Raw genomic sequence first — 87,669 nt, forward strand, 5'->3', positions numbered from 1 at the left:
TGTGGGGATACCTCAGACTCTGACCCCATTTTTTGGATTTATAGGCCCATGGCATGGCTGACGAAGGCGTTTTTAATGGTGCTGAGTTTGTCTGTGGCTGAAAGACCGATTCCTCTGAGCAACTTTTTGAGGGGGTCGTCGCCGTCGAATAAGAATTTAAAGCCGTCCATTGCGGCAATCATTTTCGTGGCTTCTGTTTTACGGCTTCGCTCGTAGCTGCGTAAGTGCTTGTACAAACCAATGTCTTTGCCCGACGCCTTTAAGTTGTTTAGGGTTTCCGCCAGTGCGAGCGCATCTTGCATTCCCAAGTTAGCGCCCTGCCCTGCAAGCGGGTGAATGGTATGCGCTGCGTCGCCTACCAGCACCACACCGTCTTTCGCCCACTGGCGTGCATAACGCATGGTCAACGGGAAAGCGGCGCGCTTGGTTTCAAGCGAAATAGTGCCAAGAACGCTATTACTAGCCGCAGTTAACGCATTGCAGAACGCAGCGTCATCCAATGCCATTAATGAGTTTGCTTGCTCTGGCGTTTGAGACCATACAATAGAACATACATTTGGCTCAGACATAGGCAGTAGCGCGAGCGGTCCTGTGGGTGTGAACGCTTGTCTCGCCACATTATTATGCGGCTCTACCGTTTTGATATTAGCGACAATCGCGGTATGCTCGTAGTCTTTAAAAGTAATAGGCAAGCCAGCCTGCTTTCTCACAAACGAATTTGCGCCATCGGCGCCTACTAACAACCTGCAGCTTAGCACGTCGTCATTATCAAGCATCAGCATGGTTTGATTTGGGCCAGCTAACACTCTATCAATACCCGCGGTGATCAACTCCACGTTAGGCTGCACTTCCACAGATTTAGACAGTGCATTAACTAAAGCCTGATTCTCTACAATCACGCCAAGAGCATCACTGCCCATTTCATCGCATGAAAAGTGAATGTCGCCAAAACTGTCTTTGTCCCATACATGCATGTCGGTGTAAGGGGTGGCGCGGTCTTGCTGCAAATGCGACCACACATCAAACTGTTGCAGCGCTTTAATATTAGCCTGGTTTATGGCACTCACTCTCGCCGTAGGCTTCTCGTCCAGAGTCTGATAACACGCCGCTTTATCGACTATTGCTATGCTCAATTCACTGTGTTTAAGCGCCGCTGCAAGGGTTAGCCCTACAATTCCGCCGCCCACTATCGCTATATCAACATGCTGCATTGTTATCTCTTTTTCTTAGTGGTGTTTCGCCGTAGCCCGTCGTGTGTTTAACAAACGCTTTTTTCGCCTGGGGCATCATGCTTAATGCCAATAACGATACATTACGCCCAATTACCGTTGGAAAATACTGGTTTGAAAAGGTGCGAACTAGCGTATCGGTCAGGGCTATCGTGTTATCCCTGTCATTCTTACGCGAATTGGCGTAATGCTGAGTAATACTAAAAGCACCTGCATCGAAATTAGCGGATGCGATTGTATCGTTTTTCTCTTCACATGAATTATGCTCGCCGTGCTTTTCCGCTGACGCTTGCAGCACCGACACCAAAGCATTTAAGTCGCGTAAGCCTAGATTGAAGCCTTGCCCTGCAATAGGATGTAGCGCCTGTGCCGCATTCCCTACCACCACGGTGCGATGACTAGCAACTTGCTGGGCTTTAGTAAGCGCTAACGGGTAACTTGCCAACTCACTGACTCTCAATACTTTGCCCTGTCGATAGCCAAATGCTTCCTGTAGGGCCTTGATAAATGCGCATTGGTTTAATGCCATTAACGACTTTGCTGCGTCAGTATCTACAGTCCATACAACTGAAAAGCCGTTTCCACTAGCCTTGATATCATCGATTTCACTGTCGAAAGGCAGGAACGCTAGCGGGCCACTTTGGGTGAAACGCTCGTACGCTTTGTTTTCATGTGGGAGCTGAGTGTGTACGTTAAAGACAATGGCCGTTTGATGATAATCATCGACTGTTTTTAAAATGCCAACCTGGTCAGCTAATCCTGAACGACCGCCATCGGCTAGTACCAGCAACTTTGTGGTAAGCGATTGCCCACTATCTAGCTGCACCTCTACAAAATTAGACTGCTGCTTTACGTTCGTTACCTTGGCAGGTGCGATATATTGGTAGCTTGAGGTTGCACCTGCCGCCAATCGCGTTAGTGCGCTTAAGCTCACCACCTGGCCAAACGCGTCAATGTGGTAGTCACTGCTTTGAAGGTCTAATAGCCCCAAGTGCCCCTTGTCGCTAACCTCAATATGCTTAATTTGAGGAGGTAACTCACCGTTGTGCTGCTTAGCTACATCATCAAGGTTTAGCCCCATGTGAGACAGTTCTTCAACGGTACGCCTTGCCAAGGCAATAACACGGGTGTCGGTAAAAGGGTTAAAGTCGACAAAGCTTTTGCTGGTTTGCTCTGGGTCAGCCGCATCAATTAGGGTGACAGATAAGCCAGAGCTGTTTGCAGGAGATACTTTCTCTGCGAGTGCTTTGGCTAATACAGTACCGACAATACCACCACCAATAATTACTACGTCAACCGCTGCTGCCGATTCCACTGTTTTTATTTTCCTGTTGCCCAGAGGCTATAATTATTAAAAGCGTTAATTCTGAGATTTTTTCTTTATATTAAAGGCTAGTTTTTAGCGTAATTTAAACTGCTAGTTTAAACCGGTAACTTAAACCGGTAACTTAAACCAAAATTCCGTATTTCACACTTATCGCAGTTTTTCAAACCTTGGTAGACTTAGCAAATTTTGACAACTAGGCTCTGCTTTCAGCCATAAGTGCTTCAATCTCATCAATGTCTTTTGGCACATCTGCAGTAAGAATATCGACACCCGTCGCAGTAATCACCACATCATCTTCAATTCTTACACCAATGCCTTTGTATTTTTCCGGCACGTTGCTGTCTTGGCTAATGTAAATGCCGGGCTCAACAGTGATCACCATGCCAGGCTTTAACGGACGGTCTTCACCGTCAATTTTGTAGTTGCCTACATCATGCACATCTAGACCTAAATAGTGCCCTAAACCATGCATGTAAAACTGACGCCACGTTTCATTTTCAAGGTTTTCTGCCACACTACCTTCAAGAACGCCAAGGTCAACTAAACCTTGAGTAATAATTTCTACGCTATGTAACATGGCTTGTGACAAGGTGACGCCAGGCGCTAACATGTCTAACACGCTTTTTTGCGCTTTTAATACAACGGTGTAAATTTCGCGCTGAGCGTGGCTGAACTTTCCATTTGCAGGAAACGTTCGCGTGATATCCGCAGCATAACCTTGATATTCAGCACCTGCGTCGATCAAGATCAAGTCACCGTCATTTACCTGCGCGTTATTTTGCGTGTAATGCAAAATACACGCATTATCGCCGCTTCCAACAATAGTACTATAAGCGGGTGAACGGGCTCCCGCCATGGCAAATTCATGGTGAATTTCAGCTTCTAGCTGGTACTCGTAACAACCAGGCGCAGCGAACTGCATAGCTCGCTTGTGCGCACGTGCGCTTATCTCACCCGCCGCTTTCATCATGGCCACTTCACACGCTGACTTGAATAAACGCATTTCGTGTAAAATAGGCTGTAAGTCGTGAATCGCCCTTGGCGCCAATGATTCTTTAGGCGCATCGCGCAAGGTGTTTAGTGCCTCAGTAAATAACAGGTCATTGTCTTTCTTGTGCCCCAACGAAAAGTACACATTGTCTTGACCCTGAATTGACGCTAACAGCGCTTCTTCAAGTTCTTGCAACTCAAACGCTTCATCTAGACTAAATCGGGCAAGTGCAGCTTCGGCTCCCAAGCGTTTGCCGTGCCAAATCTCTGCACTTTTGTCTTTCTCTTGTACCACCATTGCACGATAACTTTCACCATAACGAGGGTGGTTAGACAATATCAACCAAGCATTAGGCTCTTCAAATCCTGTCAGATACCAAAAGTCGCTATCTTGCCTGAACGTATATTCGGTATCGCGACTTCGGGTTACCATACCTGCTGCTGGCACAATACACACACTTTTTGGCTTGCACTGAGCAAGTAGTCGGTCTTGCCTAGCGATAAACTCTTGCGCACTAATCATAAAAAAGAAAACCCTAAAAAACTCTCGTTAAAGCAAATGGCGACTTACCGCCGCTTCTATTACCTTAAATTATTAGTGTACGGATGGCGTGTCTTGTTGATCATCTAGCAGCGATTGACCAAGTTCGCTGAAGCATAAAATTGCTGAAATTTTCACGTATTCTTCAACTTCAAATAGCGCCTTCTCTGACTCTTCATCTGCATCCATCGGCTCTTCCATGCGTGAAATATCTGAAAAATCTTCAAGTGCTTCTTTTACATCGTCAGAACATTGCATAAGATCTTGTTGGTGTAGACCAAACCCAAGCATAAAACCTTGCACCCAATTAATCAGTGCAGCTCCGCGGTCATTTATCGGAGCTTGGTCGTCAGGAAGTAACAAATTTAGCGCAAATTCTGGCTCAAGAAGCTGCTGACAGGTTTGATTGAAAAGGTTATTCAAAAGGTGCTTAGTAGGGTCGCTAAACGCATCACCCTGATTAATGGTTTCACTTAACGCTTCTAGCCACTTTTGGTCGGTCAGCGACATGCCACCACAAAGCATACCGCAAAGAATGCCATGCACTTCTGCAGCGTCAACAATTACACCTTGCTGAGACAATTTATTACTTACGCTATCGTAATCGAGCTTTTTTTCCACGAATTGTTCTCTTTTGTTTTGAATAGTTTGAGATTCAGGCGCCACTTTTATAAAGTGATTAATTACCATCTATTTTGGCGGCGACTTACGTCAATGTCATCTCTTGATGGAGTTAATACTAGCAAATATCAATGTGTAACGCCTCCTTTTGCCCTGCCACTGCTCTAACTTTGAACAAACGGCAAAGGTACATTCAGGGTCTAATAACACTGTGTCGTACACACTTTAAACGATGGTGCTTAATCGTTGTTTACTCACTGTTCAAACAGTGTTTAATTCGCGGTGATTTAGCTAAATTCGTTGCCGGACCGCTAGCAACATCGTCAGATTTCATCTAAGATCGTGGTTGTTGGATATGGAATTCCTCCCGCAACAGCATGACAGTGTTCATTAGCGTTTAATACCAGCATTTGCTTGTTGGTTATTATTGAGCTTCTCTTATATGCGTGTATAATTGCTGACCAATTGGTCAAGAAAAGTAATATTTTTTTACCGCTTTTATAATCACCACGCAAAATAGTTATAAAGCGCTTTAGGTGATCCTCTTCACTGGATCTCGCGTTTGTTATACCCTGTTGCGTTAATACAACAACAATGTTTCCTGGGATGTTTGCTAGTTCATTCATGTCCCTGGCCGATGCTTTAAACCAAGGAAGTTGAAACAGCTGCTATTGTGCAAGCTCGACGCGTATCGAGAAGCCTACGGCAATTGTGATACTTCCGCCCTGAACTTTTCGGTTCACGGGCGAAACATGGACAGCGGCATTCTGGGAAGCGCCCTCTTTCGACGGAAGAAGAAATGGCAATAATAAATTTTGGCTCTATCAATATTGACCACGTTTACCAAGTAGAACACTTTGTGCAGCCTGGTGAGACGTTGGCCTCTACCCATTATCAAACCTTATTAGGTGGTAAGGGTGCAAACCAGTCTATTGCTTTAGCGCAAGCAGGTGCAGACGTAAGACACGTCGGCAGCATTCACGAAAACGACGCCTCATTTAAACAAGCTCTTATTAAGAAGGGTGTTGATTGTCGTGGCGTAAAGTGCTCAGAAGTTCCTTCAGGTCACGCGATTATCCAAGTCACGCCTAGCGGTGAAAACGCCATTGTATTGTTTGGTGGTGCTAACCAAACCATTACCGCAAAAACCGTAATGCAAGCGTTAGACGATACGCGTCCTTCAGATTGGGTACTAACCCAAAATGAAACAAGCAGCATTGAAGAAGTACTTCGCCAAGCGAAAGAAAAGCAGCTTAAAGTAGCTTTTAACCCAGCGCCTATGAGCGAGTCGGTTAAGCAGCTTCCATTAGACTGTGTAGATTTACTTATCGTAAATGAAACCGAAGCTGCTGCGATTACCGGTAAAGAAGAACTTGAAGATATTGTGACAGTGTTCAAAGAGCAATGGTCACACAGCGAAGTTATTATTACACTAGGTAAAGCGGGTGTAATGATGCTGCGCAAACATGAAGTTGTAGAAGTAAAAGCATTCTCTGTAGACGCGGTAGATACCACCGCAGCCGGTGACACCTTTATCGGTTATTTCCTGTCTGCATACAGCAACCACACCGATGCTAAACAAGCATTGCGTCGCGGGTGTGCAGCTTCAGCTATTGCGGTAACCCGCGAGGGCGCAGCGCAGAGTATTCCAACACAAAAAGAAGTGGATCGTTTCTTAGCGAAACACGCCAACTAGCAAGACGCACTGAGATAAATTGATGGCACATAAGATCATATTAGATACGGATCCGGGGATTGATGATGCAATGGCGATCTTTTTCGCCTTTCAATCTCCAGATATTGAAGTACTTGGCTTAACTACCGTTTACGGTAACGTTCCAGTAACAATGGCTGCGCAAAACGCACTAACACTTTGTGAAATTGCAGGTAAAGATATCCCTGTAACTAAAGGTGTTGGTATGCCGTGGGTTGGCCCAGAGTCAACGTACGCACACTTCGTACACGGCGAGCACGGCTTTGGTCATATTAAGCCTGAAGCGCCTAAAACCGAGCTTGACCCACGCAGCTCTGCGCAGTTTATCGTTGATATGGCGCGTAAATACCCTGGCGAAATCACCATTGTTGCTATTGGTCCACTAGGTAACTTGGCCCTTGCACTTCGTCTTGAGCCAGAACTGCCTAAGTTGGTAAAAGGCGTTAGCATTATGGGTGGTGCAGCGTTTGTACCAGGTAATGTTACGCCAGTGGCTGAAGCGAACATTTGGAACGATGCACATGCAGCAGAAATCGTTTTCGCAGCAGACTGGGAACTGACCATGTTTGGTTTGGACGTGACAAACTTCACGCCTTTCTCGCCAGCCTTTGTTGAAAAGCTTGAAGAGAAAAACAATACCCTTGGTGGTTTTGTGAAAGAAAGCGCCCAGTTCTACATGGATTTCTACTCGCAAAACCGTGAAGATCGCGTGTGTTTCTTCCACGATGCATTCCCGATTGCCCACCTTCGCCACCCTGAGCTATTTGAACTGACTGAAGGTCACGTTCGTGTTGGAACAGGGACACTAGATAGAGGGCAAACTGTAGTTGCACCTAAAGGTACAACACCGAGCCCGCTATGGAATGAAGCAAATACCATAAAGGTAGCGACTAAAGTTGACCACAAAAAGCTGGAACAACTATTCATAGACACCTACGCTCTATGATATGTTTAAGGGATTGTTAATACACAATCCCTTTTTTATTTACAGCTAGGTTTAAACTCAACGGTTATGAAAGCGGCGCCCCTCCCTCAAAATGAAGACGAACGTCTTGCCGAACTACTCAGCTATGACGTGCTTGATACCGAAGCTGAACAACTCTTTGATGACCTGACAGCGCTCGCTTCGCAAATTTGCGAAACCCCTATAGCACTTATTAGCTTAATAGACCCTGATCGCCAGTGGTTCAAATCACGAGTGGGGTTGGATGCTGAAGAGACGTCCCGGGAAATTGCTTTTTGCTCTCATGCGATTTTGCAAGAAGAAGTGTTCGAAATTTCTAACGCCACATTAGACCCTCGATTTCATGACAACCCTTTGGTAACAGGTGCCCCTGATATTCGATTCTATGCTGGCGCACCACTCATCACCCCATCGGGACACGCAATCGGTACACTTTGCGCCATTGACCGTAAACCTAAAACACTGACAGAAGCGCAGAGAGCATCACTTCAAACCCTAAGCAAATCGGTAGTAGCGCATTTAGAACTAAAGCGTAAAAACCGAGAGCTAGAGCGTACCAGCCAATTTAAATCTGATTTTTTGTCTTACATAAGCCACGAAATCAGAACGCCACTTAATGCGATAAACACATTTAGCCAACTGCTTGAAGGCGAAGCTCAAAAGTTAAATTTACCCTCGTCATTTACTACACCACTTTCCCATGTGAGCCAAAGCGGTGAAAGGCTTTTAGAAATAGTAAATTCTGTTTTAGACATAAAGCAGATAGAAGCGGGTAAAATGCGCGTAATGCCGCGCGCTGTAAACACCAAAGATTTTTTCACCCACTTGTTTTCATTAACGAAGATCCGCGCTGAAGACAGCGGTATCATATTTTCTACAAATATTGATGACGCCGTACCCGATACGCTGTTTTTTGACGACACCAAATTTGGACAAGTCGCGCTTAATTTGCTGTCCAATGCAATTAAGTTTACTGGTCGCGGTAAATCTGTGAAGGCGCAGGTAAAATACAAAAGCGGCAAGGTAATATTTAATGTCATTGATCAAGGCATTGGTATGAGCGATGACGATCAAAAACGGCTTTTTACACCTTTCGAGCGAATGGAAAACGCCCGTCAAATAAGTGGAACCGGCTTAGGCTTGAATATATCGAAGCGCCTTGTCGAGCTCATGGACGGGTCTATTAAAGTTAGTAGTAAGTTGAATCACGGTACCCGAATAAGTGTTACCTTACCTGCCGACGCCCTAAGCGCAAACCAGTTCGTTGAGGCTCAACCGCGCAGCTTTGTCGCCCAAGTAAACATAGATAACTCAGTAAATGTATTGGTAGTTGAAGACCACTATATAAACCAAGTGGTTATTCAAACCTTGTTCGAAAAACTGGGCGTGTCGCTTTCTGTGGTAAGCACTGGCGAGGAAGGCGTTGAATACGCCAAGTCTAATCCAGTCGACTTAGTTCTTATGGATCTTAATTTACCAGGTATTCAAGGCGATGAAGCAACATTAAAAATAAAGGGGTTTAAGCCAAATTTACCTATTGTTGCATTAACGGCGGATGTGATAACTCAGCCAGAACATTTGCGTGAGCAAGGCCTTGATGATGTCTTGACCAAACCCATTGAGAGTAGTGAATTGGTTCGTGTACTTAATCACTATTTAGGTGAATCTGATCGTTAACTTTTTGGTTTAAAGCGAGTAAGGCCTTCAATCATGCAGATAAACGTTTCACAAGAAAGCATGCAAGCTCGCGCACAGCTGCGGAAAAAGCTTCGCGTAGCGCGCCGTGAGTTATCTAGTGAACAACATGAGGATGCTGCAAAACGCATAGCATTACAACTCAATGCCCTGCCTTTTCTCAACGAGGGCACAACAATAGCGGGGTATTTAGTTAACGACGGCGAAGTCAATTTAAAGTACTACATCAATTCTGTTTGGCAGGCTTCAAGCAAAAAAAGATTCACACTTCCTGTACTACACCCTGTATGCAAAGGGCATCTACTTTTCTTAGCTTACAACCCAAACACCCAGCTTATTTGGAACAAATACAACATTGAAGAACCCGTGTTGGCTTGTAAAGACGTTGTTCCTGTTACGCAATGTGATGTTATTCTTATGCCGCTTGTAGGCTTTGATAATAACGGTAATCGCTTAGGCATGGGTGGTGGCTATTACGATCGTACATTAAGCTTTATTCAGCGCCAAATAGGTTCTCATTCGCCTCTTAAAAAACGTGCGCCAAAGTTGGTAGGCATTGCCCACGACATTCAAGAAGTAGATGCCCTACCTATTGCACCGTGGGATGTGCCGCTCGATGCTATAGTAACACCCACGCGCACCCTGCATTTTACTAACTCATGATAGTCATTATAACAAATTGAATATACGAACTTGTGGGTTCATGTACGCTTATACGATACACTTGCGAACACAATAAGTCGGAGAATGACCATGGATCAGAACGCAAAAAAACAAGCCGTAGCCAAAGCAGCCATCGAATATGTTGAAGCAGATAGCATTGTAGGTGTGGGTACAGGCTCTACCGTAAATTTCTTTATTGAAGAACTCGGTAACATTAAACACAAAATTGAAGGCGCAGTATCAAGCTCAGAAGCATCTACCGAGCGTTTAAAAGCCCTAGGCATTGAAGTGTTCGAGTTAAACGAAGTCAGCAACCTTTCGGTTTATATCGATGGGGCTGATGAGGTTACTGAACACAAGCATATGATTAAAGGTGGAGGCGCAGCACTCACTCGCGAAAAAATTGTAGCCGGCGCCGCAACTACTTTTGTGTGTATCGTTGATGAAAGCAAGCGTGTGCCTGTATTGGGCTCATTTCCACTACCGGTCGAGGTTATTCCCATGGCTCGCTCTTTCGTAGCACGAGAGCTAGTAAAGCTTGGTGGCGATCCTGAATACCGACAGGGAGTAGTGACAGATAACGGTAACGTTATTTTAGATGTACACAACCTTGAGATTCTTAATCCGCGCGAACTGGAACAAAAAATAAATAATATTCCGGGCGTAGTGACTAACGGTATCTTTGCGCTAAGAGGCGCGGATATTGTACTAAGTGCCACAGAAAGTGGTGTTGAAACCTTTAAGTGATAGCTTGGCACGGCGTATAGTACGGTGAAAAGCTATACAAAATACTGCTTTCAACTTAATGCGTTTTCTGTTAATTTCCGTTTAGACGTCTAGATGTCTTTAGTGAGGTGCGAGGCGTTTTAACGCTTACGCTAACTAAGGTCCGCGTCATTAGTAGCGAAAGCAATCAACGCGATTATAAAAGCTTGGTAGCAGTTTTGCTAAAGCAAGGCTTCAGAGCAGCGTAGTGATGCACATTACCGCACAGGTTATACAAAGCTACGCTTTTAATACTTGTACGTTCAGTTAGTCTTGGATTGGCGATGCAAGCAAACCAAATTACATCAGTGAGAGATAGCGAGTTCATGAGCAAAGTTTCATTAGAGAAGGATAAAATCCGAATTTTGTTGTTGGAAGGTGTTCACCAAAGTGCTTTGGAGACACTAAAAAGCAATGGGTATAGCAACATTGAATTTCTCAAAACCTCACTTCCTGAAGATGAGTTAATTGAGAAGATAAAAGACGCCCACTTTGTTGGTATTCGCTCGCGTACCCAAATTACCGAAAAAGTGGTTGATGCAGCGCAAAAGCTTGTGGCTATTGGCTGTTTCTGCATTGGCACTAACCAAGTTGATCTTGACGCCACACAACGTCGCGGCATCCCGGTATTTAACGCCCCGTTTTCTAATACTCGCTCGGTTGCTGAACTGGTTCTTGGGCAAATTATTCTTCTACTTCGTCAAGTACCAAGCAAAAACGCCAAAGCCCATCGTGGTGAATGGGAAAAAACTGCGGTTGGCTCTTACGAGGCTCGCGGAAAAACCCTTGGCATTATTGGCTATGGTCACATTGGTACTCAGCTAAGTATTCTTGCTGAACATTTAGGTATGCGCGTTCAATTCTTCGATATCGAAGATAAACTTGTGTTGGGTAACTCTGCCCAGGTGAAGTCACTGGGAAAACTGCTTAATACCTCTGATGTGGTATCGCTACACGTGCCTGAAACGCCTCAAACACAAGACATGATTGGCGAGAAAGAACTGTCTCAAATGAAAAAAGGTAGCATTTTAATTAACGCTTCTCGCGGTACCGTCGTTGATATTGACGCGCTTGCAAAGGCATTGGAAAGCGGCCACCTTAATGGCGCAGCAATTGATGTATTCCCAGTAGAGCCTAAGTCTAATACTGAAGAGTTTGAGTCACCGCTTCGTGCGTTCGACAACGTTATTCTTACGCCACACGTGGGCGGAAGCACACAAGAAGCGCAAGAGAACATCGGAATTGAAGTGGCAGGAAAACTAGCGAAATACAGCGACAACGGCTCTACGCTATCAGCGGTTAACTTCCCTGAAGTATCGCTGCCTGAGCACACCGGTCGTTCACGACTGCTTCACGTACATAGAAACCAACCGGGTATTCTTACCCAAATTAACCAAGCGTTTGCAGAAAAAGGTATTAACATTGAAGCCCAGTATCTACAGACCAACGCGGAAATTGGTTACGTGGTTGTGGATGTTAAAGAAGACCGTGGCTATGAAGCATTGGCAGAGCTTCAACAAATTGATGGCACAATTAAGACTCGCATTCTTCACTAAGAAGCCTTGTTTGTAGCCTAAACAAAAAACGCTGCACTGTGTGCAGCGTTTTTTTATGCTTATCATTTTACTTCGATATTTTGAAGGGCCTATTGACCTTTAAACAAATTAGTTCGGCTTAGAAGAAGTTGTAAACTAGGCTTACAGCAGTTTCAGTATCAAGCTTTTCTACATCTTCATCAACGTTGGTGTTGTGGTCTAATTTAAATGAAAGGCGCATAGAAAGGTTACCGCTAATGGTAGCCGTAAGCGCAGATTCGGCACGTGACTTAGTGTTGTCAGCCCCCACTTCCGTACTCACTGTTTGAGTGAATTTAGCAGTATCAGAAATCTTCCAAGAATATGCTGATGATGCACGAACAATCATGCTATCAAGGTTTTCACCGTCTTGAGTTTCAATAAAAGAATAACCCGGACCGATTGAATATTCTAAGGTATGGCGTTTGTTTTGAAGAACCTTTTGGTTCCAACCCGCAGCTACAGTAGCCTGGTAGTTAAAGTTGCTGAACCGGTCATCTTCATAAGATGCAAATCCGAATAAACGGTTATCTGGGTTGGCGAGTTTGTAGTTACCCTGCGCTGAACCGAAGAACTTCTGTGCAGAAGTAAATTCGATATCTTCTTGCTCGCCTGCATCATTTTCTTGTTGAACAGTTTCCTGTTTGTACAGACCTTTTAAAACGTAGTCGTTACTCCACTTCTCAAGTTCTTGATGCGCTTGAATACCTGCGCTGATAGATGTTGTTTCAGTGTTACCTGAGGTAGAGATAAAACCTAGCTCACCTTCCATTGTGAAAGGCTTCACTTCATCGTCTTGAGCGAAAACAGCCGGAGAAAGAGAAATTGCAACTAGAGATGCAAGCACTTGCTTTTTCATTGAACAATCCTATTGATTATCGGTCCATTCGTTGTACGCGATACCTTTTGAACTGCAAGGCGGTACAACACGAGTTTAAAAAGAAGTCTATTAAGTAATGCACCAGAGGAACTGGTATCACAAACAATGGTGCGAAGTGTACATTTTCAAACCTCTCAGTCAATGAGAACGCGGCAAAAAGCCTATATTCGACTATTAATTTACACTAATTGACTAAAAGAATTGATAGACCAGCGCTACCGATGTTTCTGTGCTTAACGCCGCGACATCTTCAGGAGTGTCTGTTTCGTGATTTAATATGAATGATAATTTCATTGCCAATGATCCAAATACATTGGCAGAAAGCGAGGTTTCTGAGCGAGATTTTGTATTTTCTTCGCCGGCCTCTGTACTAACGAATTGTCTTAATTTTGCACCCGAGCTCCAATGATATTTATACTCGGCAGACGCTCGCACTATAATGCCGTCATTCACAAGGCTCTCGTTGTCTTCTTCCGCTTCAATAAAGGTATACCCTGGCCCGACACTATAACGAAATTCGCTATCTTCATTTCGCCACACGCGCTGTGACCAACCCGCAGCAAGTGAAGCACGGTGTTCATAACCGGTAAACTGATCGTCTTCGTAATCGCCATACATGAAGAGGCGTCGTCCCGGCGTAAGAAGTTTATAGTCGAATTGTGCGCTCGTGAAAAAGCGCTGTGCGCTGATATCGCGCTCTGTGGTCGGCGTACCACTTTCTTTATAAAGCAGTTCAGCAAAATAAATACTGCTCCAGTTTTCGGTTTCGTGGTCAGCGTTGACCGCCGCTTTAACGCTTGCTGCAGACGTGTTGCCTGTATTAATTAAAACACCGAGCTCTCCGTCTAATGTAAAACGCGGTATTTCATCATCGGCGTCGGGAGTAAAATCTGCATGATAAAGCGTTTCAATAAGATCCCTCGCGTTTGCAGATAAACACACGCCAATACAAATGGCACCTACAACAACACGTGGCCGGAAGATTTTTCTAAACATAATCTGATTTTACGTCGAGCTATTATAGTTATTAGATTACGTCTATTCGAGACGCACGTAATACCAATCCTCTGGGAGAGCTTTACTCTGATTTACAATATAAAAGTGCGGTGACAGAATTGATGCACTGAAAGCTCAGTGAATAAGCGACACAATTTTTGCTGTTTCTTGCTCAGCATATTCAATTGAATTACTTATCACTTCCATGTCGAGACTTACTGTATTGGCTATTTCTGGCGTAAAAAGTTCAATGTCAGCATAGTTTTCTTTATCAAGTTGACTAAGTGTTATACGACTTGCAATTGCAAGAACACATACATCAACGTCAGAAGTATATTTTGCTGCATCGTTCATAAACGATACGGGATAAAAAAGACCAATCGGTAAGTGCCATTTTTCAAGTATGATACCGCTGCAATGTGCAAAGGTAAAACCGAAATGAGCCAGTTGCTCAATATGTGGCAAGTCACTCTTTTTCCCATTTCGGTAATTGTCATAAAGCTTAGGCTCTTTCTTCGCAACAATGAGCTCGCTCAGGTTTTGCAAAATACCCATCACGAAAAAGCGTTCGGCGCCACGAACATTCAGCCGCATGGCTAGACTCTTCGCCACCATCCCGCAATAAACAGAAGCATGCCAGTGCTTGTCTAAATCAATTAGCAATGTATCAAAATGCTTAAACGCAGTGGTTGCAGTTTCAGCAATAACCAAATTATAGAGGGCTTCGCCACCGATAACATTTATGGCTTTTGTTACAGATTCGATTTGAGAGGGGAAACGAAAAAGCGAACTATTGGCCAGGCGTAACACCTTAGCAGTGAGAGAGGGGTCGGCACTGATTAGTACAGCGATGTCTTCAATACTCGAACGAGGATTGTCTAGCGTTGAGCGTAAGCGCACGCAAATTTCGGGTAGCGTAAATGATTTCGCAGCATACGAAACATACTTTTCTAACGGCATTAATAAATCTCAAACTCTTTTTTAACGACTTTCAGGCGGCTCATCGAAAAGAGAAAACTGTTGTGCCGCCTCCTCGCCCTTCAGTGCTTGCGTTTTGCGTAATTTTGATAAAACTGCATTTTTACGTCGTACACACGCACTAATTATCTTTCTTTTTGTTGCATCATCAACTTTAAGCCAATAAAGGCGCTCATCACGACTTCTATAGCAGCCTTTGCAGTACCCTCTTGGACCAGACTCGCAGACACCTACACAAGGACTTGGGATTTCAAAAAATTCAAGCTGCTTAGATTGAGCTTTGATATCCGTCATTTCAGGCTTACCACCCTTAGTCAATGAGCTTTAAGTGCTTGAGAATACTCGGCACTATCCTAAATTAAAACGCATATAGGCGAATCTAGCCAGTAGACATTAGCAGTAATCTAATACATAAAGTGCACAAATGCGCGTTCTACTCAATATTGCGTGAGCGTATTAGCATAGCATGAATATTAGTCAATAAGGGTATATTCGATGGTAGACACCACGCGCACTTTCTTTATATGTGGATGATGACTATCGCGACTAGAAATACTGAACTGCCCTTGGTTGGCGCGCTTAATTTTGCCCAACGTACTTTTTGAATCTTTGGCAAATTTTTCCGCCACCTCTCTCGCATTGAGCGTAGCTTCTTCAATCATTGCCGGCTTTACTTCGTTTAAGCGGGTAAATACATAATCGGGCTGAGCACGGTAGCTTTGGTCTGATAATACAATACCCGTTTTAATTAACTCCCCAATTTGCTGCATAAGCGCTCGCACCTTTTCAACATCATTTGAAAAGACAGTAACAGTTTGAATGGCACTGTAGCGAAATGGCGCTTTTTCACTACTTCCGTATTGTTGCGCCAATTTGTCATTTATTTCAGGCTTTCCAATAGTAATACTTTCTGCTGAAATGCCCTTCTCTTCTAAAAAGTTAGCCACCTGAAAGCTATTCTTTTCGATATGTTCATACAGTTGAGGTAAGTCGTTGCCCGCGTCGACAAATTGAATAGGCCAAATAACCTGATCAGCAATGTATTCTCGCTCTGACAATCCTTTTACGGTTACTACTCTATCCCACGTTTGCATATCGTTCATGGCAGAAGACACCTGAACACCAAGCAAAGACACAGCAACCACCATGCCCATTGCCATTACTATCGCCGCACCTACTTTCATTCGAATCTCCATTCTTTCTGTTTTCAACAGGATACGAGCGAATATAAGCTTTTCGGTTTCACAAAACGAGATAAAAGCTGACCAATGGTGGCAAAAAAAAGGCCACTCAAATGAGTGGCCTAAAGAGCCCCTTAAGAGGGCAACGCTTGGGTAGACGGGAGAGTTAACCTTTACGCTGTATCAGGTAATAAAATACCGGAGTTAAGATAAGTCCAAATACGGTAACACCAATCATGCCTGAGAATACTGCCACACCCATGGCCTGACGCATTTCAGAGCCGGCACCGGTTGATACCGCCATTGGCAGCACACCCATGATGAAAGCAATGGACGTCATTAGTATTGGACGAAGACGTAAGCGACTTGCTTCTTTAATGGCTGAAAGCGCGTCCATCCCCTTGTCTTGAAGCTCTTTTGCAAACTCGACAATAAGAATGGCGTTCTTCGTTGCAAGGCCAACCAGTACAATCAGACCTATTTGGGTAAAAATATTGTTGTCGCCGCCATAAACTTGCACACCAATAAGCGCACTCAGCAAGGTCATGGGAACAATCAATATGATTGCCAGTGGCAAACGCAGGCTTTCGTATTGAGCAGCCAGCACTAAGAACACTAAAAGCACAACTAATGGGAATACAAACGCTGATGCATTACCCGCTAATATTTGCTGATAGGTGATCTCAGTCCACTCGTAAGTCATGCCAAGTGGTAACGTTTCAGCCAGTATTTCTTCAATAGCTGCCTTCGCTTGGTCAGACGAATAGCCTGGCGCTGCTGCACCGTTTATTTCAGCGGTGACGTATCCGTTATAGTGCATAACACGGTCTGGGCCTGCACTGTGCTCAATGTTCAAGAATGAGCCAAGCGGGATCATCTCACCTTGTGCATTACGCACTTTAAACTGCGTAATGTTCTCAATATCCTGACGGTATTGGGCATCAGCTTGTACATTTACTTGATAAGTTCTACCGAACAAGTTGAAGTCGTTCACGTATAACGAACCTAAGTAGCCCTGCATGGTGGTAAACAAGGTATCGATGTTTACACCTTGGCTCACCGCTTTTTCACGGTCTACATCTACATCGAGCTGTGGTACAGCAACAGTGAAGCTGGTAAATGCATCGGTTAGCGCTGGGTGTGCCCACGCTTTGCCAATCACTTCTTGCGTTACGCGCTCAAGTTCTTCAAAGCCTAGGTTCCCTCTGTCTTCAACCTGTAAACGAAAACCACCAATCGTGCCTAACCCCATTACTGGTGGCGGCGGGAATATTGCCACAAAGGCACCTTTAATAGACCCAAAGTTCTGGTTAAGCTGGGCGGCAATGGCACCACCAGATAGATCAGGCGTCGTTCTCTTATCAAAGTCAGTCAGCGTTGCAAACAACACACCTGAGCTTGGGCTATTGGTAAACCCGTTAATATTCAAGCCAGGGAATGCAATCGCATCTTCAACGCCAGGGTGTTCCATAGCAATACGAGACATTTCACGGATCACTTCTTCAGTTCTGTCTAAGCTTGCTGCATTAGGCAGTTGAGCAAAGGCGACCAAATACTGCTTATCTTGCGGCGGAACATAGCCTGTTGGTGTATTGGCAAACTGGAAGTAAGTGAGCCCTAGCAGACCCGCGTAAAGCACCATGATGATACTGCTCTTACGGATAAGCCCACCCACAGCACCAGTGTAGCGCTTTGAGTTACGGTCAAAGAAACGATTAAACGGTGAAAATACAAAGCGGCCAAACACTTTATCCATTAAACGGGTTAACCAGTCATTCGCTTTACCGTGAGGTTTCAACAGCAATGCAGATAATGCAGGGCTAAGCGTTAACGAGTTAATTGCAGAAATTACCGTAGAGATAGTAATTGTTAGCGCAAACTGCTTATAGAACTGCCCAGTAAGCCCGCTCATGAAAGCAGTAGGTACGAATACCGCAGCAAGTACCAGTGTTGTGGCAATGATAGGACCGGTTACTTCTTTCATTGCCTGTACGGTGGCTTCAAACGGCGCTTTGCCTTCAGAAATATTACGCTCTACGTTTTCGACAACAACGATGGCGTCGTCTACAACAATACCGATTGCCAACACAAGACCAAACAGCGACAGTGCATTAAGCGAGAAGCCCATTAACTGCATAAAGGCGAACGTTCCCACAAGTGAAATAGGTACTGCAACGAGTGGGATAATAGACGCACGCCATGTTTGTAAGAACAGTACAACAACAAGTACAACTAACAATACGGCTTCAAGAAGTGTACTAATTACCGCTTCAATCGAACCGCGAACAAATACGGTAGGGTCGTAGGCTATTTCGTATTCAAGGCCTTCAGGGAACGCCTTAGACAGTTCCGCCATTCGAGCGCGAACGTCATCTGAAATTTGGATTGCATTAGAGCCTGGTGCTTGGAAAACCGGCACCGCTGCCGCAGGGTTATTGTTAATAAGTGAACGAAGTGCATAAAACTCTGAACCTAGTTCGATACGCGCAACATCTTTAAGACGGGTTATTTCACCATTATCACCCGACTTAACAATAATATTTTCAAATTCTGCTTCATCTTTTAAACGGCCGCGCACATTTATAAGCAGCTGAAATTCGCTGGTGCCCGTAGGCTGTGCGCCTAGGCTACCTGCCGCCGCTTGCTGGTTTTGATCGGCTATAGCTGCTGCCACATCGCCAGGGTTTAACTGGAGCGCAGCCAGTTTGTTGGGGTCTAACCACACTCTCATGCTGAACTCACCAGCACCGAACAGGCGCACTTGCCCAACGCCATTGATTCGCGCTAGCTCGTCTTTAACAAACTGATCGGCATAGTTTGAAAGATAAAGCATGTCATAACGATTATCAGGCGACGTCAGGTGCACAACCATGGTTAAATCTGGTGACGATTTTTCAGTTACCACACCTAGGCGCTGCACTTCTTGAGGTAAACGTGGCGTAGCGCGATTTACACGGTTTTGTACCAACGTTGTAGCTTCATCTGGATCAGTGCCAATGGCAAACGTAATTGTTAGCGTCATACGGCCATCACTGGTTGCCTGTGATGACATGTACAGCATGTTTTCAACACCGTTTATCTCTTGCTCTAGCGGCGTTGCAACTGTTTCCGCGATAACTTCTGGATTTGCACCAGGATAATTCGCAGTTACCACCACGGTAGGCGGCACTACTTCTGGGTATTCAGTGATAGGCAGTTGCCAGACAGCAATTGCACCACCTATAAAAATAAGTAGGGAAAGCACGCCCGCAAAAATTGGGCGGCTAATGAAAAACTGCGAAATGTTCATTACTTAAGACCTGCTGTTGCTGTACCTGTGGCAAATGAACCACCAGATAAAACATCCTCAACCTGCGCCATGTTTTGGGTTACTTGTGTTGCGTTATCAACACGTGACTGCCAGCTAGATAAGTTTGCCAGAGCATCTTCATCACCCATAGGCACTTCGTTAGCGGCAACTTGGGCACCAGGGCGAACGCGCTGTAAGCCATCAACCACAATGGTGTCGTTTACATTCAAGCCGCTTGTGATGATGCGCATGCTGCCCACTTTGTCGCCTAGCTTAACCGCACGGTATTCCACTTTACTTTCGTCGTTTACAACCAGTACAAACTTATTATTAAGATCTGTGCCGATAGCTTTTTCTTTAATAAGAATGCCCTGTTCATCGGTGTCACCTGCCAATTTTAAGTGTGCAAATAATCCCGGAATTAAACGACCTTCTTCGTTATTAAATACGGCGCGAACGCGAAGTGTGCCGGTGCTACCGTTAACCTGGTTGTCGATGAAATCAATTTGACCCCAGTGGTTATAATCAGACTCGTTAGCAAGGCGCATCGCTACTGGCTGTTCATTGACTGCGGTAGACGCATTGTTATCGCTACCTACGTAGTTCAGATACGTCTGCTCATCAATATCGAAATACGCATACAATCGGTCGGTGGAAACGATGCGGGTGAGTTCAGTTTGTCCTGCGGTAACAAAGTTACCTTCAGTGATGTTTGCGCGAGAAATACGCCCAGAAATAGGTGCTTCAACACGAGCAAAGCCACGATTTAGGCGCGCTACTTCAAGTGCGGCTTGCGTTTGATTTAAGCTAGCAAGCGCTTGGTTTTTCTCAGCTAAACGAGCGTCAAGAACTTCTTCAGAAACCGCCTGAGTTTTACGAAGTTTGAAAGCACGGCTATAGTTTTGCTCAGCCAACTGAACGCGACTTTTGGCTTCTTCAAGTTGTGCAGTCAGTCGATCAACTTCTGCTTTAAACGTGCGGTTATCAATTAAGAATAGAGTTTGCCCTTGTTCGACATATTCGCCTTCGTCAAACGCAACAAAGTCAATGTAGCCCGACACGCGAGGACGAAGCGCTACAATTTGCGGAGACTCTAAACGGCCTGTAAAATTATCCCACTCGGTTAAACGCTGAGACACTACCGTTGCCACATCAACAGGAACACCAGCATTTGCGCTAGCGCTCATTGATTGACTTGGATCCTGCTCGTCACCACCGCATGCAGCGACAAGCGCAGTTAGGCTTACTATTGCCAATAGACGGGTAAAAGTTTTCATTGCAAGATTCTCTAAAAAATTAAACTAAAGTTTGATGCTGCGCATTATGCACACCATCAAACAATAAAAATAATTATCTTTTTATATGCAACACATCACATGATGTTATATATTGAGGATCGGGCTGACAGAGACAACTGCTTTTAAAGATTTAGAAGAATGGTTTCGCAGAGAAAATGAGAAATAACCGTATAAAAAGCGAGAGCTTAGGGAGATCAACAGTTACAGCGATATAGTGTACCAGTGTCGCTCGTCGCATTCATTTGGAAAATAAATGCTTTTAGCTATAACCTATAACTAAACTATGTCAGTTAAGTTACATAGCCAAAAACGAAGTAAACGGCAGCTTTTTTCATTGTTCTATAGGTGAAAGTAGACTGTCCGCAATAGACACCGGAGACAACCATGCGTCCACATGATTTAAATTTATTGATGATTTTTGATGCCATCATGACCGAGGGTGCAATTACCCGCGCAGCTGACAGGCTGTCGATGACGCAACCTGCGGTATCTAACGCACTCTCTCGTATGCGCACAGCCTGGAAAGATGAACTGTTCGTTAAAGATGGCCGTGGTATTCAACCTACCTCATTTGCTAAAAATCTATGGAGTCAGATTCAGGGCCCCTTAGGCGAGCTCGAAGTCGCCGTTAACCCAACTGACTTTAACCCTGCAACAGCTAAGCGTACCTTTCGTATAGCTGCAACTGACAGCATCGTTTCTATGGTGTGGGGGCCGCTACGCAAAGTGATTGAGAATGAAGCGCCAGGTATTAATATCCATGCCATTCCTAATTACGACATGGAAACCGACAAAATACTCAAAGACGCTGAAGCAGAGCTCACTTTCTCTAAATATCAGGAGCCTGGCTCTGTTATTCATGCCGAACATGTTCTCGACCCAAGCTGGGTTGTGGTAATGCGCCCCGATCATCCACTAGCAAAATCTCAATTGACCTTAGAAGACTTTGTTGCGGCTGATCATCTTCTAGTTTCTGTTACGGGTGATGTGACTGGCCCTACAGATCAGGTGCTGGCGAATTTAGGCCTTAAACGCCGCGTGGCAATGTCAGTAAACCAGTTTTATAACGCTACACCGTTATTAAAAGAGAGCAACCTTATTTGTGTAGCACCGTCTTTGGTAATGGAAAAAGAAATTTTCTCAGGGGAACTGGCGGTATTTGAAACGCCAATAGAAATTGTCAGCTCTCCGCTGTCTGTGATGTGGCACAAACGTCAGGATCAAGACGCGGGTTTACAGTGGCTTAGAGGACTCGTAGTTAGATTTATTCGCGAGCGTGTACAACGTCATGAAATGCTGCTCTCTCAATGCTGTAGAAAAGCCTATTGCGCCGAAACGGTTAAGCGCTTTATGGACCAGCGTAATATGAACTGCGAAGAATTTACGCCAGCCCATTTGAAAACGCCCAGCAATGATGAAATGGACGAAAGACGCGACACAGTAGCGGTTGGAAAAGAAACGGCTTAATACTAGCCTGCTTAGTTAACTACCCACTCGGCGAGACTTAACATGTTCGTCATCGCGTTGTGTTATCGCAGGTAAAGTGGTTCTAAAACATTCAAAGCCCTAATAAAAAAACCGCTCAATGAGCGGTTTTTTCATAATTCGAACAAAGAAGCTAATTTACTTCTTTTTCTTCGCTTTCGGGTTTGGCAGGTCAGTAATACTTCCTTCGAAGATTTCAGACGCAAGACCAATTGATTCGTTAAGCGTTGGGTGAGCGTGGATAGTCAATGCTACGTCTTCAGCATCAGCACCCATCTCAATAGCTAGGCCGATTTCGCCAAGCATTTCGCCCGCGTTGGTACCTACCATAGCACCACCGATTACGCGGCCCGTTTCTTTTTCGAAAATCATCTTGGTCATACCGTTAGTTGCATCAGATGCAATTGCACGGCCTGAAGCAGCCCATGGGAACGTTGCTGTTTCATAGCTTACGCCCTGCTCTTTCGCTTCTTTTTCAGTTAGACCAACCCAAGCAACTTCTGGCTCAGTGTACGCTACTGAAGGAATAGCGCGTGGATCGAAGTAGTGTTTCTGTCCAGCAATTACCTCTGCAGCAACGTGCCCTTCGTGAACTGCTTTGTGCGCAAGCATAGGCTGACCTACAAGGTCACCAATTGCGAAGATATGGTCAACGTTGGTACGCATTTGCTTATCAACATTGATAAAGCCTCGGTCGTCAACGTTTACGCCAGCTGCATCTGCGCCAACTAGCTTACCGTTTGGCTTACGACCAACAGCAACAAGTACTTTGTCGTAGCGTACTGGCTCTGCAGGCGCTTTCTTGCCTTCAAATGTTACGTACAAGCCATCGTCTTTTGCTTCAACCGCAGTCACTTTGGTTTCAAGCATGATGTTAAACTTGTCTTTGTAGTCTTTCATGAACACTTTCATGATGTCTTTGTCAGCTGCTGGAATTAGCTGATCTAAGAATTCAACTACATCAATGTTCGAGCCAAGTGCTTCGTACACAGTACCCATTTCTAGACCGATGATACCACCGCCTAGTACTAGCATTTTCTCTGGAATGTCTTTCATTTCCAGTGCGCCAGTTGAGTCAATTACACGATCATCTTCTGGGATGAACGGTAGGCTTACTGGCTCAGAACCCGCAGCGATAATCGCTTTTTCGAAAGTAATAGTAGTAACGTCGTTACCATTTTTTACTTCTAGGGTGTTTGCGCCTGTAAATTTACCGAAGCCTTGTACATGCTTGGTTTTACGCATTTTAGACATACCGCTAAGGCCATTTGTTAACTGCTTAACAACGCCGTCTTTATATTCGCGGATTTTATCTAAATCGATGGTAGGCTCGCCAAACGATACACCGTGGCTAGCAAGGTGCTTCGCTTCTTTCATCACTTTAGCAACGTGAAGAAGGGCTTTTGAAGGGATACAGCCAACGTTAAGACAAACACCACCAAGCGTGTCGCGTGAGTCTACGATAACTGTTTCAATACCTAAGTCAGCCGCACGGAATGCTGCTGAATAACCGCCAGGGCCGCCGCCCAGTACCACCAATTGCGTTTTAATTTCGCTCATTGTGAACCTCAATCCTGTTCTTGTAGGGTCATGCTATTACTTTTGTGTAATAGCATAACCTAAATGCCACCAAATGGGCTTATAAAATCGTCGAAAATGTTACTGATATTGTAAACTTTTTCGACCTTTTATTTAAAGTATGATTCTGCGTAAGTCAGTTAGGTTTGCAGCAACCTCAGTAGAGAATCTTGCACCTACCGCACCATCGATGACTCGGTGGTCGTATGACAGGCTTAGCGGCACCATTAAGCGCGGCTCAAACTCTTTACCATTCCACTTAGGCTTCATCTCAGACTTCGACACACCTAATATGGCGACTTCTGGTGCATTTACAATAGGTGTAAACGCCGTGCCACCAATACCACCTAGACTAGAGATGGTGAACGTTCCACCCTGCATGTCAGCCGCTTTAAGCTTGCCTTCACGGGCTTTCTTAGAAGTGTCGATAAGCTCTTGAGACAGCTGCTCAATACCTTTCTTATTCACGTCACGAATAACAGGTACAACAAGGCCTCCCGGTGTTTCAACCGCAATGCCAATGTTGATAAACTTCTTAATGATTAAGCTTTCGCCGTCGTCAGAAAGCGATGAGTTGAATACTTCGTATTTCTCAAGCGCTTTCGCTACCGCTTTCATAACGAATACTAGTGGTGTGATCTTAAGACCAGACTTAATTTTCGCGTGGTAAGCGTTTTGCTCTTTACGGAATTCTTCAACTTCAGTGATATCTGCTTCGTCGAACTGCGTAACGTGCGGGATAGTCGCCCAGTTACGGTGTAAGAACGGTCCAGAGATCTTTTGAATTCGAGAAAGCTTTTGTTCTTCAATCTCGCCAAACTTGCTGTGATCAACAGGCTTAACCGGAACGATTTGAAGTACGTTGTCGCCCACAGGAGCACTGCCTGAAGCTGCTGCTGTGCGAGGTTTCGCAAGCTCAGCTTTCACATAGGCTTGAACGTCTTCTTTCAAGATACGGTTTTTAGGACCAGAGCCGTTAACTTGAGTAAGGTCTACACCAAACTCACGAGCAATACGGCGAACCGAAGGAGAAGCATGTGCTTTACCTGTATTCTTGGCTTCTGGCGCTGGAGGCACAGGAGAGCGACCTTGCGAGGCTTCCTGCTGTGACGCTTGTTGAGTCTCTTCTTGCTGTGACTCTTGTTTAGTCTCTTCTTGTTTAGGCGCTTCAGCAGGCTTTTCAGCTGCACTTGAAGAAGATCCACCGCTGGTCTCAAGCTTAACAACCAAGGTGCCTTGCTTAACTTTGTCACCCGCTTTGATAAAGACCTCTTTAATCGTACCTGCATGTGTTGAAGGCACATCCATGGTCGCTTTATCAGTTTCTAGCGTAATAAGACCGTCTTCTTTTTCAACGGTATCGCCAGCTGATACAAGCACGTCGATAACGTCAACTTCACCGTCTTCACCAATGTCAGGCACGGCTACCTCAATGGTTTCGCTACTTGCAGACGCCGCTGGCGCTGATTCTTGCTTTTCACTTTCCTTGGCAGCCGGTGCAGACGCTTCAGAAGATACATCGCTAGACGCCGATTCACTTGAAGACGAGCCTGAGCCCGCTACTTCAAGCTTAATAACAACTGTGCCTTCCTTCACTTTATCGCCAGTACTGATGAATACTTCTTTCACCGTACCTGCGTGTGTTGAAGGAACATCCATGGTTGCTTTATCGGTTTCAAGGGTAATTAGCCCATCTTCTTTTTCAATGGTGTCGCCCACAGAAACCAATACGTCGATTACGTCTACTTCGTCGTCAGAACCGATATCCGGAACTGCAACTTCAATCACTTCGCTGCTGTCAGACGCAGCTGGCGCTGCTTCTGACTTGCTTTCGTCTTTTGGTGCTTCTTCTTGCTTGGGCGCTTCTTCTTGTAAAGCATCGTCTGAAGATGATTCTTCAGCGGCGCTCTCACCAGCACTATCACCACCAGCAACTTTCATTTCACCAATCACATCGCCTTCTTTGATTTTATCGCCTACTGATACAGACAGGCTTACAATCTCACCTTCAAACGGTGCTGGGATGTCCATTGACGCCTTGTCACTTTCAACAGTAACAACGCCTTCATCAGCCTCAATGTTGTCGCCTACGGCAACACATAGCTCGATAACTTCAACTTCGTCACCGCCTACGTCGGGTACGATAATCTTTTGAATATCTGACATATGTAAAATACCTTATCTGGCTTACGCGTAAAGTGGGTTAAGTTTTTCAGCGTTAATTTCAAAACGCTTAATGGCTTCTGCTACCACTTTCTTCTCAACGTCGCCGCGCTGAGCCAATTCGTAAAGTGATGCCACCACAATGTATGACGCATTAACTTCAAAGTGAGTACGCAAGTTTTCACGGCTATCGCTTCGACCGAAACCGTCTGTACCTAGGCAGCGGTATTCAGTTTCGATGAACGCACGTACTTGGTCTGAGTAGTTCTTCACATAGTCAGTGGCAGAAATTGCAGGACCTGCGTCTTTCGTGATTACCTGACCAATGTAAGGTACTTTTTGCTCAGCTTCTGGATTTAGCATGTTCCAGCGCGCAACGTCTTGACCTTCACGCGCTAGCTCGTTGAACGAGGTCACAGAGTAAACGTCAGAAGACACGTTGTAGTCTTCACATAGTATCTGGGCCGCTTTACGCACTTCGTTCAAGATAGTACCTGAGCCCATTAGCTGTACATTAAGCTTAGACTTGTCATTTTCAACACGCTCTAGCTTGTAGATACCTTTAATGATCTGCTCAGCAACATCATCACCTTCTGGCATTGCAGGGTGCTGATAGTTCTCGTTCATTAGCGTTAGGTAATAGAAAATATTTTCATTGTTACCGTACATGCGACGCAGGCCATCTTGAACGATAACCGCGACTTCATAACCGTACGTTGGATCGTAAGTAATACAGTTAGGGATTAGGTTCGCCTGAACGTGTGAATGACCGTCTTGGTGCTGTAGACCTTCACCGTTAAGCGTGGTTCTACCCGCAGTTGCGCCTAAAAGGAAACCACGTGCTTGGCTATCGCCTGCTGCCCATGCCAAGTCACCAACACGTTGGAAACCAAACATCGAGTAGTAGATGTAGAACGGAATAGTGGTAGCGTTACACGTTGAGTAAGACGTACCCGACGCAACCCACGATGCCATTGCACCTAGCTCGTTAATACCTTCTTGTAATACCTGACCTTTCTTATCTTCGCGATAGTAAGCGACTTGGTCGGCATCTTGAGGTACGTATTTCTGGCCTTCGTTGGCATAAATACCTACCTGACGGAATAAGCCTTCCATACCAAACGTACGGGCTTCATCAGGAATAATTGGTACTACACGCTTACCAATTTTCTTATCTTTCAATAGCGCATTAAGTACACGTACAAACGTCATAGTTGACGATACTTGACGGTCACCTGAACCTTTTAAAATAGCATCGAACGCGCTTAGTTCTGGAACTTCTAATTGCTCTTCAGCCTGTTCGCGGCGAGAAGGCAAGTAACCGCCTAGAGCTTCACGACGTGCACGAAGGTACTTCATTTCTTCGCTGTCTTCGTCGAACTTGAAGTATGGAAGGTCAGCAATCTTGTCGTCTGCTACTGGAATATTGAAACGGTCACGGAACGCTTTGATTGAATCAACGTCCATTTTCTTCACGTTGTGCGCTACGTTTTGTGCTTCACCTGATGCACCAAGACCGAAACCTTTAACCGTTTTAGCAAGGATTACCGTTGGACGATCTTTCGTATCAATCGCTTTTTGGTAAGCCGCGAATACTTTAACTGGATCGTGGCCACCACGGTTCAAGCGCCAGATGTCGTCGTCAGACATGTTCGCTACAAGTGCCGCTGTTTCAGGATACTTGTTGAAGAAGTTTTCACGGGTGTACTTGCCGCCTTTGGCTTTACAGTTCTGGTATTCACCGTCTACCGTTTCGCCCATAAGCTGAATTAGCTTGCCAGATTTATCACGAGCTAATAGCTCATCCCAGTAGCTACCCCAAATAACTTTCACTACTTCCCAGCCAGCGCCGCGGAACGTACCTTCAAGTTCTTGGATAATTTTGCCGTTACCACGAACCGGGCCGTCTAGACGCTGAAGGTTACAGTTGATAACAAACGTTAGGTTGTCTAGGCCTTCACGAGAAGCAAGACCAATTGCACCCAAGCTCTCTGGCTCGTCACACTCACCGTCACCCATGTAGCAGTAAACGCGTTGACCTGAACAGTCTTTGATACCACGGTTAGTTAGGTACTTAAGGAAGCGCGCTGTGTAGATAGCTTGAAGTGGACCAAGACCCATAGATACGGTTGGGAACTGCCAGTAGTCTTTCATCAAGTGAGGGTGTGGGTAAGACGACAGACCATCGCCAGCGCACTCTTGACGGAAGTTGTTTAACTGTTCTTCAGTTAAGTTGCCTTCCATGTATGAACGCGCATAAATACCTGGAGAAATATGGCCCTGTGCGAAAATAAAGTCGCCACCTTGATTCTCGTTAGTCGCTTTGAAGAAGTGGTTAAAGCCCACATCGTAAAGCATAGCCGATGATGCGAAGCTACCAATGTGGCCACCAAGCTCTAGGTCTTTTTTAGATGCACGCAATACTATCATCAATGCGTTCCAACGAATTGCCGCACGGATGCGCGCTTCGATGGTCAAGTCACCAGGCATTTTTGGCTCTTGCGCTGCTGGGATAGTATTGATGTAGGCAGTAGTTGCGTCATACGGTAGATGCGCTCCGCTGCGACGTGCTTTATCAATAAGTTTTTCGAGTAAATAGTGGGCGCGTTCTACGCCTTCCTCTTCTAAAACCGACTCAAGCGCATCAATCCACTCTTTAGTTTCTTGAGGATCTACATCTTGGTGCATCATATCAGACATGGTGCCATCCTATTTTTTGCTTATATAGAAAATCCTCCCTTAGCATTGCCTCTACTCTTAAAGGCGCTAAAAGAAGGAAAACTAAATTACGTTGTACTCACAGTGACCCAATCTGGCTCACCTGCTTTTGCAGTGGCACAGGAAAAAACCTGACCGGCCTCTGCGAATGAATAGCTATCTAGCCCTTATCTTATAAAAAGTCAGGTTAGTAACTAAATCTCTAATCGTCGCAATGCGCGCTGTACGCGGGTATCGCGTTGATTAATGGTTAATAGCGTTTTTTCAATAAACGCCAAATGCGTATTACATGCCTGACGCGCAGCTTCAGGGTCGCGAGAAGCAATGGCCTCTACAATTTCACGACGCTGCTTAGCAATGTCTTCCACCGCTTCAGGGTGCGCTGCCAGCATGTCAAAGTTTCGTTCAATATTGTCCACCAGCATGCTTTGCATGGTGCTCATTACGTGCAACAACACCATATTGTGTGATGCTCTTGCCATAATTATATAAAACTGTCCTAGCGCCTCAGCTTGGGCACGCTTACTTTCGTGCGCTTTAGGCGTAGGTACGTCGTTCAATGCTTGCTTCAATGCGTTGTAATCTTCAGGTTGACCACGAAGTGCCGCGTAGTACGCCGCCATCCCTTCAAGGGCATGACGAAATTCAAGCAAATCAAATTGAGTTTCAGGACGCTGGCTAACTAAGTCCATTAGGGGGTCTGTCATGGCAGAATTAAGGTTGCGATTAACAAACGTACCGCCGCCTTGCTTACGTTCTACCAACCCACGTGCCTGTAAATTACCAATGGCTTCCCTAAGCGAAGGTCGCGATACATCAAATTCAAGCGCAAGCTCTCTCTCTGGCGGTAATTTTTGACCAGCCAATAACGTACCGTCGAGTATCATTGACTCGAGTTGCTCGGTAATCACATCAGAGAGTTTTTTTCGCTGCTGCCGCATGCGCTCTATGTATCCTTTTATTTAAACCGTGCTCTATAACAATAGCGACGTTATAAGAGCGGTGAATGTAAAAAATAATCGTGGAATATTTAATCACAAACACAATTGGTAATACCATTTTACCTATCTAGTTTAAGGCAGATCGATTTCGAGGTAAATACTCACAAGCATAGCAAAGCATTTACCTTTTGCTGGGTGTTAAGCTTTATTGTTGAATTTGTTAAGAAAAATCAGTAACCGCAAACTGGTCTGATGAGGAAGGGAGAATGCAGTAATAGGGGCAAAGCGCCTGATCTACATACAATTAATAGATAGACCAAACGCCCTTCTAAGCCAAGTAGGCTAGTAAATTTTAAAAATAATGACTATGCAAGACTGCCTACAAGCGTGAGCGCTGATGTTATTACAAGAAGAAAAATAACATTACGTTTTGCTAACTTTACAAGCAACTTCGGTTCTATTGCTGCATTTTCAACCTGCAACTGCTGTTCATCAGGCGTTAGAATCTCAGCTTTCGAAGAAATTTGTGTAAGCACATCGTATGCAGGTACATCGAACTGAAGTGCATACTTAATCCACTCAGGTAACGCGCGAGAGAAATGTCCCATCATCAACATACCGAAGGCTGTCACGCGAACAGGGATATAATCAAGGGCAAACATTAATCTGCCAGCAGCCCCTTTTAACGGATGATTAGCACTGCATAATGCCTCGGTTGTGCTTCGACTCAAGCTGTAAAACAGCGCGCCAGGTGCACCAAAAGCAATAAACCACAGCACCACAGCGGCATAGTGTTGATAGTTAAGCCAGGTAAGGTGTTGGCCAAAAGTTTTGCCTTCTGTACCCGCACTTCCGTCACTGTCTGTTTGACTTGCACAATGCCCTAGTTGGTCGGTGTACATACTGCACGCCTGAAGGTCTCCTCGATCAGCAGCATTCAAAAAACTCTTGTAGACGGCTCGCAATGCGGGGCAGCCAATACAGATGAACAAAATTATGCTTTGCTCTATAAACGTAAGAAATGCGCCAAGTACCCAGTATTCAATTGCTCCCAGCACTACTGCGGGAAGTAAAAGATAGAAATAAAGTGCTGTGGATGAGACCTTTTTACTCTCGTCCTCACCTTCATTTCCTTCTTGAAACTTAATCAACCCTTTATCTTGAAGAAAAGCACGATATTTAGCGGCATACTTTTCAATATGCCAATTAGGTGTTTTTGTTATCAACCGCTCGAGGCTGAGAACCAATAGCAAGCTCATTAACATCATAGGTATTGAGTTTCCTTTTTTCTGCAGTGCGGATTAGTTAAATTATTTAAACCCAGCAACGCGCATTCTATATTTTGCCCAATCGAAAGCTGCACCAGGGTCAGTTTTTCGCCCTGGAGCTATATCATTATGGCCTACGATACGCCCTAAAGTGATCCGAGGATAGTATCTCGTAATAAAATCAGTGAGTTCGCCAAGGGCTTGGTACTGTGCATCGGTGTAAGGCAACGTATCAGTGCCTTCAAGTTCAATACCTATAGCATAGTCGTTACAGCGGCTGCGGCCTTGAAATGAAGACAGGCCTGCGTGCCATGCCCGCTGTTCAAAGGGCACAAATTGCTCTATTTCACCCGTTCGATAAATTACACAATGAGCAGAGACCCGTAACCCAGCAATTTCTCTATAGAAAGGATGTTCATCAGGATTGAGGGTTCCGGTAAACAATTGGCGAATGCCCGGCGTACCAAACTGTGAAGGAGGTAGTGAAATATTGTGTATCACTAACAGGCTAATGTCTGCGCTGTCAGGACGGGCATCATAATGCGGACTTGCTGTGTACTTTGCTTCGTTGTAAAGCACCATAGTATTTGCTTCGATAATTGATTTTCTACGTTATAGCCTACATTGTATATGGATATAAGTGTATAGGGCTATACATTGCATTCTAACAAGCTAATCAGCACGTTAGTCCTTTGCTTAAGAGATTACGCCGAGTATTTAGCGATACGAAAAGCGGTGCCCCACTATTATAAGAAAGGTAGAAGCATGAATGAACAACAAGACCCGACAGCGTCAACGGGTAAATGGATGGTTGCGCTTACTTGGATTTGCGGTTTTGGTCTACTGGTTTTTATTTTCTCAGATCTTCTAGAAAAACAAATTAACCCAAATAGCGAACCAACATCAGAGCGTATTGGTTCACAGACCGAAGTCCGACTTAAGCAAAATCGCCAAGGTCACTATGTGACAACAGGTTATATTAATGGTGAGGAAGTCGTATTTCTTGTTGATACGGGTGCCACTGACGTGGCCGTTCCCGCTCATTTGGCTAACAAGCTTCAACTCAAAGCGGGTCGAGAAGGGTTAGCCAGCACAGCTAACGGCGTGGTAAGAGTCGCCGAATCGACCATTGAAACTTTGCGCATTGGTAAAATTGTGGTGCGCGATGTAAAAGCAAACTTAAACCCCGGTATGCAAGATGACCATATATTGCTGGGAATGAGTGTTCTTCGCCAATTAGAGTTTACTCAGCGCGGAGAATGGTTAATATTGCGTACCCTTTAAATACACAGATAGCATAGATCATAGCGATGAAGATGACATCACCAGACATGCAAGCGATTCGAAAGCAAGTATCGAACGCGCTTATTGAAGATCTTGGCGGCGAATTAAATGCTGCAAACGACATTACGGCGAACCTGATAGATGAAAGCGTTAATGCAAAAGCCACTATTATTACGCGAGAGCCTTGCGTGGTATGTGGAATCGCATGGGCAAACCAAGCGTTTGCACTAATCGACGAGTCGGTGTCGCTAACGTGGCATGTAAAAGATGGTGACAAGGTTGATGCCAACACCGTACTGGTTAGTTTGGAAGGCTCTGCTCGCGCGATATTGACGGCAGAACGTACGGCGCTTAACTTCCTACAAACCCTGTCAGCAACCGCCACTGTTACTGCCTTTTACGCTAAGTTTTTAGATGGCTCCAACACCAAAATTCTCGATACCCGCAAAACGTTGCCAGGTCTGCGGCACGCACAGAAATACGCGGTGCGTTGTGGTGGTGGTCAAAACCATCGTGTGGGTTTGTTCGATGCATTCTTAATTAAGGAAAACCACATATTTTCTTGCGGAAACATCGAAAAAGCCGTAAGCCGAGCGAAAATAATGATGCCGGGCAAGCCCGTTGAAGTAGAGGTAGAGAACTTAACCGAGCTTGAACAAGCCCTTGGTGCAGGTGCCGACATTGTCATGCTGGATAATTTTTCTAACGAACAGATCCAACAGGCAGTAGCGCTCAACAAAGGTCAATGTAAACTGGAAGTATCAGGAAACATTACTGATGAACGACTGGCGTCTCTCGCTAAGCTAGGCGTAGATTACATATCATCTGGAGCTTTAACCAAGCACGTTCAGGCCATTGATTTGTCGCTGCGCATTAACTTGTCATAGCAGAGCAAGAAAGGTAAAGAGCCAAATTAAAAGCTGTAAAGGTGAATTTAACATTAGGTAAGCGAATGTGTTGCTTATCCCCGTGTACTTCCACCTTTATAACGCGGCTTCTTTGTTGCACGTGTTTTATTACGAAGCTACAGTGTTTCAGTGAAATTTACGTTATCGCAATTATCACTTCCCTATACTGTGGCTTTAATTACTGAGACCTTAATGGTTGAGGTTGCACAGTGATTTTAAATCACTGAGTAGATGTATAATTTACAATACGATTACTCGTCATTCTGTTCAGTCATTTCTCGATAATGCTTTTTGTGTATAGATAGATATGCGCACTTAAGTCATTAACTTTTATACGAAAGTTCAAGTGATAAAGCCTGCCAAGGCGCGGCGAACCATGTCATACTGAAAAAGCTAGACATAGGTATATTCGCCTATACTTGTCAGTAACAAATAAAATTCTATACTGAGTATCAAGTACCAGGGGCGTTAAACGGACGACTCGGGTATAAACGTCAATTTGAATTAGATTTAAACTTTACGTGTTATACACGTCCCGGAGAAAACCATGATGAATATGAATACTAAAAACCAAAAAGGTTTCACCCTAATCGAACTAATGATTGTTGTTGCAATCATCGGTATTCTTGCAGCAATCGCATTGCCTGCTTATCAAAACTACACGCAAAAAGCGCGTTTTACTGAAGTTACCAATGCAACAGCAGCTGTAAAATCAGCAGTCGAAGTTTGTGCTCAAACCACTAACGATCTTGCTAACTGTGTACAGAATACGAACGGCATTCCAGCTACAGTTGCAGCATCTGCGGCAAATGCTGACCCTGATATTGTAGGCGTTACAACTGGTGCTAACGGCGTAATCACTGCAACTGCACATGGCGATATGGATGTACCAGCGCCTGGAACATACGTTTTGACTCCAGCCCTTAACGGTGGTCGAGTAACGTGGACAGCAGAGTGCACACCAGCCACTCTTTGTTAATCTCGAAAGATTAGATTCCGAAAGCCCAGTTATATACTGGGCTTTGTTGTTTAAAGAGAGAAAACTCGATGGCGAAAGCAGCATCTACATTTACATGGCAAGGAAAGGATCGCCATGGACAAAGCCGTAAAGGAGAAATTTCTGCATCTTCTCTTTCGGAAGCTAAAAATATCCTTCGTCGCCAAGGAATTTCCGCTAATAAAGTAAAAAAACTTTCAACACCTCTTTTTGGGGGTGACAAAAAAATTACAGCTGCTGATATTTCTGTAATCTCAAGGCAAATAGCAACAATGCTAGCAGCAGGTGTAACTTTAATTCAGTCTTTAGATATGATCTCTCAAGGCCATGATAAGGCTAAGATGAGAAAGCTTCTTGGGGAAGTCACGGATGAAGTAAAGTCTGGAAACCCTTTATCCAGTGCGCTGAGAAAGCATCCCGAATATTTCGATGATCTGTATTGTGATTTAGTTTATACCGGCGAACAGTCAGGCGCACTCGAGACCATTTACGATCGTATTGCTACCTATAAAGAAAAGGCTGAAGCACTTAAGTCAAAAATTAAAAAAGCGATGTTTTACCCAGTCGCCGTCGTCGTTGTTGCATTCATAGTTACGACTATCTTACTTATTTTTGTTGTACCACAATTTGAAGAGATTTTTAGCAGTTTTGGCGCAGAGCTTCCCGCCTTTACACAGTTCGTACTCGCAATTTCACGATTTGTTCAAGACTATGGTGTTTTCATAGCGATCGGTATTGGAATTGGTGGATACCTTTTTGCTAGAGCTTACAAAAAAAGTCAAAAACTGCGCGACAATATTGACCGCAATATTTTAAAAACACCGGTGGTTGGAGAAATTCTAAAAAAAGCCAGCATTGCGCGCTTTACCCGAACCCTAGCCACGACCTTCGCAGCAGGTGTGCCGCTTATTGGCGCACTAGAATCCGCTGCCGGAGCTTCGGGCAACGCGGTATACCGCGAGGCCATTTTGTACATGCGTAAAGAAGTGGCAGGCGGTATGCCTATGCACGTTGCAATGCGCGCTACACAAGTATTCCCTGACATGGTGACGCAGATGATTGCCATTGGTGAAGAGTCGGGCGCGGTTGATGAAATGCTCAGCAAAATTGCCACCATATATGAAGCTGAAGTAGATGATATGGTAGACGGTTTAACCAGCCTACTAGAACCTATGATCATGGCCGTACTTGGCGTGGTAATCGGCGGCTTGATTGTAGCTATGTACCTCCCTATATTCCAGATGGGTAACGTGGTATAACGTGGCTCAGCACCAAAAGAACGAAAATCAACAATTATAAGAACCACATACCATGGACGCGATAATTACGCTTAGTCAGCTGTACCCCGCTATATTTTATTCCCTTGTTTTTTTTGTAAGCTTAATGGTTGGCAGTTTTCTAAACGTGGTGATTTACCGCTTGCCTATTATGATGGAACGCAGCTGGCAGCAAGAGTACCAAAGCTATTTTAGCGAGGGTGAGCCGACACCTAACGATAAAAACTCAACAGCGTCAGAGGAAGTATTCAACCTTGTAAAACCAGACAGCACATGCCCTAGCTGCGGCCACAAAATTCGCGCATGGGAAAATATTCCTGTTATTAGCTACCTGTTCCTTAAAGGTAAATGCGCTAAATGCAAAGTTGGAATATCAGTTCGTTACCCGCTGGTTGAATTGTTTACTGCTTTAGCCTGTACGTTTGCGGCCTATCAATTTGGTGTCACATCGCAAGCACTATGGGCCGTATTGTTTACCTACATACTCGTTGCTCTGCTGTTTATTGACTTAGATAAGATGCTATTGCCTGACCAGTTGACACTGCCTCTACTGTGGTTGGGGTTACTGTTGAGCACGCAACACATTTTTGTAGGCTCCACCGACGCTATTATTGGCGCAGCGGCGGGTTATTTAAGTTTATGGACTGTTTATTGGCTATTTAAACTTGCCACTGGCAAAGAAGGCATGGGCTATGGCGATTTCAAGCTGCTCGCCGCACTTGGCGCTTATACGGGCTGGCAAGGTTTGCCCATAATTATTTTGCTCTCTTCGTTTGTTGGTGCAATTGCAGGCATACTCATAATGGTGATTCAAAACAAAGGTAAGTCGCTGGCAATTCCTTTTGGTCCCTATCTCGCAGTGGCGGGTTGGCTGACACTGCTTTTTAAAGACGCCATTATTACCACCTATCTTGATTACGTACTTTAGTTAGAAGGTGCCGGCATTATGGATAAGCAGACCCCCTTTGTAGTAGGCCTTACTGGCGGGATAGGTAGCGGTAAATCTGCTGCCACTGATATTTTTGCGTCGTTAGGCATAGACATCGTGGATGCCGATGAGGTCGCAAGGGATGTAGTTGCCGTGGGCTCACAAGGGTTGCTTCAAATAGCTGAGCATTTTGGCGAGCATATTTTGCTTGAAGACGGTAGCCTTGATCGCGCCGCACTTCGAGAGAAGGTTTTTGCTAACCCAGATGAAAAGAACTGGCTGAACAGCCTTCTCCACCCGCTTATTCGTTCTCGCATGCAACAGCTAATCATGGAATCGACTTCTCCCTATTGCATCTTGTCTGTTCCACTATTAGTTGAAAACAAGCTTACTGAAATGTGTAACCACGTAGTAGTGGTTGACTGCCCTGAAGCGCTTCAGCTTGAACGCGCCTTAAAGCGAGACGGTAGCGCTGAAGCAACGATAAAGAGTATTATGGCGTCACAAGCTAGTCGTAAAGAACGGCTGAGCGCTGCAGACCATGTACTAGACAATAGCACCAGCTTAAACGCCCTCTCTTCGCAAGTTTCGGCCTTGCATGAACACTTACTTTTGCTATCTAAAGCGTGAAGTTGATAGGCGAAATTAACGCAAAAACACATCCCTAATGACTAAATTCACCACCTAGAAGCAAGGCGTTACAGCCTTACGAATTGATTTTTGAAACTTTTTTGACCAATTAACGTCAAAGTAAAGATTTGGCGAACAAGTATACTTGGCTTAAACGCTTTGATGCTTTAGGCTTATTACCTTTCACTGTTCAGCTAAATTTTTAGCGACATTTCTCTAAGTCTATGTGTTTTAAGGGGTTCCATGGGTCACGCTGTTTTCGAATTTCCACTAAAGGAAAAAGTACGTAACTATTTACGTGTTGAGCAGCTGCTTGGACAACTTAAAATTACGGCTAAATCAGAACATACTCATCTGCAGCTGGTGTTCTTTGAACAGCTTTTCGAATTACTTGATCTCATTGAAAGACTGGATCTTCGCTCCGATCTTACCAAAGACCTCGAAGCCCATGAAAAGAACTTGGTGTATTGGTCTAAGCACCCGAAAATTGACAGCACCGCATTAGAGCAAGCACTAAAAACCGTGCTTACCCTAAAACAAAAGCTAAAAACAGACCGCCGTTTTGGTAGTGCTTTGAAAGAAGATAAACTGCTAAGCGCAATCAGGCAGCGCTTTGCCATTCCAGGTGGCGCGTGTAGCTTCGATTTACCCAATCTTCATTTTTGGTTACAACAACCCCTTGAACAACGCCTCGCTGAAATAGCGCAATGGCTTGAAACGTTAGCCTTACTCGATGATGCTATTGCTGTTAGCCTGTCGTTCATTCGCGAACGAGGTCAATTTATCAACGTGGTTGTTGACAACGGTTTTTACCAAGGCGCTGCAGAAGATAAAAACGAGTTAATTCGCGTTAAATGTAGTGTTGATGAAGGGTATTACCCTACGCTTAGCGGCAACAAATACCGTTACGCACTCCGCTTCATGCTATTTTCTCCTCAAGAGGGTCAATCTGGCGCAGTGGAAAGCAGTATTCAGTTTCGTTTAGCTGCCTGTTAAACTTAAGACCTGCTGACGTGTGATGTACCGCAAAGATCAAAAGATCAGCAGGCCAGAGTCTTTAATTTATTATTTCCCGTCTGCGGTAGTATAAGCAAATCGCAAACTTCGCCGTTTAGACGTATTTCACTGGAGTAAATAATGGAAGTGAAATGTCCTATTTGTGCCAAGCAGGTTGTTTGGGCACCAACAAGCGAATATCGCCCTTTTTGCAGTAAAAAATGCCAACTTATCGATTTAGGTGAATGGGCCGCTGAAGACAGAAAAATAGCCGGCAAGCCTGCAGAAGACGCAACGCCCAAGCATATCGATGTTGAAGAGATAGAGGCAATGCTAGCACAGCAATCAGATGACTTCTTTAAGCACTAATCAGCGTTGTCTTTCCCCCACAATTTGGTGAACATCAGTATTTAGGTAAATTCCACTAAGACGTATTCTCGTACAAAGCGCAGTGGTGTAGTATTGGGTTACTTGGTCTCCAAGTCGTCGGTAGATGCGCAGACAGCGAACGTATTAATTCATCACAATATTACTCAATAGCTCGCTGCGCTGTCTTCCTCAACTTCAATCTATACAAAAGGAACATGAATGTTTAATTCTATCGCGCTTGTTGGTGGTACTCATGGAAATGAAACCAGTGGTATTCAGCTTATTCGAAACTGGCAACAGTTTGGGCTACCTTCGCGATTTAATAAGCTAAATGTTTCGTTAAGTATCGCCAATGAAGCGGCCATTGCGGCAAACGTTCGTTTCGTAGACGAAGACTTAAACCGTCAGTTTACCTTTGAGCGTTTATCCGATAACAATTCTGCGAAAGAAGCTGAGCTTGCTAAGGCTCTTAACCAAAAGTTAGGGCCTAAGGGTGATTCAAACACAGATTTTGTGATTGATATTCACAACACCACCAGCGAAATGGGTGCTACGCTTATCATTCTGGAAGCGGATGAATTTCATGTTCAACTGGCGCGATACGTAAAGCAACAAATGCCAGAAGCCAACATTTTGGTAGAAGACGAAAAGCCCTACCTTGAACATGGTTACCTGTGCACCACTGGTAAGAAAGGCGTAATGATAGAAGTGGGTGGGCAGCCACAGGGCGTGTTAAGAGAAGATGTTTACCTTCTAACACAAACCATGGCTGAAGCAATATTGGATTTTTGTGCCGCGTATAATAAAGGGCAAATCAGTACTGACGCTTTGCCTGCCTGTGAAGCTTTTCGTTTAGGCGATAACGTGCCTTTTCCGTTAGATGCTAATGGAAAACGTACCGCCATGATCCATCATTCACTGCAAGATAACGATTTCAAACCTCTTATGCCTGGGGCACCTGTATTTCGGACGTTTGACGGCAAAGATATCCTGTGGGAAAACGAAACTGAAACCTACCCGCACTTTATTAATGAAGCCGCTTATTTCAAACTGGATGTGGCGTTTGCCACCGCTGAACGAATAACCTTGTAGGGGTAGCTCCGAAAGGGTATATCTTGAGCGTTCTTAATTTTCCAATCTAAAGCAAAGAAATCGCTACAAATAGAACTGCTCTAAAAGAAAACGGCCACTTTAAGATGTGGCCGTTTTTATTATTTTTGCAATGCGCTAATAATGGGTATGTTCGCTTCAGGAAAGTCAGAGGCCTTTAGCGATGTTACCTTGACCCACCGCGACTGTTGGCCTTCTTTGCCGTGCGGCTCGCCGGTAAAATCACACACTCGATGAACATCTAGTTTAACTTTCTTGTCGCCGTAATCATGGGTGATCACAATCACAGGCTCGCTGCGGTTCACAATAATCCCAACTTCTTCAGCAAGCTCTCGCTTAAGCGCCTGTAGAACGGTCTCACCTTCTTCTACTTTGCCGCCGGGAAACTCCCATTTTCCACCCTGATGAACATTGTCAGGACGAAGGGTAATAAATATGTCATTGCCGCGGGCGATAACGCCCACAGCAACGTGTACAACTTTCATTACTTAAGCTTACCGTGACACTGCTTATACTTTTTACCAGAGCCACAAGGACATGGGTCGTTACGGCCTACTTTCGCACCTTCGCGCACTTGGGTACGCACTTTGTCACTTGCTTCTTCTGGCGTCGCGTTCGCTTCTTCGTGCTCGAAGTTCTTAGGCACATCGTCAGCTTGACGACGTTGCTCTTCTACTTTTTGCACGTCTTCTTCAGCTTGTACTTTTACACGCGCAAGAATGGTGATCACTTCAACTTTAAGCGCTTCTAGCATTTGAGAGAACAAGGCAAACGACTCACGCTTGTATTCTTGCTTAGGATTTTTCTGCGCGTAGCCGCGTAGATGGATACCTTGGCGCAGGTGATCCATCGCTGCCAAATGCTCTTTCCAGTGGCTGTCTAGGTTTTGTAGCATTACCGCTTTTTCAAACTGGCGCAGTACCTGCTCCCCCACTACCGCTTCTTTCTGCTTGTAGGCATCAACGACTTCGCCAAGAATGCGCTCTCGAAGCTTCTCTTCGTAAAGTTTGTCGTCATTTTCAAGCCAGGTCTTGATTGGCAAGTCTACGGCGAAATCGGCACGCATGCGCTCTTCAAGTCCGCTTACATCCCACATTTCTTCAAGAGACTGTGGCGGAATGTATTCATCCACAACACTTGAAATAACATCTTCACGAATAGCTGCGATAGTCTCGCTAATATCACCTTCATCAAGAAGTTCATTACGCTGTTCGTAAATAACTTTACGCTGGTCGTTGGCCACATCATCGTATTCAAGCAACTGCTTACGAATGTCGAAGTTACGGCCTTCTACTTTTCGCTGTGCATTTTCAATGGCGCGAGTTACCCACGGATGCTCAATGGCTTCACCGCGCTCCATGCCTAAACGCTTCATCATGTTGCCCATTTTTTCAGAGGCAAAGATACGCATTAGTGCATCGTCTAATGACAGGTAGAAACGGCTTGAACCTGGGTCACCCTGACGGCCTGAACGACCGCGAAGCTGGTTATCAATACGGCGAGATTCGTGACGCTCTGTACCAATAATGTGTAAACCACCAGATTCAAGTACTGCGTCGTGGCTCTTCTTCCACTCAGCCTTGATCTTTTCGATTTGCGCTTCAGTTGGATTTTCAATTTTCTCAACTTCCGCTTGCCAGTTACCACCTAACACGATGTCGGTACCACGACCTGCCATGTTAGTCGCAATCGTAACCGCGCCTGGCTTACCAGCTTGTGCAACGATATCAGCTTCGTGTTCGTGGAACTTAGCGTTTAGTACCTTATGAGGAATTTTCGACTTTTTAAGAATACGAGAAATCAGCTCTGAGTTCTCGATAGAAACCGTACCTACAAGGGTGGGCTGACCGCGTTTAACGCACTCTTTAATGTCTTCAACAATAGCTTCGTATTTTTCTTCTGCCGTTAGGTAGATAAGGTCAGCCATATCTTTACGCTGCATAGGACGGTTTGTCGGGATAACTACCGTTTCTAAGCCGTAAATATGGTTAAATTCGAAGGCTTCTGTATCGGCAGTACCTGTCATACCCGCAAGCTTGTTATACAAGCGGAAGTAATTCTGGAAGGTAATTGAAGCAAGGGTTTGGTTTTCGTTTTGAATACGAACACCTTCTTTCGCTTCTACAGCCTGGTGCAAACCTTCAGACCAGCGACGGCCTTCCATAGTACGACCGGTGTGCTCGTCTACAATAACGATTTGGTCTTCTTTAACAATGTAGTCTACGTCTTTCGCGAACAGCTTGTGTGCGCGAAGGGCCGCGTTAATATGGTGCAGTAATGATATATTACCTGCAGCAAACAGCGACTCACCTTCAGGCAACAAGCCTTCTTCGTGAAGTATCTCTTCAACGTGTAATTGACCGCGCTCGGTAAGGTGTATTTGTTTTGCTTTAAGGTCGATAGTGTAATCACCATCGCCTTCTTGGCCTTCTTCATCTTCTTTTTCTTGCTGAACAAGCTTGGGAATGATGACGTTGATACGGCGATATAATTCTGAGCTATCTTCAGCTTGGCCAGAGATAATAAGTGGCGTACGGGCTTCGTCGATTAAGATGGAATCAACTTCATCCACTACGGCATAATTAAGTGGGCGCTGAACGCGATCTTGCGGGCTAAACGCCATGTTATCGCGCAGGTAATCAAAGCCAAACTCGTTGTTAGTTCCGTAGGTTACGTCTGCTTGGTAAGCGTCGCGCTTTTGCTCGGGTGACATACCCGGTACGTTACAACCTACACGCATACCTAAAAACATGAATAACTGATTACTCCACTCAGCATCACGACGCGCTAGGTAGTCATTCACGGTAACAACATGAACACCTTTGCCCGATAGGGCATTAAGGTAAGTTGGCAACGTAGCTGTAAGGGTTTTACCTTCACCTGTACGCATTTCCGATATTTTGCCTTCGTGAAGTACTTGGCCGCCTAGCATTTGCACGTCAAAGTGACGCATACCGTAAACCCGTTTACTTGCTTCACGCACGGTAGCGAAGGCTTCTACAAGAATATCGTCAAGGGTTTCACCCTTTTCAATGCGCGCTTTAAATTCGTCTGTCTTAGCCTTTAGCGCCTCATCGGAAAGCTTTTCAAATTCTGCTTCCAGTGCATTAATGGCATCTACGTTTTTGCGTAATTTTTTTAATAATCGGTCGTTTCTACTACCGAATACTTTTCGAAGGATGCTTGAAAACATTAGCTTTTATATTCCACTACTTGTCGAGGCGCCGCGCATCGTGCACAGCTAAATTAAACGTATAAAACACAACGTTAAATACATTGTGTTTTGCGATGTTCTTAAATTATGCTTCTTCGCTTCAAATGAACTTAACTAATAAGGCATTATCAACGAGAATTACCTGGCTGCTACCTTGTCTACTTTTTGTAAACGAAAGGCAGAGGATCGATTGGTTTTCCGTTTCTTATTACTTCGTAGTGGACATGAACGCCAGTTGAGCGCCCTGTATTGCCCATTTTCGCGATTGGCTCCCCTTTGGTCACCACATCGCCTATTGAAACAGTAAGGGTGTCGTTGTGCCCATAGCGGGTAACAAAGCCATCACCGTGATCAATTTCTACTAGTTGGCCATAGCCGTAGCGCTCACCCGCCCAGGTCACAATACCTGCGGCAGTTGCTACTACGTTTTCCCCTGCTTTACCAGCGAAGTCTAGCCCTTTGTGCATGGTAGGTTCGCCAGTAAACGGGTCGGCCCGCATACCATAATAAGAAGACAACCACCCTGACTCTATCGGACGACCAGATAATTGGCTCTGTTCGTTGATATGGTGACCCCTTACCAAACTTTCAAGCATAGACAACTGTTGAGACTTTAAATCAAGTGATTGCTCTAGTTTGGCTATTTCGTGAAGGATGGGATCGTCTTGAAGGTTATCCGGTATCGATACCGGTACGAAAGCGTCCAGGTCAGTCGCTGACATACCTAATTCTGTTGCAATTTGCTTACCTTTCTCGTCCAGCAGGGTAGCTTGCGCAGATAGCTCTGCAACGTGAGAAAGCAAAGCTTTTAATTTTATTGTGGTTTGCTGTTTTAGCGCTTCAACGTCTTTCTGTTTTTCGCTGACTTCAGTTTGCGCTAAACGAACACGAGCAACATCTTCAGAGACCGATTCTGTTGACCGGCTCGACACTAGCATAAAAATAGACGAGAGCACGGTTGCGCTCACGAGCGTACGGACACTAATACTGTGTCTGTAGCGTTTATTTTTACCTGCAAGTGTAATTGTTAGTTTCATACCACGAAGAATGTTGCTTTTTCACGCCACTTTTTTTCATACCACTTCATACCACGATGAATGTGTTTTTAGCCAAAGGCGACAGCCTTCGACCTATAGTTTTTATGTCACATGGGTGAAATTTATATTAATTATTCGGCTACTGTATCATTTATTTCAGTAATTGCCATATGAAAAAAAGCCGCCCGTTAGGCGGCTTTTCAAATTTTTACGCTAACGCGGGTTGAGCATAACGAATTGGTGCCGTTTCCTGCGAGTCGTAGGTCACGAACTCCCAACACTCCTTTTGCGCAAGTACTGCGTTTAATAGCTTATTGTTCAGACCATGGCCTGTTTTGTACGCACGCAATTCACCAATTAGACTGTGGCCGCCAAGGTACAAGTCACCAATAGCATCCAAAATCTTGTGCTTTAAGAATTCATCGTCGTAACGTAACCCTTCAGGATTAAGCACGCGGAATTCGTCTAGCGCTACAGCATTTTCCATGCTGCCACCTAACGCTAGGTTGTTAGCGTTCATATACTCTAAGTCACGCATAAAGCCGAAGGTACGGGCACGACTTACTTCGTTCACATATGAGCATGAATCAAAATCCATCACCATATGCTGACGAGTTTGACTGATCACGGGGTGGTCAAAGTCAATTTGGAAGTCAACGCGGAAACCGTCGTAAGGCACTAATTCAGCCCACTTATCACCATCTTCTACACGAACTGGCTTTTTAATACGAATAAATTGCTTGGGCGCGTTTAGCTCTTCGATACCGGCAGATTGAAGTAAGAATACGAACGGGCTAGCACTTCCGTCCATAATTGGCAGCTCGTTACTGTCTACTTCAACAATAATATTGTCGATACCTAAACCTGCAAGCGCAGACGCTAAGTGTTCTACCGTTTGGATAGTCACACCGTCTTCGTTATTCAGGCACGTACAAAGCATGGTATTACCTACCGCGTTCGCACGCGAAGGTATGTCAACATGTGGTTCAAGGTCAACACGCCTAAACACGATACCCGTGTTTGCTGGCGCAGGTCGGAGAGTCATTGTGACCTTTTCCCCTTTATGAAGCCCAATTCCGGTCTCTTGTACCGATTGCTTGATTGTACGTTGTCTAATCATCTGCTTAAGCTTTTACCTATTAAAAAAGCGGGCGCGAATTATAGTGAGTTATTACTCACATGTCAAAAAACACCCGATCTGACGGATTTAACTCTGTCAGATTACATATTTAATCAACCTATCCACGCGAAATTTTTCACGTTGTGTAAATACACCTTACTAGGTAAGACATCACAAACGCAAAATAATTCCCTTCCGTTTCAGGCAGCTAAATTAGTCTGCCTGCTTACGAAGAAACGCAGGAATATCTAAATATTCCAAATCGTTGTCTGGCTGCGCACTATCATCAGCTTTTAGCGCCTGGTTGCCCTCTGTACCGCCTACTGCAGAACGTGGCTCACTTGATTGCGTGTTACCGTATTCTTTTGCAGGCTGAGTTAGACGAGAACCTTCAGAGCTAACTAGCGAAATGTCAGGCTTGCGCTCTGCGCCAATACCGGTTGCAACAACCGTTACGCGAAGCTCGTCTGTCATTTCCATATCGATAACTGTACCCACAACCACGGTCGCATTTTCTGATGCGAACGCTTTAACGGCGTTACCTACAGTCTCGAACTCGTCAATAGCGAAATCTGGACCTGCCGTAATATTCACAAGAATACCGCGCGCACCTGACAAATCGATATCTTCAAGAAGCGGGCTAGCAATCGCTGCTTCAGCAGCTTCTTCTGCACGATCAGGACCGCTTGCAGCACCACTACCCATCATGGCTTTACCCATTTCAGACATAACAGTACGTACGTCTGCAAAGTCAACGTTGATAAGGCCAGGGCGGGTGATAAGCTCGGCAATACCTTGAACTGCACCGCGTAATACGTCATTTGCTGCGCTAAACGCTTGAAGAAGCGGCGTGCCCGGACCCATTACTTTAAGTAGTTTTTCGTTTGGAATGGTAATTAGCGAGTCAACGTTGTTAGACAGTTCGACAATGCCCTGTTCCGCAAACGAAGTACGCTTTTTACCTTCAAATGGGAATGGCTTAGTTACCACAGCTACCGTAAGAATACCCATTTCACGTGCAATCTTCGCCACTTCTGGCGCTGCACCCGTACCTGTACCACCACCCATACCGGCAGTGATGAAAACCATATCCGCACCGTCTAGCGCCTGACGAATGGTTTCTCTGTCTTCTTGTGCTGCTTCTCGACCAATGTTCGGATCAGCACCCGCACCTAACCCTTTCGTTACACTTGAGCCAATTTGAAGTGTAACGTCTGCACTTGAGCTACGAAGCACCTGTGCATCGGTGTTAACTGCAATAAATTCCACGCCTTCAATGCTTTGAGACACCATGTGCTCAACGGCATTGCCGCCGCCGCCACCGACACCGATGACTTTGATTACGGCTTCTTCGCCGTGACTATCCATTAATTCGAACATACTTACTCTCCGGTTGTACGTCTTTTTAAACACTACGCCAGGTCATTCCCTTAGGCTAATTGCTTCCTGCTAGCCTTGATGCCGTAGCTATAGCGCCCCCAAAATAAAATTAAAATTCACCTTTAAACCAGCTTTGCACTCGATGAAATAAACTTTCACCGGTCTTCTGCGTACTGGACTTCTTATTATCAGATTGTACTTTGCCATATTGCAGCAGTCCTACGACTGTCGCAAAGCCAGCATCATCAACATATTCGGACAAGCCTTTTACGTTGATGGGTTTGCCCACGCGCACGGGCATCTGGAAAAGTTCTTCGGCAAATTCCACAGCTCCTTCCATCTTAGCGGTACCGCCAGTAAGTACAAGACCTGCTGCGATTTGCTCTTCCAGACCGCTGGCACGAATTTCATCATGTACCAGCTCAAAAAGCTCTTGATAGCGAGGTTCTATAACCTCAGCTAACGTATGGCGAGACATCACTCTAGCTGGGCGTCCACCCACGCTAGGTACTTCAATGCTGTCTTCCATACTCACCATATCTTTCAATGCACAGGCGTAATTCACCTTAATTTCTTCTGCATTGCTAATAGGCGTTCTAAATATTTTAGCGATGTCGCTGGTAATTTGATTACCCGCAACCGGTATTACCGCCGTGTGGCGAATAGCGCCATCAGTGTAGATAACCATATCCATAGTACCACCACCGATATCAACCACGCATACGCCAAGCTCGCGCTCGTCGTCAGTCAGTACCGCATAACTTGATGCCAACGCTGAAAAGATCAGCTGATCAGCATTAAGTTCACAACGCTCAACACATTTCACCATGTTTTTCGCCATATCGTCGGCACAGGTAATAATGTGAGCATCCGCTTCCATTCTTACTCCCGACATGCCAATAGGGTTCTTAATCCCTTCCTGCACATCAATAGTAAATTCTTGTGGTAACACGTGTAGTAGACGACGTTCCGCTGCAATTGGCACACTACGCGCTGCATGAATAACGTTATCTACGTCTTCTTGTGTTACTTCCTGATTGTTAATCGGTACCATGCCATTTTCATTTTGGCACTTAACGTGTCGTCCCGAGATAGACATAAAAACTGAAGACACACGGCAATCTGCCATTAGCTCCATCTCGTTTACTGCACGCTGGACTGATTTAACCACCAAGTTCAAATCGTTAACGCCGCCCTTATCCATGCCTTTCGATGCATGGGTGCCCACGCCAACAATACTGATTTGATCATCTTCTAGTAATTCACCCACAACAGCTTTTACTTGGCTGGTGCCGATATCTAGTCCTACAATCAAATTGCGTTCAGCAGGTTTTGACATGGTTTCCTTAACTCTCTTCATCTGTGGCGCTGTCGTCTTTCCATCCGACTGCTACGCCCGTGTCATAGCGAAGGTCGACGTATTTCACCGCCTTCTCTTGTTGCGCCAAAAGTGGATAAACATCAATAAAGCGTTGTAGCCTATCGATAAACTCCTGACGTCCTAAATTCAATTTAATGCCGTTTTTCAACTGCACTTGCCATGCAAATCGCTCGCTCAAGGATAATTCTTCTAACGTCATATCCGTTGTCGCAATTAGTGCATGCATGGCGTTGTAGCCCTCAAGGGCGGTTTTTTCACTGCCACCCGGGCCGTAAAGGCGCGGTAAGTCTAGCTTCACGCCCTCGTCGTTAAACGTATCGCCATAGGGGTTTAACAACAAATCTTCATTCCATTGGGCAACAGGTTGCTGCTCAACCAGATAAATTTTTAACGTATTTGGCCACTTTTTTCTTACTGACGCGCGATAAACCCAAGGCTGCGCTTCAACAAGTTCAAATACTTCGTTTACGTCAAGCGCAAAAAAGCTTCCAGGCTGCGCCTTGCGTATTAACCGCTCTAGCTTTGCAATATCGATGTGCTGATAATCACCAGAAAAATCGATAACCTGTACCGGCATTTGCTGTTCGTCTTGCAAATACTGGTTTGCTTTCAGTCCACCAAATACTAATCCTGCAATAACAAACAGTAAGAAAGCGACGCCGCCCCACACTGCCGTTTTGCTTTTGCCGCCCTTTTCAGAAGCAGGCTTCTTTTGATTAGTATTGGTATCAGCCACGTTTACGCCTTGTTTGCAACGTCATCGAAACTAGTAGAAAGAATACTTAGTACCAGTTCGTCAAATGTTAGTCCTGCAACTTTGGCTGCCTTCGGCACCAAACTTTTTTCTGTCATACCAGGCACTGTGTTCGCCTCTAGCAAATAAAATTGCCTTTGGTTGTCCTGCATAACGTCAATTCTACCCCAGCCGCTGCCAGAAATAGCGTCAAAAGCACGAGATGCTAGTTTTGCTAGCTGTGCTTCTTGCTCTTCAGACAAGCCGCTTGGGCAATAGTATTCTGTTGTATTATCCTGATATTTCGCAGCATAATCATAGAATGTATGTGGAGTAGACATGCGAATAGACGGCAACGCCTGTCCCTGCAATACAGAAACAGTGAACTCGGGGCCATCTATGTACTGCTCTAACAGGACTTGATTATCGTATTTAAAGGCGTCCTGAATGGCAGTTTCGAGCTGTTTAGCGCTTGTCACTCTTGCCATGCCAATACTCGACCCTTCTCTGGCCGGTTTTACCATGACTTCATTCCCCAATTTATCCATTATAGCGCTGCACTTACCAGCTTCAAAGTGCCTTTTATCAGCAATTTCATATTTTGCAGTGGGTAAGCCTAAACTTTGCCACACTTGCTTAGTATGAATTTTGTCCATTGCCAGTGCAGAACCTAAAACTCGGCTCCCCGTGTAGGGGATTTTTAGGAACTGAAGGGCTCCTTGCATAGAGCCATCTTCACCACCGCGACCGTGCAGCATAATGAGCGCTCTATCAACGTTTAGGTCGATAAGGTCGGTCAGAGGTCGCTCTGCTGGGTCAAACGCAAACGCATCTACGCCTTGTCGTAACAATGCATTTAACACCGCATTGCCCGAATTAAGCGATACTTCCCGTTCAGCAGAGTCACCGCCGAGCAGCACAGCTACTTTGCCATACTCGTTCGGCGAGTGGGTTTTCTGTGAGTGAATACTTACTGAAGGTGTAAACATCTTATTCCCCTTCCTTTGCAAGTGTGATCGGCTCTAGCGCGTGACGAGCTAAGAGCTTAGCAATTTGTCCGATGTTACCCGCCCCTTGGGTCATAACGATGTCGCCATCTTGCATGATATTCGCCAAAATAGCTGGTAAGGCGTCTTTGTCACCTACGTATACAGGCTCTATTTGACCGCGCTGACGAATGGAACGGCATAGCGCTTTACTGTCAGCGCCTTCAATAGGTTGTTCACTGGCAGCATATACATCCAGAAGCAACAAGGCATCAACACTCGACAGTACTTCAACAAAGTCCTCGTAAAGGTCGCGGGTTCGCGTAAAGCGATGTGGTTGATAAACCATTACTAAGCGCTTATCAGGCCAGTTTGCACGAGCCGCAGCGATAGTCGCCCTTACTTCCGTCGGGTGGTGACCATAATCATCCACCAAACACACCTCACCTTTGCTGGTATTAAACGTACCTAACTGCTCGAAACGACGACCTATTCCACCAAAGCTGGCTAATGCGCGAATGATAGCGTCGTCATCTACACCTTCATCTGTTGCGACAGCGATAGCAGCAAGGGCATTTAGCACATTGTGGTTACCGGTGAGGTTCAACGTTATATCTAGCGGTTCGCGTTCTGGGCGAATGACCGTAAAATTCGCTTTACCGAATGACAGAGAAACTTTTTCTGCGCGATAGTCATTATGTGATTCAAAACCATAGGTAAGAATGCTTCGACCTATACGAGGGCGAATTTCTTGGATATTTGCATCGTCACCGCACACGATGGCTTGACCATAAAACGGTAGGTTCGACAAGAAATCAACAAAGGTATCTTTCACCTTTGAGAAGTCGCCACCATAAGTATCCATATGGTCGGCTTCAATATTGGTCACCACAGAAACCATCGGCTGCAAATGAAGGAACGACGCATCGCTTTCGTCAGCCTCTGCGATTAGATAACGGCTTTTACCCAAACGCGCATTCGTACCAGCACTGTTAAGCAAACCGCCGATAACAAACGTAGGGTCATACTCAGCTTCTGCGAAAATCGTTGAAATTAAACTGGTTGTGGTAGTTTTACCGTGGGTACCCGCCACCGCAATACCGTGGCGGAATCGCATCAATTCTGCCAGCATTTCTGCACGGCGGATAATTGGAATGCGCTTTTCACGAGCAACGATAATCTCTGGATTTTGCTCATTGATAGCGCTAGACACCACAATAACGTCCATGCCTTCAACATTTTCCGCACGGTGGCCTATTTTCACATCAGCACCTAATTCGCTTAAGCGCTGTGTCATTGGCCCTTCTTGAACGTCAGAGCCAGCAATAGCATAACCTTCGTTCAGTAATACTTCGGCAATACCACCCATACCGGCACCGCCGATACCAATAAAGAATATATTTTTCACCCTGCGCATTTGCGGGCTTTCAAATGGGGTTTTAAAAACCATTAGTCCCCTACTCCTACCACGCTTTTAACGTGGCTTACTACATTTTCCGTGGCATGAGTGCTTGCACATGTTTTCGCAACAGCACCCATCTTTAAGCAGCCTTCAGGGTGTTGTAACCACTGACGCACCGCCTGCCCTAAATTTTCTTTCAATACAGATTGAGCAATCATCAGTGCCGCATTTTGCTTTACTAACGATTGCGCATTTTTTGTTTGGTGATCGTCAACCGCAAAAGGTAGCGGTACGAAAATCGCTGCGCGTCCGGCAGCTGCAACTTCACTTACCGTAAGCGCACCGGCTCTACAGACAACAAAATCTGCCCATTCATAAGCTGCGGCCATGTCATCAATAAAATCACTGACATCGATTTTCGACATATCTGCGCCCACCGACGTGTAGGCTTTAATGACACCTTCACTGTTGCCTTTTCCACATTGGTGTTTGATTGATAAACCTTCTAGCCCCCCGCAAGTCTCCGGCACGGTTTCATTGAGAATTTGTGCACCTAAACTGCCGCCTACAACAAGCATATTAAGACCTTGCTTATGCTCACTAGTGTTTTCAAAACGGCTTTCAAGCGTGTTTGCACGAACGTCTGCGTCAATGTCTACAGGCTTGGGTTTCACCTGCCAAATTTCGTCTCGAACAGGATTGCCCACAGTATGCACCTTAGTAGCGCTACCTGAAAATTGTTCTTTCGCATCGTCAAAGCCCAGAAGCACCCGACTTGCGATTTTACTAAGCAGCTTATTGGTCATGCCTGCCGCGGCATTTTGCTCATGCACAATAACGGGAATGCCTAAACTTTTTGCGGCTACCCCGCCCGGGCCGCTTGCGTAACCGCCAAATCCGACCACGATATCAGGTTGAAGACGCTTTATAATTCGTCTTGCTGAAAATAAGCTTTTAATTAAAGCAATGGCGCCTTCAAAGCGTGCCGCGATGCCTTTACCACGAAGCCCTTTTACCGGAATAAAATGAATGGGAATATCGTGCTTAGGGACAACTTGCGCTTCCATTCGCTCGGAGGTGCCTAGCCAATGAATATCCCAACCTTCATTTCGAAGCGCGTTTGCCACTGCAAGACCAGGGAAAACATGCCCGCCTGTACCACCAGCCATAATCAAGCAACGCTTAGCCATTGTCAGCCTCCTGCGCTACGCGCGCGAGTATAGCTTTAATGCCAGCTTTTCCTTCATCTTCTGCGCTTGATGTTTTGACGCTAGGTTTAGCTTCAACCGTCGCCGTAGAAAAATCAGCTTCATCGGCCTTGCTCTCTACGCTCGCATCACCTTCAGTATGTGACGCTTTAGATTTGGACGCGCTTGTTGGTATCGGCTTTTTTCGGCGGGCTTTACTCTTACCGGATTTGCTGTCGCCTCGGCCAATCGCCTGTACGCCATCAACCCGTAATTCGAAATCGATACGAAGTAATATGGCTACCGCTACTGACATAATGATAAGTGACGAGCCGCCGTAACTAACTAGCGGCAGTGTTAACCCTTTGGTGGGCAGAATACCTGCGCTTGCACCAATATTTACCGCCGTTTGGAAACTAAACCAGATGCCTATGCTGTAAGCCAGATAACCATCAAACGCTCGTCCTTTTTCAAGTGCCTTGTTTCCAATGCTTAGCGCACGTAAAACCATCCATAAAATAAGACCAAGCACGGCAAGTACACCAACAAAGCCGAGCTCTTCTGCCAGGATAGCCATAACAAAGTCGGTGTGTGCTTCAGGTAAGAACTCCAACTTTTGTAAGCTATTGCCTAGTCCTTGCCCGAACCAGTTACCACGACCATACGCCATTAAAGACTGAGTAAGCTGATAACCTGCACCAAATGGATCTGCCCATGGGTCTAAGAAGGAAGTCACTCGTTTAAGACGATATTCTTCAAACACGATTAGCGCCACTACCGCCAATATGCCTACAAACACCAGAGCGAAGAACTGCCAGAGTCGTGCACCGGCTAAAAACAATAAGCCAATCGTGGTGGCAAACATCACAACGACGGTACCTAAATCTGGCTGTAGCAGTAGCAACATCGCTAGCACAAAGAACACCACAAGGGGCTTAATAAAGCCTTTTAGGTTCTCGGTAACTTCTTCGTAGCGACGAACCAGATAACCAGCCAAATACGCAAAGAAAAAGAGCTTTGCCGGCTCAGCGGCTTGAATGGTTATAGGGCCAATCGCCAACCAACGGGTACTCCCGTTTACGGTTCTTCCCACTACCAGTACTGCTAACAATAGCGCTATAGCCGCAAGCAGAAGGTAGGGATTTGTCATGCGCCAAAACTGCATGGGTAAATTCAGTACCACCATAGCGGCGACGATCGCCCCAACAATATAAATACCGTGGCGAATAGCAAAATAGAACGGATTGTCGTGCAACCTATCGGCCACCGGCATCGACGCGGAAGTTACAATTACAACCCCAATGCTCATTAGCGCGAGCGCAATTAATATCAGCGTCACATCATAAGGGTGCGTTGCCGAAGGCTGCCCATCGTGTTTCGCAGCAAATAGTGCGCTAAGTTTGGTAGAGGCAGCCATCATGATGCGGCCCCCACAGCGCCGTTGTTCTCACTGTGTAAATTGTGGAGATTGTGCACGTCTTGTTTAAACACGTCACCGCGATGCATGTAGTTCTTAAACATATCTAAACTTGCACACGCAGGCGAAAGCAGCACTACATCACCAGGTGCAGCAAGTCTTGTTGCTGCTTTTACGGCGTCTTTCATGGTTGCCACACGGGTAGTATGCGCAAAACTCTTTTCAAACAGGTGTGCATCTTTGCCCAAAGCAAACACGTGCGATACATATTTAGTTAGATAAGGCGAGAGGCTGGCTATATCAGCGCCTTTAGCGTCACCACCTGCAATAAGGATAAGTTTCCCCTTTATAGTAGGGCCTATTCCTTCAAGGGCCGCGACAGTGGCGCCAATATTGGTTGCTTTGGAATCGTCGATATAGCGGATGTCGTTTACGCGGGCTATTTCCACACAGCGATGTGGTGCAGCTTTGAAACTGTGTAGATGTTTAACCGCGAGCTCTGGCGAAACACCTAGCTGAAGGCAGATGCCCAATGCAGCCATGATGTTTAGTACGTTATGCATGCCCGCTAAATGGATATCGCTAAGGGCAATAAGCTTTTCGCCATTAAACGTTATATATAGACTTTGTTCATCGTCACGAGCACTATCGTCACTGTCAAAAGACGCAATCGCAAACCCTGTGGTCGACTCTCCCAGTCCATATTCAACGATATTTTTTGACGCTAGCGACTCTTCATTAGACGCGGCATTAGATACGCCATCAGATACGGCGTTTAATGCGGCATTACCCTTAGCATCGGTAATAAGCTGCTCGTAAGGTGCTACAAACTCACCGTCTCGCCACACAACTGCAGATTTCGCATTATCAAAAATGCGATGCTTGGCATCGATATAGGCTTCAAGGGTACCGTGACGGTCTAGGTGGTCATCGGAAATATTGAGCACAGTAGCAGCTTCAAGCACCAGGCTAGACGTAGTTTCAAGTTGAAAACTTGATAGCTCCATCACCACTACATCTGCATCACTTTGAAGCGCTTCAAGCACAGGGCGACCTACGTTACCCGCTTCAATGCTTTTTACGCCGCAGCTTTTGAGCAGATGGTTCACTAATAAAGTAACCGTGGTTTTACCGTTAGAGCCGGTTATACCTACTACGCGCTTAGCTGGCGTAGCACTACTCGTGGAGGCATTTAAACGGGCGAACAATTCCACGTCGCCGATCACCTCAACACCACACTTTTGCGCTAAAGCCACTTGTTCAATATTCAGAGCAAGCCCCGGGCTTAACACCAAGGTGTCTACACCATCAAAGTAATCTTCGCTTAGGGCAGTGCAAGTGACCTTCTCTGCCATAAACGCTTGCATGTCAGTATCAAGATCACCAGGTGCAGAAAAATTAGCACGTGTATCAAATGCTTTAACCGTTGCCTGCTTTTGCAACAAAAAGCGCACGCAAGCCTGACCTGTAACACCTAGGCCACCGACTACATAACTATGCTCACGTACGTTATACGACATTACGATTTATCTCTTTACCGCTTATCTAAGTTTGAGGGTAGCAAGACCCACCAACACCAAAATGATTGAAATGATCCAAAAACGCACTATTACGCGCGGCTCTGGCCAGCCCTTCAATTCATAGTGATGGTGAATAGGCGCCATACGAAAAATACGCTGGCCACGCAATTTGTAAGAACCTACCTGAAGGATGACCGACAGGGTTTCCATAACAAAAACACCACCCATGATGATTAACACGAGTTCTTGGCGCACTAATACAGCTAACACACCTAGTGTGCCGCCTAGCGCTAGTGAGCCAACGTCACCCATAAATACTTGTGCCGGATACGTGTTAAACCATAAAAAGCCCAAGCCAGCCCCGACCATAGCGGTACACACAATCACCAGTTCGCTGGTGAGCGGAATATGAGGAATATTCAGGTATTCAGCAAAGTTCGCATTACCTGTCACATAGGCAAAAATGGCAAATGCGCCTGCCACCAATATAGTGGGAACAATGGCAAGTCCATCCAATCCATCGGTAAGGTTTACCGCGTTACTTGTGCCTACAATGGCAAAGTAGGTAATAATGATGAAGAACGCACCTAACTGCGGGAACACTTCTTTGAAGAAAGGCACCAGTAGTGAGGTTTCAGCGCTTATTGTTGCACTGCTGTATAGATAGAATGCGACGCCTAACGCAACCACAGATTGCCAGAAATATTTCCAACGGGCGATAAGCCCCTTCGAATCTTTGCGGATCACTTTTCTGTAGTCGTCAACAAACCCAATAATACCGTAGGCCACAACCACGGTTAGGGTTACCAATACATAACGATTAGTAAGGTCAGCCCAAAGCAGGCCGCTTACTACAATTGCTGCGAGTATAAGTAACCCGCCCATAGTGGGCGTGCCTGATTTTGATAAATGGCTTTGTGGGCCATCGTCTCGTACAGTTTGACCAATTTGCATGCGCTGCAAATAACGAATCATCTTAGGGCCAATTAAAATGGCAATAAGCAATGCGGTCAGCGTGCTTAAAATTGCGCGAAGGGTAAGGTATGAAAATACGTTAAACCCTGAATCGAATTGTGTCAGCCAGTCGGCTAGCCAAATTAACATGCTATTCGCTCCCGACGGCTATCGTGCTTTCCCAGCGTAGAGGCCTCGACCGCCTCTACCACACGTTCCATTTTGGAACTGCGTGAACCTTTAACTAAAATTGAAATATCGCGCTGCTGCACTAACAAATCACTCTCCATTGCGGCCAACAAACTTTCAACATCGCTGAAATGACCACCGTTTTCATTAAACACAGCACTGGCTGATTGACTCAAAACACCCATGGTATACAGGTAATTAATTCCTTTTTGTTTAGCGTATTCCCCTACCTGCTCGTGGTAATAACGCGCTTTTTCACCCAACTCTTTCATGTCGCCTAGAACAAGAACGCGAATGCCTGAAAAGCTACTTAGCGTATCAATTGCCGCATTTACAGACGCCACGTTGGCGTTGTAGGTATCGTCTAACAGGCGAACCTGTTCGGTGAGTTGTTTTACATTCAAGCGCCCGCTAACTTGCTTCATAGCAAGTAGACCGTCGCGTACGTTTTCTAATGTTGCGCCAACTTGCAGCGTTAATGTCGCAGCAACAAGGGCATTACCCACGTTGTGAACGCCAGGAATAGTAAGCTGAATAGACATATCACCTTGCGGGCAAACCAAGTGGAATGCGGCGCAGCCATCTAATCCAATGGTGATATCTTCTGCTCTAAAGTCAGCATCGTTTTTCTGCTGCGGGGAAAACGTTAGCGTTTTGGTCTGTTTAAGTTTGCCCTGCCAAAATTCAGCAAACTGACTATCAACGTTAACTACCGCCACACCGTCACTGCCTAAGCCTTTAAAAATTTCGCTTTTGGCGCGTGCCACGCCTAGCAAGCTGCCAAAGCCTTCTAAGTGAGAAGCGGCGGCGTTTACTATAGTCGCTACGTCCGGCTTTACGAGGTTTGTGGTATAGGCGATTTCACCGATATGATTTGCGCCTAGCTCCATAACCGCGTATTCATGCTGAGGCTCTAGGCGTAAAAGGGTTAGCGGCACACCAATATCATTATTGAAGTTACCGTTTGTGGCTAATACATTGCCTCTTCGCTCCAAAATAGCGGCACACATTTCCTTTACGGTGGTTTTACCACTGCTTCCGGTGATGGCAATGGTTTTAGGCGCCACATAAGCTTTCACCGCCGCCCCTAATAGACCAAGTGCTTCTTTGGTATCTTCAACCATGATAACAGGTAACGAGGTCGCTACGTCTTCACTGGCAATAACCGCACTTGCTCCCGCTTTCTCTGCCGTTGAAATAAAATCATGGCCATTAAAATTCGGACCTTTCAAGGCTAAGTAAACTGCGCCATCTTCAAGGGTGCGGGTATCGGTACTTACCGCTGAAACTTCAACGTCAGCAGCATCGTTCAATAATTTTCCATTAACCTTTTCGGCTATCCATGACAGCGTTGTTGTTATCATTTGCTGTACTCCTGTTGCAGTCGCGCCACAACTGCACGTTCGTTATAGTTAGTCTTTTTGTCACCGATAATTTGGTAATCTTCATGGCCTTTTCCGGCCACGATGATGATGTCGCTTTCATGCGCATGCTCAAGGCAATGACGAATAGCTTGCTCGCGATCGGGAATAGACACTGCCAGCTCACGGTTTTTCAAACCCTCAATGATATCCTCGGCGATAGATTCAGGGCTTTCACTGCGACTGTTATCTGTGGTGATCACAATAGCGTCAGCACCAACCTCGGCAGCCTGCCCCATTAACGGTCGCTTGCCTTTGTCTCTGTCCCCGCCACAGCCAAACACACACCACACTTTGCCCGTTGTATGGAATTTGGCGCTTAACAGCACTTTCTCCAGAGCGTCTGGTGTATGCGCGTAGTCCACCACCAAGTTAGCGGCACCCGTTACAGAGAAGACTTCCATTCGCCCGGGTACAGGCGTGATCGCATTTACCGCGTTAACAACGTCATCAAAACGCTCACCTTCAGCGAGTAACGTACCTATAGCACTCAATACATTACTGATATTGAACTTTCCGAATAGTGGCAGCGAAATAGCAGCGCTTCCCCACGAACTCACCAGTTCAAAGCTACATCCACCTGCATGATAAGAAGCATTTGTGGCGAAACAATGGCGACTTTGAGGATTGTTATGCTCTCGCAAGCACTCACTTTCACCGCTTCCATCCAGACCACTTTCGTCTATACCTGTCCAGATGCGTGTAATCGACTTATCTGCTGCACCATCCCACTTCTTACTTTCATCATCATTAACGTTTAATACAACAGCCTTTAAACCTGGCTGCTGAAGCAGCAAGCGCTTGGCTTTGCCGTACTCTTCCATGGTGCCGTGGTAATCGAGATGATCTCGAGTAAGGTTGGTGAAAACAGCGATATCGGTTTTTACTGTACCAAGCCGACCTTGAACCAATGCGTGAGAACTTGCTTCGAAGGCCGTATGGCGCACTTCACTTTGCACAAAGTCTGCCAACAAATACTGCATACGTATGGCATCGGGCGTAGTGTTTGCTGCCGGCGTGTTCGACCACTGGGTTTCATCGCCTTCAAACACACTGCTCCCTAGAGTTCCGATGCTTGCACTACGTGTACCTAACGCATCCTTAAGCTGGGTAAGCAATTGAACTGTAGAGGTTTTTCCGTTTGTCCCTGTCACTGCTACCGTCGTCATTTTCTGAGCAGGGTAGTCGTAAAATGCAGCAGCTAATGCAGAGAGCATTTGTGGTAATTCATACAAGGAGATAATGACGCTGTGGTCACGCATTTCCATCTGACCATGGGCACTACTGTCTTCAGTTTGCGCCAGAATTACACGGGCCCCTAAACTTATTGCCTGGGGTATAAAATCTCGACCATCGCGTTCGTGGCCCTTAATCGCCAAAAAAGCCAAGCGTGTATTCACTTCTCGGCTGTCTAACGTTAAACCTTCAATACGGATATCTGGGGCGTCTACACCAAATTTCGCCAACAAGGCTTTTATACTTTGAATAAAGGCACTAACTACCACTTTGATCTCCTTTCAATAAGCGGCTAGATGTAACCTGCTTGTCATCGGGCGTAACGTTTAACATGTGCAGTGCGCCACCCATAATTGATGAAAAGACAGGTGCAGCGGTATCCCCCGCGTGATACAAGTCACCGCCGGGTTCGTTGATCAGTACAATTGTCACTAATCTTGGGTCAGACACAGGTGCAATACCGGCGAAAATGTTGACGTACTCTTCACCGTACCCGCCGGCCACCGCTTTTCGGCTTGTTCCTGTTTTACCAGCAACGCGATACCCTGGTACCGAGGCTTTAATTGCCGTACCGCCACGCTGGGTTACACTTTCCATCATTTGAACAATAGCTTTCGCGTTTTCTTCGCTAATCACCCGCTCAGACTGTGCTTGCCAAGAGGGTTGCTCTGGTGACTTGATGATATTAAGCGGAGTTTTTATACCGCCGTTTGCCAGCGTTGCGTAAAGACGCCCCAACTGTGCTGTTGTCACAGAAATGCCGTACCCAAATGACAGCGTGGCTAATTCAAATTCAGACCAGCGACTGCGCTCATGGAAAATACCGCTACTTTCCCCAGCCATATTAAGTCCGGTATCGCTCATTAAGCCCATGTTGTAGTAAGTATCTAGCAGAAACTGCTTGGGCACTGAAAGCGCCAGCTTCGATGTGCCCATATTGGAGGAATGCTGGATAATTTCTTCTAGCGTTAGCTCGCCATAGTTACGCGAATCTTTTACTAGGCTGCCGCCTAATCGCATCCATCCTGGATGAGTGTTTACTGAGTCTTCAGGCTCCACTTCACCGAACTCTAATGCAGTAAGGACGGCCAGCGGTTTTAGCGCCGAGCCTGGTTCGAACGCATCGGTAATAACCCTGTTACGCATTCTGTGCGCAGAAATATCGCTTCTATCGTTAGGGTTGAATGACGGTGCATTCACCATGGCTAATACATCACCGCTTTTTACATCGATAACAATGGCGGAGGCCGAGCTTGATTGATAATAAATCATGGCTTCTTTGATTTCTTTGTAAGCAAGTGCTTGAATGCGCTGATCGATAGTCAGCTGCAGGTCACCAGCTTTTTCGCCAGATTTTGTTTCTAATATTTCAACTTGGCGGCCTTTCGCATCGCGGCGTATTTTACGAGAACCCGGCGTGCCCGTTAGCCACTCGTTATACATGCGCTCCAAGCCTTCAACGCCTGTATCATCAACATCGGTTACGCCGATTAGCTGCGCTGAAACTTCACCTGTAGGATAGTAGCGGCGGCTTTCACGACGAAGATAAATGCCCGGAATGTCTAATTTATCAACGTACTCTGCCATTGCAGGCGACACCTGACGCTGTAAATAGACGAAGCGGCGTTTGGGGTTTGCCACTTTTTCTTTGAGTTCATTCACGTCTTGGCGCAGTACATCCGCCAGCGCTTCCCAGCGGCGCTCTTCCTCAAAGCCGTTATTTTCATGAATAATTTTTGGATCTGCGTAAATTGCGCGGACAGGAACACTCACCGCTAGTTCAACGCCATTTCTGTCGGTAATAAGCCCGCGATAGGTCGGCATATCTCGGGTTCTAAGCGTGCGGTTGTCACCCTGTTGAATTAACTCGTCTGGTTCAATAACTTGGATGTAGGCCGCGCGGGCAGCCAACACGCCGAAAACCAGCATGATTACGACAAGCACAACCACAAAACGCCAGTGCACTAAGCTTGGCGTTACATTTTGTTTTGCACCGGTCTTTTTACGTTGGCGAGAAAGCGCGGTTGTACTCATTTTAACCTCACCACTACTTCATCATCTGCGGTTGGACGGTACATTTCTAATTGTTTTTCAACCAGGTTTTCTATGCGGTTGTGCTCGGTTAACGCACGTTGCTCAAGCACAAGGTTACGCCACTCAACATCAAGCTCATCTTTCTCTTGCATGAGGTCTTCAAGGGCAATGACCTGCTGTCTGTTGTGATGGCTGCTAAGCGTTACCGCCATTGCACTTACGATAACCATTAAATACAACAAAACCCGCAACTTGTTGCGGGTCAAATCTGAAACAATTATTAGCAGTAATTTAAAATTAGTGCTGGCCTTGTCTGGCGCGGCTTTGGTCATAACTTTTCTGCCACACGTAATACCGAACTGCGAGAGCGAACGTTGTTCGCAATCTCCTGTTCTGAAGGTTTTATCGCTTTGCCCAAGGCTTTTAGCACTTTATCTGCATCTATTTCAGCCTGAGTAATCGGTAAGTTGTGTGGTACTGATTTCCCTTTACTTTGATCCTTAATGAAGCGTTTTACTAAACGGTCTTCAAGCGAGTGAAACGAAATAACGGCAAGACGACCTTCTTTCGCCAACACCTGTGTCGCCGCTTTAAGGCCCACGCGAAGTTGCTCCAGCTCCGCATTGATATAAATGCGAATGCCTTGGAATGCGCGGGTAGCCGGATGTTTAAACTTATCCTTTACAGGAACCGCTTCGTCGATGATCTTGGCTAGCTGAGCAGTGCGTGTGATAGGCGTTTCTTTGCGCGTATTTACGATGGCATGGGCTATGCGTTTGCCGAACTTCTCTTCGCCAAACTCTTTAATAACCTGCGTAATGTCTTGTTCTTCGGCGCTAGCCAGCCAGTCTGCAGCACTTTGTCCACGAGAGGTGTCCATACGCATATCCAGCGGGCCGTCACGTAAAAAGCTAAAGCCACGCTCGGCATCGTCAAGTTGAGGTGAAGACACGCCCAAATCCATAAGCACACCGTCAATCTTACCGGTTAACCCTAGCGCTTCGATTTCTTCTGCCATATCACCAAACGGTGAATGGATAATGCTAAAACGCTTGTCATCGACGAAGCGTTCTGCCGCTTTAATTGCTTGCGGGTCACGGTCAAACGCGATAAGACGCCCGTTTTCGCCCAATGCATCCAAAATATGTGCAGAATGCCCACCACGGCCAAACGTAGCATCAATATAAATACCGCTTGGCTTAATCGCCAGGGCTTCAATGCACTCATCAAGCAATACTGAAATATGTTTAAATTCGCTAGGCTGCGTCATAGAGAAAAGTCCTGTAATCGTTCGGTAAGTTCAAATTCGCCTTTGCGTTCGGTGTCTATATCAGCTTCAACTTGTTGTGCCCAAATATCGGCATCCCAAATTTCGAATTTGTTTAACTGACCAACTAACATGACTTCTTTTGAGAGTTTTGCGAAACTTCGCAGTGGAGTAGGAACAAGAATGCGCCCGCTTTTATCCATCTCACCTTCAGAAGCATAACCTAGTAGCAATCGCTGCAAGCGACGCTCGGCGGGGATCATGCTTGAAAGTTTAGAGAGTTTAAGCTCAATCTCTTCCCATTCGGGAAGTGGGTAAAGTAGCAAACAACTTTGTTGTGTATCGACTGTGCAGACTAGTTGTCCCTGACAATCATCCAGCAGCGACTGACGATACTTCGTCGGTATAGCCAGTCTGCCTTTTGTATCCAGATTGATTGCGTTAGCGCCGCGGAACATTCCCCTAGCCTTTTATTATTTGCTCTTGGTTTTCTTGTTTTTTGAGTACTAATCTGCAAAGTGATGATGATTTGATCCACAATTCGCCACATTTACCCACTGAGTTACAGTTTAGGTAGCAATGATCCCCACTGTCAAGTAGAAAAAAGGCGTGAAAGCCGCATAAACACTGGGTTTAAACTGTCTTTATATACAGTTGTTTTAGGAAGTGTATGATTAGGCGTGTAAAAAAGATTAAAAAATATTCAGGCAGGGAAAATTAAACTTCAAATTTATCGATGAACGGCTGTTTTTAACTACATCAAAGACACTTGTTAACTTAAAAATAATTTATAGGTACAAACGCAAAAAATGAACTACCAACCGAAGCTGATAGTTCATTGTTAGTAATTGCTAGCTATGAATATCTGGTGGCTGACTTGCTTTAAAAGCGGTAAGAAGCCGTAAGTGACGCGACATCGCTTTCAATATCACTGTCGATATCTGTTTCATAGCTTGCTGATACTGAGAACTGCTCATTTACCCAGTAATCTAAAGCCACCCCTGCTGTTTTTAAGTTGTCAAAGCCATCTGGCGCGTTGGTATAGCTATAGCTACCTTGAACACTCAAAGCTGGGCTAAAGAAGTAACGCGCACTTCCAGATAATACATCAACATCGTCGGCAATATATTGGGCGGTCAAGTCCCAACCCGTTCCCCCGTTACCTACCGTGGTATAGCGTGTAAATACAAGTGGTGAAGTTTCATTCTCACTTTCGCTATAGCTATTTGTACCGTCATTAATTTCATAATTGGCGCGCTGATAAATTAAACCTGCGCCTATCTGCCATTGACGTGACAAATTAAACCCTACTTTTACATCGATATTGGTGTAATCCTCATCACCAAAGTCTTCGTCAAATTTACTGTGAGCACCTTCTATAGCAAGCATCCAAGTATCGTCTAGGTAAAAAGTACTGCCTAGGTTAAATACATCAATACCATCGAGTGTGGCGTAACCGCCAGACAGACTAGATACGCGCTGTAGATAAGGGTTAATAAGGTAAGCGCCGCTGTTTCCGCTCACTTCATCAAGGTAGCGCACATATCTTGCACCGTAGAGTTTGTCATTCAGCCCCTCAAAATCAACGGCAGTTACTTGTACTTCGTTTTGCGTAGCTGCATGAGCAGCCGTCATTGCGAATACTGATGCGGTGATAATTGAAAGTGAAGTTAGCGTAGTTTTTAGCTTATTAGTGTTAGTGTTCATGTCTTTTGTCCTTAAAAATGTGTTGGGAACGAGATGTAAGATAAGACATTAAAACTTAACGGTTTCTGAACGAAACATGACGAAGTCTGAACGTGAATTTTAGGTACAAAAAAACCCGCAACTTTGCGGGTTTTTAAACTTAAAAATGAGGGAGCGATTACGCGTTTGGCGCCGCTTCAGGTGCTGCTTCTTCTGCTTTAACCGCAGAAAGCTGCATGCTGCGAATTGGGTTTTCTGTGTCGTTGGAAAGCTCAACAAGGCGGTTTAGCTGCCCAACAGACATCATGACTGCGTAGATAGCACCTAGGAAGCCTTGCTTGTGTAGCTCAAGCACCTGATCTTCTGGTAGTTCAAGAAGCTTCTTCTCGTTGATGCTCATCATGCCAGTAACATTGCGCTGTTTACCATCTTTGTAGGTAAGGCGAATTTGAATTTGATCAAGCAGGTCTAGTTCAACCACTTTAGCAACAAAACGCTGAGTTAGCATTTCGCTATTCGCTAGGTCTGCTAGGAATTTCTGACGGCTATCTAGGAACTCGCTTGCTTCACCCGCTTCAGTGAATAGCGCTTGGCCTTCGTCAGAAATAAGGTCAGAGTTTTCATCTATGTAAACGCCAAGCTTGTCGCCGTCTGGACGCACATCAAACGGATAGCGAAGGATGTTCATTGGAACGTGTGGGCCTCTCCAGCTGTCGCCAGTTAGAAAAAGGTTTTGACCTTGTTCCATACCAAGCATAGTCACGACGTGGTGACGCTTAGACGTAGTGTCTTCAATGAACACTAGCGGCATTGTTGCAGCTAGTTGTGCAAACTCACGGATAGTTGCTGCTGCAAGGTGTGTATTTTTCGCAAAGCTGAAAGATGTGTTTACCGCAACCTTTAGGTCTTTATGCTTTTCTTTATCTAGCGGTACAAAATTAATAGCCATATTTATTTCTCATACTTGTTAGCTGTGGCCCCGGCTTGATTTTGTGAGAAGAGCGGGTGCCACTAAAAAATTACGTCGGCCGCGCTGATGCATAGTAGTCATCGATAATTGGCGGAGCGCTTGGGAGTATCCCGTATTCGCGCAATGAAGTCACGCAGTCTTCACCATAACAAGTTTTAAATTTTTATTGCAATGTAAACTTGAAGTAAACAAGCACAAGCGCTCTAAAAATGAGCAATATCGACTAATTTAGGGGTTAACAAGAGCGAACTGAGGTAAATGCGTAGCAAGTAAAAGCCTATTGTCGCAGTGAGCATTATCCTTTAGTCTCGTATTGCTATTAAGTTAGCGGTTGTTGACCTAAGCGATAAAAAAACAAAATAAGGATTTTCTATGAAGGGGCGCTTCCCACTCTCATCTTGCGCATTATTTATCTCTGCGCTTTTTGCTTCACACTCTGCATTTGCTGAGACCTCAATTTATTCAGCATCTGAAAAAGCTATTAAGATCGCACAAGAAACTATTATTGTTGATGGTCACATCGATGTACCTTATCGCGTAAAGGAAAAGTGGGTTGATGTGACTAAAGCCACCGAGGGCGGTGACTTCGATTACCCTCGCGCAGTATCTGGCGGCTTGAACGCTCCTTTTATGAGTATTTACGTACCTGCTAGTTTAGACAACTCTCCAGAATCTACGCAGCTTGCCCATGAGCTCATCGATTCAGTAGAAGCCATTGTTGCCCGTGCACCTAATAAATTTGCCATTGCTAAAAGCCCTTCGGACGTAAAATCCCAATTTGAAAAAGGGTTAATTTCACTGCCAATGGGCATGGAAAATGGTTCGCCTATTCAAGGTGATTTAGCTAATTTAACGGCTTTTTACGAGCGTGGCATTCGCTACATCACCCTCGCCCACAGTCAAGCCAACCATATTTCTGACTCTTCGTATGACCTGCGCAGAAAATGGAAAGGCCTTAGCCCGTTTGGCAAAACCTTAGTGGGCGAAATGAACAACATCGGCATCATGCTAGATATTTCTCATGTGTCTGACGACGCCTTCTACCAAGTTATTGAGTTAACAAAGGTACCAGTCATAGCATCGCACTCTTCACTGCGCCGCTTTACCCCCGGTTTTGAGCGCAACATGGACGACGAGATGATCAAAAAACTCGGCGAAAATGGCGGTGTGATCATGATTAACTTTGGTTCTAGTTTTGTTTCTAAGGAAGCTGGCAAGTGGCGTAGTGGCCTTACTGCAGCGCGCAAAGCCTTGGTTGAAAAAGAAGGTGAAGAGAGCCCTCAGCTAGAGAACTTTGAAGAGAATTATCGCAAAGAAGTACCTTACCCTTATTCAACCCTTGATGAAGTGCTTGACCATATCGATCACGTGGTAAAACTTATTGGTGTTGATCATGTAGGTATTGGTTCAGACTATGATGGTGTAGGTGACTCACTCCCCATTGGGCTTAAAGATGTGGCGAGTTTTCCAAACCTAGTACAAGGATTGCTGGATAGAGGTTATAGCCGTACCGACATCGAAAAGATATTGAGCGGAAACCTTTTGCGCGTTTGGCAACAAGTTGAGGATTATGCGAAAGAGCATGCGGAAGGTTATACGGAAAATCATGCGGCAGCGCACTAGTCGCCCAACGCCTTAAAAATGAAGCGTAGGGAAGCGTGTTATCGCTTCCACATGCTTTATCTACTCTACTGCACTTTCAACTCTATTATTTTTTGCGTGACACAATTAAGTAAAACGCGCTTGGCAATACCAACAGTGTTAATACCAGTGCACTCGCCATACCGCCTACCATAGGCGCCGCAATTCGCTGCATCACTTCACTACCAGTTCCAGTGGCATAAAGCACAGGCAACAAGCCAACAATAATAGAAAGCGATGTCATCATAACTGGGCGAAGTCTTGCCGAGGCGGCATGGACAATAGCCTTTTTCACAAGCGCATCTTTTTTAGTGTTGCCATTTTCTGTTTCGTGCTTAGTAAGTGCATCTGATACATATTGGTTTAGATAGACCAGCATGATAACGCCTATTTCTACCGCTACACCTGCTAAGGCAATAAACCCAACACCTACCGCCACCGACAGATTGAAGTTAAGAAGGTAAAGCAACCATACACTGCCCACCAGCGCCAACGGTAAGGTAGCGAGTATGAGTGCCACATCGCGAAGGCGTTTAAATGCCAGATAAAGCAAAAGGCAGATAATGGCCAACGTTAGCGGTATAACCACCGACAGTTTTGCTTTCGCGCGCTCAAGGTAAGCAAACTGCCCCGCCCACGTAATAGAGTATCCAGTGGGTAAATCAAGGTGCTGTGACAAATGACGTTTCGCGCTATCTACATAGCCCCCCAAGTCAATACCTGTGGCCGAGTCTGACGAGATATCAATGTATACCCACCCATTTAATCGGGCATTTTCGCTTTTAATCCCTGCCGGCCCGTCGTCAATACGCACAGTTGCCACATCGCCAAGGGTAATGTGAACACCGCTTGGCGTGACGAAAGGCATGGATGCTAAAGATTCAGGCGTATCGCGGTAGTGCTGTAAAAAACGCATGGCAATAGGAAAACGCTCACGCCCTTCCACTGACTGCGTAACCACTTTGCCGCCCACTGCCGAGCCTACAATACTGTGAACATCGTCTATCGTCATGCCATAACGCGCCGCCAACTGCCTGTCGATATCGATATAAACATAACGGCCACCTACTACCCGCTCAGCGTATACTGATGCTGTGTTGGGCAGGTCTTTAAGCAGTGTCTCTATATCCTTTCCGATGGCTTCAATGCCTGCCAGGTCAGGCCCCGCAATCTTGATCCCAACAGGGGTTTTTATCCCGGTTGCCAACATGTCGATGCGGGTTTTAATTGGCATTACCCACGCATTGGTCAGCCCAGGAAATTGCACCAGAGCATTAAGCTCTTCTTTGAGCTTTTCAGTGGTCATGCCCGCCCGCCACTGCGCTTTCGGTTTAAGCTGAATGAAGGTTTCAATCATCGTCAATGGTGCAGGGTCTGTGGCCGTATCTGCGCGTCCAATTTTCCCGAATACCGTTTCAACCTCGGGTAAGGTTGCAATAAGCTTATCCGTCTGCTGTAAAAGCTCTCTGGCTTTACCCACTGAAATACCTGGGTAGGTAGTAGGCATATACATCAAATCGCCTTCGTCCAGTTCGGGCATAAATTCACTACCTAGTTGGCTTAACGGCCAGTACATGGAAAGCAACAAGCAAAATGCCCCCGCCAAAGTGAGCAGTGGGTAGTTAAGCAACCGCGTCAGCAATGGTTGATATACGCGCTCTAAAGCTCGATTTACCGGGTTCTGGGCTTCAGATCGTATTTTTCCGCGTACGAAATAACCCGCCAGCACAGGAACTAAAGTAATTGCCAGCGCCGCAGCTGCTGCCATGGCATAGGTTTTGGTAAAGGCAAGAGGCGCAAAAAGACGCCCTTCTTGTGCTTCTAACGCAAAAACAGGAATAAAGGATACAGTGATTATTAGGAGCGCAAAGAATAAAGCTGGGCCAACTTCTGTGGTGGACTTAATCACCAGTTCCCAACGTTTGGCTGCCGAAAGCTTTGCAGATGTTGGCGCAGAGGTTGGTATAGATGTTCGCGACTGGGCACTCCCTGTCCCCCCTGACTTGCTGAATCCCTTTGACTCGCTGAATCCCTTTGACTCGCTGAGGCTCCCTGACTTGATGAAACAGCATGCTGATGAATGTGCTTGTGTAAATTTTCAACCACAACAATAGCGCCATCCACCATTGCACCGATAGCGATAGCAATGCCACCTAAAGACATGATGTTGGCATTAAGTCCCTGCAGCTTCATTACGATAAAGGCGGCGAGAATACCAATAGGCAAACTGATTAGCGCAACCATAGATGAACGTATGTGAAACAAGAAGATAGCGCATACCAAACCAACAACCAGCAATTCCTCCACCAACTTATTGGTGAGGGTATCGACGGACTTATCAATAAGGGTGGAGCGATCGTACACGGGGACGATATTCACCCCTTCCGGCAAGCTCGCTCTTAATGAATCCAGCTTAGCTTTGACCGCATCGATAGTGGCTTTAGCGTTTTCGCCATAGCGCATAACTATAATGCCACCCGCGGTTTCGCCATTCCCGTTTAGTTCAGCAATACCGCGGCGCATCAACGGGCTTTCTACCACTTGTGCTACATCGTTAATCGTTATGCTAACGCCGTCTTTGATAACGCCTGTGGGCAACGCCAGTATGTCATCAATGCCCTGAATGTAGCTTTGCGCACTAACCATGTACTCTGCCTCGGCCATTTCAATAACCGAAGCGCCTGACGCGCGGTTACCACGTTTAAGGGCAATTTCTATCATGGATGGCTGAATGTTATAGGCACGTAATTTTTCAGGGTCGACAATAACTTGGTATTGTTTAACCATCCCTCCAACAGACGCAACTTCAGATACGCCTTCAACTGACTGAAGCTCAAACTTCAAGAACCAGTCTTGCAACGCCCTTAATTCACCAGCATCTAGCGCATTTGGCTGACTAGCATCGTTCTCCAACGCATAAATGTAAACCCAACCTACCCCTGTCGCATCTGGACCTAACTGAGGTGTCACGCCTTCTGGAAGTTGCGAAGACGCTTGGCTTAAGTATTCCAGAACACGGCTTCGAGCCCAGTACATGTCTGTATCGTCATCAAAGATTATATATACGTAGGCATCGCCGAAGAATGAATACCCTCGCACCGTCTGTGCGCCAGGCACTGACATTAGCGCAGAGGTGAGAGGAAACGTCACCTGATCTTCCACCACTTGCGGCGACTGACCGGGATAGTTTACTTTCACTATGACCTGGACATCAGATAAATCAGGGATAGCATCAACGGGGGTGTTTTTCACCGCCCAGACACCAGCAATACTGAGCATAATAGCGCTCAGCATTACCATTATTCTATTGTTTACCGACCAGCGAATTACCGATTCAATCATGGTGCATATGCTCCTTATGATTTATCGATTTTTGTTCTGCCGACTTGTGAACCATCGACTTGTGAGCATCGCTTTGGTTTTCATCGCCCTTCCGCTCGCCCGCATCATGTTTATGATTACTGTGACCTGAGTCATGCACCATGCCCTTGTCCATGGCATGTTCACTATGTTTACGCATATCAATAACCGTGAACTCTTTTCCAGTCACAAAGGTGAACATGATGTTGTCACCTTCACTAAACTGAGATAAGTCAATATGCTTTGATACCGTAAATGACATTGTCGCAGGTCCCCGCCCCCATTTTTCAATCGGCCCGCGAGCGATCACTAACTTTGCGTTATTCGAAGCGCCATTCGTTTCGTTTTCAGTCGGCAAATCAATTGCCTCTATAGTACCTGTTGTCGTGGCCTGGTGATCGGGCGCTTTCATTCGTTCAAAGTCACTGCTTTTCGACGACTCTGAATCAATCAAAAATTGTGCTGATACCACAACATCATCCTCTGGGAGCAAGCCTTCAACTACTTCAAAATGTGTACTATCGCTTTGTCCCAGTGTTACGCGTACCGACTTAAAATTGCCATCGCCATCACTGAGTACCACTTTTGCGCCCTCAGCCGTGCGAATAACGGCACTGCGAGGAACCAGTAACGCCGCTTTGCGTTGAGTAGGCGTAATTGCAACGTGAGCAAACATATTGGGCTTTAACGTGTGATTGTTATTGTTTAGCGGTATGCGCACTTTCAAGGTTCGGGTAGTTTCTGACAAAGACGGATAAATATACTCTACGTGGCTTTGCCATTTAGCATCAGTCGCATGGTCCATTTCGTCGAGGGTAACCACAGCGCCATTATGAGGCGCTATGACTTGCGCGTACTTTTCAGGTACTTCTGCAATCACCCACACCGTATCTAGCTGTGCGATGCTCATCAAGGTTGTCCCGGGCTGAACGTAAAACCCCTCCCGAATATTCAGCGCTTCTACTACACCGCTTTGCGGCGCATTAAATGTGACGGTTTGTGCTACCCGTCTACTTTTCTGCAATTCTTCGATAACGCCCTTTGATAGCCCTAGAGTTTTTAGGCGCTCGGCTGCGCCCTGAATTAAACGTGAATCTCCTCGCTTAAGAGCTAAAACGTATTCTTCTTGTGCGCTAACTAATTCTGGCGAATACAGGGTATAAAGTGCCTGTCCTTTTTCTACTTGCTCACCTTGAGATTTAATGAAAAGCCTGTCGACCCAACCTGATACTCTAGGGTGGATGTGCACAATGCTATCTTCATCGTAGGCAACGTTGCCCACCGCCGTTACGGTCTGTTGAAGTGTTCCAATGGTAACGGGCGCGATTTTAACACCTATATTGTGCTGTACATTTGGCGCAATCATTACGGTACCAGGCGTACGCTCATTACTTTTCGCAGATGTTGCTTCGTCGTTGGCGTATACGGGCACCAAGTCCATTCCCATCGGTGACTTTCCCGGTTTGTCACGGCGATAGCTGTCATCCATAGGCGCTACCCAATATAAAGGGGCTTTATTATCGCTGTGGGCACTTTTATCGCTGTAGGCACTTTCATCGCTGTGGGCACTTTCGTCATTTCCGTGTTTTGATGAATCAGACAACAATAGTGAGGCCAAGCCGAATGCTAACAGGCCGCCAAATAGCAGACCTATTAGCAAGCCCTTTATTAGCGTGCTTTTTGTAACTGGAGCAGGGTTAGTTGAAGATGTCATATTAACTACTCTTTATTCGAAAAATGGGCGTGAGTGGGCAGGTACAAATATGCAAGTGACGCCAATGTTCTGGCGCGCTCGATGTCGATTTTGAGTAAATCATCCTGTACCTGTACTTGCTTGAGGTTGGCATTGACAACATCACCGATATCACCGGTGTCTGTGGTATAAGCTGTCAGTTCAGCTTCAGAAAGTTGCTGTGTTTCACCAACTAACGCCGTTTCATAAAGCGCTTTGCGCTCACTTAGCGCTGACAAGCGTGATTTAAGCACCTCTGCGTTCGCGGCAAGCTCGTTCACTTTCAAGCGGAAGTCCGTTTCAGACGCACTCATTTTGGAAGCCGCAGCGGCTATTGAAGCGTCTTGACGAGATTTATTGAAAAACGGAAGGTCTACTTGAACACCAAGTGACACAAAGTCAGCCCGGCTTGCGCCATTTTGCGCGTCTTGTCTGTATCCATAGCTTGCTTCAAATGCCCACTGAGACTTAGTTTGTTCTCGCGCTATATTTAAATTTTGCGCCTCTATCTGGGTTTGAATCTTAAGTAATGTTGCCTCGGGGTGATGCTGTAGTATTGAAAAAGGCTCACTGCTATCAATAACCGTTAAGAACGAAGAAAGGCTTAGGTTGCGGTCATTTAAAATGGCATCGACTTCAATGGCGTCTTGCGTTGATTGAGCCAGCGGTGCGCTTACAGAGTCATCTAGCGGCGCACCAAACCATTTTGAAAGTGCCGATCTCGCTTCATTTTTTTGCTGGTAGGCCTGCACATATTTGTCGTCTAGTGACAACAATGCCAAGCGCACTTGCAGTATGTCTTGCTGCGCCGCTGCACCAACGCCTTGGCTGTATCTGGATTCGGTAAAATCGAGCAGCTGTGTAAGCAATAGCTTCTCTTTGTCTAATAAGCCAAGGCGACGTGCTGCGTAAACCCAGTTTAACCAGGTAAGCGTGACTTCACGCTTAAGCCACGCCTTTCTCGCTTAGCTCTCTACCGACATTTGATCAGCCATAACCTGATACTTTTGCTGGCTGTAAAGGTTTTCATCGCCTCGCGGTAACTGCTGCTTCAAACCAACTTTAAATTGCGTCATAGGCTCTTGGTCAAATGCGAAGCCGTCTGTAGGCAAGTTTTGCACAGACGCTGAAACCTGAGGGTTTGCCCAATATGATGACGCTTCTGCTTCTGCATTAAAGCGATCCTTTCGATGCGCATTCCCTTTGAGTAAAGGGTCATGCTGAATAGCTAGCTGCAGCGCGTGTTCTAGGCTTAAAGTCTGGGCCTCGACAGGCTTAATAGACATCAAACAAAAAGAAAGCACAAAACACAAGGCGAACAAGTCCCTTATTTTACTAAGCCTAGCAGTGCCCACTTTTTCAGGTACCGAATAGTTGCTCATGTATAACATCACTTTTCAGGTGTAAGGCGTGATGACGTTGCACCGTTCTTCGCTAAATTCGACAAAGGGAATTAGCAAAACCACTTACCACGCGTTACTTAGATAAAAGAGTAGAGACATCTCTAAAAGAAAAGACACCTCGTTGAATCAAAATTGTCTCTGCCGCGAAAAAACAAATCCGCGAGATAGATCTATGCTGTGAAGAGTGATTTAGGTGGGCGAAACTGCCCGAAGTGAGGCGATGTACACTGCCCTAGAATAGGTGCAGTGGCAGCCATTCTGGCTACCGATATTTCGGTCTCGACTGTAGGCTGGATAAGCGCACTCGCGCTAAGGTTAAAGCAATGATCGGTTGGGCAATTACATTCATCCTTGCAGCAAGACATGTCGCTCATCTGCGCTGCTTTCGCGCTATTCACGCCTGCATCGCTAACTTGGACGCCGTCGAACTGAGCGGATTTGCTCATGCTGTTTTTAGCACTCAAATCCGCATGATGTGATAACAACTCTTGGTGCTGACAATGTGAATTAGCAGACTCAGGGGGTTGAACCTGATGGTTAGCATTAGCTGCATCCGACTGCGGTGTCATCACCGACATTGAATGGGCATGCTCGTATGAATGTTCAATAGATACAGCGCTACCTGACGACACGAGAGCCATCATTAGAAACAAGGTAAGAACCCACGAACTTGCATTCGTCGACTTATACCCATTAGGCGTTAAGATAATCCGAAACATTTTCAAGTACTGTACTCAGAATATTGCTGTATCGACTTAATATTCGCTCAAATGATAGCGTGATGTCACCGAGCAGTAAAGGCAAGGGAATGTTTCATCACGCTTAAAAATTTATTCAAACTGCGACAAATAATCTTTCAACATCAAGCCCATGGTTGAGAACAGTGGGTTTGCCTTAGGTACAGCGCATTCTTCTTGCTGATTTACCATGCTTGCGTTGAAATTCATTTTATTGAGCAAGTTTGTATCCACAACTAAATCTGCATGGCACAACCCGTACGATTCATCGATAACAAAAAAGGTATTCGGCCCTTTACTTGCTTCCATTAACTGCTCTATGCCATGAATAGGCGTAGTTACATCAGCTTGAGAATGAGCGGCAAATAGTGGCACTTCAATTTGCTGTCCTTCCTCGACTTTGTTCCGAATGATGTTAATTAAATCCATCAATTCCAACCCTGCTAAACCTGCAACATTTGGATATTTATAAGGGTTGGGGCCGTGGGTTTGATAGCTTCCATCAATCACTCGTGCTAAAAGTTTAATGCCCCAAATTCGAGACATACTTTCAGCGTTATCAGACAGCGCCAGCGCGCCAGAAAATAACATAAGACCATTAATATGATTTACTTCGTTATTGGCATTATCTAAATAATGTTCAACAGCCAGTGCACCACCTGTAGAGAATCCACCTACTAGCAAAGTATCACCCATGCTATCAGCCAATTTAATGACTTCATCAACGTGTGACTGCCAGCGCTCTGCTAAATCCCAGTCAGACATGTCATCATCGGCATCTCGTTTACCATGACCAGGTAAAAGGGGCACAACTACGGTAAAACCCTGTTCAAATAAGATGTTAGCGATTTCACGCATAAAGAAAGGTGAGTCGCTTAAGCCGTGGATAAGCACTGCCACCTTGCTGCTTGATTTGTTGGTCAGCATGAAAGGCGAATTGCCTTCATTTCGCAATACGTTGCTGCATACCGAAAAACGATTAAGTGCCGTTTCTCTACACGGCTGGGTTTGGCCCCATTCTTTTTCGTAAAATGCTTTGAACTGATTTTGAAGATCTGAAAAACTTCTGCTTTTCATTTCGCTAGTATCGGGTATCGACACATTTGCGGCCATAGCCATATTTACACCTAAAAGCGCAACAATACCTATGAGCAATTTTACAAAAAACTTCGATGACACCATTATTCTCCGCTACGGATAATTAATAAAAAACGGGAGCAGTTTACCATGCTCCCGTTTCTTGTGACGATTAATACGTATATTACGTTAGCTAAAGTACACCTCTAGATCATCAGAACCACCAATATGCTTACCGCCAATAAAAACTTGCGGCACGGTTTCGCGACCACTAATCGCCATTAAGCTGGTCAGTGAAGCATCTTTGCCCAACACAATTTCTTCGTACTCGTAGCCTTTTTCATCAAGCAGTTTTTTCGCTTTAGCACAGAAAGGACAACCCGGTTTTGTGATAATAGAAACAGGTGCGTTGGTTTGCTCTTCTGGCGCAATGTAAGCCAGCATGGTATCTGCATCTGACACTTCAAACGGGTCGCCGGCAACATCAGGTTCAATAAACATTTTGTCTACCACGCCGTCTTTTACTAGCATTGAATAACGCCAGCTTCTTTTGCCAAAGCCCAAGTCCGCTTTATCTACAAGCATACCCATGCCATCAGTGAATTCACCGTTGCCGTCTGGAATAACAGTAATGTTAGCGGCTTCCTGATCTGCGGCCCATGCATTCATAACGAAAGTATCGTTTACCGATACACAAACAATGTCATCAATGCCGTGTTTCGCGAACTTTTTCGCTAAAGCGTTATAGCGAGGTAAGTGGGTAGAGGAACAGGTTGGCGTAAAAGCACCAGGAAGTGAGAACACCACGACATTTTTGCCAGAAAATAATTCATCTGTCGTTTTCGTTACCCATGCATCCCCCTCTCGGCATGGAAATGACACGCTAGGTACTTTTTGACCTTCTTTGGAAGTAAAGCGACTTTCTGACATAACAACCTCTTATCGGTAATCTTATTGATGAAGTAAGAAGACTAGAACGAGTTTTTGCACAAATCAATAGGTATTGTCTTACATTCGTTAATATCGATTTTGATGCTGAACCTAGTTCATAGGCTGCCTATGCTTTTAGTCGAGGTTAGGTTCGGTCGTGACATTATTCACGTTCCTCCGTAACGCTCAGTACTTTAACATAAGCGATATTCGAGGGTTATCACCATGATTATTTTGGTTGGTGGAGAAAAAGGCGGTAGCGGAAAGAGCTGCCTAGCACAAAACATTGCGGTTTATCTTCGCACTGAAAAAGGTGCCAAAGTGTTAATGGTTGACTGTGACCCGCAGCGAACGACATCAGACTGGATCCAAGAACGCAAAGCTAACCCACGTCTGGCCGAAATAAATTGCGTTCAGTTATACGGAAAAATACGTAACGAATTACTTAGTCTCCGTCAGTATTACGATTACGTTGTGATCGACTGTGGTGGCCAAGACAACCTTGCTTTACGTTCTTCAATGGCGGTCGCTGACCATATACTTATTCCACTTAGACCTAAGCGTCGTGACCTAAAAACAGTGCCTCACATGGAAGATATATTGTCTACCTGTAAGATGGTTAACCCCAAAATGAACGCTGCCTTTGTTATCACACAATGCCCTTCTCTTCCCAGCCTGGCAAATCGTATTCTTGAGGCAAAAGAAGTGTGTCGTTCATTTGGTATACCTGTCCTGAACTCTGTCACTTTTAGTCGAAACATGTATGACGACTCGGAAGAGTCGGGGCAGTCTGTTATTGAAAGTGAGCCAGAGGGCAAGGCGGCTACAGAAATAAGAACCCTGTTTGAAGAGTTATTAGCTGGCAAAGTGGAGGACGCTTATGAGTTTACTCAACCTCAAAAAGTCGAAGCCGTTAGCTAAGCCCAACCTTCGATCTGTAGAAGATTTTATCGATGATGCATTGCTTTATGCGCAGGGTAAAGTAGGGAAAAAGCAATCATCGGCGGCTAAAAACGAATTAAAAAGCATGCGCACAGATTGCGTTGTACCGATAAGAAAACCAGCAAAACCAAAGGGTATGCGACATGCTACTTTTACTTTAACACCGCAATGCATTGAGAAACTTGCAAATATTGCCCAGCAAACAGGTAAAGCAAAGTCCGCACTAATTCGGGAGTGGATTGAAAAAAACAGCACAAATTAGACTAAAGTATAAAACCAAATACATATTAAAAACGTTTTATTCTTCACAATAATAATGTTGCTAGGGCGAAAGGCCCTTGAGATACTCAGTAACAGTATATTCTGACAGCGTATGGGAGATACAACAGAATGGGCAGTGAAGGATTGAGCACAGTGCGCGTGCTATTGTGTGCCCTACTATTTGCGATGTATCTTGTGCCGATTAGACCGGCAATAGCTATCAATTTAAATAATAGCGAAATTACAAACGTTGAAAACCTTCTGAAGGCTAAAAAATACACTGATGCTGACAGCAAGGCACTTTTGTTATTAGAGCAAGCCTTGCAACAACAGTACTTGTCCGCCGATGCTTTTTCAACACTCGGTCAACTACTTCAAAACGCATCTCGTTTTGAAGTATCAAAAGCTATTTTTAACGCTGCGCTCGAGCGTTATACCGCCGAGGGCAATCTCGACAAAATAGCGTCAACCCTTCTTCAACTTGCTACTTCGGAGAGGAATTTATCTAACTACTCTACCGCAATGACTTATGTAAGACGCGCTATGTCTATTGCACAGATTGAACAAGATGACCTCTTAAAAGCACGATTAAACCTTGAACTTGGCATAATTCACCAAGACCAAGGGGAAATAGAAACCGCGCTTGAGCCGTTAAAACAAGCCCTGCGTTACTTCCGTGAAAATAAAATGGCTAATGAAATGAGCCTCTCGCTTCTCCGTATTGGCGACATTTATAGTTTACTCAACCAAGCGGCTCTGGCCCATACCTATTACCAAGATGCATTTGATAGCATTGAAAACACGGGTACGCCTAGGCTACTTGGTATCATAAAAGCACGTATGGGTGCATTAGCACTGAAAGTCGGTGATATTAACCAAGCCATAGGGACTATCGACGACGCTCTGACCCTACTGCTTTCTACCGATGACGTTGGTGCAATCGCACAAGCAAAAATGCTATTGGGCAACGCACTTGTAGAAAGTGGCGATGTCGCAAAAGGCAGGGAGCTGTTAAAAGAAGCCATGCAGTTTGCACGTTCATCAGGGCAAGCCAAATTAATGAAAGAGGGACGGCTGGCCCTTTCGCAAGCGTACATGAAAGAACAGAGCTTTGAACTGGCTTTAGCAGAAGCACGAACGGGTACTATTGATGCGCGAAAAAATAGGGATATTCGGGGGCAGTTGAGTTTTCTATCAATACAGCTTAGTGCTTTTGTTTCGCTTGGGGAGTTTAAAAAAGCGCTGGACATTCAATCAGTCATTCAACAGTTGCGTGAAAGATTGCTGGACTCAGAAAACAGGTCCGCCATAGAAGGGCTTCAGGCTGAAATCGAACTTGTGCGCCAGTCTCGCACGCTAGAAAAGTTAGAAGAATCGAAGCAACTTGTGCTTGCACAAGCTGAGCGTGAAAACTTACAAACCACCTTGTTTTGGAGTGTGTCGTTAGCTGCTTTGTTGCTGACATTTTTAGTCTGGAGTCGATACAAACAGCGCCAGCAAACCATTATTCTGCGCCGAGAAGTTAGACAGCAAACGTTGACCCTCCAAGAAAAAAATCAAGAGCTAGAAAGAGCCTACAAGACGCTAGAAGAGGTAAGCCTGCGCGATCCGTTAACGGGTTTGTACAACAGGCACTACCTTGAGTCACAACTACCGGGTGAAATAAGGCGCAGTCAATTTTCAGTAAAACAAAATACAAACGCTAATAAAACGAAACAAGACTTACTCTGTCTGCTTATTGATATCGACCACTTTAAACGTATTAACGACGATTACGGCCATATGGCGGGTGACAAGGTGTTATCAGCATTCGCTAACGTATTAAAAGAAGTATTCCGACAGACCGATCTCATAATTCGATGGGGCGGTGAAGAATTCTTAGTCGTATGTCGCCAATCTAATAGAGAAGAACTGCCAGAATTGGCTGAGCGCTGTCGAGAGATGGTGGCTCGCACGTCTTTTGATATTGGCCAAGAAGCTCCCATCAATATTACCTGTAGTATCGGCTTCTCATTGCTTCCTCCTGACAAAGAGGATGATTTTGATGCTGCATGGAAGCGAACGTTTGCTGTAGTAGATTATGCGCTTTACGCCACTAAACTTTCTGGCCGTAACGGATGGGTAGGTGTTATAGAAACACTAACAAGCCCTAGAGCGCACCCAACGTTGTTAGATACTAAATTCAATTTTCCTGGTTCAAGAATTGCCACATCATTTAACAATGTGGCGAGTATCAAGTGGCCAGATACCCTTGATAAATAGCAGTAGAGGAAGTGAAATATGTATAGAGGAAGCTGTCACTGCCAAGCCATTCAATATGAAATTGAACATCTGGATGAATTAGAAGCCGACAATGAAACTCTGACTCAAACAGATACCAGTCAACTGAGTATGACAGTTGAAAAAGAAAGGCTTGTTATCGACTGTGCTCCTTTCTCGTTAGCCAAATTGCATGAGGCTAACGGTGAAACGCATCACGTATGTAATGTGTGTGCAAGCGTCATTTTTGTAGAACTTAATCCAAATAAAGTACGACTTGAAGTGACATTTACGGGTCACGACGCACTAGCGGAACCACATCGCCAGTTTATGCTTTAAAAACTTTTGCATATGATGTTTAGCCTGCATAATGCGTGTTTTTAACGGCTTAATAAGTGGGGTGAAAAGTCATTCGTCCCAGTTATTAAGCACTCGCAGTGGCTGGTGCCATGCTCTGCCTTTAATCGCTACTTTTAATATCTTCCATGTGATATTTATCAATAAGCGAATATAATGTTGGTCGCGTAACGCCAAGCAGTTCTGCCGTTTTAGACATGTTTTTATCTGCTTTTTGGTAAGCCCTACGTATGGCGCGGCTTTCAGCTATTTCTCTCACTTCACGTAAGTTTAATGTTTCAGGCTCATCATGGGCATCTACTGGCATTAATCCTAGGTCATCCGGCTGTATCACGCTCCCCTCCGCCATAATCACCGCTGACTTGAGTTTGTTTTGCATTTCACGAATGTTACCTGGCCATTTGTGAGCTAACATGGCATTAACAGCGGTTTCAGAGAAGCTTTTAGCCTTAGCTTTAAACTCTTCGCGGTAAATGTTCAAGAAGGTACGGGCCAGCAGAATGATATCTTGATCTCGTTCACGCAACGGCGGGATTACAATGGGCATTTCACCTACTCGGTAATACAAATCTTCCCTAAAAGTTTCCTGCGCTACCATGGCCTGCAAATCTCTGTGAGTCGCACAGATAACCCTTATATCAACAGGAATTTCATTGCGCCCGCCCACGCGTTCTATCACTCGCTCCTGCAAGAAGCGGAGCATCTTAGCTTGTAACCCTATTGGCATGTCCCCTATTTCATCGAGAAACAAGGTACCGCCTTGCGCGGTTTCAATTTTACCTATGGTGGTTTTATTCGCGCCAGTGAACGCCCCTTTCTCATAACCAAACAACTCACTTTCTAACAAGTTCTCGGGTATTGATGCACAGTTAATCGCCACAAATGGTTTATCTTTTCTTGGGCTGTGTTCATGAATACTGCGCGCAAATACTTCTTTACCAGTACCACTTTCACCAAGCAGTAAAGTGCTGATATCGGTATTAGCAATTTTCTCGGCTCGGCGCACTACTTTTTGAATAGCCTCGCTATTGCCGACGATCCTAGACATGCCTGAACGGGTGCGCGATAAAATGCTGTTCTCATGCTCCAGCTTCGACAAATTTAAAGCACGATTGACCAACAGTTTAATGGTATCTGAATCGATAGGCTTTTGATAAAAATCATAGGCACCAAAATCAATGGCTTTAAGCGCATTTTGCTTATCACTGTTGCCAGTCACCACGATCACCTTAGTTCTCGGCGCTAGCGCAATGATGTCGTGAAGAATACGCAAACCTTCCGACGCATTCGCTGGATCTGGCGGAAGCCCTAAATCTAGGGTAACAACCTTAGGTTCAAAACGACGGAGCTGGGCTATGGCAGATGTGTGATCGTCTGCAAAAACAACGTTGTAATCGGTAAGACTCCATTTAAGTTGCTTTTGGATACCTAAATCATCATCTACTACCAAAATGGTATCGGTCATTTCATCATCCTATTATTCTACTTCATCCATCGAAAGGGAGTGGATTTGATAATGCTTCATCCACTTTTTAGTTATACACCCTATCCTATCGGAAAATACAGTGTAAAACAGCTACCGCGTCCAGGTTCACTTTGAACAGTTAGTTTGCCACCGATAGACTCGATATATGTTTTTGCATCATATGCACCAATACCCATACCAGCATTGCCTTTCGTGGTATCAAATGGCTTGAATAGGCGCTCTTCGATAAACGCTTTATCCATACCTGACCCTGTATCTTCTATCAAAACTAGCTGCGTTTTGTTGTCAGAATTTCCAGTAATCACCACGTCGACTTCTCCGTCATCTGCAGTTGCCTGCTGAGCGTTGCTGATTAGGTGATAAAGCACGTTTGCCACCTTATCCTTATCAACCGTCACGGCCGTTTCTTTTAGCACATGAACTGTTGGTAGCGGACGTAAACCTGAACAGCGGTTGTTGACCACGTCTTTGGCCAGCTCCGAAATCAAAAATTCTGAGTTTACACCTTCTTCAACGGCCTTCTTATCAGTCAGCTGTTTGAGCATTTTTTCCATTCTTGCCTTAGTATGCTCCAAGGTTTCGAAGGTGTCTTCGATAAATTCAGGGTTGTGTTTATGCTGTTGAGCATTGGCAAGAATAAGGTCGACTTGAGCTAGTACATTTTTTAAGTCATGTAAAACGAACGCAGACATTCGATTGAATGCCGCAAATTGGGCGTTTTCTGCTACCACTTGAGCCGCCTCGTGGTGCTGCATGTACGTGCCTACTTGCTCAGATACGGCGGTTAGATAGTCTTTCACTTCCCAATTTAAACTGATTTTTTCATTGTCTCCTGACGCGAGAACAGCAAATCCCCACAGCTTCCCATCTTTTAAGAAAGGCACGAAGAGTTGGTAGCCCCATGCTTTTAGTGCATCTCTATCTAGCTTTAACCCCTCGTAATCGAATGGTTTGACGAGGTAGGCATCAGTATCAATAATCCAGCCATTTTTGTCGCTATAACTTGCAAGCGTTTCTAACGTTGTACAGGTAGCGTTGTTTTCTTTCGAATCAGTTAACGATTCATTGTTATCTGTTGACGCAGTGTTTGTAATAGGTGATGCCTTAGCCACGCATTCATAGCCATTCTGCGTTACTTTAAACAGCAGACCTGACTCATATTGAATGGCGTTAAGCATTCCTGTTAGGCCAGCGTAGTAAACATCTGATGAGGTATCCCCTGCACGTGTTAACCACTGCGTTAATTTCACCCATTCAACGCGGTAGTCGAACTGATTCGCAAAGAAATGTTTAGTGATAAATACTTTTATCTTAGTGCGAAAGCCGTTGGACAAGAATACAGTGGCGAGCAATGCGAATGACATCACAACCAATATGATTTGAACCGTCGCTCCCCAGTTGCCTCCCATATAATTTATGGCGTAGCCGACAACAGCCATCACAAAAAGATAACCGCCCGCCACTAAGAGTAGAGAGCTGTGCAATACCACGTCCCGCGAGATAAAGATATCAATGCCCCAGTGATGAATTCGTCGAATCGATATGACGAGTAAGGGCATTAACAAGAAGTAAATATAGCCTCGTGCCGCTATATAGCCAATTTCAACCTGGTTTACCATGGTAGCGTTTGCATAGGTAACGAACTCAAACAGGTTGGTTGCTCCCAGATAAATAATAATGGGTTTAAACGCCCACTGCTCACGCCCCGCCTGTCGATACACAACTTCCAGAAGAACAAGCACTTCTAATGACAGCACGATCAGTACAAGAAAGCTCCACGCGGGATTTACTACCAATAGATAAGGGGCTAGCAATGCTGCTAGTGCGGGGGCAATAATAATTAACGTTACAGGTCGTTTTAGAACGTCGAAGATATTACTAAAGCTGGTTTGTATACAGCCAGCCAAAAAGAGTAGCCATGCGAGCTGCTTAAGCACGTCAGCGCTGAGTAACCAGCTTAGCGAGATAGGTCCAAATAGCGAAGTGATTAAGGTTGTAGACCATAAAAAGGTGGCTGCGGTCGCCAATACCAATAAATGCTTGGCTACGCCGGGTTTGCGTACCGTTAACAACAGCAATAAAAGGGCTAAGTGCGCCAGACTATTTAACCCATAGCCTACATCTGAAATCATCCTTTTATCTCACCCTTATTATCATTATTTAGGAGATGAAATACAGGGGTGCGCATTGATGCAACGTCCCTGCTTTAGCGACACAGTGTCAAAACAGGCCACTTGATCGGCCGCGCTGGCACTGGCGACAATGTTAACTATATCTTACCTTCAACAGCACTTAGCATTTTCAGCTAGGTACGGTGCGCAGGCATCGCCCGCGCTATGATAAAAACTATCGTTTACGGATCACTAGTGAGCCAATTGAATACCCTGCACCGAAAGAGCAAAGTACTCCCACGTCACCGGCAACCAGGTCTTCATGGTTTAAACCAAACGCAATCACAGAACCCGCAGAAGCAGTGTTTGCAAACTCGTCCAACACAATTGGCGCTTCGGTACGGTCAGCATCGCGACCTAACAGGCGTTTGCAAATCAAGGTGTTCATATTGATATTAGCTTGGTGAAGCCACCAACGCTTGACGCCTTCTGGCGCAATGTCGTGACTCGCTAAATGCGCTTCAATATGCGCGGCTGCCAATGGACACACTTCCTTGAAAACTTTGCGACCCGCTTGATGGAACAGCTTATCAGGTCCATACGGATCAACGTCTTCGGCACGTGTCATGTAGCCAAAATTAGAACGAATATTGTTTGAGAATTTCGTCAATGCCTTGGTGCTTAGCACGTCGTATACGTGCTCACTTTTGGCGGTTTCAGCAAGCTCAAGCACAGTCGCCGTAGCCACATCGCCAAAAATAAAGTGACTGTCGCGATCAGCGTAGTTAATTTGCGGTGAGACCAACTCAGGGTTAATAACCAACACGCGAGTCGCATTTTTCGCGCTCAGCATTTCATAGGCGCGATGCATACCGAACGTTGCTGCAGAACAAGCAACTAGCATATCGAAACCAAACCCTTCAATATTAAGGGCTTCTTGTACTTCAATTGCAATCGCAGGATAAGCACGCTGGGTGTATGCACACGATACAATCACAGCATCAATCTCATCGGCAGTAACATTGGCGGATGCCAGAGCTAACCTGGCTGCTTCGACGGCAATTTCGGCTTGGTGAGAAAGTTCGTCATCTGCTCGAGGGGCAATCTTAGGCTTCATTCGAGTGATGTCTAGCGCACCCTCTTTTTGATAGATGTAGCGACTTTTAATTCCTGATGCTTTTTCGATGAACTCTGCACTTGAATAAGGCATTGCTGCTACATCACCTGATTCGATTTGCGCTTTATTTTCTTCGTTAAACGCATCTACGTAAGCATTGTAGCTATCTACTAGCTCTTCGTTAGTTATACTGTCTTTAGGGTGCCATACACCCACACCACTAATCACAACTTGCTGAGACATAGGCATTCTCTATTATTTGATAGCACTACGGTGGTATTGAGCATTGCGTTACTCTGTGTCCTAAACGCATCTATACCAGTGCAATTGAGCCTAATCGTATTTACCTTTAAAAATACGACTGCGTTTTATGGGTTATAGCTTACCCTAATCCTTAAACGGTGTAACCATAGTGAACGCAAGGAAAGTTCTATTCCTCCGTTTAATACCAGCCCGCATAGATAATTACCCACTCAGCGAGACTTAAAATGTTCGTAACCGTGGCGTGTTTTCGCTGGTATAGTGGCTCTACATCAAGGTAACACAAAAAAGAGTAAGGACACTTTAAACTCGGCCTTCGGGAAGGTCTGGCAAGCTACCAATAAAAAACCCCGCTTCAAAGCGGGGTTTCATGTAATCAATGCGGGAGCTTACAGCTGGTTGATTTGCCACACCGTTACTGTGCCGCTAACTTCGTTGCCTACTACAAGAAGAGGCACACCACTTGGGCTGTCTTCAGCGCTAACGAAAACCAGACTTTCAGGCGCAAGGTCACCAATGACATCATCGCTTGTCAAACCTTCGGTTAAGTCACGGTTAATTACATATTCTGCAAATTGAACGTCATAAGGGTTTGTAACGTCGTATACGAAAATACCGCCCATACGCTCTGTGCCGATAAACGCGTAAGTGCGATCGCCAACTTGACCCACGGTTAACGCTTCTGGCTCAGGACCTTTATTTTCAGAGCGCGAGTCGCCTGCGTTTTCATCGTCACCGTTGTTGAACTGTGCGCCATGAACTGAAGCAGTAATGCGTTCAAAATCATCACCTGAGTCATAGACCACTAAACCATTTTGATCCCAGATGGTGAATGAACGTGCACCGTAAGCATACGCTGCATCGTACTCTCCGTTTCCATCAGCATCACCCATAGCTGAAGTTACACGTAAGACGTCCGCTTCACCTGTCGCCTGTAACATAGCTAATTCAGAGTTGGCAGCAGCGGTAAGGTCTTCTACTTTCACTTCATCGGTATAAGCAAGGCAACCATCGTCTTCGTCAAAGTCTACACCACCTGCAGCAGTACATGCCGCTGCATCGGCAGCTGCAAAGAAATACTCTCGGGCATCACCTTCGTTCGCGGTTACGATAAATGTTGCATCTTTCCACGTAAAGTTAGCAATAGTGTCAGGCTGATATACCCCGTAAAGGCCGGTATATTGTCCAAAACTAACCGCATCGTTCTCTTGAATATCAATGTTAAGCCCAGCCCAAGATTTAGCGCCTAGACCAACAACATCAACGGTTAATTCTTCTAAATCTAAGATTGCTAGGCCATTGTTTTCCTGAAGGCTCACATAAGCAACGTCGTTGGTAGCCGTTATATATTCAGGTTCAAGATCTTTCGCAACCGTAGAGGTAATTACAGTGCCGTTAATAGTCTGGCCCGCCGGATTTGGGAACATCATCCCCTGTGCCATCAAATCGGCTTCAGTACCATTGAACGCTGTGAAGCCTATCGTAGTACCAGTTTCTTCAGGCTCTCCGCTGGCTAGAATATTAATAACAGTAATTGAGCCCTCTGGATCGATAGTGTAGTCATCAGAAGGCTCACCTTCATTTGCCACTAACACCTTACCACCGTCGGGGGTAAAAGTGACCATATCAGGTAGTGCGCCGACCTCGACAGAATCCAAAAACGCAGGAGCAGAACTGTCTAGCCCATTATAGAACAACACATAACCGTTATCAGTTTTAACGTCTGCAGGTACAGAAACAGCCATGAGATCGCCGCTTATTGCAATACTTGTTAGGCTACCAAGCGTTACACCGTTAATATCGGCAGGCAATGCGATAGTGGTTGGCGTAAGTGTGGTTGTATTGATTGGATCTGACATTGTTGCAGTATTGACGCTAGAAGCATCAATAACCGCAATTGTGTTAGTTTCACCGTTTGTAGCATAAATGGTACTGGTACCAGCATGATACTGAACAATTTCAGCCGCTGTTTGATTGCCTAAAAAGGCGCGCCCAACGATATCCATCGCAATACCAATGGAAGCATCGGTGCCATCGCTGCCATCAGTACCTGGTTCACCTTGTTCGCCCTGCGGCCCCTGTGCCCCAGTCTCACCCTGAGCACCATCGTCACCATCAAGGCCGCATCCCGTGAGCGCAGCTGAAACTAAAAATGCGAGTAATCCATATTTAAACTTATTACGCACTGCCATTTGCTTTCCTTTTTATTTGTTTTTGTTGTACGTCGGAGATCCGATAAATCTGAAGTTCCTAGCTCTAGTACACCAGAAAATTTATGTAACTTCTATGTATAAATTAGAATCAGTTTATGACACAAATATTAAGAAGGCAAAAGCGTGTAACTTTTCTATAAAAAAGCAACTATTTACGTATTTAAATGCCAATTGTAAGGAGATATTTCAACCTACTTTGTAGTCAAATTGATTCGATAGGTCTGCTCGAAAGCGGCACATAGGCGCTTTAGCGCTAACGTCTAGTTTTCTTTATTAGTAGTATCTGATACTAATACTGCTAAATAGACGTACAAGCTGACAGGCATTTTTTAGTAACTGATATACAAAAATGGTGTTTTCAGTAAACAAAAGGATTAACCATGAAATTGAAATTCACTGCATCAGCGGTCATTGCTGCTGCACTTACACTAACCGCCTGTGCGACCTCACCTACAGGCAGGAACCAAGTACTGCTGTATTCGGAAACTCAATTAGCGCAGATGGGCGACCAAGCTTTTTCGGGAATGAAAGAAGAACTTAAAATTTCTAACAAGGCAGTACAGAACTCCTATGTGGAATGTGTTGCAAACGCCATTACTGCCCAAGTGCCCGAAAGTGTTTTTGGCGGTCAGTGGGAAGTGGTAGTGTTTGACGATGAACAGGTTAATGCATTTGCGCTGCCTGGTGGAAAAATTGGAGTTTATACAGGCTTGCTCAATGTTGCTGAAAATCAGCATCAACTTGCAGCTGTTATTGGCCATGAAGTAGGCCATGTCATTGCAGAGCACGGTAACGAGCGTATGTCTCAATCAACACTGATTAATGTAGGTAGTCAAGCGGTAGGCCAAATACTGGCTGCGAACGAAGTCCCTCAATCAGGCCCTATAATGGCTGCAATTGGTTTAGGCGTTCAAGTAGGTGTTCAGCTTCCGTTTAGCAGAACGCACGAGTCAGAAGCTGACGTCATCGGTCTTCAACTTATGGCAAAGTCTGGGTTTGATCCAAGGCAATCTGTGAACTTATGGCAAAACATGGATGCTGCAAGTGGAGGTAACCGCCCGATGGAGCTTCTGTCTACTCACCCTGCCCCTCAGACAAGAATTGATAACTTACAAGCAAATATGCCTGCAGCCTATGCGGACTATCAGGCCACCGCTTATAGACCTAATTGTAAATAAAGGTACAACCTTATAGGAGTATACATTTTTTAGCGTCTAAATAGCTGACTCGTTATTGAGGCAAAAAAACGCTGCATATAGCAGTAATGCCGTTCACTTAAGGTGAGCGGCAT

General features: G+C 45.4%; 69 protein-coding genes, 1 other RNA gene and 2 pseudogenes. 23 read left to right on the forward strand and 49 right to left on the reverse strand.

Going from position 1 to position 87,669, the window contains the following annotated elements; genetic code table 11:
* Nucleotides 1-38: 38 nt before the first annotated feature.
* The 4 genes from ACX5KA_RS06105 to ACX5KA_RS06120 all read right to left on the reverse strand — a co-directional run bounded on the left by ACX5KA_RS06105 (nt 39) and on the right by ACX5KA_RS06120 (nt 4,708).
* A complete protein-coding gene (locus ACX5KA_RS06105; protein ID WP_239258647.1) occupies nt 39-1,211 on the reverse strand; it encodes an FAD-dependent monooxygenase in 1,173 nt (390 codons plus the stop codon).
* A complete protein-coding gene (locus ACX5KA_RS06110) occupies nt 1,198-2,544 on the reverse strand; it encodes an FAD-dependent monooxygenase (RefSeq protein WP_458730671.1) in 1,347 nt (448 codons plus the stop codon). Before ACX5KA_RS06110 ends, ACX5KA_RS06105 begins: the two co-directional genes overlap by 14 nt.
* 205 nt (nt 2,545-2,749) lie before the next feature.
* Nucleotides 2,750-4,069 (reverse strand): Xaa-Pro aminopeptidase, encoded by a 1,320-nt coding sequence (pepP, locus tag ACX5KA_RS06115; protein ID WP_458730672.1) that lies wholly within the window; start codon nt 4,067-4,069, stop codon nt 2,750-2,752.
* Between the two features lie 72 nt (nt 4,070-4,141).
* Nucleotides 4,142-4,708 (reverse strand): UPF0149 family protein, encoded by a 567-nt coding sequence (locus ACX5KA_RS06120; RefSeq protein ID WP_458730673.1) that lies wholly within the window; start codon nt 4,706-4,708, stop codon nt 4,142-4,144.
* Nucleotides 4,709-5,303: 595 nt separating this feature from the next.
* Between ACX5KA_RS06120 and ssrS the strand changes: the two genes are divergently transcribed.
* From ssrS to serA, 7 genes are all read left to right on the forward strand, one after another.
* A non-coding RNA gene (ssrS, locus tag ACX5KA_RS06125) (6S RNA) lies at nt 5,304-5,486 on the forward strand.
* Nucleotides 5,487-5,507: 21 nt separating this feature from the next.
* Entirely contained in the window at nt 5,508-6,404 is an 897-nt protein-coding gene (locus ACX5KA_RS06130; RefSeq protein WP_039218556.1) for a ribokinase, read from the forward strand.
* A 22-nt stretch (nt 6,405-6,426) separates the two neighbouring features.
* Nucleotides 6,427-7,368 carry a nucleoside hydrolase gene (locus ACX5KA_RS06135; protein ID WP_014980008.1) on the forward strand — a complete coding sequence of 314 codons (942 nt, stop codon included), beginning with the start codon at nt 6,427-6,429 and terminating at the stop codon, nt 7,366-7,368.
* A 66-nt stretch (nt 7,369-7,434) separates the two neighbouring features.
* Complete coding sequence (locus ACX5KA_RS06140; RefSeq protein WP_458730674.1) at nt 7,435-9,063, forward strand: hybrid sensor histidine kinase/response regulator; 1,629 nt, start codon at nt 7,435-7,437, stop codon at nt 9,061-9,063.
* Nucleotides 9,064-9,096: 33 nt separating this feature from the next.
* Entirely contained in the window at nt 9,097-9,744 is a 648-nt protein-coding gene (locus tag ACX5KA_RS06145) for a 5-formyltetrahydrofolate cyclo-ligase (RefSeq protein WP_458730675.1), read from the forward strand.
* 90 nt (nt 9,745-9,834) lie between these two features.
* The gene (gene rpiA / locus ACX5KA_RS06150) at nt 9,835-10,491 is read left to right on the forward strand and encodes a ribose-5-phosphate isomerase RpiA (RefSeq protein ID WP_039218561.1); all 657 of its coding nucleotides are present in this window, start codon (nt 9,835-9,837) and stop codon (nt 10,489-10,491) included.
* Between the two features lie 344 nt (nt 10,492-10,835).
* Complete coding sequence (gene serA, locus ACX5KA_RS06155) at nt 10,836-12,065, forward strand: phosphoglycerate dehydrogenase (protein ID WP_458730699.1); 1,230 nt, start codon at nt 10,836-10,838, stop codon at nt 12,063-12,065.
* 118 nt (nt 12,066-12,183) lie between these two features.
* On the opposite strand, the gene ACX5KA_RS06160 is transcribed toward serA, so the two are convergent.
* From ACX5KA_RS06160 to ACX5KA_RS06190, 7 genes are all read right to left on the reverse strand, one after another.
* Nucleotides 12,184-12,942, reverse strand: a complete 759-nt coding sequence (locus ACX5KA_RS06160) for a DUF481 domain-containing protein (RefSeq protein ID WP_458730676.1) — start codon at nt 12,940-12,942, stop codon at nt 12,184-12,186.
* A 213-nt stretch (nt 12,943-13,155) separates the two neighbouring features.
* Nucleotides 13,156-13,959 carry a DUF481 domain-containing protein gene (locus tag ACX5KA_RS06165; protein WP_039218564.1) on the reverse strand — a complete coding sequence of 268 codons (804 nt, stop codon included), beginning with the start codon at nt 13,957-13,959 and terminating at the stop codon, nt 13,156-13,158.
* Nucleotides 13,960-14,094: 135 nt separating this feature from the next.
* Nucleotides 14,095-14,919 (reverse strand): HDOD domain-containing protein, encoded by an 825-nt coding sequence (locus ACX5KA_RS06170; protein WP_458730677.1) that lies wholly within the window; start codon nt 14,917-14,919, stop codon nt 14,095-14,097.
* 21 nt (nt 14,920-14,940) lie between these two features.
* Complete coding sequence (locus ACX5KA_RS06175) at nt 14,941-15,231, reverse strand: DUF1289 domain-containing protein (RefSeq protein WP_458730678.1); 291 nt, start codon at nt 15,229-15,231, stop codon at nt 14,941-14,943.
* Between the two features lie 179 nt (nt 15,232-15,410).
* Entirely contained in the window at nt 15,411-16,121 is a 711-nt protein-coding gene (locus ACX5KA_RS06180) for an SIMPL domain-containing protein (protein WP_458730679.1), read from the reverse strand.
* 163 nt (nt 16,122-16,284) lie between these two features.
* Nucleotides 16,285-19,407: an efflux RND transporter permease subunit gene (locus tag ACX5KA_RS06185; RefSeq protein WP_458730680.1), complete on the reverse strand. Its 3,123-nt coding sequence runs from the start codon at nt 19,405-19,407 to the stop codon at nt 16,285-16,287.
* The gene (locus tag ACX5KA_RS06190) at nt 19,407-20,684 is read right to left on the reverse strand and encodes an efflux RND transporter periplasmic adaptor subunit (RefSeq protein WP_039218571.1); all 1,278 of its coding nucleotides are present in this window, start codon (nt 20,682-20,684) and stop codon (nt 19,407-19,409) included. The genes ACX5KA_RS06185 and ACX5KA_RS06190 overlap by 1 nt, the downstream gene beginning before the upstream one ends.
* A gap of 405 nt (nt 20,685-21,089) precedes the next feature.
* Here ACX5KA_RS06190 and ACX5KA_RS06195 point away from each other — a divergent pair, with 405 nt between their 5' ends.
* A complete protein-coding gene (locus ACX5KA_RS06195; protein WP_458730681.1) occupies nt 21,090-22,172 on the forward strand; it encodes a LysR family transcriptional regulator in 1,083 nt (360 codons plus the stop codon).
* 156 nt (nt 22,173-22,328) lie between these two features.
* On the opposite strand, the gene lpdA is transcribed toward ACX5KA_RS06195, so the two are convergent.
* The 6 genes from lpdA to ampD form a co-directional block, all read right to left on the reverse strand.
* Nucleotides 22,329-23,750, reverse strand: coding sequence for a dihydrolipoyl dehydrogenase (gene lpdA, locus ACX5KA_RS06200; RefSeq protein ID WP_458730682.1), 1,422 nt, complete (start codon nt 23,748-23,750; stop codon nt 22,329-22,331).
* A gap of 132 nt (nt 23,751-23,882) precedes the next feature.
* Nucleotides 23,883-25,934 carry a pyruvate dehydrogenase complex dihydrolipoyllysine-residue acetyltransferase gene (gene aceF, locus ACX5KA_RS06205; RefSeq protein WP_458730683.1) on the reverse strand — a complete coding sequence of 684 codons (2,052 nt, stop codon included), beginning with the start codon at nt 25,932-25,934 and terminating at the stop codon, nt 23,883-23,885.
* Between the two features lie 21 nt (nt 25,935-25,955).
* Entirely contained in the window at nt 25,956-28,631 is a 2,676-nt protein-coding gene (gene aceE / locus ACX5KA_RS06210) for a pyruvate dehydrogenase (acetyl-transferring), homodimeric type (RefSeq protein ID WP_458730684.1), read from the reverse strand.
* 212 nt (nt 28,632-28,843) lie between these two features.
* Complete coding sequence (gene pdhR, locus ACX5KA_RS06215) at nt 28,844-29,590, reverse strand: pyruvate dehydrogenase complex transcriptional repressor PdhR (RefSeq protein WP_014950397.1); 747 nt, start codon at nt 29,588-29,590, stop codon at nt 28,844-28,846.
* A gap of 365 nt (nt 29,591-29,955) precedes the next feature.
* Nucleotides 29,956-30,858 (reverse strand): beta-lactamase regulator AmpE, encoded by a 903-nt coding sequence (gene ampE / locus ACX5KA_RS06220; protein WP_458730685.1) that lies wholly within the window; start codon nt 30,856-30,858, stop codon nt 29,956-29,958.
* Between the two features lie 42 nt (nt 30,859-30,900).
* On the reverse strand, nt 30,901-31,440 hold the full coding sequence (gene ampD, locus ACX5KA_RS06225; protein ID WP_061486394.1) for a 1,6-anhydro-N-acetylmuramyl-L-alanine amidase AmpD: 540 nt from the start codon (nt 31,438-31,440) through the stop codon (nt 30,901-30,903).
* A gap of 183 nt (nt 31,441-31,623) precedes the next feature.
* Between ampD and ACX5KA_RS06230 the strand changes: the two genes are divergently transcribed.
* From ACX5KA_RS06230 to ACX5KA_RS06270, 9 genes are all read left to right on the forward strand, one after another.
* Nucleotides 31,624-32,142 (forward strand): retropepsin-like aspartic protease family protein, encoded by a 519-nt coding sequence (locus ACX5KA_RS06230; RefSeq protein WP_061486395.1) that lies wholly within the window; start codon nt 31,624-31,626, stop codon nt 32,140-32,142.
* Between the two features lie 32 nt (nt 32,143-32,174).
* Nucleotides 32,175-33,029, forward strand: a complete 855-nt coding sequence (gene nadC, locus ACX5KA_RS06235) for a carboxylating nicotinate-nucleotide diphosphorylase (RefSeq protein ID WP_061486396.1) — start codon at nt 32,175-32,177, stop codon at nt 33,027-33,029.
* Between the two features lie 568 nt (nt 33,030-33,597).
* Entirely contained in the window at nt 33,598-34,029 is a 432-nt protein-coding gene (locus ACX5KA_RS06240; RefSeq protein ID WP_101565570.1) for a pilin, read from the forward strand.
* 68 nt (nt 34,030-34,097) lie between these two features.
* Nucleotides 34,098-35,306, forward strand: a complete 1,209-nt coding sequence (locus ACX5KA_RS06245) for a type II secretion system F family protein (protein WP_278344528.1) — start codon at nt 34,098-34,100, stop codon at nt 35,304-35,306.
* A gap of 52 nt (nt 35,307-35,358) precedes the next feature.
* The gene (locus ACX5KA_RS06250; protein ID WP_278344529.1) at nt 35,359-36,252 is read left to right on the forward strand and encodes a prepilin peptidase; all 894 of its coding nucleotides are present in this window, start codon (nt 35,359-35,361) and stop codon (nt 36,250-36,252) included.
* 18 nt (nt 36,253-36,270) lie between these two features.
* Nucleotides 36,271-36,882, forward strand: a complete 612-nt coding sequence (gene coaE / locus ACX5KA_RS06255) for a dephospho-CoA kinase (protein ID WP_278344530.1) — start codon at nt 36,271-36,273, stop codon at nt 36,880-36,882.
* A 243-nt stretch (nt 36,883-37,125) separates the two neighbouring features.
* A complete protein-coding gene (gene zapD / locus ACX5KA_RS06260; protein WP_278344531.1) occupies nt 37,126-37,878 on the forward strand; it encodes a cell division protein ZapD in 753 nt (250 codons plus the stop codon).
* 141 nt (nt 37,879-38,019) lie between these two features.
* Nucleotides 38,020-38,247: a DNA gyrase inhibitor YacG gene (yacG, locus tag ACX5KA_RS06265; RefSeq protein WP_014950407.1), complete on the forward strand. Its 228-nt coding sequence runs from the start codon at nt 38,020-38,022 to the stop codon at nt 38,245-38,247.
* Between the two features lie 219 nt (nt 38,248-38,466).
* Nucleotides 38,467-39,339, forward strand: coding sequence for an aspartoacylase (locus ACX5KA_RS06270; protein WP_278344532.1), 873 nt, complete (start codon nt 38,467-38,469; stop codon nt 39,337-39,339).
* Between the two features lie 119 nt (nt 39,340-39,458).
* Here the strand turns inward: ACX5KA_RS06270 and mutT are convergent, their stop codons facing one another.
* The 21 genes from mutT to ACX5KA_RS06375 all read right to left on the reverse strand — a co-directional run bounded on the left by mutT (nt 39,459) and on the right by ACX5KA_RS06375 (nt 64,470).
* Nucleotides 39,459-39,842, reverse strand: a complete 384-nt coding sequence (gene mutT / locus ACX5KA_RS06275; RefSeq protein WP_458730686.1) for an 8-oxo-dGTP diphosphatase MutT — start codon at nt 39,840-39,842, stop codon at nt 39,459-39,461.
* Nucleotides 39,842-42,550, reverse strand: a complete 2,709-nt coding sequence (gene secA, locus ACX5KA_RS06280; RefSeq protein ID WP_071815697.1) for a preprotein translocase subunit SecA — start codon at nt 42,548-42,550, stop codon at nt 39,842-39,844. Before secA ends, mutT begins: the two co-directional genes overlap by 1 nt.
* A 179-nt stretch (nt 42,551-42,729) precedes the next feature.
* A complete protein-coding gene (locus ACX5KA_RS06285; protein WP_458730687.1) occupies nt 42,730-43,608 on the reverse strand; it encodes a peptidoglycan DD-metalloendopeptidase family protein in 879 nt (292 codons plus the stop codon).
* Between the two features lie 208 nt (nt 43,609-43,816).
* Nucleotides 43,817-44,728: a UDP-3-O-acyl-N-acetylglucosamine deacetylase gene (gene lpxC, locus ACX5KA_RS06290; RefSeq protein ID WP_014950423.1), complete on the reverse strand. Its 912-nt coding sequence runs from the start codon at nt 44,726-44,728 to the stop codon at nt 43,817-43,819.
* Nucleotides 44,729-44,941: 213 nt separating this feature from the next.
* Nucleotides 44,942-46,108: a cell division protein FtsZ gene (gene ftsZ / locus ACX5KA_RS06295; protein WP_039218654.1), complete on the reverse strand. Its 1,167-nt coding sequence runs from the start codon at nt 46,106-46,108 to the stop codon at nt 44,942-44,944.
* A gap of 109 nt (nt 46,109-46,217) precedes the next feature.
* A complete protein-coding gene (ftsA, locus tag ACX5KA_RS06300) occupies nt 46,218-47,447 on the reverse strand; it encodes a cell division protein FtsA (protein WP_014980043.1) in 1,230 nt (409 codons plus the stop codon).
* Between the two features lie 7 nt (nt 47,448-47,454).
* Nucleotides 47,455-48,225, reverse strand: a complete 771-nt coding sequence (locus ACX5KA_RS06305; protein ID WP_014999267.1) for a cell division protein FtsQ/DivIB — start codon at nt 48,223-48,225, stop codon at nt 47,455-47,457.
* 2 nt (nt 48,226-48,227) lie between these two features.
* Nucleotides 48,228-49,211 (reverse strand): D-alanine--D-alanine ligase, encoded by a 984-nt coding sequence (locus ACX5KA_RS06310; protein ID WP_014950427.1) that lies wholly within the window; start codon nt 49,209-49,211, stop codon nt 48,228-48,230.
* Between the two features lies 1 nt (nt 49,212).
* Entirely contained in the window at nt 49,213-50,658 is a 1,446-nt protein-coding gene (gene murC / locus ACX5KA_RS06315; RefSeq protein WP_458730688.1) for a UDP-N-acetylmuramate--L-alanine ligase, read from the reverse strand.
* Nucleotides 50,658-51,800 carry an undecaprenyldiphospho-muramoylpentapeptide beta-N-acetylglucosaminyltransferase gene (gene murG / locus ACX5KA_RS06320; RefSeq protein WP_458730689.1) on the reverse strand — a complete coding sequence of 381 codons (1,143 nt, stop codon included), beginning with the start codon at nt 51,798-51,800 and terminating at the stop codon, nt 50,658-50,660. The genes murC and murG overlap by 1 nt, the downstream gene beginning before the upstream one ends.
* Nucleotides 51,793-53,217, reverse strand: coding sequence for a cell division protein FtsW (gene ftsW, locus ACX5KA_RS06325; protein ID WP_014999271.1), 1,425 nt, complete (start codon nt 53,215-53,217; stop codon nt 51,793-51,795). The genes murG and ftsW overlap by 8 nt, the downstream gene beginning before the upstream one ends.
* On the reverse strand, nt 53,214-54,734 hold the full coding sequence (gene murD, locus ACX5KA_RS06330) for a UDP-N-acetylmuramoyl-L-alanine--D-glutamate ligase (RefSeq protein ID WP_458730690.1): 1,521 nt from the start codon (nt 54,732-54,734) through the stop codon (nt 53,214-53,216). Before murD ends, ftsW begins: the two co-directional genes overlap by 4 nt.
* Nucleotides 54,735-54,755: 21 nt before the next feature.
* On the reverse strand, nt 54,756-55,838 hold the full coding sequence (gene mraY / locus ACX5KA_RS06335; protein ID WP_014950432.1) for a phospho-N-acetylmuramoyl-pentapeptide-transferase: 1,083 nt from the start codon (nt 55,836-55,838) through the stop codon (nt 54,756-54,758).
* A complete protein-coding gene (locus ACX5KA_RS06340; RefSeq protein ID WP_458730691.1) occupies nt 55,832-57,241 on the reverse strand; it encodes a UDP-N-acetylmuramoyl-tripeptide--D-alanyl-D-alanine ligase in 1,410 nt (469 codons plus the stop codon). The genes mraY and ACX5KA_RS06340 overlap by 7 nt, the downstream gene beginning before the upstream one ends.
* Nucleotides 57,238-58,803, reverse strand: a complete 1,566-nt coding sequence (locus tag ACX5KA_RS06345; protein ID WP_458730692.1) for a UDP-N-acetylmuramoyl-L-alanyl-D-glutamate--2,6-diaminopimelate ligase — start codon at nt 58,801-58,803, stop codon at nt 57,238-57,240. The genes ACX5KA_RS06340 and ACX5KA_RS06345 overlap by 4 nt, the downstream gene beginning before the upstream one ends.
* Entirely contained in the window at nt 58,793-60,568 is a 1,776-nt protein-coding gene (locus ACX5KA_RS06350) for a penicillin-binding transpeptidase domain-containing protein (RefSeq protein ID WP_458730693.1), read from the reverse strand. The genes ACX5KA_RS06345 and ACX5KA_RS06350 overlap by 11 nt, the downstream gene beginning before the upstream one ends.
* Nucleotides 60,565-60,900 (reverse strand): cell division protein FtsL, encoded by a 336-nt coding sequence (gene ftsL, locus ACX5KA_RS06355; RefSeq protein ID WP_014999277.1) that lies wholly within the window; start codon nt 60,898-60,900, stop codon nt 60,565-60,567. Before ftsL ends, ACX5KA_RS06350 begins: the two co-directional genes overlap by 4 nt.
* Nucleotides 60,897-61,838, reverse strand: coding sequence for a 16S rRNA (cytosine(1402)-N(4))-methyltransferase RsmH (gene rsmH, locus ACX5KA_RS06360; RefSeq protein WP_458730694.1), 942 nt, complete (start codon nt 61,836-61,838; stop codon nt 60,897-60,899). The genes ftsL and rsmH overlap by 4 nt, the downstream gene beginning before the upstream one ends.
* Complete coding sequence (mraZ, locus tag ACX5KA_RS06365; protein ID WP_012519465.1) at nt 61,835-62,293, reverse strand: division/cell wall cluster transcriptional repressor MraZ; 459 nt, start codon at nt 62,291-62,293, stop codon at nt 61,835-61,837. Before mraZ ends, rsmH begins: the two co-directional genes overlap by 4 nt.
* A gap of 424 nt (nt 62,294-62,717) precedes the next feature.
* On the reverse strand, nt 62,718-63,542 hold the full coding sequence (locus tag ACX5KA_RS06370) for a putative porin (RefSeq protein ID WP_039218680.1): 825 nt from the start codon (nt 63,540-63,542) through the stop codon (nt 62,718-62,720).
* Between the two features lie 157 nt (nt 63,543-63,699).
* Nucleotides 63,700-64,470 (reverse strand): SapC family protein, encoded by a 771-nt coding sequence (locus tag ACX5KA_RS06375; protein ID WP_039218682.1) that lies wholly within the window; start codon nt 64,468-64,470, stop codon nt 63,700-63,702.
* A gap of 393 nt (nt 64,471-64,863) precedes the next feature.
* On the opposite strand from ACX5KA_RS06375, the gene ACX5KA_RS06380 reads away from it, so the two are divergent.
* Nucleotides 64,864-66,114: a dipeptidase gene (locus tag ACX5KA_RS06380; RefSeq protein WP_458730695.1), complete on the forward strand. Its 1,251-nt coding sequence runs from the start codon at nt 64,864-64,866 to the stop codon at nt 66,112-66,114.
* An 85-nt stretch (nt 66,115-66,199) separates the two neighbouring features.
* Here ACX5KA_RS06380 and ACX5KA_RS06385 read toward each other — a convergent pair.
* From ACX5KA_RS06385 to ACX5KA_RS06415, 7 genes and pseudogenes are all read right to left on the reverse strand, one after another.
* Nucleotides 66,200-69,474: pseudogene (locus ACX5KA_RS06385) on the reverse strand (efflux RND transporter permease subunit).
* A complete protein-coding gene (locus ACX5KA_RS06390; protein WP_458730696.1) occupies nt 69,467-71,206 on the reverse strand; it encodes an efflux RND transporter periplasmic adaptor subunit in 1,740 nt (579 codons plus the stop codon). Before ACX5KA_RS06390 ends, ACX5KA_RS06385 begins: the two are co-directional and overlap by 8 nt.
* A 5-nt stretch (nt 71,207-71,211) precedes the next feature.
* Nucleotides 71,212-71,889 carry a TolC family protein gene (locus ACX5KA_RS06395; RefSeq protein WP_458730700.1) on the reverse strand — a complete coding sequence of 226 codons (678 nt, stop codon included), beginning with the start codon at nt 71,887-71,889 and terminating at the stop codon, nt 71,212-71,214.
* Nucleotides 71,890-71,931: 42 nt separating this feature from the next.
* A pseudogene (locus ACX5KA_RS06400) lies at nt 71,932-72,615 on the reverse strand (TolC family protein); the annotation flags it as partial.
* A 182-nt stretch (nt 72,616-72,797) separates the two neighbouring features.
* Nucleotides 72,798-73,346, reverse strand: coding sequence for a hypothetical protein (locus tag ACX5KA_RS06405; RefSeq protein WP_232380270.1), 549 nt, complete (start codon nt 73,344-73,346; stop codon nt 72,798-72,800).
* 111 nt (nt 73,347-73,457) lie between these two features.
* Nucleotides 73,458-74,546 (reverse strand): alpha/beta hydrolase, encoded by a 1,089-nt coding sequence (locus ACX5KA_RS06410; protein ID WP_202942067.1) that lies wholly within the window; start codon nt 74,544-74,546, stop codon nt 73,458-73,460.
* 84 nt (nt 74,547-74,630) lie between these two features.
* Nucleotides 74,631-75,371, reverse strand: coding sequence for a glutathione peroxidase (locus ACX5KA_RS06415; protein WP_202942066.1), 741 nt, complete (start codon nt 75,369-75,371; stop codon nt 74,631-74,633).
* Between the two features lie 225 nt (nt 75,372-75,596).
* Between ACX5KA_RS06415 and ACX5KA_RS06420 the strand changes: the two genes are divergently transcribed.
* From ACX5KA_RS06420 to ACX5KA_RS06435, 4 genes are all read left to right on the forward strand, one after another.
* Entirely contained in the window at nt 75,597-76,292 is a 696-nt protein-coding gene (locus tag ACX5KA_RS06420; RefSeq protein WP_014950447.1) for an AAA family ATPase, read from the forward strand.
* Nucleotides 76,252-76,575: a replication protein RepA gene (locus tag ACX5KA_RS06425; protein WP_202942065.1), complete on the forward strand. Its 324-nt coding sequence runs from the start codon at nt 76,252-76,254 to the stop codon at nt 76,573-76,575. Before ACX5KA_RS06420 ends, ACX5KA_RS06425 begins: the two co-directional genes overlap by 41 nt.
* Before the next feature lie 128 nt (nt 76,576-76,703).
* Entirely contained in the window at nt 76,704-78,836 is a 2,133-nt protein-coding gene (locus tag ACX5KA_RS06430) for a diguanylate cyclase (protein ID WP_334056696.1), read from the forward strand.
* 18 nt (nt 78,837-78,854) lie between these two features.
* On the forward strand, nt 78,855-79,172 hold the full coding sequence (locus ACX5KA_RS06435; RefSeq protein ID WP_039218703.1) for a GFA family protein: 318 nt from the start codon (nt 78,855-78,857) through the stop codon (nt 79,170-79,172).
* 121 nt (nt 79,173-79,293) lie between these two features.
* On the opposite strand, the gene prsR is transcribed toward ACX5KA_RS06435, so the two are convergent.
* The 4 genes from prsR to ACX5KA_RS06455 form a co-directional block, all read right to left on the reverse strand.
* The gene (gene prsR / locus ACX5KA_RS06440; protein ID WP_039218707.1) at nt 79,294-80,655 is read right to left on the reverse strand and encodes a PEP-CTERM-box response regulator transcription factor; all 1,362 of its coding nucleotides are present in this window, start codon (nt 80,653-80,655) and stop codon (nt 79,294-79,296) included.
* 80 nt (nt 80,656-80,735) lie between these two features.
* Nucleotides 80,736-82,808 (reverse strand): XrtA/PEP-CTERM system histidine kinase PrsK, encoded by a 2,073-nt coding sequence (gene prsK / locus ACX5KA_RS06445; protein WP_458730697.1) that lies wholly within the window; start codon nt 82,806-82,808, stop codon nt 80,736-80,738.
* A gap of 214 nt (nt 82,809-83,022) precedes the next feature.
* Complete coding sequence (locus tag ACX5KA_RS06450; protein WP_458730698.1) at nt 83,023-84,147, reverse strand: beta-ketoacyl-ACP synthase III; 1,125 nt, start codon at nt 84,145-84,147, stop codon at nt 83,023-83,025.
* Nucleotides 84,148-84,554: 407 nt separating this feature from the next.
* Nucleotides 84,555-86,357 (reverse strand): choice-of-anchor I family protein, encoded by a 1,803-nt coding sequence (locus tag ACX5KA_RS06455; protein ID WP_334056689.1) that lies wholly within the window; start codon nt 86,355-86,357, stop codon nt 84,555-84,557.
* 401 nt (nt 86,358-86,758) lie between these two features.
* On the opposite strand from ACX5KA_RS06455, the gene ACX5KA_RS06460 reads away from it, so the two are divergent.
* Nucleotides 86,759-87,556, forward strand: a complete 798-nt coding sequence (locus ACX5KA_RS06460; protein ID WP_039218718.1) for a M48 family metallopeptidase — start codon at nt 86,759-86,761, stop codon at nt 87,554-87,556.
* Nucleotides 87,557-87,669: the final 113 nt, after the last annotated feature.

It is taken from the genome of Alteromonas alvinellae (assembly GCF_902705805.1).

What these genes read in the sequence shown, in the direction of transcription:
- ACX5KA_RS06105 (WP_239258647.1), bottom strand. Translation starts at nt 1,211, where the DNA reads ATGCAGCATGTTGATATAGCGATAGTGGGCGGCGGAATTGTAGGGCTA.
- pepP (WP_458730672.1), bottom strand. Translation starts at nt 4,069, where the DNA reads ATGATTAGTGCGCAAGAGTTTATCGCTAGGCAAGACCGACTACTTGCT.
- ACX5KA_RS06130 (WP_039218556.1), top strand. Translation starts at nt 5,508, where the DNA reads ATGGCAATAATAAATTTTGGCTCTATCAATATTGACCACGTTTACCAA.
- ACX5KA_RS06135 (WP_014980008.1), top strand. Translation starts at nt 6,427, where the DNA reads ATGGCACATAAGATCATATTAGATACGGATCCGGGGATTGATGATGCA.
- ACX5KA_RS06140 (WP_458730674.1), top strand. Translation starts at nt 7,435, where the DNA reads ATGAAAGCGGCGCCCCTCCCTCAAAATGAAGACGAACGTCTTGCCGAA.
- ACX5KA_RS06145 (WP_458730675.1), top strand. Translation starts at nt 9,097, where the DNA reads ATGCAGATAAACGTTTCACAAGAAAGCATGCAAGCTCGCGCACAGCTG.
- rpiA (WP_039218561.1), top strand. Translation starts at nt 9,835, where the DNA reads ATGGATCAGAACGCAAAAAAACAAGCCGTAGCCAAAGCAGCCATCGAA.
- serA (WP_458730699.1), top strand. Translation starts at nt 10,836, where the DNA reads ATGAGCAAAGTTTCATTAGAGAAGGATAAAATCCGAATTTTGTTGTTG.
- ACX5KA_RS06160 (WP_458730676.1), bottom strand. Translation starts at nt 12,942, where the DNA reads ATGAAAAAGCAAGTGCTTGCATCTCTAGTTGCAATTTCTCTTTCTCCG.
- ACX5KA_RS06165 (WP_039218564.1), bottom strand. Translation starts at nt 13,959, where the DNA reads ATGTTTAGAAAAATCTTCCGGCCACGTGTTGTTGTAGGTGCCATTTGT.
- ACX5KA_RS06170 (WP_458730677.1), bottom strand. Translation starts at nt 14,919, where the DNA reads ATGCCGTTAGAAAAGTATGTTTCGTATGCTGCGAAATCATTTACGCTA.
- ACX5KA_RS06175 (WP_458730678.1), bottom strand. Translation starts at nt 15,231, where the DNA reads ATGACGGATATCAAAGCTCAATCTAAGCAGCTTGAATTTTTTGAAATC.
- ACX5KA_RS06180 (WP_458730679.1), bottom strand. Translation starts at nt 16,121, where the DNA reads ATGAAAGTAGGTGCGGCGATAGTAATGGCAATGGGCATGGTGGTTGCT.
- ACX5KA_RS06185 (WP_458730680.1), bottom strand. Translation starts at nt 19,407, where the DNA reads ATGAACATTTCGCAGTTTTTCATTAGCCGCCCAATTTTTGCGGGCGTG.
- ACX5KA_RS06190 (WP_039218571.1), bottom strand. Translation starts at nt 20,684, where the DNA reads ATGAAAACTTTTACCCGTCTATTGGCAATAGTAAGCCTAACTGCGCTT.
- ACX5KA_RS06195 (WP_458730681.1), top strand. Translation starts at nt 21,090, where the DNA reads ATGCGTCCACATGATTTAAATTTATTGATGATTTTTGATGCCATCATG.
- lpdA (WP_458730682.1), bottom strand. Translation starts at nt 23,750, where the DNA reads ATGAGCGAAATTAAAACGCAATTGGTGGTACTGGGCGGCGGCCCTGGC.
- aceF (WP_458730683.1), bottom strand. Translation starts at nt 25,934, where the DNA reads ATGTCAGATATTCAAAAGATTATCGTACCCGACGTAGGCGGTGACGAA.
- aceE (WP_458730684.1), bottom strand. Translation starts at nt 28,631, where the DNA reads ATGTCTGATATGATGCACCAAGATGTAGATCCTCAAGAAACTAAAGAG.
- pdhR (WP_014950397.1), bottom strand. Translation starts at nt 29,590, where the DNA reads ATGCGGCAGCAGCGAAAAAAACTCTCTGATGTGATTACCGAGCAACTC.
- ampE (WP_458730685.1), bottom strand. Translation starts at nt 30,858, where the DNA reads ATGATGTTAATGAGCTTGCTATTGGTTCTCAGCCTCGAGCGGTTGATA.
- ampD (WP_061486394.1), bottom strand. Translation starts at nt 31,440, where the DNA reads ATGGTGCTTTACAACGAAGCAAAGTACACAGCAAGTCCGCATTATGAT.
- ACX5KA_RS06230 (WP_061486395.1), top strand. Translation starts at nt 31,624, where the DNA reads ATGAATGAACAACAAGACCCGACAGCGTCAACGGGTAAATGGATGGTT.
- nadC (WP_061486396.1), top strand. Translation starts at nt 32,175, where the DNA reads ATGACATCACCAGACATGCAAGCGATTCGAAAGCAAGTATCGAACGCG.
- ACX5KA_RS06240 (WP_101565570.1), top strand. Translation starts at nt 33,598, where the DNA reads ATGATGAATATGAATACTAAAAACCAAAAAGGTTTCACCCTAATCGAA.
- ACX5KA_RS06245 (WP_278344528.1), top strand. Translation starts at nt 34,098, where the DNA reads ATGGCGAAAGCAGCATCTACATTTACATGGCAAGGAAAGGATCGCCAT.
- ACX5KA_RS06250 (WP_278344529.1), top strand. Translation starts at nt 35,359, where the DNA reads ATGGACGCGATAATTACGCTTAGTCAGCTGTACCCCGCTATATTTTAT.
- coaE (WP_278344530.1), top strand. Translation starts at nt 36,271, where the DNA reads ATGGATAAGCAGACCCCCTTTGTAGTAGGCCTTACTGGCGGGATAGGT.
- zapD (WP_278344531.1), top strand. Translation starts at nt 37,126, where the DNA reads ATGGGTCACGCTGTTTTCGAATTTCCACTAAAGGAAAAAGTACGTAAC.
- yacG (WP_014950407.1), top strand. Translation starts at nt 38,020, where the DNA reads ATGGAAGTGAAATGTCCTATTTGTGCCAAGCAGGTTGTTTGGGCACCA.
- ACX5KA_RS06270 (WP_278344532.1), top strand. Translation starts at nt 38,467, where the DNA reads ATGTTTAATTCTATCGCGCTTGTTGGTGGTACTCATGGAAATGAAACC.
- mutT (WP_458730686.1), bottom strand. Translation starts at nt 39,842, where the DNA reads ATGAAAGTTGTACACGTTGCTGTGGGCGTTATCGCCCGCGGCAATGAC.
- secA (WP_071815697.1), bottom strand. Translation starts at nt 42,550, where the DNA reads ATGTTTTCAAGCATCCTTCGAAAAGTATTCGGTAGTAGAAACGACCGA.
- ACX5KA_RS06285 (WP_458730687.1), bottom strand. Translation starts at nt 43,608, where the DNA reads ATGAAACTAACAATTACACTTGCAGGTAAAAATAAACGCTACAGACAC.
- lpxC (WP_014950423.1), bottom strand. Translation starts at nt 44,728, where the DNA reads ATGATTAGACAACGTACAATCAAGCAATCGGTACAAGAGACCGGAATT.
- ftsZ (WP_039218654.1), bottom strand. Translation starts at nt 46,108, where the DNA reads ATGTTCGAATTAATGGATAGTCACGGCGAAGAAGCCGTAATCAAAGTC.
- ftsA (WP_014980043.1), bottom strand. Translation starts at nt 47,447, where the DNA reads ATGTCAAAACCTGCTGAACGCAATTTGATTGTAGGACTAGATATCGGC.
- ACX5KA_RS06310 (WP_014950427.1), bottom strand. Translation starts at nt 49,211, where the DNA reads ATGTTTACACCTTCAGTAAGTATTCACTCACAGAAAACCCACTCGCCG.
- murC (WP_458730688.1), bottom strand. Translation starts at nt 50,658, where the DNA reads ATGGTTTTTAAAACCCCATTTGAAAGCCCGCAAATGCGCAGGGTGAAA.
- murG (WP_458730689.1), bottom strand. Translation starts at nt 51,800, where the DNA reads ATGGCTAAGCGTTGCTTGATTATGGCTGGTGGTACAGGCGGGCATGTT.
- ftsW (WP_014999271.1), bottom strand. Translation starts at nt 53,217, where the DNA reads ATGATGGCTGCCTCTACCAAACTTAGCGCACTATTTGCTGCGAAACAC.
- murD (WP_458730690.1), bottom strand. Translation starts at nt 54,734, where the DNA reads ATGTCGTATAACGTACGTGAGCATAGTTATGTAGTCGGTGGCCTAGGT.
- mraY (WP_014950432.1), bottom strand. Translation starts at nt 55,838, where the DNA reads ATGTTAATTTGGCTAGCCGACTGGCTGACACAATTCGATTCAGGGTTT.
- ACX5KA_RS06340 (WP_458730691.1), bottom strand. Translation starts at nt 57,241, where the DNA reads ATGATAACAACAACGCTGTCATGGATAGCCGAAAAGGTTAATGGAAAA.
- ACX5KA_RS06350 (WP_458730693.1), bottom strand. Translation starts at nt 60,568, where the DNA reads ATGAGTACAACCGCGCTTTCTCGCCAACGTAAAAAGACCGGTGCAAAA.
- ftsL (WP_014999277.1), bottom strand. Translation starts at nt 60,900, where the DNA reads ATGACCAAAGCCGCGCCAGACAAGGCCAGCACTAATTTTAAATTACTG.
- rsmH (WP_458730694.1), bottom strand. Translation starts at nt 61,838, where the DNA reads ATGACGCAGCCTAGCGAATTTAAACATATTTCAGTATTGCTTGATGAG.
- mraZ (WP_012519465.1), bottom strand. Translation starts at nt 62,293, where the DNA reads ATGTTCCGCGGCGCTAACGCAATCAATCTGGATACAAAAGGCAGACTG.
- ACX5KA_RS06370 (WP_039218680.1), bottom strand. Translation starts at nt 63,542, where the DNA reads ATGAACACTAACACTAATAAGCTAAAAACTACGCTAACTTCACTTTCA.
- ACX5KA_RS06375 (WP_039218682.1), bottom strand. Translation starts at nt 64,470, where the DNA reads ATGGCTATTAATTTTGTACCGCTAGATAAAGAAAAGCATAAAGACCTA.
- ACX5KA_RS06380 (WP_458730695.1), top strand. Translation starts at nt 64,864, where the DNA reads ATGAAGGGGCGCTTCCCACTCTCATCTTGCGCATTATTTATCTCTGCG.
- ACX5KA_RS06390 (WP_458730696.1), bottom strand. Translation starts at nt 71,206, where the DNA reads ATGACATCTTCAACTAACCCTGCTCCAGTTACAAAAAGCACGCTAATA.
- ACX5KA_RS06405 (WP_232380270.1), bottom strand. Translation starts at nt 73,346, where the DNA reads ATGTTTCGGATTATCTTAACGCCTAATGGGTATAAGTCGACGAATGCA.
- ACX5KA_RS06410 (WP_202942067.1), bottom strand. Translation starts at nt 74,546, where the DNA reads ATGGTGTCATCGAAGTTTTTTGTAAAATTGCTCATAGGTATTGTTGCG.
- ACX5KA_RS06415 (WP_202942066.1), bottom strand. Translation starts at nt 75,371, where the DNA reads ATGTCAGAAAGTCGCTTTACTTCCAAAGAAGGTCAAAAAGTACCTAGC.
- ACX5KA_RS06420 (WP_014950447.1), top strand. Translation starts at nt 75,597, where the DNA reads ATGATTATTTTGGTTGGTGGAGAAAAAGGCGGTAGCGGAAAGAGCTGC.
- ACX5KA_RS06425 (WP_202942065.1), top strand. Translation starts at nt 76,252, where the DNA reads ATGAGTTTACTCAACCTCAAAAAGTCGAAGCCGTTAGCTAAGCCCAAC.
- ACX5KA_RS06430 (WP_334056696.1), top strand. Translation starts at nt 76,704, where the DNA reads ATGGGCAGTGAAGGATTGAGCACAGTGCGCGTGCTATTGTGTGCCCTA.
- ACX5KA_RS06435 (WP_039218703.1), top strand. Translation starts at nt 78,855, where the DNA reads ATGTATAGAGGAAGCTGTCACTGCCAAGCCATTCAATATGAAATTGAA.
- prsR (WP_039218707.1), bottom strand. Translation starts at nt 80,655, where the DNA reads ATGACCGATACCATTTTGGTAGTAGATGATGATTTAGGTATCCAAAAG.
- prsK (WP_458730697.1), bottom strand. Translation starts at nt 82,808, where the DNA reads ATGATTTCAGATGTAGGCTATGGGTTAAATAGTCTGGCGCACTTAGCC.
- ACX5KA_RS06450 (WP_458730698.1), bottom strand. Translation starts at nt 84,147, where the DNA reads ATGTCTCAGCAAGTTGTGATTAGTGGTGTGGGTGTATGGCACCCTAAA.
- ACX5KA_RS06455 (WP_334056689.1), bottom strand. Translation starts at nt 86,357, where the DNA reads ATGGCAGTGCGTAATAAGTTTAAATATGGATTACTCGCATTTTTAGTT.
- ACX5KA_RS06460 (WP_039218718.1), top strand. Translation starts at nt 86,759, where the DNA reads ATGAAATTGAAATTCACTGCATCAGCGGTCATTGCTGCTGCACTTACA.